This is a genomic window from Anabaena sp. PCC 7108 (genome assembly GCF_000332135.1).
Taxonomy (GTDB): domain Bacteria; phylum Cyanobacteriota; class Cyanobacteriia; order Cyanobacteriales; family Nostocaceae; genus Anabaena.
Genome location: NZ_KB235896.1, coordinates 2697519 through 2812861 on the forward strand (window position 1 = coordinate 2697519; position 115343 = coordinate 2812861).

Consider the following 115343-nt stretch of genomic DNA (forward strand, 5'->3'; position numbering starts at 1 on the left):
GTAGCCATACAGAACTCCGTACATACTAAAATCCTTCTTTCCTGTTCCTTCTTTCCTGTTCCCTGTTCCCTGTTCCCTGTTCCCTGTTCCTTCTTTCCTGTTCCCTGTTCCCTGTTCCTTCTTTCCTGTTCCCTGTTCCCTGTTCCTTCTTTCCTGTTCCCTGTTCCCTGTTCCCTGTTCCCTGCCTCCATGAAAAATTCATGAATCAAATCGGATCACTATATATCGAGAATACATCTAGGAATCTAATTTGACTCCTATAGCTTTTGATTCAAAATTCTAGAACCACCCTTGTCTATTCACAAAATAAGTATTAACGAATTCTTCATGATTCTTGTTTAAGTAAATCATGCCTTCAATTAGACCAACAAATTGCATAATCAGCAATGTAAAACCAAAGGAGAGAGAACCACCAACAACTGAAATGACTAGCATGATAAAACCTTCTGGGGCATAACCAAGAATAAATTTATGCATCCCAAATCCTCCAAGAATGATCCCACCGTAGCCAGCGAGAAGTTGTTTAGTAGCGTAAGAATGATTAAGATTCGCCATAATTAAGTTCTACTTATTGACGTGTGTTATCTAAGATTAAATTCCTCATTTTCATGAGCATAAGAAAATATATTTAGCCAAAGCCAAAACGTCACAATTCCAAAAATAGCTTATGGATATGGAATTGATACCAATGTTAGATTTTAGATTTGGGTGTAACAGTAGAAAATGGTTTAGCCAAGATATCCATGAGTAGTAGATATAATTGGTCAACTTGTACCTATGCTAATAGGCTTTCCCAGAGATATAAAACAATACTAACTATCTCAACTTAGTATGAGGAGATAGTCTGATGACACCTGAAAATATCACGGTTCTCAATTATTTTTGGTCAATTTACTGACAAATTTAAATGCAGCAGATTTGTAGATTTATAGGCTTAAATTTTCTCCTGAAGATAATTAACCCTAAATTGTCTATGAAAACTACGACACCCTACTATTTTCTACAAGTCTAATGCTAGTAGATCCGGACTTTTTTAGTTTACTTCAAATATAAATATACACTTTTATTGTGGTTGAGTCAGTGCATATGCACACATATTTTTTTGCGTTTGAGAAATCCTTAACAGTTAATGATTCCCATGTATATAACCATAAAGCTAAGTCTTAAATCAATTAGACCAGTGTGATTTAGGACTTACGCAAGTGTCACACTAAAAATCTGTTGTAGGGTGCTTTACTACTGCATAAATCCTGCAAATAAACAGATTGTTGATATCTGACGCACCCTACCAATGTGCCAGTTGCGTAAGTCCTGTTTATATTTGATGTTTTCTGTAAATGCGTAAGTCCTAGTTTATTTTCTGAGTTGTATTCTCTATGAGAATGTCTAGTATTAAGAGCGCTTTTATTGCTGCTGCTTATTCTTGCTAACCAGTCATATCATGTCCGGTTAAAGACTTATCATTAGGGAACCGCGCTCAAGACACGGGGACGCTCTTACGCGGAGAGTTTTTTTGATAAGCAATTAGCCAGACTTGATATCAAATATTAAGCATTTTTACATTTGTGAAGATAGGGTATTAATTTCCACTACCTAAAAGAAATAAACTGAGTAATGTTCCGCTATTCCAAAGGCTGTGGAGAAGCATAGGGGCAAAAAGATTGCGCGATCGCGTGTAAACTACTCCTAATACCATCCCTAATGCTGTCAGCGGTAGAATTTCCGACAAACTCAAGTGAGCAGCAGCAAATAACAAGCTACTAACTAAAATTGATCCCCACACAGGCAGATAACGAGTTAAGGAAGGCAATAAAAAGCCTCGAAACAGAAGTTCTTCAAAAAGTGGTGCAGCTATGGCAGCTGTAAAGAAAAATATTCCCAATGCTATACTATCTCTACTTTCCAACGCCAATTGCAACAAAGGGTTGCTACCACCTTGCCCTTGCCACAATTTTTGATTAATTAAAGATACTATCACCACAATAGGTAAAGCTGTGCAATAGCCACCTAGTCCCCATAAAAACCAATTCCCTTGGAAACGGAAGCGAAACCATTCCTCTGCGAGGGGAAAATAGCGTCTGATAGAAAAATACAGCACCGACAACGCACCAGAAGCAACTAGCAGGTAACTAACCAAAACAGAGAAAGCCTCAATTCGCGCATTACCAGTGGAACGAGGAATCGGAAGAAGAGTTAACAATTCGGGTATAAATAATTGTCCCATTAAGAAAAAGCCTAGGACAAAAACCTGTAAAATTGTTTCTACATCCCAAGGAGTTGACCAAGGTTTATCGGCATTTTGAGCTAGTATAGATTCTCTTCCCTTCAGTATACGCTGAATCACCAAAACAATCAGCAATATCAGACCAATCAAAGCGGTTAAGCTAGGTATAGTGGCAATTATCGCTAATTTCCATATGGCTGCGATTGCCGTTTTTTGTTGTGTAGATTGAATTGCTGATAAAGCGTCTTGACGTTGCTGAAGTTGATACAATTGAACCAGGGCAGTAGAGCGAAACCAACCTTCTAAATTCTTTTGAATCAATTGTTGGGCATTTGGGAGTAAACGAGGAGGATTGCTCCACAATCCGCTTAATATATTGGCAGTTTCCGCAGATTCTAGATTGATATCTGAGCGTTGCTGTAATTGACTCCAAGTTTTGAAGGCGCTATCCAGTTTTCCTTGCTTTGCTTGTAATATTCCCAGCCTTAAATCTAACTCATCCTGCAATTTTTGCAGTTGCTTAATAGGCTGCTGAGACTTTTGCAGTTGTTCTGCTGGTGAGATTTTAGTAACGGGAGCAATGTCTTCAGGAACCTGTTTTGTAAGTTGGTTTTTGGCTTTATCTAAATTAGTTTGGACAGACTCACGCGCTTGTTGATATTGCTTAGTAGCACTTTCTAGGGGTTTATCCCCCAGTATGGCTTCCCGAATGGCTAGAAAATTCTCGTCGTTGCTATCTTCTGGTTGCCATGCTTGGGCTTGTAACACAATATTGGTTTGATACAGTTCCAGACGACTTTGGAACTGAGGTTTTTGCCAACTAGCAAATAAAGACAACCCCGACAACATCATTGCTAACAGTGTCAGCCCAATTAACAGCAACCGCTTAAGTGTCATCTATCCCCCTTTGACTTACCTGTGGAGAGCGTGCGCCCCTTGGAAATTATAAGCTAGTCTGGGAGGTTGGGGAGAATTGGTTAAGTTGGTGTGTGCGATCGCGTTCGCGGTAGCGTCTCGAAGAGATAGCGCTACGCCCTGGAATCGCTCTAAATCCTACTCCGGTTCATTGAGTGTCACCTCACAATCTGCTAATAATTCAGGGGATTGATATTTACTCACTGTACACACTAGCAAAAAATCAGCTTTTTCTTCAATTTGCTGGATAATTATGCAGTAACTAAAGATTCATCTTCTTCCCATACAAACAAAGGTTCAAGTTCACCTGATTCAGCAAAAGTGATTGCAGCTATTAAACATTGAGGTAAATTAACACAAATTTTATCAGAATAATTTCCCACCTGTCCACCAACAATTAATTTTTGCTCATTAGAAGAATTTACATTATTGTTATTTGCATTTATTAATGCTTGATAAAAAATAGATAAATTATTATTTTTAGCAGAAACATCTGATTTAGCTATTTCATAATCAACCGGATACAAGAGAGAATAAAAAACCTCATTATCTAAAGTTGCAGTAACAATATATTTACCAGCATTACCCCCACCAATCATCATATAACTCTCGTCGTCTACTTCTAAACTGACTAAAGTTTTAGTATTACCATCTAACTCACAAATAGCTGTTTTAATTTGTTGCCAATTTGGATTTTCAATGAATGTTTCTTCATTTTTGTTTCCTGTCCAATTGTCTGTATATAATTTATTGACAAACATTATTACCTCCTTGTTTTTGGGGGTGTAACTTCAATTATTTTAGTACCAGTGGGAGTAATAATTTCTAATTGTTCTATACCTAATTGATAAGCCATAGAATTTACGCCCCCTCTTAAACCACAAGCATCACAAAGGTCTCTATCTACAATTAAACGAGCTTTTTTACCAGTAATACCTGAATTTTTTACTTGTTGAAAAGCATCAGCTTCTGCATGAGTTTTAGAAATAGGGTTAACTTTGAAAGTTATTTGCCGAGGATTAGGATTACTACCAGAATTGATGCCAAAAAAACTTTGACTATCTATTTCTATTTTAGCAATTGTTGATTTATCTGTCTCACTACCAGCAGGAGGTAAACTAAGACGCTGCCTATATTCAGCCAAGTCATCAAAAATGTTGTCCGTTGTTTCTCTCCTTTATTTAAGTAACTAGATGATACTTGTTAGTAAAAATAAAAATGTTAAAACTTAATTAGCGTGGTTATATACGATATTTAGCAAAAAGGAAACTACCCTATCTTACCCCGTATCCAAACACGAAAAGATTTCAACAAAGCAATTTCACCCATAGTTTTACTTTGCTGGATAAATCTATTTATATCCCCAACAGAAACTAGAGGAAAAGCCAGACTAAACTTAAATTCAACATATTGATTTTCCACCAATTGATAAAAATTCAAAACTTCACCGTCATATCTCCACAATTCAGCCACACCTAAAGCCGCATAAATATTAAACTTATTCACAGAACTGCTAGTAATATCAATTTCAACTGCTAAATCAGGAGGAGGATCTATTTCTAAATTTAAAGTTTCCCTACCTCTGATAGCCGCTTCATTTTGGATATAATAGCAACTATCTGGTTCTATTCCCTTTGCAAAAAGTTTACGTTTTAATGTTGTAGAACCAGCACTTCTGATTTCTATATCTAATTCTTCAGCTAAAGAAAATATCAATCTGTCAAATTGTATTTTCGGATTTTCGTGTTCAAACAGTGGAGTCATAATTTCTAAAGTACCGCAGTCATAAGCAAACCGAGAACCCCTATCCTCACCTGTATCTTTCAACAAGGCTTCAAAGGTATCCCAGCTAACGTTATATAAAACAGTTCTTTGTTCAGCAGGAATTGACTCCAGAAGCATATAAAATACCTAAAATCTTACCTATCTCTATGATATTCTCTTTGCGCCTCTGCGCCTCTGCGTGAGAAACATTCTTTCATAAAAAAGGTAGGAAATACTAACTCTAAATTTATTGTTCATCATCATCAGGTAACTTTTCCATTTCTTCAGCAATTAATTCCTGAAAATCATCTCCACAATGAACATTCAAATGAATTGTAGCACTTAGCAACTCTGCCAAAATTTCAGCTTGTTGTCTAGCACTGAGGTGAGGTGACTGAAGCTGATAAATTAAAGCCGTCACATTTTGACATTCTGAACCTAATTCGGTAATTAATGTTCTCAGAGTAGAACTAGCAATAGGAAGGGAGCGAGAGCTAATTTGCATAATTATTTACCCAATCGTTTGAGTGAGTGTTTAAGGTGGGAAATACCCACCCGATATTTACTCACCAAACACACTAGCAAAAAATTCCAAAGTCTCCTTCAAAGCCTTGATGAAAACATCAATTTCCTCGCGGGTATTGTAAAAAGATAAACTCGCCCGTGCAGTACCTGCTAAACTTAAATAACGGTGTAATGGTTGAGTACAATGATGTCCAGAACGGATAGCTATACCTTCTTGATCTAACAAAGTTGCTAAATCATTAGCGTGAACACCTTCTGCTGTAAAAGCTGCTAATGCGGCTCTACCTTCCCCTTGAGCATTAGGTTTTGGTCCATAGATTCTAATTTGGGGTATTTGCCCTAATTGCTCGAATAAATAAGCAGTTAATTCGGCTTCATAAGCATGGATTTTATCCATACCAATATTAGTAAGATAATCTATCGCTGCACCAAGTGCGATCGCTTCCCCAATAGCCGGAGTCCCCGCTTCAAATTTATGGGGTAATTCCGCATAGGTGGAATGGTCTAAATATACCTCTGCAATCATCTCACCACCACCGAAAAATGGCGGCATTGCTTCTAGTAATTCCAACTTACCATACAAAAAACCAATGCCAGTGGGAGCGCACATTTTATGCCCAGAAGCTACCAACCAATCACAGTCAAGTTCTTGGACATCAATAGGCATATGGGGGACACTTTGGCAAGCATCAAGTAAGAATTTCGCACCGTATCTATGAGCAATTTCGGCGATTTCTTTGGCTGGGTTAATACAACCCAATGTATTAGAAACATGAACGATAGACACCAGTTTTGTTTTTTCAGAAACCAGTTGTTTAAACTGTTCCAAATCAAAAGTTTCTTCCGGTGTTAATTCGACAAACTTTAATATTGCACCTGTTTTTTGAGCGACAAATTGCCAAGGAACAATATTACTATGGTGTTCCATTACCGAGAGAATAATTTCATCTCCTGGCTGTAAATTGCTCATTCCCCAACTGTAAGCTACTAAGTTAATTGCTTCACTAGCATTGCGAGTGTAAACAATTTCTTGGCGTGATTTTGCATTAATAAATCTAGCAATTTTATCCCGTGCGGCTTCATAAGCATCTGTAGCTTTTCCGCTGAGAAAATGTGCGCCACGATGGACATTAGAATTATATTGTTCGTAATAATCACGCCAAGCATTTAATACAGCTAAAGGCTTTTGAGAAGTAGCCGCATTATCGAGATAAACTAGGGGTTTACCGTGAACTTCCTGATGTAAAATTGGGAAGTCAGAACGAACTTTATCAGCTAGAGATTTGGTAGAAGTGATGACCATTGTTTAGAAGAAGTTCAGAATAATATCTATAATGTAAAAAGTTCGTAGTTAGGACTTTAGTCCTAAAAATTATGAATTTGAGCGATAAATCGCTCACTACGAACTAGCAGAAAACCCACAATTACTTATTCGTGAGACTTGTGACAGTTCTCAACAAACTTTCTCGTAAAGAAGCAACAGGAATAAAGTTAATAATTTCCATTGCGAAAGCATTAACTAATAACTTGCGAGCATTATTTTCATCAATACCGCGACTTTGCAGGTAGAATATTTGATCATCTTCCAATTGACTGACAGTAGCACCGTGAGCGCATTTAACGTTATCAGCGGTGATTTCTAATTGAGGTTTGGTGTCAATTCTCGACTTAGATGATAATAGCAAATTCCGGTTTAATTGAGATGCGTCAGTTAACTGCGCCAGTTTAGGAACAAAAACCTTACCATTAAACACACCATGAGCGCGATCGCCTATAATGCACTTATGTAACTGTTTACTCACACCATGAGGATGATTTAAAGATAGCGCACTGTGAGTATCAGCCAATTGATTATCAGCAATAACTGTTAAACCATTCAGCGTCGTTTCTGTTTGTTCACCAGTTTGCAAAATCTCCAAATTGTGACGTGATATTTTTCCACCAATCGTCACCGCATTACAATTATAACGACTATATCGCGCCTGAGTAACAGCAGTTTTCCCCACATGAAAAGCCGCTTCACCTTCCCGCACAATTCTATTGTGATTCACCTGAGCATTTTCATTTACCCAGATTTCCGTAACACTATTGGTGAAGTAAACCTCTTCCTCTGTGTTCTCTGTGTCTCTGTGGTTCGTATATTCTTCAATCAAACCCACCTGAGAATTACCTTCAGCTACAACTAAAACGCGAGGTTGGGAAATAGTCGCAGACTCACCAGACACAGAAACAAATAATAGATGAATTGGGTTTTCAACCACCACATTTTTACTAACCCATATCACAGCAACATCATTTAAAGCCGCAGTATTCAGAGCAGTAAAAACTTCCTTCTCACCTATGGCTACGCCACGCAAGCTATCAGCTTGCGCTAAATATTCCCGAACAACCTCACCAGGTAAAACATCCAAATTACCAACAATTAACCCAGAAGGTAAATTTTCAGTCTTAGATAAATTAGGTGCATAAACACCATTTACAAAAACTAACCGCTGCGAAACTTCAGGTAAAATATCAGATTCTAAAGACGTTTCCTGAAACATCCCCAACTTAAAATCTACCTGTTTCAACGGTGATAAATCAGTAAAACGCCATTCTTCCTCACGGGTATTGGGGATAACAGAATGACGCACCCAATTAACAGCACCATCTCGCAAATCTTGTAACCAACCATCTGATTTTGTGGTAGTTACCCGACTTAATAAACCACTCAAAAAAGCATCTCTATCTAATAGAGAATCAGGAATAGAAGTAAGAGAAACTGGAATAGACATTACACACCCACTCCCAAAGCTTCTTCTAGAACCCAATCATAACCGCGAGATTCTAACTCAAGCGCCAACTCCTTACCACCACTTCTGATAATTTGTCCCTGCGCCATAACGTGAACAAAATCAGGGACAATATAATCGAGAAGACGCTGATAGTGAGTAATCATAATTGTGGCATTTTCGGAATTAGTTAACTGATTAACCCCATTAGCAACAATTTTCAGAGCATCAATATCCAAACCAGAATCAGTTTCATCTAAAATCGCCAACTTTGGTTCTAGAATCGCCATTTGCAGAATTTCATTCCGCTTCTTTTCCCCACCAGAAAAACCCTCATTCACACTGCGGTTAAGAAAAGAAGAATTCATCTTCACAATATCCAACTTTTCCTCAACCAAATCATCAAAATCGAAAGCGTCAACCTCTTCCAAACCTCTAGCTTTCTGACGAGAATTATAAGCAACTCGTAAAAAATCCAAATTACTCACACCGGGAATTTCCAGAGGATATTGGAAAGCTAAAAACACACCATTTCTAGCCCTGTCTGCTGCTTCCATTTCCAAAAGATTTTGTCCTTGGAAAACCACCTCACCACCAGTAACAGTATAAGCTGGGTGTCCCGCCAAAACCTTAGAAAACGTACTCTTCCCAGAACCATTAGGTCCCATAATCGCGTGAACCTCCCCAGCGCGAACTTCCAAATTCAACCCCTTCAAAATTGGAGTTCCATCAACATCAGCAGTCAAATCCTTAACCGACAAAATCAAATCACTATTCTCAAAAATCATCTTCTCTTCCTCTCTTCTCTCTTCTTACTCTTTCTTCGCGCTCTTCGCCCCTTCGCGGTTCATTCAAAAAAGAACCTCAACGAAAACAGATCAACCAACACTACCTTCCAACTTCAGACTCAACAACTTATCAGCCTCAACAGCAAACTCCATAGGAAGCTGATTAAAAACATCCTTACAGAAACCGCTAATCATCATCGAAATAGCATCTTCCGAAGAAATACCGCGTTGAGCAAAAAAGAACAATTGATCTTCGCCAATTTTAGAAGTAGAAGCTTCATGCTCAACCTTACCCGTATTATTCTGAACTTGAATATAAGGAAAAGTATTAGCTTGAGCATTATCCCCAATCAACATCGAATCACATTGAGAATAATTTCTTGCACCCTTAGCAGTAGGATTAATCTTCACCAAACCCCGGTAACTATTGCTAGATTTACCAGCAGAAATTCCTTTAGAAATAATTGTACTGCGAGTATTTTTACCAACGTGAATCATCTTACTTCCAGTATCAGCTTGCTGCATATTATTTGTTAATGCAACCGAGTAAAATTCACCGACGGAATTATCACCAATCAAAACGCAACTAGGATACTTCCAAGTAATAGCAGAACCTGTTTCTACTTGAGTCCAAGAAATCTTAGAATTGACACCTTGACACAAACCACGTTTGGTTACAAAGTTGTAAATTCCACCTTTCCCATTAACATCGCCAGCGTACCAGTTCTGCACAGTAGAATATTTAATTTCTGCGTTATCTAAAGCTACCAATTCGACGACTGCTGCGTGTAATTGGTTGCTATCGTACATTGGTGCTGTACAACCTTCTAAATAAGAAACATAACTTCCTTCTTCGGCGACAATTAAAGTCCGTTCAAATTGTCCTGTATCACCGGAGTTAATGCGGAAATATGTAGACAATTCCATGGGACATTTTAATCCTTTGGGAATATAAACGAAAGAACCATCACTAAATACAGCCGCATTTAAAGCTGCAAAATAATTATCAGCAATGGGAACAACGCTACCCAAATATTTTTTAATTAGTTCTGGGTGTTCTTGCAGCGCTTCCGAAAAAGAACAGAAAATTACGCCATCTTTGGCAAGTTTCTCTTTATATGTAGTGGCGACAGAAACACTATCAAAAATCGCATCAACAGCAACATTAGTTAATCGCTTTTGTTCATTTAAAGGAATACCTAATTTGGCGAAGGTTTCCAGTAAAGTAGGATCAACTTCATCTAAACTGTTGAGTTTGGCTTTTTTTTGTTTCGGCGCGGAATAATAAATAATATCCTGATAATTAATAGGCGGATATTCGACATGAGACCAAGTTGGTTCTGTCATTTTCAGCCATTGGTGGTAAGCGCGGAGGCGATATTCCAACATGAATTCCGGCTCATTCTTTTTGGCGGAAATCAGGCGGACAACATCTTCGCTTAACCCACGGGGGATAGTATCGGCTTCAATATCGGTAACAAAGCCGTACTTGTAAGGTTGGTTGACTAAGGTAGTGACGGATGCGCTCATCGGTTCTCTTGTGTTCTCTTTAAAGGACGGGCGACGGGCTGCAAAAAAGCTAATTCCCGTTTTCTGTTACCGATTCCTAACAGGACTGCTAGAATGGGTTTAACGACTAAAACAACTCGGCTGTTGTTTAATCTATTTTCATTGTACGATAGATTAACAACAACAATGTTGTTTAAGTCAAATTTTCAGAAAAAAAGTTTTTTATTTTGGGACGTTTGCGAAGCGTCTAGTAAAAAAGATGGCGACTACCCAGCAGACCTCAACGAAGCAGGATATTTTAGAGTATCTATTGAAACACTCACAAGCAACCGCGGTTGAGTTAGCTAACTCTTTTAATGTCAGTCCCCAAGCGATTCGCCGGCATTTAAAGGATTTGGAGACGGATGAACTAGTTATATATTCGGTATCAGAACAACCGAGTATGGGCAGACCGCAGCACGTTTATCACTTGAGTCGAGGTGGAAGATCACATTTGCAAAAAAGTGCTAACCGCTTAAATGATGGTTATGGTGAGTTTGCGGTTTCTCTCTTGGACACCTTAGCGGAAACTGTGGGACGTGACCAAGTAAAGTCTATTTTACGGAAACAGTGGGAACGTAAAGCCCAAGAATATCGGGAAAAAGTAGGTACTGGTTCTTTGCAGGAAAGAGTCGCAACTTTGATAGAATTGCGAAAGGCTGAAGGTTTTATGGCGGAGTTTCACGCTGTGGAATCAGATGCTAGTGGTGCAGAGAGATTCATTTTTGTAGAACATACCTGCGCCATTTCTGATGTTGCGGAATCTTTTCCCAGCGTTTGTGGTCATGAATTGGAAATGTTTGCGGCTATTTTACCAGATTGTACTGTGGAACGGACGCATTGGTTGATTCATGGTGAACATCGTTGTGGTTATTTGGTTCAAGAAAGTCTTACACAAAATTGCAAAGTCGCAAAGTAATTTTTATGGATATCGCCCCTAATCAATCATCAACTCAATTTTTATCTTCAGAAGAATCAGCCCAAGTTGACGCGGCTTTGTTATCTTCTCCTGAAAAGTTTTTAACGAGACTGACTATTTCTTCTTTGAGAATTTTACAACATATTGCTAAAGAATATGATGTTTCTATTGAGGAATTAACGACCAAGCAAATAATTGTTTGGTTTGAAATAGATGCTAAAATTAGAAGAGAGAAAGGAGTTGAAGAAGCATTTTTGAAGTGGTAGAAGTAATCAGTAATCTATGATTAAAAGGCAGTTTTTTTAGTCAATGCTATTTGAATTATTTTGAATTATTAGGACTATCTCTGATTAGTTGTGGTTTTGCTCGTAATAGCAGTCAATTAAAACAGGATGCGAAAACCATGGAATTAACAAGTATTGCTTTTACAAATAATGTAAGGTGGTGTTGTGGCGAAAGCAGAATTAATTGGACGATATAAACTTTAACATGAAATAATAAAAAGCACCCTTTCCAGGTGCTAAACACATTAATTAAGAATTGCTAGTTTTTTAGATGATTTGTTAATGATTGTAATTATTAGTCCGAGGTGTACGAGCGCCCGAAACTGCACCTATCACCGCCATAGCTAAACCTAATAAAGAACCAAATACATACCACCATAAAGTTCTAGAAGTTACAGCAGCAAGTTCACGAGCTTGTTCAGGAGTTAACTGAGACAGGTTTTGCGGTACGGGAGAAGCTGACTGTTGTACTTGATTTATAAATTCCCCAGCGTTAGAAACAACAACACCAAAAGTACCCATGACTCCAATTGCTGATAGCCATGAACTAAGAGCTAATGTAGTTGCCCAAAGAATAGCACCGTTGAGGAATGCTGTGTTGCGATTCATGATCCCACAACCACGGGTTGTTACCCAACCACCCAGAAATAATGAAATTAGCAAAGCAAGAGTTGACCATAGCCCTACATTACTGGCGATACCTGGTGCAATCGATCTAGGTACTAATGAGTTAGCTATCCTACCTGCCCCAAGAGCGCCAAAAAAAGCACTCAAGATTTGTTGTGCAGCTAAACCAACTAAAACACCGGAGATGATGGGACCCCAGCGAACACGATCATGATATTCAGTTACTCGACTCGCAATAGCTGTTTCTGTGGGTATCATATCATCATTTAACCGATTTGCGTATGACATAGTGTATTTTCTCCCTTGCTAGTTCAGCAAAGTTTCTCAGGTATATTTATGCTTTATATAGGAATAATAGATGATATCTGAAAAGCTTTAAGTCTTGCAGGATGGGCAATATCAACTCTACGTATATTTCCAAAATCAACTATTATTCCTATTGAAATTAAATTACTTTTTATAGGTTTTTATATCTATCACTAGAAAGACTTGATTACTATGTCATTAGTAAGAATAATAACTTTTAAGTTAACACATTCATTTTTTTAATTTAATATTTTAATGTAAGGATTCAGAGAATGGTCGTAGGCAATTTGTGCCAAATCTGACTGAACATTAAGTGCTAAAATGGTAAAATTGCTGCGGTTGCTGATATTCTCCCCCCACAGAGAGAAGTCTATCTCTTTCGAGAAGTCACAGTATAATTTTCTGTACCACTAAGCTAAAGGAGTCTAAATTTTACTAAACTTTATTTTCTAGGTGGAAGAGTTTACCATCTTTGTAAACAGAATCTAATTGGTATTTTTTCTCTAGTTCAGTTTTAAATTCTGGTGAGGGACTATATAAAAATAGGTCACTAAAACCATCAGGAATATCAGGTAAAGCAGAATTGGAATTCAATACCAGTTGTATTTGCACTTTTTCATTTAGCAGATGACTCAGAGACATCAAGTTACCAATATTTAGGGAATAAGTACTGCTAATTAAAAGTGGCTTTGGCGATTGATTGATAATGCGAGCTATTTGTGAATGAGTATTTCTACCTTTAAGCCACCATCCATCTGCTTGAGAACTAACTGCACAGGATAAAATACCAATGGAAATTAAACCAGCTAATACTGATTTCCAAAATTTACGAACTATTTGTTTAGAGGAAATAATTTGAGTTGCCAGCAAATAAGCAACAGGTAATTGAATCCCTAAATAACATGGAATCACATATCTAGGACGAACGCTTAACTTACCTCCAATTATCACATCAGGTAATATGAGAGCTAAGGCAGATACACCACTCAACAGAAAAACAAATAACCATACTCGCGGTAATGTTTGACGATAAATAAATATGAATGAATATATTGCTAAGATAGAAAATAATGGTACTAAAAACCTGCCTAATCGCAAAATGGGTAAGTTCAAATCTGGTATAAATTGTTCGTATATCCAAAAATCACCAAATAAATAGCTAATATTCTTAATCCAGGTAGAGACTAAAACTGGTAAGGACTGTTTGATTTGTGCAGTAGCTGTTGAATTATCAATTGTAGATAAGTTATTAATAATAATTAAAATCCAAGGTATGAAAGATATAAAGCCAATAACAGATGCGACGAAATAAGATATAAATTGTTTTGTCAGTTTGAATCTTTCTAGGCACAAAACATAAATACCGTGGCCAATTACTACCAGTCCATAAAATAAAAATGTGTACAATCCTAATGCTACTGTTAAGGTATAAAAACCCCAAAGCTTTTTACTACCAATCTTGATAGCTCGCAATAAAACTGCACTACTTAATAATGTGATTAAAGTCAATAAACAAAACTGTCTGGCTTCTTGAGCATACAAAACATGAAAGGGTGATACTGTCATGAAAGCGACGCTTATCCACGCAGTTATCGGTGATGCAAATAATTCTAAACACAACCAATAAATGCAAGGTAGGGCTAACAAACTAATTATGATTGACAGGCTTCTGGCACTGGTAATTGAATTCCCAAAAGTTTGCATCCATAGTCTTAGCATTCCGTAATAAAGTGGAGGATGTTGAGCATCGTCTATAGCTAAAGATTTAATTGTATCTGTTAACCCAGTTTCAGAATTTGTGCGTTGAAATTTTTTGATACTTTCAATAGGTAAGACTTTGCTATTAAAAACTTCGTTGATTAATTCTGATTTAGTATATCCAGAAATTCTTAATGATGTGTATGCTTCATCATGCCAGTAAACTTTTTTATCGACATTAATGCAGCGAAAAAAAATGCCTAATATTAATAAGATAGTTATTAAAAAAACCAGCCCATGAGGAGGAAAAAGCTTATCAATTTTGTTCATGTTTTCTAGGATTAAAAGTGGATTTTTAATGTTAACTTTAGTGAAAGTTGTTCCTGTCTATAAATACTTAGCAGTAATTGTTGCATAAAAGTCAGTATTTAAATGTAAAGTTACGGTAAATTAAATGAAAATACTTAAACAAAAAACTTTTCCAATACTTAACATCAAAATGGCACAATTGCTAAGAAAATAGAAAAGAATGTATAAAAAGTAAAAAAGTATGTAGGATATAAAAGTGTTTTCATAAATTTTAGTCAAATTTTACACTTACACTTAGATATCGAAATTTCAATTTTATGAATTTCCATTCCTCAAACTCCCTGTTGGCAGTTCCCTCTGGGGCATTAAAGATTCCTGAACATCCCGCTACTGAGGGAAATGGAGATAATTCATTACTTTTATCTCTAGTTATTCCCACTTATAAAGAGCGTGACAATATCCAGAATATAGTCAGTATTTTGAGCAGATTACTAGATGAAGCTATACCTGATAATTATGAACTGATTGTAGTAGATGATGATAGCCCCGACCTGACTTGGGAAGTAGCACAATCTTTGATGCCAGAGTATCCCCAGCTGCGGGTAATGCGGCGTGAAGATGAACGAGGGCTGTCTTCTGCGGTGATTCGTGGGTGGCAAGCAGCTACAGGAAGTGTTTTGGGTGTGATTGATGGAGATTTGCAGCATCCACCAGAGGTACTGACACAACTGTTGCAGAAAATGGAAGCTGGGGCAGATTTAGCCTTAGCTAGTCGTCACGTAGATGGTGGTGGTGTTAGTAGTTGGAGTGTAGTTAGGCGCTTTTTATCTCGTGGGGCGCAAGTGTTGGGATTGATTATTTTGCCAGGGGTACTGGGAAGAGTTTCTGACCCCATGAGTGGTTATTTTATGGTACGACGAAGTGCGATCGCTAATGCGACACTTAATCCTGTAGGCTATAAAATTCTTCTGGAAGTGATTGGACGAGGAAACGTCAGGGAAATTGCTGAAGCTGGTTATGTATTCCGTGAACGGACAGAAGGTGAAAGCAAAGTCACATCTAAGCAATATATAGAGTACATCCATCACTTAATCCGCTTACGTGTATCCACAGGGCGATTAGGAAAAATTCGCAGAAAAGTGAATTTCCCTGTTCAGCGATTCTTGCGCTTTGGTGCAGTGGGATTAAGTGGGGTATTTGTAGATATGGTAATACTCTATTTACTTAGTGACCCAACCACCTTAGCTTGGCCTCTTACACGTAGTAAAATCTTCGCTGGGGAAATTGCTATTTTCAATAATTTCCTTTGGAATGATGCCTGGACATTTGCCGATGTATCCATGCAGCAGAAAGGTTGGCAGCCCAGATTAAAGAGGTTTGTGAAGTTTAATGTGATTTGCTTGGCTGGGTTAGTGTTAAATGTACTTGTATTAAATATAGTGTTTAATTTTCTGGTTCCTAATCGCTATATTGCTAACTTTATAGCGATCGCAGTGGCAACTATTTGGAATTTCTGGGTCAACCTGAAATTAAGCTGGCGGGTAACTGAAGTCAAATAAGCACTCAATCAATCAGCCTGAATTTTGCTGTATCAGTTATTGATTTTGAACTCTTGAACTTTTCCTGGCCAATTTTCCTATAATTGTAATGAAGATTGTATGATGGGGAATGGTGTCTTTAATTAGATTAGGGAATTCATGGCAAAGAAGAGCATGATTGAGCGCGAAAAAAAACGCGCCAGGTTGGTGGAACAGTATGCTGATAAGCGGGAAGCACTGCTAGACGAGTTCAAAAGTGCTGAATCTCCCCTAGATAAGCTGGAAATCCACCGTAAAATTCAACAACTACCTCGTAACAGTGCGCCAAGCCGCCGCCGTAATCGTTGTTGGGTAACAGGTCGTCCTAGAGGAGTATACCGGGATTTTGGACTATCTCGGAACGTACTGCGCGAATGGGCGCACGAAGGTCTTTTACCTGGTGTTGTTAAATCTAGCTGGTAGTCAGTGGTCAATAGTCATTAGTCCTTAGTCATTTACTATCAATCAATGACCAATGACCAATGACCAATGACCAATGACCAATGACCAATGACCAAATCATTTATTGACCACAACAACGATCAATTCCCAGACTTTCTAAGAGTAGATCGCTAACGGCGTTGGCGATCGCAAACTCTCCATAGAAGCTTTTAGAAAAATCAAACAACTGCATCTCTGTGACAATAGCAATGACCAGAGATCCCAAGTCATTTTCTCCTTCCATCCTTTGTCGCACAAAGATTTGCGCTGCACGCTGGGCAATATTTTGATTCACTACTTCGGGAAGAAATTCTGCATCTAACCAACCTAGAAGTCGTTTTTGTAACCATTCCCCTTCTAGCTGGGGATTTTCAGATGGTGGTAGGGTAATAGCTGGAATTGGCTCAGTCATCTTTGTATATCTTAAATAGATTTTGTTATCCAGGGTAATTTTCAGAAAAATGCAAAAAAAGGCTGATTACAGTAATTTGCGTTTTTCTGAGCCTTTTTGTGACGATTTTTTGAACTATGGAATATGATATCGCTGCGATTATTCGAGGTTATGCTCAAGGTTATTTTCTCATGGCTGATGAGAGTGATCACTTAGGATGGTATGGAAGTAAAGAACGAACATTGATTCCCTTAAATGAGAACTTTCGCTACCCCAAGTCATTGCAGCGTGTTCTTAACCAAGACAGGTTCACAGTGGCAGTTAACCGGGACTTTCTAGGTGTGGTAGCTGGATGTGCTAACCGTGAAACCACTTGGATTTCCCCAGAATTACAAAAGATTTATTGGCTACTTTACCAGACTGGTTATGCTTATAGTTTTGAAACTTGGCAAGGTGATCAACTAGCAGGAGGAATTTTAGGGATTGTGATTGGTGGTCTTTTTATTGGTGAATCGATGTTTTACCAGATTCCTGAGGGTTCTAAGGTAGCGATGGTTAAATTGGTAGAAAGATTGCGCCAAAGGAAATTTATGTTGTTTGACGCGCAAATGATGAATCCCCATTTAGCCAGATTTGGTGCTTATATCATCAGTAATAAAGAATATGAAAGATTACTTCAGCAAGCTTTACAACTTCCCTGTTCCCTAGAGTAAGCAATTCCAAAGCAAAGATAGTTTCTGGGAATTATGAATGAGAATGGATGCGATTTTCTGTTATTAGGGTGAGGCTAATCCATGCACCTTTATCATCATAATTGCGGATTAACCGTTGACGTAAGGTTGGTGTAATTAACCAACCAACCTCTAAAAATAAAGGTTGACGTAACTGTGCTTGTAAAGGAAAAGTAGCAGAAGCACCATTAGGTAAAAGTAATACTTGCACCTGCTTTTGGGAATTTTGATCAAAGAGGATAATTGCATCTTGAATAGTACCAGTTGAGGTAATTGAACGTTCACCAAAGTTTGTATTTTGGATTAATTTCCCAGTGCTATCAAGTTGTAATTTTAAGGTTGTAGAGTAGCTAGTAGAAGCACGCCAATCTGGGTAGATAGTAACAGCTTCACCCTGCCATTCTCCTAATAAGTCATCCACTTGCAAAGGTGGATTTTCTACTGCTTCAGTACCTGCTAGATGTTCCCGAATCAAAGTGAGACTCGCTATTTTGCCATTTTTATCAAATAATTCTACTAGACGTAAGCGACGATTTTCATGAATTAAACCTAGTTCTGCACCAAATTCAGAAAAAGGAGCTAACTGCATGGAACCTTGAGAAAATGCGCCATTTTCAAAAAATAGAGTACTCCGTGCCACAGAACTGTATTCTAAAATTAAATCTTCTTGTCCTTGACGACGAACAATTTGGTGAATAGTTTGATTATTATTTAATCCTGCCAAGGAAACTACACTTTGAATATCTTCTAAAACTTTACCTTGGGGTGAATAACGAGTGAATGAACCTTGCCACTCACCAAGATTTTGCAATAAGTATTCCCATTGTTTAGTCATGTGTTTAGTTTTTAGTTTTTATTTATCGAGCGAACCGATTAACGGCGAATAAACTACCCATTAATCCAACAATGGCACCAAAGCCTAAAAGAATGAGCGGTAACAGTAAAGTTTGTGTTGTAGTTAGTTGTACACCATGACTAATAAATTGGATCAACTCAGGTTGATTGGCTAGTAAGCGGTTGAGAAATTGTTGAGTGAGAGAAATGAAACCCCAAGCGATCGCACCACCAACTAAACCAAAGGAAATTCCTTGTAAAATAAATGGTAGGTAAATCCAAGCAGCAGTGGCTCCCACCAGTTGCATGATTTCAATTTCCCGTCGTCGTGCCATGACAATTAGACGAATGGTGGTGGTTGTCACAGCGATCGCTGTTAAAGTCAGAATAATTGTAATTGTTAAAGTAATCCAGTTTAGCCCTTGGTGCAACTGAGCAATACGTTTTACCGCCTCATCTACGTACTGCACCACATCCACTCCCTGCAACTTCGCTAACTCTGTCGCTAAAGTGGGTACAACTTGGGGGTTCAAAGCTTTAACCTTGATTTCGTCAACTAGCGGATTATCCCCCAGTTGCTGAGTAGCACCGTCAATATCAGCAATACCCAGTTCTTTAACTAACTTGATCCAAGCTTGTTGTTTGGTAATTACTTGCACCTCAACCACTGAGGGTATTTTCGCCACCAGAGGTTCAATGTTCACAGCTTGAATTCCCGATTCTAAATAAACCGATAATTCCAACTGACTACCAAACTGGTTGAGAAGTTTTTCCACTTGCCAAGAAGTTTGCAGACTTAAGCCAAAGAGAAACAATAACACTGTCACCGTACTAACAGCCGCCCAATTCATCCATCCTCCCCGCAGCAATCCCAGGAAAGTTTCTTTAAGCAAGTAGTCTAGTTTTGTGAAAAACTTAAACATTAGAAATAGTCATTGCTGATTAGTAATGGGTACAAACTAAAATTATTACCGCTTTCTGTCAACTGTTTTCTATAAGTCTGTTCTCTGTCATCTCCCAACTGACGATAGAATTGAATTAGTAAGACATTCATCATCAAGCCACCAACAATCATGCCCTCTGACATTGCTGTAGAGAAAAAAAAGTTAAAAAATCCACCTTTGCGACTTCATTATTTAGGCGATCGCGTTTTGCGTCAACCCGCCAAGCGTGTCACCAAAATAGATGACGAACTCCGTCAACTGGTGCGCGAAATGCTGCAAACTATGTACAGTGAGGATGGCATTGGTTTAGCTGCGCCCCAAGTTGGAATTAATAAACAACTCATTGTCATCGATTGTGAACCAGACAAACCAGAGCATCCGCCACTGGTACTAATTAACCCTGTGATTAAACAGGTGAGCAGTGAACTCTGCGTGGCTCAAGAAGGTTGTTTGAGCATCCCCAAGGTGTATCTAGATGTCAAACGTCCCCAAGTAGTAGAAATTGCCTATAAAGATGAATATGGCCGTCCCCAAACATTAAAAGCTAATGACTTACTCGGACGCTGTATTTTACACGAAATGGATCACCTCAACGGTGTGGTATTTGTAGACAGAGTCGAAAATTCCTTGACTTTAGCCCAGGAGCTATCTAAAAATGGCTTCTCGTATCAAGCAGTGAAACCAGTAGCATAGGGTGATAGATTCGTGTATTTAACTCCAAAAAGCGGTTTGTTTTTAGGCGGCGCTTGTGTAAGTGCGATCGCAGCGGTAGGTTCTGTATTTGAACTCAGTTATGGAGAACCAGATTTAGGTGTCCAAACCACTGCAATTATCCTGGCTTTGAGTATTCCCATCACCGTATTATTTTTCTTTGCCGCAGTGAGAGATGCACGGGCTAACATGAAATAACCATCAAGCATACAAAAAAGGTAGAGGAATGAAATAAAAATATAAAATTCATTCTTTTACCTTTTATTTTTTAGCCATATGTCAAATGTAGGAATCCGGTTTGATCACTTAAATTATTCGTAGAGGCAGGGAACAGGGAACAGGGAAGAAGGGAGTATCCCAATTTTGCAAAAACACAAAATAATCATCTGAAAAATCTCTTCTGCTTTCTTCCTTCGCGCTCTTAGCGTCTTTGCGTTTCGTTTATTTCATGCCTTGTATTAAGTTGGAAGCTTAGATAAAAAATAAACTTACACATTTAGGATGCTCCCTAGAAGAATGCTATCAACTTCTACTCAACTACTGCGACTTTCCCAAGGACATCTCAACTTACTCGCAGCTTGTCCCCGTAAATTTCAACATACCTATCTAGAGCAAATTACCACTCCCTCAGATCCCCAACAAGAAGAATATCAAACTTTAGGTAGTCGCTTTCACCTACTTATGCAGCAGCAAGAAATGGGTTTACCAATTAATAGTTTTCTGGAACGGGATAAAGAAGATGAAAAATTTAAAACATTGAAAACTTGGATGACAGCTTTTAGTAAAGTTGCACCAGAAATATTAACACCAGAAATCAATAATCAAACCTTCCGTGACAGTGAACATTATCGTACTTTGCAAGTACAAGATTACTTACTCACAGTAATTTATGATTTATTAATTGCAGATAATGAAAAAGCACAGATTTATGATTGGAAAACCAATCATAAACTACCAAAAAAAGATGAATTAGCTAAAAATTGGCAAACACGTCTTTATCTCTATGTTTTGGCAGAAACAAGCGACTATTTACCCGAAAATATATCTATGACTTACTGGTTTATCCAAGCTCAAGGAAAACCACAAAATATTAGATTTAACTATGACAATCAACAACATCAACAAACAGAAAAAGATTTAAATCAACTATTAAATTATTTAAACGATTGGTTACAAAAATATCAACAAAACCAGCCATTTCCTCAAATAGCCGAATTTAAAAAATCTTGTGAACTATGCCAGTATGCTGTCCGATGTGAACGTCAAAAAGATAATCAAACAGAGATAATTACAAATTCTTTACCAACCTTTGAGAACATCCAAGAAATATCAATTTGATATTTATAGCAATTATGAAAACTTCTGATGAAACTGATCCTATTTATGTCCGGGAATTAGGAATTGATGATATCGCTCCTGTTTATCACCTAGGTGAAGAACTATTTACGAGCGAGTTATATCCTTATTTGTACCGCACTTGGGATGAATGGGAAGTAATTGGACTTTACAACACAGATCCAGAATATTGCCTGGTTGCGGAAACAGAAGGTGAACTTTCAGGATTTATTTTGGGAACTATTATTACTAAAGCATCTTGGAATTATGGTTACATCTTGTGGTTAGGTGTAAATCCCAAATTTCAACGCCGAGGTGTCGCAGATACATTAGTTGATAAAGTCGTTGCTAGAATGATTGAAGATGGAGCGCGGTTTATGTTAGTAGATACAGATCCGACTAATACCCCAGCCGTGAAATTTTTTAACCGCAAAGGTTTTGGTAATATCCGCCAGCATATTTTCCTATCAATGAATTTGAGTAAACATCCATATTATGGCAAACTCATAGATTACGAACATCAAAAAGCAGAAAGAGCAGGTTATAGACGTACACGCCCAGCTATTCGTCCTCGTAAATCAGAAGGAGTTAGCAACGAGGTAGTTCTTAATCCCTTGGTTAGTGAATATACAAATAATGATGTAAATAACGATAATGATTTATAAACTTTTAATTTTTAATTTGGAATTTTGAATTGATAAAATGCAATGGATTCTCACAAGCACTGAACAACCCCCAGAATGGTTCATCTTAGCGGTGAAACATTATACATCTCTATCTAATGGAATTTTTGCCGCCCAATTACTATGGCAAAGAGGTATACAAACTGAATTACAACTAGTACCATTTGTCAACTATAAAAATTATCAACCAGCAAGTCCCTTTGAATTTGGGCAAGAAATGTATTTAGCGGTAAACCGTCTCAAAAATGCCGCAAAATCTGGTGAAAAAGTAGCCATTTGGGGAGATTTTGACGCGGACGGTATTACCTCAACTGCTGTATTATGGGATGGTTTAGGACAGTTTTTTGAACAAGATAGACAATTAACTTATTACATTCCCAACCGTTTAAAAGAATCCCACGGACTCAATAAATTAGGAATTGATAATTTAGCTCAACAAGGTTGTAAATTAATTGTCACTTGTGACACAGGTAGCACAAATATTGCAGAAATTATTTATGCACAACAATTAGGTATAGATGTTATCGTTACAGACCATCATACTTTACCCTCCGAACGTCCTCCAGTTAATGCCATTATTAACCCTCGTTATTTACCCAAAGAACATCCATTATTTCACCTTTCTGGAGTTGCGGTAGCTTATAAATTGGTGGAAGCATTATATGAAACTTTGCCAGATGTACCCCAACATCCATTAACTGATTTATTAGATTTAGTAGCAGTAGGACTAATTGCAGATTTAGTACAATTAATCGGTGACTGTCGCTATTTAGCACAGTTAGGAATTCAACAATTACACACAGATCATAAAAAAACAGTTACAGAAAAACGACGACCAGGAGTAGGAAAATTATTAGAATTATGCCAGAAAAATGGCGACCGTCCCACAGATATCTCCTTCGGTTTGGGACCAAGAATCAACGCTGTTAGTCGCATTTATGGTGATGCTAGTTTCTGTGTAGAATTACTAACTAGTCGAGATATTAAACGTTGTCACCAACTAGCAGAAGAAACAGAATTAGCCAATTCTCGTCGTAAGTCTTTACAAAAAGATGTCCAAGCCCAAGTAGCAAAAAAACTTACCCAATTAGACTTATCAACTACCAACGTCATTGTTTTAGAAGATCCACAATGGGCTGTAGGTGTATTGGGTTTAGTTGCTGGACAAATAGCACAGGAAACAGGCCGTCCCACAATTTTATTAAGTACAGAAAACTCTCTTTCTGACTCAGAAACTTCTGACAACTCAGCACTTTTAGCCCGTGGTTCGGCACGTTCGATTAATTCGGTTGATTTATATCAATTAGTTCAAGAACAAGCACATTTATTACATCGTTTTGGTGGACATCCTTTTGCCGCAGGTTTAAGTTTATTAGTTGAGAACATTCCTTTATTTACAGATGCAATTAATCAAAAATTACGACAATCTTTAGGAGGAATAAATCTCACACCCACAGTCCAAGCTGACTTAATAGTAACTGTTGCAGATTTGGGGAAAGATTTATTTTTAGAACTCAAAGTTTTAGAACCATGTGGAATGGGAAATCCAATTCCTAAACTATTAATTAAAAATTGTTGGTTTGAAAATTCTTGGCATCGCAATCAGGAAGATTTTAAAGGTAATAAAATTCAATATATTAAAGCTGAGTTCGATATTCGAGATGATTCGAGTAACAGTCCTTTTCCTGGTATTTGGTGGGGACATTATAAAGATGATTTACCTATAGGTAAATGTGATTGTATAGCAGAAATAGATTATAATAGCTATAAAAAACGCTATGAAATTAGATTAATTGCTGTACGTCCCTGTGTTGATTCGGAACTGAAAACTCAAAACTCAGCAATTATTTTAGACTGGCGAAATCAAGAGTATTCAGAACTCAGTAATAAAAACTCAGCACTGATTATTAAAGATTGTCCTACTAATTGGGATGATTTGCGTGCATGGTTGAGAAAGTCAGTTTATCATCAACAACAATTAGTTATTGCTTGGTCAAAACCCCATAACCTTCCACCTAGACAAGTTTGGCTTACTTTGGTAGGAATTGCTAAATATCTCAGCCGCACAAATCAACCAGTTACCCGTATACAACTTTTAGAAAAACTGAGTATCAGCGACCAAACGTTATATTTAGGTTTTCAAGCTTTAAAATATTTAGGGTTTACAATTCAACGTCAAGATCGTCATTTCCAAATTACCTGGAATACTCATAACGCTTCCGAAAATCTTTTTGATAATGCGGTTAAGCAATTTTTATCGGCTGTTAAAGAAGAACAATTTCAGCGAGAATATTTCGCCACAGTGCCTCTATCTATTATTCAAACAAATACCGTAGTTTGACCTGCAAAACCTTTAATTTTGGTATTGGCTAGAGAAATAGAATCTACATAACCCCAAATACCACCAACTTTGACTTCATCTTGCAATTCTTCTAAAATTAATGGCTTAACTAATAATTGCAATTCATCAACAGGAATGGTAGGATCTTGAGTCGTAATTGCAAATTTGGGATCTCCAGCAGCAGATTAAATTTTCTCGACTTTTGGTTCTTCTGCTGGCTGTTCTTGGGTTCTTCCTGGTGTAGCCCATAGTGCAAATGCACATACTACACCAGCGAGAACAATAGCACGAACTCGATAGCGCATGAATTTTCTCCTGATTTTTACAGACAAGCTGATACTTATAAGTCATAAAATTAAGCTATATAATAATCTATATTCAGAAATATCACAGATATATTGTTAGATAAAAACAGATATCTTAACTTTTCTTCAGTAAAAATGCCAAAATAGTTAAATTTTGGTTAAAAATGAAAAATGTGTACCATAATGCGTTATCTAAATAAATGGCATGAAAATGTTGAAAAATATCTGCATTTCAGTAGATATATTTTTTTTGTAGAATTTAATTTAAGTCCATGAAAACAATTTCTAAAGCCAAAATTAATAACCTTGCATTTACCCAAGTTCCCAAACTTGATAATTGTAGTCAGGAAAGTCTACAGAATTATTTTGAAAATTCGTGGAATTTAGAAGAAACACTTTTGAAAAGTTTAATTTTATCAGATACATTTTATCTCAATCCTGACCTTTTAAGAAACAAGTTAATTTTCTACCTTGGACATTCGGCAGTTTTTTACATCAACAAATTAATCCGCGTTGGTTTATTAGAAAATCGCATTAATCCCCAATATGAAATCCTGTTTGAAATTGGTGTTGATCCAGAAACACCCACAGAACTAGAAACCGCTACAAAAGATATTATCTGGCCTGATGTTTCTCAAGTTTGGGAATATCGAGAAAAAGCTAAAACTGCAATTACCAAAGTTATCGAAAATACAGCTTTAAATCTGCCAATTCATTCTCAACACCCCCTGTGGGCTTTATTGATGGGAATTGAACATAGTCGCATTCATTTTGAAACTTCTTCTATGCTACTGCGTCAACTACCTGTTGATAAATTACAACGTCCTGAGGGATGGAATTATGCCCCTACAAATGGGAAAATTCCTAATAATCAAATGCGGGAAATTTCCGGTGGTGTGGTGAAATTGGGCAAAAAAAATCATGATTTGACTTTCGGTTGGGATAGCGAATATGGAAGTTTGGAAGTTGAAGTTAAACCATTTTTAGCCAGTGAAAACTTAATTACTAATGGCGAATTTTTAGAGTTTATGCAAGCTGGAGGTTATAAAAATCCAGATTATTGGAATGTGGAATCTTGGAGTTGGAAAGAATTATATAATGTGCAAAATCCGAAATTTTGGATATTAGAAAATAATGGTAATTACCGTTATCGTGCAGTATTTGATGAGCTAGATTTACCTTTAGATTGGCCTGTAGAAGTCAATTATTATGAAGCAATGGCTTACTGTAGTTGGCAAGGTAAACAGCAAAATAAAAACCTGCGTTTAATGACAGAATCAGAATGGAATCAAGCTTTACAAGTATCTGAAGATTCTAGTGTAGAAAACAACTATAATCTCAACGTACAATTTATTTCACCTTCCCCCGTAGGAATGTTTTCAGAAAATAACAAATCTGGTATTTTTGACTTACGAGGTAATGTTTGGGAATGGTCATCTAGTGCATTTTATCCCTTACCAGGATTTGAACCTCATTATCTTTATGAAGATCAATCTGCACTATTTTTTGATAATAGACATCAAATGATGCTTGGTGGTTCTTGGGCAACAAATGGTTCGATGGCTTTATCATGTTATCGGAACTGGTTTCGTCCGTTTTTTTATCAGCACGTTGGTTTTAGAATTGCTGAAAGTTTGAATTAATTAAATACTTTTTATCACGCAGATTCGCAGAGTCAACTACAGAGGATTTAAACAATGATTGCTCAACCTTTAACAGTTTTAGATCATCATTATCAAGAGTTAAGTGATGATGGAAAAGATGTGATAAAGGGGTTAAATAAAACTCCCAAAACTTTATCACCAAAATATTTTTACGATGATCCTGGTTCTCTATTATTTGAAAAAATTTGTGAGTTACCAGAATATTATCCTACGCGTACAGAAGCATGGATTTTAAATCAGTATGCTGATGAAATTGCTACAATTACAAATTGTTGTGAGTTGATAGAGTTAGGTAGTGGTAGTTCTACGAAAACTCAAGCTTTATTAACTGCTTATCAAAAAATTGCTGATTCTTGTAGATATCTGCCGATTGATGTTAGTGGTGGGATTCTGAAAACGAGTGTTTTACAGTTACAAGAAAAATATCCTGATATTACTATTCATGGTTTATTGGGAACTTATGAACAAGCTTTAGTTCATCTGGAATCAAATTATTTACAGTCGCGGATGTTGTTTTTCTTGGGAAGTTCTTTAGGCAATTTTAATCCAGAAGAATGTGATAGTTTTTTAAGTCAGGTTTCTCGAACTTTACAACCAGGAGATTATTTTTTATTGGGGATTGATTTACAAAAACCCAAGGATATTTTAGAAGCAGCTTATAACGATAGTCAAGGAGTGACTGCTGCTTTTAATTTGAATATGCTTTCTCATTTGAATTGGCGTTTTCAAGGTGATTTTGACATTAATTTATTTAAACATCAAGCGATTTACAATCAGGTTGATAATCAAATAGAGATGTATTTACATTGTCAAAAAAGCCATTGGGTAAATTTGGAAGCTTTGGATTTAAAGGTTTGCTTTGAAGCGGGAGAAAGTATCTTAACAGAAATTTCTCGTAAGTTTGATTTAACAACTATGGAAATATTGTTGCAGAGTAAAGGATTAAATACTGTGAAAACTTGGACAGATGAAAAAGGATGGTTTGGGTTGATTCTTTGCCAAGTTTAAATATTGTTTAAGAGGATGTTTTAAAAGTTTTTAATGTATAAATAAACCCCTCTCCAAACCTCTCTCCGACGCGGGGAGAGGCTTTGAAACCCCCCTTCCCTGGTAGGGAAGGGGGGCTGAAGGGTTAGGTTATTGGAAATTATTGGTTTCATCTAATACTTTTCAAACAACCTCTAAACTTGGATCATTTGAAATCAAAATTGGAGGCGATCGCCTCCAAAAAAATCAAGAAAAACAAAGAAATTTTTGAACAAAGAGAGCTAGTCAATGATTAAATTCACTAAAAGTTTTAAAACTCCTGATCCAATTCCTCAAGCGGGTATTGAGCAAGCAATAAAATTGATGCAAAAAGGAAGACTTTACCGCTATAATTTCTCAGATGATTTTAACAATTATAGCCAGCGTTGTGAGTTAAATAATGAAGATGAAGAATTGGCAACTGAAGTAGCCAAGCTAGAACATGAATTTAGTCTCTACACAAAACATAAGTATGTTGTTGCGGTTAACTCCTGCGGAAGTTCCATCTTTTTAGCACTGAAAGCCGTTGGAGTTGAGCTAGGAAACAAAGTATTAACTAATGCTTTTACCTTCACAGCAGTTCCTAGTAGTATTGTTCATGCTGGTGGTGTTCCTATTTATGTAGAGTGTAACTCTGAATATATAATTGATATTGAAGATTTACAATCCAAAATAAAAGTTCATCCAGATGCAAAGTTTTTTGTTTTGTCCTATATGAGAGGACATATATCCAACTTGGATACTATCAAGAATATTTGCAATCAAGCAGGAATTTATTTAATCGAAGATTGCGCTCATAGTCTAGGTGCTGAATGGGATGGACAACTAGTAGGAAATCATGGAGAAATTGCTTGCTTTAGTACCCAAAGTTATAAATTACTCAACTCTGGTGAAGGGGGATTAATTGCCACCAATAATGCACAATTTGCAGCCTATTGTATTCTAGCAGCCGGTTCTTACGAGAAGTTGTACAAGAAACATATTGCTCGTCCTGATGATGACAATTTATTTGAAAAACTCAAACCTCATGTTCCCAATTTTAGTTTGAGAATGAGTAACTTAACTGCTGCTGTATTAAGACCACAGATGGAATATTTAGAACACAAAATATCTTCAGGCCAACAAAGGTACGATTGCTTAATACAAACTCTCAGTTCCGTCAGGAATATTTATATTCCCTCTCCTTTGAAAAAAGTAAAACGCGCACCTGACAGTTTGCAGTTTAATCTTGTAGGATTAACTTCAGAACAAGTGGAGCAATTTTTACAACAAACCAGCGAGAGAGGTGTGGCTATCCAGATTTTTGGTAGATATGATAATTCTCGTTATTACAAAAACTGGCAATACTCATTTAAAGAGACACCCTGTCTAGAAAAGACAGAATCTATTATCTCTTTAGCTTGTGATATTAGGTTACCATCGTCTTTTGATGCCGATGATATCAAATTAATAGGCTACATTATCAAAGACGTTTTGTATAAAATCTTGAGGATAGACGATCATCAAGATTATCCTAATGGATTAACAGACCACTTTGAAACTATCGAAGAAGTTAGAGGTAAATACGATTCTTGGGTATTATTTTACGACCAGGAACATTACGACAATGGTTGGACTGTGTTACTCAATCATATTGCTTACACACTCACATCGTATTTAAAGCAAGATACTTTGATTTTAGATATTGGTTGTGGTACAGGATTATTAGCTCGGGAACTTAATTCTTATGGGTTCAAAAATATCCAAGGTCTTGATATTAGCCAAAACTCTTTAGACCTATTAAAAGACCAGGAGATATACAATGCTTTGCATTTAGAAGAGTTGGGTAACACCCTTTCTTTTGCAGATAATAGGTTTGATGCTTTAGTATCAACTGGCGTTTTTACTCGTAATCAAGTTCCTTTAGAAAGCTTTAAAGAATTAATTCGGATTCTCAAACCAGGTGGTATTTTTGCTGTGGTTCTTAGAGTTGAAGATGATGATTTGTATTACAAACCCATCCAAGATTATTGTGATTTGAATATGTGGCAAGAAATTTTAAAAACAAAAATCAGTGTCTTAAAAAGCTGTAATCATGAGCTAGTGATTTTGCAAAAGTCAAGCATAGGAAAACATTAAATTTTCGGGCTTTCTCTTTTATTGAGGGAGAAAGTATCTTAACTTAAGGTTTTCAAAAGGCTATATTGCTTGGGAAACTTTAAATTTGAAAAAAAATAGATACAAAAGGGTGGTTTGGATTGATTATTTGTCAAGTTTAATGAATTTTTTGCCAGCATTCAGAAAACAAGATTTAAATATCTGTTAAAATTCTCAATGATAAAAATCATCCAATGATCTAAAATCAACAGACTCAAATATCTAACAGGGTAAACAGGGTAAAAATGGAAATTATCTCTAACGCGCTCAAAAGTATCGATTATTCTAATTTTCCCATTGCGAAAATTGCTGCTGTTCTTGTCATATTAACGCTGACACAGACATTAAGAAGATTTGTCTTAGCAGTGATCATCAAAACCATTGAGAATTTTACCAAGAAAACAGAAACTACTCTTGATGATGAATTAATTGCTATTGTTAAGCCAGCTTTAAATTGGCTAATTCTTATTGGTGGATTTTGGCTGATTAAGGAAATTCTGGCAGAGGAATTAGGTTCTAAATTAACCGATACTATTGGTAAAAGTCTGAACCTAATAGTTGTTTTTATTATTGCCTATGTTGTTTATCGTAGTTCTTCAATTTTAGGACAAGTAATTGCTAACATAGTGCTGCATACTGAAACTGAACTTGATGAATTGCTCAGACCTTTGATGCCGAAAATTTTTCAATCGGCAGCAATTATTGTATTAACAATTAAAATCAGTGAAATATTTTTAGGACAATCTGCTGCTGCACTTGTGGGTTTACTTGGTGGTGCTGGTATCACTTTAGGTTTACTCTTCAAAGACATTCTTTATGATTGGTTTTGTACAATTATTATCTACTCTGATAATCTCTATAAAGAAGGTGATTGGGTGGGAATATCAGGAGTAGATGGTTTTGTGCAGATCCTTGCTATTGGATTTAGAACCACAACACTGCATATAGTTAAATGGGGTTCAATCATCAAAATGCCCAATTCTCGAATGATTTCTGGAATTGTCGAAAATTGGTCACAAAATCCAGGTGAAGAATTAAAGTGGGGACTGAATTTAATTCTCAAAATAGACGGTATTTCTGCCAAGCAAACGGCAAGAATTTGTGATGCTATTCAACAAATGTCAACATCTATTCCTGGCTTGTCTCCTCAGTGTACAGTGCGTTTCAAAAACATTGAAAAGAATGCTCGCGTAATTGAGTTGATGGCATTTGTGAATGATGATAACCTCTATTTTGATGCTGAGAAAAACTTAAATCTAGCCATCTTGGAACTTTTAGAAGAAGAGGGTATTGATTCTCTGTATGTAGAATTGAGAACAGAACCAGAAAAATATAAACCGATGCAAAACAGCAATAATTAAAAAAATTCAGAGAGGTACAAGAAACCCCACCCCAACCCCGCAAGCGATGAGGGGGCTAAGATGTACTTCATAAAAGTGGAAATCGCTGTATACCCGAATTCTTTGAGGATTTGGGTATTTAGTTATCATAAAAATGCAAAAATTACCTGACTATGAACATATTAATTATTTTGGCTGAAGTCGGTATTTTAATAATTGTTTTTCTATTATTAAGATGGCTTGTAGGTAAGTTATTAAAGCTATTGGTTAGATTATCAATATTGAAGGGTGACGATTTAAGAATCAAAATTCTGCGCCGCAATATTACTGGTTTATTGTTGCTTACTTGCTTAGTGTTAAGCATTTCTATTGTCGGTGTTAATGGTTTTCTAATCTATCGGGGTGAAGACATCCAACAATATACAATAGCCTTGATTCGCAAGATTCCATCAGGATTTTGGATGGCATTAGGAATTGGTATTGCTAAAAGTGGTGGTGTTATAATTGCAGCAATATTCGCTCTAAAAGTGATCAAATCTTGGTTAAAAATAGCTAGTAATCGTGCTAAGAACTTAGATCAAAACACCGCCGATGATGAAAGTATTGACGCTTTTTTTACTGCACTCAATCAAAGAATTAGAGGTGGAATTTGGCTATTGGTTCTGATTTGTTGTACCCAATTTCTTAAATTACCCATAGTAGTTTCTGAATATCTATATATCGCACTGCGGATTTATTTAATCATTAGTGTGGGATTACTCATTCTCAAAGTAGTTGCGGCAATTGTTAATACTCTAGATGTTCTGAGCGTCAGATACTCCAGTCCTGATAATCTATTGAGATTTTATGATCGTCTCCAACACCTGATTCCTTTTTTGAAACGGTGTTTAGAATTTGTGATTTACGTCTGCACTGTCACATTGCTAATTCAGCAGGTGCAGTTAATAGCCAAGTTGGCCACTTTTGGTTTAAAAATTATCAAAATCATCGCTATCATCTTCATGAGTCGTGTGATGTTTGAGGTGATTTACTTACTATTAGAAGAGGTGCTATTCCAAGACCAGGATTTGACTGATATCCAAAAAAGCAGACGCTTAACTATGATTCCTTTGTTTCGTAGTTTGTTGCAATATTTAATCTATTTCAGCGTTGCGATTTCTATTCTCTACATTCTTGATATTAATCCTACTCCTATTCTTGCTGGTGCTGGAATTGTTGGTATCGCTGTGGGATTAGGCGCACAAACACTAATTAATGATATAGTTTGTGGGTTCTTTATTCTTTTTGAAAACTACTATTTGGTAGGTGATTATATTGAAGCTGGGAAAGCCGAAGAGAAAGCTGTAGAAGGTACTGTTGAAGCCATTGAACTGAGAACTACCCGTATTAGACATCCTAATGGTCAACTATATATTATTCGTAATGGGGATATTGGTTCAATTACCAATTATTCAAAACAGTACATATTTGCAGTAGTGGAAGTTGATGTACCTTACGATTCTAATTTAGCTCATATATATCAAGTGATTGAAGAGGTAGGACAGCAGTTAAAGGCCAATAATACAGATGTGATTGAATCTACTCTAGTAGATGGTGTAGAAAGTCTTGGTGAATCTCACTTGCTATTGCGAACATTAACAAAAGTCAAGCCAGGAAAACATATTCAGATCCAGCGAGTTTTGCGAAAGATGTTTATGGATACTTTATTGTTAGAAGGTATTCTAATTCCTGCTGGTCATGAAAATAAGGAAGATTAACTTGGCAAACTTTTATATATTAAATCCTCATCTTGAACAAATTTGGGCAAATTAGACAATTAGTTAAGTTTTGTTTTGGGAATATTTCCCAAATTCACCAACAATGATATTCTCTACAACAATGAGATCAAGATACTTTTTTACATCTTGGATGATCTTATACCATTTCTTTATGAGGATGCGCTTTATTCGCAGATGTAGAAAGGTTCCATGGGTAGGGATTCTCGTCTCTATGGTATTTATTTGGCGCAACTTTACACAGAATTGGTATTATCTCTAGACATTGTAATTATCACTTGAAGATAAAATACCAATAAACACCTAAAATTGATTACTGCTGTCGTTAAACTTGTTTTTCAAAGATTAAAAATATCAAGAATTAACAGGAGATTTATATGAAATTAAAAAATCAAAGTATCGGATTAGTTGAAGTACCTGCCTTGGGCTTATATGACGAAGAAGGACATAATTGGACAGCATTATATAGACGTAATACCTTACTTAGTAAACAAGTATTAATAGCAGATTTACAAGCAGGTGGTTTTGATGCTCAACTTGTGAATCTGAAAGCTGGTGATTGTCAAGAACCCTTTGGCGAGGTAACTTGGAAAGGGATGAATTTGACCAAAGCTTATGTAGGTCAGAGAATTTATGATGTAGATCCTGAAACTTATGATGCTTGGGGAGTGACAGTTAATTATACCCAAGAACGTCAAGTCACCTGTATGGCGATCGCACATTTTGCTAGTAAAGGAAAACCAGTTGTAGTTGGTGGTTCGGATGCAATCGCTGAACCAAAATACTATCTAGAAGCAGGTGCAACAGCCATAGTAATTGACAAATCTGGAGCAGCAAACTGGCCGATTTTTGACCATGTACTCGGTAAAACTCCCAGGGAAAAACTCACAGGAGTAATCTTAGCTGATGGTACTTATCACCCCACCCGTAGCCAAGCCATGACTCCCGATGATTGGGCTTTACCATCGGTAGAAGTAGCCAGACAATGTTTAGGACAAGAATATTCAGAAGAACCGTTTGTAGAAGATTTAGTACCCATAGGCTCAGTGTATCCTGACATTGGATGCGATCGCAAATGTGACTTTTGCCAAACACCAACTTACACATCAGGATACCGGCGAATGTCACCCCAAACTACCCTAAATTGGATTGCTCGTCAAAAAGAAGCCGGAGCAAAATGTACAGTCATGGGTTCAGATCAATTTCTCGGACGGGTGCTATTTCCAGGAGGAAAAGAAGAGATTCTAGAAATCACCACAGGAGCGCGAGAAATGGGAATGCCACTTTTGTGGCCTAATGGTTTAGAACTCAGAAAAGCCACATTAGGAAGAGGACGCAACTATGATCACACAGACCTCACACCCGACGAAGAACTGATCGAAGCACTGTGGGGATGGGATGGTAAAGTCGGCGGATTTTTAGGTTATATACCCGCAGAACGTCCCGTTTTTGGCAGAGAATCTTACAGCAAACTTCTGCCCTGGCAACAACATTGTGAGATGATGAAACTGATTGTCAGAGCAGGTCTTCCCGTCATCGTTTATGGTTTAATTATCGGCTTTCCTGATGATACTCAAGATAGTTTACTTCGTCTGGAAGAAGGCGTTTTAGAACTCCATCAACAACTCAGAGAAATTAACCCAGAATTAGAATTTCAAGTAGCATCCTATGCAATTTCTCCCATCCCCGGAACACCTCAAGGAGAAAGCATCCGCAAGTCGGGGTTGTTGAAATTTGACGATCCATCTATCATTGGTGGTTTCTGGACTCCCAGTTGTGACACACATCATCTCAGCTATGAAGATATTTCTGAGTGGCAATTTCAATTAGCTAAAATTGGTAAAGCCGAATCTAAAATCATCAACTATCATGGAGGACTCACAAAAATGGCTGCTGGTGGTAAATCAGGTAATTAAAAAAAATCATCATCAGACCAAATCCTATCCCCCCACAACCCGGACAAGAAGCAGTGTGGGACTACCTCTGTCCAGCGATTTTAGTCAGGTAATTTGGATATGCTTGTATATGGAGGAAATATTTCGAGCATCATCAATACCCCTGTGATGTGTACCTTGTAATTCTATTTGCAAATGTTTAAGAGCTTGTGCCATACCAAATTTATGAGATACACCCAAATATTCTGAAAATTCATTTTTGATATTTCTGTGTTCTGTGCCAAAAGGATAAGGAACTTGATGGAATTTACAATCTTGTAAAAATTGTAATTTGTCGTAATTACCCCAAGAACAAAATATATTGTTAGGAAATAAATTCACCCATTCTGTCAACTTTGACATTGCTTCTGGAAAAGTAGGTGCAGTATCAACTTGTTTTTGAGAAATACTAGTTAATTCTGTACAGAAAGCTGTAAGTTGGGGATTTCTTACAGGTTTGATAAATTGTTGAAACTCAGAATCAATTTCCCAGGTTTTTCTATTCAACATTACCGCGCCAATTTCGATAATTTCCATTTCGTGACGGGGAATACTCTTTTGATTACAACAAGTAGCTTCAAGATCAATGATGAGAAAATAGTGATTCATAAATAATTCAAAATCTAAAGTTAAAAAGTAATTAGTAAATTTCTGGTTATGCCAAAGACTTTAATTTGAGGAAAACGGTTTAAGCCACCCACGTAAGATAGCAGTATCTAGAACAAAAGCAGCAAAAGTAAAGAGTAATATACTTTCCCCCCCTAATATCAAAAAAGGCTGAATTGTGCCAGTAAAATTCCAGCCAACTTCTATCTGAGTTAATCCCCGCACCAAGCCAAAAGCAAAGACACCACCAGTATTGAGGTGAGGATTTATGTCAGTGCGGATAATATACCGATATGTGATACCAAATAGCAAACCAGAAAAGCCAGCTATGGCGCTACTTAGTAAAAATTGTAAATTAACTAAATTAGATTGATCCAGAATCAGTATAGGAAAGTACTTAGCCAACACCAAACTATTGATCATACTGGTGATGAGAAAAGCTACTCCCACAGATAAACCGCCTATAATGCCCGCTTTAACAGATTCTACGCGTTCCGCCATTAGTTTCATAAACTTAGCAAGTTCCTCTAAACATAGTTAACAAATCAACTGCCTTTTCACTTTAGGTCAAAATCCCAACAATTTTAAACCCCTCATTAAGTAACGAGGGGTATTTTTATTTACTGAACTGCTTTCTTTAACTCTTTAAACAACAATCTACAGCCATAAGCGGCAGTTTAACTGATAACGAGATTGCCAAAGCCTTTTTTAACTTCCCTCTCTTTCACACTAGATATAACTTGTTCCGTGTTCATTGAAGCAGTCAAAGACATTTGCATAGTTTGCATAGTCAAGTTAATTGTGGCCTCAAGTTGTGGTGCTAATTCCTTGTTAACCATTGGTAACAAATTTTGGGAAAGCGATCGCTTAAATTCTCGCAATGCTTCAGCCTGCATTTTAGCTACTACTTTCTTTTTCCATAATTCTGGGTTGTCCTGAAATTGTGCGCGGCGGGAATCGTAAAACTCACCCAACTTTTGACCAATTTCATTTTGAGGACGAGCGCGAACTGGTGCGATCGCATCCAAAACCCACAGAAACAACTGAGTACGACACAATTTAGAACCCGCCCCAGTATTCATAGTTTCCCTGTCACCGCTGGAATATTCATCTTTAGCCATACCCAGCCTACGTTTAAACCTTCCCAACGACTCAAACTTTGTAATCGGGTAAACTTGGCTAATCAGCAGCGCCTGTGGTCTAGTCCCAATTCCGAACATAGTCATAACCTTACGGTAGGGGATAAACTCAGGAGCTTCCAGAACTTCCAGAATTTCTGATTTAATTTCTACTTCCCATTCCTCCAAATCACACAGCAAGTTAGACAGACGGCGAGTGAAAGTAGAAGTCTCTACCCCATATTTGGGAGCAATAGACTTTTTGTAAAGATTGTCGTAGTAACTATTTTTTCTAGCTTTACGCTCACGACCTGCTAACCATGCCCAAAGCGGTGGTAAGTCATCCCCTCTAGCCGGTGACTGCTTCAAAGCAGCTTCTGGAAACTCACGAGCTAATTGTTGTCTGGACCGATTGATCACAGGGGACCCAATGCGGTTAAGTGATTGCAGTTGTAACCAAAGTGTCCGTAACCGCGATACTTTGCCAGCTTCAAACTGAAGGAAAAAATCATCCTCCTCCCAGTGAGCTAGAGCGTAAGCTGCAAGTGCCAAAGCATCAGCTTGGTCATTTTTATCAGGTAATTTGTGTTGTTTGCGGTAATGCACAGCTTCTTGGTGTCCAACCCACAAAACCTTAATTCCTTCACTTTCACAAATGTGCGCCCAAATCCAGGAATAATGCACACCTGTAGGTTCCATAACAACAGCATCAGGTTTGAGCATCAATAACTTTTCGACCCCATCAAAATTAGCTTTAAAAGTTAAAGGGTCATCATCTTTAGAACGTTTGTTATCTCGAAAATGTGTTCTAAAGTTTTTAGGGATTGATGTTAATTCCCAAGCAACAACACTGTTTTTACAAACATCTAAACCGATTATTTTCATTAAGTTTTCAAGGTACAGATTGGGTTTACTTCCGCACAAATTCCCGTGTATAATAGTTCACGAATCACCCAAAATTCACATCAATTCACTTTTAAAACTTACACAGGTGGAAACATTAACAGTAGATGAGTTCATGAAAAGGCTAAACCGTTGGTCACTTCCCGGTAAAAACTCATAACTACTGTTGTTGTCTCCGCTCCATTACTGGAGGCGAATTGAGTTGCGCGACCCAATCCGCGACACACCAGGGGGTGTGTTTCGGCTGCTGGGTAAGCAGCCATCATCAGGCGGTTTTCGATTTATGGAAGTTGATCACAACTGCCTTGGCTTTATTTTGTCTACCTATGTAGTATTGGCAGATAAACTCATCAATAGATTCTGGTGTTTGTCGCGCCATTCGTATTTCTGCTTGCTCTACAAGAAAATTTAAACATTGATCAGGAGATCGTCCAGAAGTTTTAGAGAAAATCTCAACCGCCACGCCAAGAGTTAGGGAATTAAGGATGAAATCACGCTTGCTTAGTAGAAATTCATCTTGTGATTGTTTGGTCATTTTTTTTGGTGTCAACTACTAAAACTGCTTGAAATTCTTTGTTATCCTGGTTTTGCCATGACCGAGAAATCAAATCTTCTACTATTGCAGAAACTCTATCATCAGGCAGACTGTTAATGTATTCAATGATTGGTATCCCGAAAAATGCAGCCATATCATCAGCTGAAACGTCACATTTTTGAGATAGAAATTCTGCCATTTGAGAAGTTGTGGCTGTGTTGACCATAAGTGTTCGCTTATGAATCAAAACATAGTCGTCATCGTAAGGAAGAAGTGATTTTTGATTGTTGTTCATGGTTTCAGAGTGGATTTCCTTCAAATGTTTCTTCCTGCACGTTATCTTTGTTGAGTAGTTGGCGCTCTTCGGTCTTGAGGCTGCGTAGCATGGAACGCAGAGACATAATTTCTTCTCGAATCGCTACTGATTGATCCTCTCTAATTTTGCGCTCAACTGTTTCCATTAGTACAGAACATTCTTCTTCTGCAAGCTCTAGACATCCATCAACTTCTATGGACATTTCTAGGTGTTTACTTTCGTAGTTACCTAAATTCAAAATTCGTTTGTAAGATATAGTTTTAACTTTCATAGGTCAAATACCACCTGATATTGATGAATGCTGCTGTTTACTAGAAGCTTGGCGTATTGTTCCGCGTCGCTTCGTTTTTTAAATCTTGTCATCAGGAAATTGTTTGCGCCGTCTACACGAAATACAGCCCAAGGGGTAGCTTGTTTATAGCTCATGGTTTTAAATTGTGTAATGCAAGAAAAGCCAGCATTAACCACCAGTTAACACTGGCTGTCAGAAGCGTATAAATCCAATGAAAATATTTCCCAGTGGGAGAACCGGGTTGGTTTACATTCACTCAAAATGATTAGCGTCTATGGTTTACCTCCTAACTTTTTAAATTTGGTAATTGGTAATTATTTAGTCATTAATTGGGAACACATCAAGAATTAGTTACTCGTCATCTTCATCAGATTCATCAGGTTCTATGACTAAAATCGCGTTACCACCGACTTCTTTAACTTTGGTTATTTGGCAAGAAATACCATCGGTGTCTTCTACTTGAATAGTTGCGCCATTGCCAAAGCTTTCAAGTTTTAGTTTTAGTTCTTGAACTGTTAATGTCATGGTTCACCTTGGTTAGTTGTTATGTGGAAATTTGGGAGGTGGCAGGGGTTGAACCTGCATTTAATCCGGTATTTGGAGATTGCCATTTGGCTTCTCTGTGCCGGGCGTTTACCAATTTCGCCACACCTCCCATGTGGTTTATTGCAGAGATGAGGGAAAGTCCCCAAATCAATGGGGACAACAAACGTGCATCATCTATCAGTTAAGTTAGGGTGTTTCCGTGCGGACACTCGCAGTCACTATGCACGGGTGCTTGCTCCAGGTGGTAATCCCCGGTGTGGGGTGGGAGCGTCCAAAATTGATTACACAATTCTGGAAAAAATGAGAGACTTTGGACAACTAGCCAATTTGTAACTATTTACCGAGTCATCGACTTGGCTGGTTTCTTGTTGTCTTTCAAGCTTCATTATGATGCATCACTTTGGAAATGTCAATCATTCTGAGTCATCATTCTGAAGGTTTATGGGTTATCATGGGAAAAAGTAAAAACAAACAGGAGAGTGATTCACCCTTGGACGCTCTTAGAATCGAACGCACAAGCCTGACTCAAGATGAATTTGCTATGAAGTGTGGCATACCCCGTGCCACTTACTACCGATGGATTTCCGGAAAAACTGAGGCGCGTCTCACTATCCCCCAAGTGAAAAGCCTATGCCGTGAACTAAGGATCGGACTTGATGAACTACCCAATGATTTTGGTTCTCCAAACTCACCTCACGACTAAATAACTAATTAAATCCATTCAGCATCCCAACCACCTATTTACTGGGTGGTCACAGATTCTTGCATTCAAAATTATGAACTGGACAAAAGCACACGATGAATTTTGCCTTGAGAACTCAATACCACCAGCCGCCAAACTACTGTGGCAGTGGCTGGTTTCAATAGGTAAACAAGAAGAAGAATTAGAACCCGAACTGAAGAAAGAATTTAACCTTTGGGTGGAGAAACATCGGGGTAAAGGTTTTCACGTCAACACCATTAAAAATGCCCTCTCTCGTTTAGTTGACTGTGGAGTAGTACAGATATTAAAACAGTGGTCATGGCACGAAGTAAGAATAATTACATTCCCTCTAGATTTTTTTAAGGTGAAAAAAAATTCACAAAACCGTCACTCAATTGACAAAAGACAGCCCTCAAACGATATATCTACCGAAAAGGGGGAATGCAGCAGCAGCAATAACTCTATTAGCGAAGAAGATATCCTTGAACACGAGCAGGTACTGACAGAATGCGAAAAAGTTGGTATCGTGTTTAACCCAATTCAATCACCAGAGATTTTAAAGTATTCCCTTGAAGATGTGAAATTAGCGATCGCACTTTTCTTTAAACGTGGCGGCCATGAAAAAATCAAAAATCCCCAAGGGTGGCTACTTCAGTGCTTGCGTAGGTGCTGGTATGAACAAGCCCAAAATTGGAGTTTTACAGATTTGTTATCGGCATTAGGCGAAATGCTTCGTTAAGCTACAGACAAATTACCAAGTGTTTACCAACCATGAATACTTTATTTAATCTGGCAGATTACAACACAGTCACGCCGGTGCGTGATCCTTATTGGGATGAAATTGTTTTAGACAGTTCTGGAAGCTGTGACGACAACGGACAAATTACACTTTTTTACGACGATTCACAGGAGCCACCAGACCCTGACGATTATCCAAGTCTGGAGTCCTACGAATATGCTTTTGAAAAGTGGCAGTTAAATTCTCCAGAAGTAAATATTAATCAAATGAGTGTTCTGGAAGATGAAGTAATCAGCATTCCAGCGCTTCCAGAACACAAGAAATCCCAGTGGACAGAAGAGTATTCGGTCACGCGCTGCGGGGGGAGATATTGGTATTTTCGGTACTGCTGGTATAACCGTACTACTAGAAGAATTAGCCATATTCATATTCCAGGGGGTAATTCTGAAAGTGCGATCGCAATTGAGAGGAAGGAGATGATTGAGAGAGCGATCGCACTTGGGAAAGGTCCGATGGAGATTCAAAACTTTATTAGGGGCGGTTTTGGAATGAATGGTTACAGGCTTATCTAAAAAAATAACTCCTCTTACTCGCAAAGAGAAGTTAGTTTCACACCATCTTGCAATTAATCTGGTTGGGGTTGCAGCACAAATATATCATAATCCTGCTACGGCTTTTATAACTTGCTCAGGGGAAGTTTGAATATATCGCTGTAAATTTTGTAAACTTTCATGTCCGGTAATTTTTTGAATTACAGCTAGAGCAGTTCCGTTGTTAGAAAGATTGGTGGTGGCAGTCCGACGGAAACTGTGAGAACTGTAACCAAGTCCCGATAACCCAGCTTGTTTAATTGCTCTCCTAAGTGCATCATCAGCTGACTGAAACTGTAAATGGCCATTTACACCTGGAAATAAAAAACCAGCACCAGGGGCTTGACTCAACCAATAATATTTTAAATACTCCCTCAACTTTGGACTTGTGGGAACTTGGCGCGTTTCTCTAGTTTTAGTGGTACGTCGCTGATACGTAATTGAGTCCATCGGTTTACCGTCGTTGTAAACGTCTGATGTTTGCAACTTCAAAACTTCACCCATCCGAGCAGCGGTCAAGTAAGCAAGGCGAAAAATCATCTTGTGATTTTCACCAACTGTTTTTTCTATTAACTTGTCAAAGTCGTTTTGAGAAAAAATAGAAGCTTGACCGCAGCGGTTTACTTTCATTTACCAGTTCCACTTAATAAAACAACAAAACTTGTATATTTGACTTTTTAGTATTAGCTATCAATAGCCATATTGTAGTTATAGCAAGCTTCTACGTCAATTATGACTTACACATCTTTTACCTAAAAGATGTATATTTGCAATTTAAATAATTTAGTTTATAAATATTTCAATGATTATTAATAATTAACTAAAAATGTCTGAGCCAACAATTACAGGTGTTTTTGGAGCCGGTGCTTCACAGACTGAGACAACCATAACGATCGCAAAAGCCGACCTTCCCGGACTAACAGCATCGGCATCGAATACGGCTGAAAGTCTGTTAGCAGGAATTATTCTTAAAGCAAAATCATCTCTAACGAAAGCTGCTTTTGACGCAGATGTAGACCAAAGCCTCTACATAGAAAATGGCTATGCCAGCTTTACAGTTCGGGGTGAGGCTAATGATTCCTATAGAGTCGATCAACTTAGCATCAATTTTGCCAAGCTGGATAGTGGTGCAACACTTGATCCAGATGACTACTAATGAGTTATTGTCAGGCGGGTGAAACCGCCCGCGTTACATTTCCGGATGATTCGACTGGAAACTTTGATGGACCAATAGATATCGATTGCCAAGACGGACTTTTGCTTCCTGAAAGGATAAACGTAGATATATACCTTTACTATAAATTCCGAACTTTCTACGGGACTCAAAATCCTAAACAGTTTTATGATACAGAGCGAAGTACACAAACTTCTTCCTACGCTGGATATAGTGCCTACACGCCGGTCTTGGGAAGCAGATTCCGTTCCGAGGGGGAAAGTACGGTTTTTGAAATACTTTACTTTGCTACATCTCAAGCTACTCAGCCTACATGGTTTCCTTACGCTTCGGTAAGTTCCAGTTACCAGCAGTTTTTGAGTTGCAATATCACGGCAATTAAAAAAAAATATCCCCCAGATAAGACTTTGGTTATTCAATATGCAGAGCTTTTGGAAAATGGTAAGTTGGGCAGTAGTCGCTGGATTTTAACTATCCCTCACTACAACAAGCCTAAAGAGTTTAAATTAAAAATGCCTGATTACAGTAAAGGTGATTATGAGGCAATTAAAGAGTTAAATGACAATTCAAAAATTATTGTTAATGCGGCTTCTGAAACGGAATGCATAAAAGTTATCAATGCTTGCCTTCAACACGTTCCTGAAAAATATACACTTGGCAGCAAACCACCAAAAGTCGGTAAGCGTGAAAAAGTCTATAAAAAGTGTAAAGTCACGGCAGTTAGATCACACTTCTTTTTAACAGGACAGAAAGATTTAATTCCTACTTGGAGCAAAAGCTTGAGGGAGGATAAATGACAGGATTTTACGAAATATTTTTGATAGATAATAGGCAGGCTGTGTTATTGCAAGTATTCGCCAAAATTATCAACTATTCCCCGAAGTATTTACTAGACGTAGTAAAAAGATTACGCCAGAGAAAAATTTACATAGGAGTCAAATGGAGAAAAAATTGGTATATATTTCTGCCAAATCCTAATGTAAACAAGGAATCCAAAAAGAAGCAAGTACTGACTGAATTACCGTCAGGACAGAAAATAGATGTGGATGCAAGTTGGATAGCGGCAAGAGACTATCAGCCAGTTGCGCTTGATAATAACACGAATAAGCCTATCGTCTTAACTATTAACTCCGGGGGGAAATTAGGAGTTGCCGTAACGTCTTCGGGGTTAATCCCGAAGACGGTAAATGCACTGGTTGGAGTTCAAAACCAGCAATATCGGGCTACAACTGAATACAGCTATGGAAATTACATTTTTTACGACACAAACAAGATGAGTACTTTTGACCCCGGAACTGCTGGAACTCTAAAATCCACCCAAGTACCACAAGCTTTCTTTGAGGTATGCCGCGCTTTGGATGCCGCTGAAAATACACGCAATGGTGCTAACCCTGGACTTGCACCCAGACGAAATTTATCAACTACCGTCAGTTTTGACACCGGCACAATTGCAGTTGCTGCAACCATTCCCATTGTTACGACAATTCAAACAGATGGTACTATTCAAATTTCTGGAAGCGACTACCTAGGTAGTACTTACTCTACCTTTGCAAATGGTTCGGGGGATTTGACTTCTACAAATATCGTCGCGGCATTTTTAGAAACAGCATCACTTCTGTCGGCAGCGGAAAAAGCCGTGACCCCAGTTGAAAACCAGCCCAATAACATCCAGATTCAGATTGATGTTGAAGCTGGTAATGCTACTGTTTCTGGAAATTTACCATTTACTACCGCTGCTGCTGCAACCGGTGATGTAACTGTAAAAGCCATTGATTACCTTTAATTCTTGATTAATTTATTCACTAACTTGGAGGTGATTTAATAATGGCTAAACAATCGCAGAAAATAGGACCAAGAGTAACTGTAGTTTTTGGAACAATAACTACTGTCAATCCAAACAACAAAAGTGGAAAAGGGCGTGGCACTCGGTATGTTTATATGCGTAAAGCCACGGCTGAATATTTCGGGCTTAAGCCAGCCCCAGATGCTGTTTCTACTGGTCCAAAAGGGAAGAAAGTTTCTGTTAGAGGCAGCGTAGGGAGCGGATCAATCAAAATTCCCGTAGGTTCTGGAACTGGTACAAAACCTGTTGCTGTCAATGGTACAGGAAAGATTGTCTATAAATCTATTCCTGTACCTAATGGGGCTAACATAGCATCAATTAGAAAATTTATCGCTACGTTTACAAAAAACAAACCGGACAGCTTTGTTACTCCTGACGGAAGAACCTGGGGAACTCAGACTAGCAGGAAGTAATGCTTGAATCTCAGTTAGTTTTCAGTTTTGAGTACAGATGGGACTTAAAAAGGGTTGATTCTGTACTTATTCCTTACATATTTACACAGAAGAACTTGATCGTCACAGTTGCTTCTAAGTCACCTTTAAAAAAGGAATATCAAACCTGTGGCAGGTTTGACGAAGTAATGATTGATTATCCGGATAAGCTTATAGCATCCACTCAGACGGTCAGGCTGGAGAAAAATTTCTTGTATGAATTTTCAGCTAAGTCTAGATTTCAGTTGTTGTTTTACCCCTATCAGTTTTTGGGAAAAACACAAATTTCTGTGAGGCGGATTTTATGACCAACGAAAGAATACCCATGACGAGCGAACGGGTGGCAATGATGATCACTATGCTGACTATCGTTACTCAAGGTGGAATTTACCTGTTATCAGGTGGATTTGCAGTCGGTGGTAAGCTGAACGAAATTGAGTCTGAATTGAAGCTGATCAGACAGGAAGTGGTAGCTGCTAATCAAATCCAGGATTACCGTCTGGATAAGTTGGAAGCTAGTTTAAAGTGATTGGAATCGCGTAATATTTTCTGGGGATTCCCGGTATGATAAGTATTAGAGACGTTTTGTAATTATTTGAAAAGTGGAACTATGATTTTGACACTGGGTTGGGTATCACTTTTAGTTGTGTTCACTTGGTCGATTTCAATGGTAGTTTGGGGACGCAACGGACTATAGAGGAATCGTGGAAAATCCATTCCTGAGTATTTTGGCTTTAGTTGCCGTAGTGCTGCTAGTATCAGTTACAGGTGGTGTCGTTTATTTAACACTCGCTGATTGGCGCGATCGCCGTCGTCGAGAAGACGAAACACGCGAACTCCGACGCAGCACTGCCAAGCGACGATGATTCTATTGCAGCCAATAGAGCGCTGTTTTATGCTGTAAGGCAATTTTGGGTAGGGACGCGATCAAATCGTGTCCCTATGCTATATATACACCCAACAGATACCAACATTTATTGTTACCTTAGAAAATATATAAGATAGTGGACTATATTAAGAATCCTGTGGGAAATGGAGAATTTTTTGATCATGGAACTGATACAACCAACTTCCCAAACAGAATATCAGCCAGATATGACATTTTCCCTAGATCAAAGAGAAAAGCAAAAAGCTTTGTCTAGAGTAATTGCTCATATTCGTGAATCTCTAGATATAGACACTATCTTCAAAATTACAGTTACGGAAGTACGTCAGCTGCTCAATACAGATCGGGTTGGGGTGTTTCGGTTTCATCCTGAATCGGCATGGGAAGGGGAATTTATCTACGAAGATGTAGGAACAGAATGGCTTCCAGCATTAGCTACCAAATTGAGAGATTGTTGCTTCGCAGTAAATTTTGCTGATATTTCTCAGGAAGAGCAAATCCGGGCAATATTTGACATTTGCCAAGATAATACCACAGATTGCCATCTTCAGATGTTGGAAAAATTTCAGGTACGTGCAAACATAGCTGTCCCCCTGATGAAATGCAAGGATTTATGGGGATTGCTGTGTATTCATCAGTGTAGTAGACCTCGACAATGGGAAGCATCAGAAATTGAATTTGTACAATTAATTGCCGAACATTTGGGAGTGGCCTTACAGCAAGCAGATTATATAGAACAAATGAAATTACAATCTGCACAACTTGCACAAGCTAAAGCTAGAGAGAAAGCCGCAGAATGGCAAAAAACTATCGCTAGAACTATTGAAAAAATTCGCCAGTCTCTAGATTTAGAGAGCATTTTTCGCACTACTACCGAAGAACTTAGACAACTACTGAATGGCGATCGCGCCGCTATTTATCGCTTTAATCCTGATTGGAGTGGTGAATTTGTGTTTGAATCTGTAACTCAAGGTTGGGTTACTCTCATGCAAGAACAGTTACAACGACCGGAGTTAGGTGACAACATCAGCGAATGTAAATTAAAAGAATTAGTGGAACCGCTCACCGATACCTACCTACAAGATACAGGAGGTGGTCGCTTCGCTAAAGGTGAAGTATATCGTGTTTGTAATGATATTTATAATGCCGGATTTAGTGAATGTTACATCAAAGTTTTAGAAAGTTATCAAGCCCGGGCTTATGTAATTGTCGCTATTCTTTATAATCACAGGATTTGGGGTTTGTTGGCAGTTTATCAAAACACAGGAACACGCGATTGGCAAGAAGATGAAGTCTACTTACTTACCCAAGTTAGTTCACAATTAGGTGTAGCTTTACAGCAAGCAGAATATTTACAGAAAATGCAGAAACAAGCCGCAGAAATTAGCAAAGCGGCCGAACGGCAAAGAGCATTAGTGAATACTGTAGATAAAATTCGTCGGTCTCTAGATATTGACACTATTTTTAAAACTACCACTCAAGAAGTGAGAGGACTACTAGAAGTAGAAAGAGTAGCAATTTATCGGTTCTATCCTGACTGGAGTGGGGAATTTGTCGCTGATTCTATCTTAGATGGCTGGACTCCAATTCTTAATCCCCAACCTGTGACTGAACGTGTACTTTTACAAGGAACACAAGCTGGTAAGTATGCGCGAAATGAAGTTTTTGTTCCTATTTCCCAAGGTGAAACGTTGTGGGGATTATTAGTAGCTTATCAAAACTCTCAACCTCGCTATTGGCAAGATGAAGAAATTAATTTGCTGGCACAAGTTGGTGTGCAATTAGGTGTGGCATTACAACAAGCAGAGTCTTTACAACAGGTACAAATCCAAGCCGAGAAATTGGCTAAAGCTGCGGAACGAGAACGTAAAGCTGCGGAACGAGAAAAAGCTTTAGCCGCAACAGTGGAGAAAATTCGCCAATCTCTTGATTTAAATACTATTTTTGCTACTAGTACTCAAGAAGTGCTACGGCTATTAGAAGTTGATCGAGTGACAATTTACCGTTTTCAGCCTGATGGTAGTGGGGAATTTGTAGCTGAATCATTAGGTTATGGTTGGACACCAATAGGGGAACTGATGCCTGTAATTTCCGATGATTTTCTCCAAAAAACCCAAGCAGGAGAATATGCTAATGGTAAAATTATTGTTGTTAAAGATACCTCTAAAATTACTGATTTCAACCGTCATCTTGCCCTAATTACACCTACAGAAGCGAGAGCATATATGATTGTGCCAATTTTTCAAGGAGAGCAACTCTGGGGATTATTGGCAGCTTATCAAAATACTGAAGTTCGTGATTGGCAAGAAGATGAAGTAGATTTGCTCGTGCAAATTGGCTCTCAATTGGGGGTAGGACTTCAGCAAGCTGAATTACTTGAACGGACACAACGTCAAAAAGAGGAAATTACACAAACTCTTAAGGAATTACAGCAAACTCAAGGCCAGTTAATTCAAAGTGAAAAAATGGCTGGCTTAGGGCAGTTAGTTGCTGGTGTAGCTCATGAAATTAATAATCCAATTAGTTTTATTTACGGTAACATACCCTACGTTACTAACCACACTGAAGATTTATTAAAATTGCTGCACCTTTACCAGAAAAACTATCCCCAACCCATTGAAGAAATTCAAAACCAAGCAGCAGATTTAGATTTAGATTTTATCGCTGAGGATTTGCCTAAGATTCTCAATTCTATGATGAGCGGAGCAGATCGCATTCGTCAATTAGTGCTTTCTTTACGGACTTTTTCTCGCCTTGATGAAGCAGAAAAAAAACCAATTAATTTGCATGAGGGTATCGATAGCACGCTTTTGATTTTGCAAAATCGGCTGCAACCACAAACTAACTTTCCTGCTATTGAGGTAGTTAAAAAATATGATAATTTGCCTCCGGTATTCTGCTATGCAGCTCAGATGAATCAAGTGTTTATGAATATTATTAATAACGCGATTTGGGGGATAGAACAGTCATTAGCAAAGGGAGAATTAACTGACAATCCGAAAATTTCCATTTGTACAGAAGTGACAAATAAAAATTCTGTTATAATTCGTATTGCAGATAATGGTTGTGGGATTCCTCAAGGTATGGAATCACGCATTTTTGAGCCTTTCTTTACTACTAAGGAACCTGGACAAGGTACTGGTTTAGGATTATCTGTCAGCTATCAAATTATTGTGGAAAAGCACGGTGGTCAAATTAAGTGTTCTTCTAAACCTGGTAATGGTTCTGAGTTTTGGATTGAAATTCCCATGAATTGGTAGATATAGTAGGTGACAGATGATAGCGTGTTTTCCTGGATCTAATTGGGGTCTAATACCGTTTCTTTATGAAGATGCAATTTATCCTTTGTTGTAGAGATGTTTCATGGAACGTCTCTACCAAATAAATTTGGCTAAAAATTTGGCTAAAGTTTATATTTTGTATAATTAAAAATATCTATTAGCAGTTGCTAGTGTTTTTTTACAATACTGAGCATTGACGACTAACTTATTTTTTTATATAAATAAGCTAAGAAGAAAGCATTAGTGTAGCTTACTGTAAGTATCGCTTGTTAGCTTTTGGAAAGCTTTAACATGAGGGAATTTAGAGATGAAACGGTTTATGCCTTTGATACTCATCGGCTTTCTGCTATTTGTAGCAGGAGGAGATAAAGTTTTACCAGGTTCATTAGGGCAAGCTAGTACTCATACCCGCCTAGCCATAAACAATGTTTTTATTGGCTTGTTTCCTTCTTGGAGACCGAAGACAAACCCCTACGCACGGACAGAGAAACAACTGCGGGAAACAGAAGAAAAGAAGTAGCTTTTTGGCTGAAAACTGATTAACTTTAATTCTTATCAACTTTTATTGAGAATAGGGAATCCATATTTAAGGATTATGGTTTCAGTGAATCGCTATGGCAAATTTAAAAAAAGATTCTATTTCTGATAGGTTCCTTAGTACCTTATATTTGACTAGAATTGTAGAGTTCAGAGGGAACAGGAAGCAACTCTTAACAGAAAAAACTCATGTTTAAAAACATGAGATTGAAATAATGACACTGTTTTTTTTGACTGAGCTTTAAACTCAGAACTAAAGTTTTTTATTTGTTCCCTGTTCCCTGTTCCCTTCTTTTGTAGAGGTAAAAGAGAAAGTATTAAAGCCGTATAGTTCTGAAAGTTTAACTATCGGCTTAAATTTTTACAGTTATTATATTTTTAAATGGCTCAGGTCAGATTTGAACTGACGACCCCAGGCTTATGAGTCCCGTACTCTAACCAACTGAGCTACTGAGCCGTGTTGTTTTATCAACTTCTATTAAGATAGCATACAATTTTAGCGATCGCAATTCCTATTTACAAAAATATCCTCAAAAAAATCAAAAAATAAAAGAGGGAGTATGTCTCCCTCAATAAACAAGACGATGCTGGAGTTAAAAACAGCTAGTCATCATAACCGTGCTGGTAAGAATGCAATGGGGTTAACTGCACCCTTGCCTGCGGGATGAACTTCAAAGTGGCTGTGAGGTCCAGTACTGAAACCAGTGCTACCCATAGCGGCAATTGTTTGCCCTTGTTCTACTTGTTGACCGGCTTGTACTAAAATACGGCTGTTGTGACCATAACGAGTCAAACTGCCATCTGCATGGCGGATATCAACTACGTTGCCATAACCACCGTTATTCCAGCCAGCTTTTTCAACTACACCAGGAGCGGATGCGTAAATTGGTGTACCAACACCGTTAGCAATATCAATACCTCTGTGCATTCTTCCCCAACGCCAGCCATAACCAGAGGTAAGAACGCCCTTTGCTGGCCAAATATAAGCTGTGGAAGAACTAGATGGATGATTAGCATTAGGATCAACAGACCTAGGTAGGTATATATCCACAGATGCCAGAGGTGGCAAGGTAGGAGACACCTTAGTTCCTCGCAATTTACCTAAAGAGTCATTAGAGGTAACACCTGCGGGAGGAACTGCTAACCTAATGCCAGCGGAATTACGGGAGGAATATCCTGTGGCTGCTGTTTGATTTGGCAGAAATTCCGGGTTAATTGGCTCGTTAGTGGGACGAGTAGCACGGAATAGAGGCTGAACAGGTTTGGCGCTGTAGCTCGGTAGTATGGGTTGAGGTACAGGAATCGCCACTGAATTTAGTTGAGAATTAACTGATTCAGTGGCGAAATTCTTGGTTCTCTGTACAGCTATCGAGCGGGCTACATTATTGGTTTCTGTGACTGTTGGCACAGTTACACTTGACTCTTGAGTGATACCCGATTGTTGAGCGCGGTATTTTTCACGTAGTCTCTCAATTTCAGCTTGTAAACTGGTAAGACGCTCATTACCTTTGGCTCTAGCTACCTTTTGAGATGGTTTTGAAGCCGACTGAGTTCTCGCAACACGATTACGCATGGGAGTATCACCACCCACTCCATAGGAGGTAGAACTAGTAGCCGCAATGTCTGGAGTTTGCAGCTGATTTTCCCTAGCTACTGGCACGGGAATGGTAATACTGTTGTTTATGGCAGTAGTGTTTGCCTGAAGCTGATTATCCTGAACTACTGGAATGGGAATAGCGACGCTGTTATTATTACCAGATTCTGGTAATTGAGAACTAACAGTGAAATTGCTATCTAATTTAGGCTTACTCACACGAGAACTAGCAACTGTGTCCATACTGCTAGGCTGGACAAAATTGGACTGAATTGCTACAGTAGGCTGGTTGAAACGGGTACTCTCCGCACTAACAGCAGGAATAACCAGTTTTTGACTGATTTGCAGTTCATTAGGATCGTTGAGATTATTAGCTTTGACTAGTTCTGAGACTGAAGTACCGTAATTGGTAGCTATCTCGGCTAATGTATCTCCTGGTTTAACCTCGTAGGTTGTTAGAGGTAATTGAGCGACAACTTTGGGTGCGGCTGGTGCAGGTTTCATTACCTTCTGCACTGCCTCTCCTGTCTGCTTATCCTGCTTTAACTTGGATATCAGGTTGGCTTGGCTGGGGCTAGTCAAGTCTTCTGACTGTACGGCTACAGTTTGAGCAGCTGTGTTTGCTGGCTGTAACTGTGCAATCTCAGATGCTGATAAATTGTTGGTCTCCTCAGACCGCAACTCCGCCAGACTATTTCTTAAACGGCTCGACTTTTCCTGTAAGCGATTAAGAGCGAACTCTTGCTGCGCTTTCAGTTGGACATTCACATCATTGCTGATTGTGCTTGCTGTTTGTACAGTTACGGCTGTAGGTTGACTGCCAACAATAATTTGATTGGGAGAAAATTGTTGTGCTGTCTCAGGCTGATGGTTAGCTATTTGTAATTGGGATTGAATTGAGTTATTTCTCAATTCCGGTGCTATTTGGGGTTGTAAGTCAATAGCATTTTTGTCAGCTTCTGGTACTGAAATTTTGACAGCCTTTTCTGTGGCTGCAATTGGCCATTTAGCTTCAAGCCCAGGCACTTGCGAAACTGCTGTTGGTTCCACGATGACAGGATTTTCAGGCACGCTCGCTGATGAGACGGCTTGGGACTCCAGCTTTGTGGCTACAAATTTGATCTCAGTCTCAGGAGCAGCCGGAATCGTTGATGCTGCTTTTTGACTGCCAACAGGAGCCGCTGCTTGGGCTTGATCGCTTTGTCGAGTCACCAAAAGGCTGGTTGCGCCCATTGAGATTGCCAAGCCAATCATTGCGGCTTGGGTTCGCTTCCGGCGGTTTGCTTTGGGGTTTACCTCATTTTGCTCTACCGGGGCATCATCGCTGTTAGGGGTATTGTTCAACACAGCCTTTACTCTCTTTTTCAATGCTCGTTTCAAAGACGACCTCCTAATGATCACGCTTAACTGACCTTGATTGTTCAAGTTGGATATTAATCCATGATTGAGATCACATCAAACGATATATCAAGATCACATCCATCAGAGATACTTAGGCAAGATTAACCTGCTTCTCTGATTTAGACAAGTTCATACTTGTTAGTAAACCTTAAAATTTGTGTGCTGATTTGTTTGTTACCACTCCTCATAAACCCAGGAATGTTCACTTTTGACAGTTATCTTGCTGATTTTGCTCTGAATGCGGGGACTAGACCAGAGAAAACTATGATAGCTTTGCTGAGTCTACAACCGCTGTTAGAGGTTGATCTGCTGAGACTTCTGGAAAAACGATGATCCTGCTGTAGATATTTTCAAGATTTTTTTATCCAATCAGTCTTATCAACACGAGACTTTACGTCGTTTATTCCTTAAAAAACAACCGTACAAATTCGCAGCAGGAGAGGAATCATATGATTGTGTCACAGAATACAAATAGCTAAGATGCTCTCTAGTAAATGCGTCCGTCGATTTTATCTCTCAAATAGAGGGAATATTAATTTACTAAAATCTATCATTGAGAATTGGCAAGGGATCAAAGTTAATATACAAATTTCTTATATTAGCCCTGCCAAACTAAAATACTTTTTTTTACATGGGTTGAAAAGTGATGGAAATGCTGAGTTAGACTGCTCAAGTTTTCCAGTAATTTTACTTAAGCGACTAAATTATAACACTCTTGCTTTGGCAAATAACTCAGTTTTTATACCTAAAAAAGGTTAACTATTGTAAATAACCTAACTGACGGCGGGATTCAAACAAGCTAATAGCTACACTTACGGATAAATTCAAGCTCCGAACTCCAGGTTCAGTCATGGGAATGTGGAGAATGGAGTCACAGGTTGAGAGAACAAGTTCTGGTAAACCCTGGGTTTCGCTACCAAACAGCAGCCAATCATCGGCTTGAAATTGGAACTGGGTATAATTAACACTGCCACGAACGCTAAAACCTAATAATCTGCCCCCACGCTGCTGATGGACTATTTGGAATGCTTCTAAAGATTCGTGAGAGTGGAGTTTTACATAAGGCCAGTAATCTAAACCGGCTCTTTTGAGGTAGCGATCGCTAATTTCAAATCCTAAAGGTCCTACCAAGTGTAATTCTGTGCCTGTAGCAGCGCAAGTACGGGCAATATTGCCTGTATTCGGAGGAATTTGTGGGTTAACTAGAACTACCTGAGGCATAGTCACTAAAAGTTAATAATTCTATAGAATACTGCAGTTCAGGTAGAAAATCTACCGATAGATAGACACAGATTATCTATAGGTTTTGTTAATAGCCCAGAAATAATTACCAGCGATTAGATTTTTAAAACAAAGTGGGGAGCATAAATTTATTACCTGTTCCCCGTTACCCATAAATAATTTTCTGAGAAATTAAGCCAATAGAGACGAACACAATTTGCTTTCTAGTTCCCGTTCTCGTTGTTGAGTAGCAATAATTGCTTGGCTAATGACTTGCTGAGAATCAACACCGACTTTATGCAAGTGTAACCACTGTTGAGCTTCATTTCCTTCACGGAGGATTTTTTGCAAGGGGGAAAGGAAACAGCTGAAGCCTTGTTGTTTAGCTATTCCCCAAACTGCTTGATATAGTTCTGCAATCCAATCTCTGGCGAGGATGTTACTACCATCTTGCCAATGTTGCAACTGAGCGTCAAGACTAGATGTGGCTGCTGCCATTTCATTTTTGGCAGTTAGGGTGATCAGTTCTTCAGGAGATAAACTGCTTTGGGTTAGGGGGTCGATGTTGGGATTGTCGATGATTTGTAACAACCGCGCTTCGAGTAAAGCGGTAATTGCTAACAAGGAAATGGGGTCTGTGACTAAATCACAAATTCGCAGTTCTAGACGATTTAAACTATAAGGACGGCGATCGCCATTTGGCCGCACTGATGTCCACAAATGCCGCACATTTTGCATTGTCCCCGCTGCTAGTTGTTCACCTACCCACTGAATGTGATGAGCGTGGCTGGAAAATAAGGGTACATGAGCGGGGGTTTGGGGGAAGAGTCCCCAACGAGTGGAATGATATCCAGTCGCTTTACCATTTAGGAAAGGAGAAGAGGCACTGAGGGCAAGGAAGAGGGGTGCTTCGAGGCGGATAACTCGACAGGCACGCATTAATATTTCTGGGTCACTGATGCCAATATTGATGTGTACACTGGCGGTAACTACATTTGTTCCATAGGTTTGCTCAATGTAGTCATGATAGGGATTGGTGGGGTCGGAACGGTAAAAGCGATCGCTCCCACCCAAGGATAAAGTGCTGCCTGGAATTAATGTATAGTCGCCTAAGCGTTGTAGATAATTACGCAAATCTCGGCGGGGACGCAGCAAACCACACAATTGATTTTCGTAATTACTGGATGGTTGAGTTATGTATTCTACATTGCGGCTATCTGGCTCCCGCATAAATCCATCCAAGTCTCTGATAATTTGGTCGGAGAGTCCGACGATTTTACCTTGAGGTGTGCCAGTGTATATCTCAATTTCAAAGCCTTTTGTTAAGACCATTTTGTTTCCTCGGCTCTCCTAACTTTGCCTAAATTGTATCAAATTTAACGATTTTGTGCATGAGATTGGTTTGGTGCAGTTGAGAATAAGTTTTATTAAATGCTGATATAATGCCTAATTTGTGGCTGATACCAGATTGATATGAAGCTGGATAAAATAATTAAACGCAGATGCACGCAGATAAACGCGGATAAAGACAGATAAATCAATGGATTTCAGAATTATGGGCAACCTCACATAAAATTGGGGCGTTGCTGAATAAGGGGATGATTGAGGCTGACGCGGGGACGCGGAGACAGGGAGACGCGGAGATTATATATTGATGCAGATTCTCAAATCATCCCGCAATTATGCAACGCCAAATTGGTATGGCTCTCTATTTTTTTGTTTTGGGTTGTTTCTTTTCTGGTTTCTGATGAGTTGTTTGTTGCAAGATAAATTGATCTGGTGACTCATCTGGTTGAGCAATTTTGAGGCGAATAAATTGCGTCCATATTTCACTGCTGAGTAAGTTAACAATGCTTTCGGAATTTTGTTGAGCAATATTTTTCAAAACTTCACGCCATCCCTGACGCAATAAATTAATAAAAGTCTCTTCACCTGAAACCCGATTTAATAACAAAAGAGCAGTTTTTAAACTTGGTGATATGTCTGGTAAGTTTGTTACCTTTAGTTCCTGATTTACCACATTTAGCCACACAGGTAAAAGTTCCAGCCAGTTATTTTCTTCTATTTGTTTAACTCCCACATCTGTCATACCCAATGCACCCCAAATACACATGGTTTCTACAGCTAGTTGAAAATCACGATTTTGTAAAGCATTTTTCCATAATTTTTGAGCATGGTTTTGACAGCGATGAGCGAGAAATTGATATGCTTCTTCGACTTGATTAGGAATTGTAACTTTATAAACTGACTCACCTCTAGGAAGATAATCACCACGATAAGAAAGCCAATTATGGGAACCGCAAAGATGGATTTCTTGATCAACAATGATTTCTTTAACGTGGGAATTTCCTAGCCAAAATGCTTGTACCGCAGGTAAACCATCAAGTGTTTTTATTGATTTTAATTTTGCTTCTACTTCTGCTGGTATTGGTCGATCTTCGTCTTCTTCTCGTTGTGCAATTCCATGTCCAATCAAAATCCAAACTCCGCGATTAACCAATTTTTGTAGGAGAGTTAGGAATTGTTCATCTACAACAGCCTGACTTACCCAAGGTGAATAGATGAGAATTTGATGTTGTGCCGAATTTAAAACTTCTAAAAAAGCTTGAGCAATTTGTCCATCACGCAACTGCACCGCTGAACCTTGTTTTTGCCCAGTTTCTAACACCTGTTTACGAATCTTTTCTAATCTAGATTCTATTTCGTCATTTTTCTGATTAAGGATTGTCTCACGCTCAAAATTAATGGTTTCATCTGACAATTCACATAATGCTTGTAAAGAAATTTTACCTTCATTGAGTAGTGATTCTAGCCAATTTGAGGCATATTCTAAAATTCGCTTACCGCTTCTAATTTGGATACTCAATTTCTCTTCCAGCGCATCAAATATCACAAACAAAGATATGGTTTTCCAAAATATTTGAGTTTGTGGAATTACTTTAAAAGCAGTAACTATTTTCCCTGTTTCTGGTACATGAAAAGCCAAACCTGAATCCTGAATAATTTGTTGTATTGTTTCAAGTGATAAAGAAGAAATATTGTTGATTTTATTTTCAATATTTACAAAATTTGCTAAGTCAGGTAATTTTATGGTAACGTCACTTAAAGATTCAGCTTGAAAGGTAATATTTCCACCTAAAAAATCAGCAATTCCATAAATTTGGACGGAGTATGGTGGCTGGGGTACAGTTCCTCTTTCATAAAATGAACGCCCTTCTTCAGTAACTGTAATTGGTGATTTCACAGCTAGAGTTTGTAATGTCTGAAGAGTGGTAATAGTGCTGTTGACAAATACTGAATCTAGCCCAAGTATAGAGGATAATTCATCTGCTGTTGGTGGAGGATCAAATTCAATTCCAGCACGGATGATGAATTCTTCCAGCACATTAAATTGACGCGGTTCTTTGATAGTTAATTCTACAGTATTTTGACGCAAACTATAGCGAAATTGACGCGCTGCTAAAACTGATAAACTAGCACTTTTATCTTCAATTTCTTTGACAGCATTTTTGAGATTTTCATCAATCGGTTTAGCATTAGAAGCAAGAAACATCAATAAAACCTCCATGACGATTAACAATATTTGCCACTTCTGAATACATACCCCCAACTGTCCCTGGTTTACTGGTAAATAAATCGTGACAACCAACAATTACCAGTAATTCTTGAGCGCGGGAAAAAGCGACGTTAACCCGTTCTGGTTTTTTCGCAAATCCTACATCTCCTTGATGATTATTACGCACCATACTCACAATTACAACAGGTCTTTCCATTCCTTGAAATCTGTCCACTGTCCCGGTTCTAATTTGCAATGAAGGGAAAAGTTCTGATTGTAAACGTTCATCAATTTTTCTTAATTGAGAACCATAAAATGTAATTATCGCTATTTCTTTTTTGGGTTCACCATTCGCAACTTTAGCACTCCAAGCATTTTCAAACTGCTGACAGATATTTTCTATGACATCAATTTCTTGAATATTGAAAAATGAAGTTCCTAAACGTTCTTCTTTAAATTCATCTTCTCTGGGCATTTTCACCCAAATTAAATGATGTTCTGGTTTAATAATTTCCCCTGCTAAATTATGAGCGCGTTTGCTATCAGGTTCTAAAATCCCACATTCTAATTTACCATCATAAAATTGATTGATTGCCCCCATAATGTTGGGGTGCATTCGATATTGAGTATTTAGCATTTGTTTAATGCTGTTATCCGCAGTTTCAAACTGAGATTTAAATAATGATTCTTCTAAAAATTGTAATTCTTCTCTGGTATTGCCAATTTTTTTAGCAACTTCTTCAACAGTGCTAGTATCAAGCATGGGTGGCAATTGTCGATGATCTCCCACCATGACTAATTTTTTACCTTTTAAAGCTGGAATTAATAACTCTGGTGGAGTACATTTACTAACTTCATCAATAATGACAACATCAAAAGATTGAAATTCTTCAGAAAAATTGTAATTTGCTGCTTGCACACAGGTGATACCAACAACATTAGCATTATCTAAATAAATTTTCCTTAAATCATTACTGTCTCGTTCTGACGGTTGACGTAATTTTGTAATCCAATCTTGAACAAATTTTTGATATCTTTGAAGATACTGTTCCTCATTTTTTAGTTGCTTTTGCCAAGCCTTGAATTGTTTTTTAATATCTTGTAAAAATTCCAGATTAACTAATTCATTTGTGACAATATCTACTAGTTTAAATTTTTCAGTTATTTCTTGCCATTGGTTTGCCCACCAATTACGCTCTTGTATCAATTTTGGGGATACATTTAACTCTGTTTTTGGTTCTAGTTGACGTAGATTTGCTTGGAAATTTTCCAGTTGCTGCGTAGAAATTATTGTTTCTTCTTGTAATTTTAACAAATTCTCATCTAGAGAAATTTTAATCGTTTTTAGTATAGTAAAAGGTTCTAATGATGAAATTATATCTTCAAGTTTAATTAGCAGAGTTTCATAAAGGTTTACTTGCTTTGTAAATTCTTGGGTTTGTTCCCAAATATTTGATTGTTTAATGAGATATTTTTCAGCTAAAATCTTTAATGGTGTAGGTATATTTGTTTTTTGCTTAATTTCTGCTAAGTTATTGACAACTTCTATAAGTTTTGCATTAGCATCTTGGCTAGATTTTTCTACTTGAAGTTGAATTTCAGATATTTGTTCTTTAGTAATTCCATTATTTGGTAGTTCATTTAATTGATTTTGTTGTTCTTGTAAAATATGCAGTTGTTGTTCAGCTTCTGTTTTTATTTTTAAAACACACTGACGTGCATTTATCAGAATCATATCTAGTAATTCTTGAGTAATGCGGGTGAGAGTAGATTCAATATTATTCCATTCATAAGATTCACCATAAGTTTTTTGTAGTCTAATTAAAAAAGCTTGGGTATTTTCAACTAGCAATTTACGCTGCTTAGGATTAAGGAGTTGATAATCATTTAACTCTTGATAAGTTGCCTGCCATTGATTGCGATCGCTTTTTGATAGTACTATAGGAACCTGACTAAAACTATCCTGTAAGAAATAACTAAAATTATGTTCTTTACCTCGTCTGTCAGTGAAATTGCCTTGGATTTCATAGGATATGGCTTTTGTCAATAACTTCCAATCTGGAAGATTAATTTTATATTTTTTGGGGACAAGTGGTAATTTTAGATTCTTGGCAAACATCAATAAGCCTAATGGTAAATCTACCATATTATCTGTTAATGGTAAATTTGATTGTTGACAATCTTTTAAAACTTGATAGAGATGAGAATAAGCTGTCAACTTCCATTCTACAACTGCTTCGATAATATAATCTATTTCACGTTTACGGTTTTCCCAGATTTGAATTGTCGGTTGTAGACTTTGATCTTTATTCAGAAATTGTTGATACTCTGTCTGTAATTGATGTAGATATGCAGAACTTTGTTTAAAAACCTGTACTAATCTGGATAATTCTGACATGGCTACAGTTATATTATTAGCGGAATTTAATCCTATTTTAAACTCAGAAATTTGGGGTGTTATGATTTCAACTAACCAAACTGCTAACCCAAATACACCACGTGCAGGACGAACAAAGCCCAGTTCATCTGTATATTTGATGCCTTGACTCACACTTTCCCGAAAATTTTCTACCTGATTGTTGCTTTTTGTATAGGGCTGAAGAAGAGGTAAAAAGTCTTTAACTTCTTGAGAATCCCAATTTAGATTTTGTCCGGTATTTATTAAATTCACTAAACCAGAAATTAGGGATTCAATCTCAGATTTTTTGGCTAATATTTCCTTGGATAAAGTTTCTTGTTCTTGGATTCTTTCTTCAAGATTGTCTTTTTGTTTTTTCAAATCATTTTGACGCTGAATAAATTCTTTTTCTACTCTGAAGTACTCTAAAAAACGTGGATAGGATTCTAGTATTTGACCCAATAATTGTATATTATCAAGACGTTTACTCAGATTATCTTCGCAATCAGTAGCAGTATTTTCTAACCATGTACCAATTACTTGATCTTCTAAAAATGGCTGTCCTTCTTCTCCAACTTTTTCGGATCTTCCCTTTCGCACAGCCCGAATTACTGGGTTGTGAACTAATCGACTTAGGGCATTATCAACTGCTAAATTAGCTTGAGAAGTAATTAATGTGCGTCCACCCCGTAACGCAACTTGATAGCAGATTTCGGCAATTACAGTAGTTTTACCAGTACCTGGTGGTCCTTGAATTAAAACTAAATCTTCGGCTGCAAGTACCATTTCTACAGATGCTTTTTGACCTGCATTTGCAGAGGATAATAATAAATCTTTGGCTTTAAGTTTGATAGTTTTTTGAATAGGTCTTGCTTGAGAAGCATCAAATAAAAAGTTACCTAAATAGGGATTTTGAGTGCGTCCCTGTTTTAATTGTTCTAATGCTTTTTCTTTGCGCTCAATCTGTTTAATATCTCCAGCAGCGTCAAAAAATAAATACCCAGTTGCTGGAAGTTGATAATTTCCAGCTGCTATATATTCAACTAAGTCGCGCTCTAATCTTATTTGAATCAGATTAGATTTGGGTTCGATTTTATCAATGGTTCCTAATTGACGACTGCTGCGACGATTTTTTTCTGTAGGCACAGTATCAGAAAATTTTATATCTTGATTTTTTGCCTGTTTTACACGTTCCCAAAAGTTTTCTACACCTAAGAAATTTTCATTTGAACCATCAATTGTAGCTACATTTGGATTAATTTCAAAAGTGATTTGCTTGCTATTTAAACTATATTTATAATTTATAAAAAGTACACAAAACTGGCGTGCTTTTGCTATCCGTTCTTCAACTTTTAAAAAGGCTTTCCATGCTTGCAATTGATCCTCTGTAGGTACATGATTGCCGCAAACTGGCATGGTTGCTATCTGTGCCAATGCTTTCTGAGGAATGCCAAGACGATGTTCATGATTAGGTAGTAAACTCAAACAATAAGGTGTAGCATAAGCGTCAGCTTGTCCCCGTAAAGGTTGTAGTAAATAAGCGGAGAGAAGTTTTAAACCGTTAGCTCCATTTTTTTGTACTGCTGCTCTAAATCCTAAAGTTTTATTGAGTTCTTGAAGTCTTTTAGGTAATAAAAAATCACTTTTATCTGTAGCTATTGTCAAATCCCAAATTTCTTCTCCTGCTTCTTTTCCTGCACCTTGACGACGAATATAAAACCAGCAAGGTTTTTGACCAAAACATTCAAAAATTAACTCATGAGCGCGTTCTCTTCGCTCTCGAAATTCAGGATATAATGCAACTGCTGTTTGACCTTCAAAATTCCGAATTAAACTATCAATTGTCGAATTTATGAAGGTATATCCCCAAGTTTCTGAGTTGTTTTTATTGAGTAACTTTGGCATGAATGTTCCTGATTGTTTGACTTAAAAGAGGCGCTGAGAGTAAAAATAAAAGTATGATTGAGTTTAAAGTTTAAACTGACGATAAACTTGACTGGCTGCCCGATGTAATAGAGAATGCCGCCATACCAGAGATTTCATATCATCTGCATAACCTCCACCAATAACAGCAGCAACTGGATAGCCAGCACTTACGCAGGTAGTTAAAACCTGCATTTCTCTGCGAAAAATGCCTGTGTCAGTTAGTGCTAATTTACCAAGTTTATCGGCTATGTGGGTATCTACTCCAGCATCATAAAGTACTAAATCTGGTTTGACTTGTGATAATAAATCTGGTAAGTAATTAGCCAGAACTTGCAAATAGATATCATCTTCTATTCCTACTGGTAGAGGAATATCTAAATCACTTTTTTGTTTTGTATTTGGAAAGTTAACTTCACAGTGCATAGAAAATGTAAAAACGCTGTCGTCATTTTGGAAAATAAATGCTGTTCCATCTCCTTGATGTACATCTAAATCTACAATCAAGATGTTTTTAGCAAGTCCTAATTTTTGCATAACGCGGGATGCAACTGCTAAATCATTGAAAATACAAAAACCAGATCCATAATTCGGAAAAGCATGATGAGTTCCACCGGCAGTATTACAAGCTAAACCATGAGTTATTGCTAATTTGGCTGTTAAGATAGTTCCACCTACCGCGACACAAGTACGATTTGCTAAAGCTGGACTCCAAGGTAAGCCAATACGTCGCTGTGCTTTGGGTTCTAAAGTTCCATCACAATAACTTTGGACGTAGTTGGGGGTGTGAATTAATTCAATGAACTCCGGTGGTGGAAGTTGAGGAATGTGAATCTGTTGCGGGTGTGTTACCTCGTCAGCTAACAGCAATTCATACAGATGCCGAAATTTGGACATCGGGAAGCGATGCCCTGGGGGTAAAGGAGCTATATAATCTGTATGATAAATAATTGGCAAATTCATTGTTTACAAGGAAATTTTAAATTCAAGCATTACTCAGAATAATCGGGGAAAATCTGCCTAATGCTAGATTGATATTAACTGGAAATTAATTTTTATGTTTTTGAGTCAGTGACACAACTTGATTAGATAAGTAATTTTACTATTAAAAAGTTATCATAAAGCACTAGTATATATAGATTCTAGTGTAAACTTAAGATTTTCTCCAGATGATTTGATAGAATATCTAAAAATTGTCTGCATCAAATTCTACGTCTACGCCAAATATAGCAGTTAACAGGGGGAGTAATGACAAGTGACAGTATGAAAAGTCTTTTGGTGTCTAGGTTTGATCATCTGTTTGTCTGCTAACTACCAAGGTGGTTGCAATAACAAGATAAAATTTAGCCAGCATAATTCACTCATGCTAAATATGCACATGACAAGTCCTTAATTTTTTAATGATTATGACACAATGGATTGTACCAATTGTATTTATTCTGACTGGATTACTGGGTGGCATAATTGGTGAAAAATTTATTTTCCAGAAACTGAAAGAATTTGTTGCTTATCAAAAAATTCCTGGAAGTGAAATTATATTTCAATCATTGCACAGAATGACCTTTATTTGGTTTATAGTTGCTGGCTTTTTTTCAGCAATTATCAGTTCTCCTCTTAAACCAGATATCGTTTATATCCTGCAAAAAATTCTCACTATCATCTTATTGTATTCAGTAACGTTAGTCTTAGCGAGATTGACTGCTGGTTTTGTCAACTTATTTATTTGTCGCACTGAAGGAGTTTCTACATCACTAATTTCTAACGTAGCTAAAGTTGCAGTTTTAATTTTGGGAACATTAATTTTATTGCAGACAGTAGGCATTCAAATTACACCCATAATTACAACTTTAGGAGTTGGTGGTTTAGCGGTTGGTTTGGCGCTACAAGATACTTTGGCTAATTTATTTTCTGGTTTTTACCTAATTATTTCTAAGCAAGTCAGAACTGGAGATTATGTAAAATTAGATGATGGTAATCAAGGATATGTTACTGATATTACATGGCGGAATACGACAATCAAAGAAATTTCTAATAATGTGATCATTGTTCCTAATTCTAAGCTGGCTTCGGCAATTTTTACTAATTATCATTTACCAGCGAAAGAAATCACTTTAACAATGAATGTGGGTGTTAGTTATGATAGCGATTTAGAACTGGTGGAAAGAGTGACTGTCGAAGTTGCTAAAGAAGTGATGGCAGAAATTGCCCCGGAATTAGTTGAAAATCAGCCATATATGAGATTTCATACTTTTAACGATTTTAGTATTGATTTTACTCTTTATATGCGTGTTAGTGAATTCTTTGATCAACGAATTGGGAAACATTTATTTGTCAAAAAGTTACACAAACGTTATCAAAAAGAAGGAATTGAAATTCCTTTTCCTATCAGAGATATTTATATGTCAGAAAAAGGTTGATATCACAACGCTGTTCTAATTGCTTTGGTAGTTGCTATCCCCATAGGGATCAAGGCTCAAAAATTCAACACCTTTGCTATCATGTATTTGCATGAGATCACAATCATGTTTATGGCTTTATTTCTGAACCCGTTCCATTTTATTTCAAAGTTGTTTTGATGGTGTATTTTGAGTCAAAATCTGCTACTTCACCAGCACTGACCATCGCCCTATATAGTAAAGCGCAAACTTCTACTCTGGTAGCAACTTTTTTACCATTCAACAATTTTATATTTGGATAGTTGACAACTACACCATTTTCTGTGATTGCAGCGATGAGATCACGGTGTTCACCTCTGATACTAGAAGCATCGTTGTAAATTGAGAGGATTTTGTTTACGGAACCGGTAGGTTGATAATTCAATCCTTTTGCTAATGTGATGAGAACATCTAGGCGAGTCAGCTTTTGTGTGGGGTTGAAGTATTTGCTGCCCAGGGTGGTGAAAAAGCCCATTTCATAAGTTTCGCGGATGGCATCATAAGCCCAATGTCGCCTGGGAATATCTCGAAAAGCGATCGCAGGACGGACTTTACTTTTGATAAAGACTTGTTGTAATAGTTTAGCAAATTCAGCACGAGTCACAGGTGCGTTAGGACGAAAAGAACCATCTGGGAAACCGCCGATAATTTCCATTGCTGCTAATTCAGCAATATAATCTTTAGCCCAGTAGTCTTTGGAGATATCAGAAAATGATGTTTGGATACCTTTAGCTACTCCTACTTGGCGATACTTACTCAACAACTGGCTGAGTTCAAAGTTGGACTTGGGCTTAATTTCATTCAACTGTACCAAACTGCCAGGTGCAACTGTTAAGGCTTTGGCTAAGTTAGAACTAAAGGTGCTAATTGACTTCCCAACTAAAGCGAAATCACCTTCGCTAAATGATGCTGGATAAACACTAGTTGATGCAACTTTGGAAAAGCCAGCGGCTTGGTACTGAGTAATATTGATATCTTCTGAACTTTTCAGGAAATTAACTTTTTGGTTAGTAACTTGGGTAAAGTAGTCGTAGGCGGTGGTGTCATTGTCAACAATGCTATCTTCATTTTCATCAACACCATAAAAGGCGCGAACTACTTGATACTCTGTGGGATTGGCAGATAAAATTAAGTTGACTGCGGTGTGATCGGGTAAACACGCAAATTCTGTGTAGCCAATAAAGCGGTTTTTGGTATCATACAATCTAACGACAATGCGATCGCCTAATTTAAATCCCTTCACAAACTTGGCTTGCTGTTTGATTTTGTATCTATAATCTCCTAAAAACCTTTCTTGATAATATTTCTCGCCATGTTTACCTTTCATAGAAACACGGGCTATTACTTCCGAAAAGTTACCACCTGGTTGCCAAATAGCTAGAGTAAACCCTGATTTTTCTCTTTTTACAGAACTCTCAGTTTCCTGTTTGCTACTGTCTGTTTCCACTTGTTCAGCACTGCTTTTTTCTGACAAAAGCTGTTCAGTGGAATTACTTGGTTTTAATGGGATTGTGGTCGATATACTCGGTGCTGCCAAGGTAGAAGATATAGGCAGCAAAACTATTGATGTAATAACAAGTTTATGCCAATAAGTTAGACTACTTATATTCATAGTATACCATCTTCCATTGTATTAAATGACCTAGAATGTTAAGTAGGCGATAAAGTTTTTCAACTAATTAACTTTTCAATGCCAATGAAACTTATCCTCAGTGTGGATGAACACTTATAATTAGGGAACCGCGCGGAAATTCTTGAATTACCTGTAATAAAGCGAACTTGATCTTACAGATGATAAGTTGCATAACATTTAACCAAAAATTTTGTCCATCATGCTCGGAGGTCTAAGAAGATTACTATAAAAAAACAATTCTTTAGGAATCTTAACTAATGACGATCACAACCCAGCAGTCACCAAAATTAGAAAAACAGGTTTGGATTTGGCGAGATTACAAAATTCAGTACACTGTCATGGGTGCAGGACGGCCGCTGCTGCTAATTCACGGCTTTGGGGCTTCTATTGGTCACTGGCGCAAAAATATCCCGGTTTTAGCAGATGCTGGTTATCGGGTTTTTGCTGTGGATTTATTAGGTTTTGGTGGTTCTGATAAAGCAGCCATAAATTATAGCATGGAAGTCTGGGCAGAATTATTAAAAGATTTCTGGAATGCACATATTCAAGAACCAACTGTATTCATAGGAAATTCCATTGGCGCACTTTTGAGTTTAATGGTGATCACAGAATACCCGGAAATTGCCGCTGGGGGTGTGTTAATTAACTGCGCGGGAGGTTTGAGTCACCGCCCCCATGAATTGAACCCAGTCCTACGAGTTGTGATGGGGGCTTTTCACAAGTTGGTAGCTAACCCAATAACTGGTAAATTCGTCTTTAACCGCATTCGCCAAAAATCACAGATTCGTCGCACATTGTATCAAGTTTATGGCGATCGCCATGCCGTAACAGATGAACTTGTTGATTTACTTTATACTCCATCCTGTGACCCAGGCGCACAGCAAGTTTTCGCTGCTATCCTCACCGCACCCCCAGGTCCTTCCCCAGAAGAGCTATTGCCTAAGTTAGAATGGCCTTTACTAGTAATTTGGGGTGCAAATGATCCCTGGACACCAATTACAGGGGCTAAAATTTACGAAGAGGCAGGTGAAAATGGCAAAGACATTAAAATTTTGACTATTACCGGTGCCGGTCATTGTCCCCATGATGAAGTTCCAGGTGTTGTCAATGCTCAGATTGTTGATTGGTTAGGGCAAAAGAGTTGAAGAATAAGTACAAATGTAGCTTTAATATGAGTTAGTTGATGTCAGAGCATCTTTGCGTCTTGGTGCAGGTAGGGTAAAACACAAAAACAATCTGGAATTGGTAATAAGTAACAGGTAATTGGTAATTAGAGAAAAAGATTACCCATTACCTGATTTCTGTCTCAACTTGGGATGATATTTTTTTCAATTTTTAGATTGACAATATTTCCCTAATGTGAGTTATATGATGGAGTTTGATCTAAGTCATGAACATGAAGAAACAATTTCCCATAATCACCATCCAGATTTTTCCGCAGAAGGCTATCAAGTGATTAGCGAATTAGGACGTAACTTAGCAGGAGGACGCATTACATATTTAGCAAAAGAATTTAATTCCCACACAAAAGTAGTAATTAAACAATTCTGTTCTGCAAATACGACCGCTGACTGGTCAGGAGTAAAAGCGTATGAACAGGAAATTGAACTTTTGCAAAAATGCCATCACCCTCGCATTCCTTGTTATGTAGATTCTTTTGAAAAGCCAGGTTTTTTCTACCTAGTCCAAGAATATAAAAATGCACCATCATTAGGTTTGAAACGCTGCTTTTATCCTCAAGAAATAAAGCAAATTGCTTTGTCGATTTTAGAGATTTTAGTTTATCTACAACAGCAAGTCCCTGCTATTATTCATCGGGATATAAAACCTGATAATATTTTGGTAGATACAGAATTAAATGCTTATTTAGTCGATTTTGGGTTAGCAAGGTTACAAGATGCAAAAATAGATTTCAGTACTTTGGTTGCAGGTACTCCCGGTTTTATGCCTCCTGAAGAACAATGTGGTCATGAGTTAACAGCAGCTTCAGATTTATATAGTTTAGGTGCAACCCTAATTTGCTTATTCACAAATACTCGTTCTGTGGATATCGATAAATTAATTGATCATAAGTATCGCTGGAATTTTCAGAAATTACTGCCCTATATCAGTCCGCACTTTCTGTTATGGTTAAAGAAAATGGTGGAACCTAATAGCAAGCATCGTTATACTAATGCTGCGGATGCTTTACAAGCACTTAAGCCCGTTCGTGTCATTGGTTCTGGGACAAAGATAGATTATTTATTCGCAGCCATCTACCAGAAAAAAAATATAGTTATGTTGGGATTGGTAACTATAGCAATATTAGCTGTGCTGGGAACAACTTTGAGAGTTTCTCAACCTAGTAGTGTTACCAATTCAATAGAAATACAAAATTTTCTCAATGCAGATGAAGCAACTAACAGTAAGTAGTTGGACGAAATTAAGCTCTTACTCTCTGCGCCTCTGCGTGACATACAGCAGATTTTAGATCAATGAGGTACAAGATTTAAGAACAAGAGCAGATAAAAAGAGAGTTTCCACCCTGTTAAGAGTTCCCTACCCCAACCAAAAATTTATCAATCAAATCGAATCGCTAGATGTGAGAAGTATAGTTCTAGCATAACCTGAGCAAAGATAGTATTATTAAGAACTGTTTCACTGTGCCACATTCCTTCAGCCTGTCAATATGTCAGAAAACCTAGCAACATCTTTAAACGGTAGTCTTCCATACCCAAACAACAGCCAGAATACTATTCGCATTCGGGGTGCTAGGCAGCATAATCTGAAAAATATTGATTTGGAGTTGCCACGCGATCGCTTGATTGTCTTTACTGGCGTTTCTGGTTCGGGTAAATCTTCTTTGGCGTTTGATACCATTTTCGCGGAAGGACAGCGGCGTTATGTGGAATCTCTCAGCGCCTATGCCAGGCAATTTTTGGGTCAGTTGGATAAACCGGATGTGGAAGCAATTGAAGGTTTAAGTCCGGCAATTTCCATTGACCAAAAATCAACTTCCCATAATCCTCGTTCTACTGTGGGGACGGTGACGGAAATTTATGATTATCTGCGATTGTTGTTTGGTCGGGCTGGTGAACCTCATTGTCCGCTGTGCGATCGCTGTATTGCTCCCCAAACCATTGACCAAATGTGTGATCGGATTATGGAATTGAGCGATCGCACCCGGTTCCAAATTCTCGCTCCTGTTGTCCGGGGTAAAAAGGGGACTCACCGCAAACTCATATCCAGTTTAGCAGCCCAAGGATTTGTAAGGCTGAGGGTAAATGGAGAGGTGCGAGAGCTATCAGATTCCATCGAGTTGGATAAAAATATCACACATACTATAGAACTGGTTATTGACCGTTTAGTTAAAAAAGCTGGAATACAAGAGCGTTTAGTCGATTCTCTTTCTACCTGTCTTAAGCAATCTCACGGAATTGCTATAATTGAAGTATTAAAAGACACATCTGATAACTTAGCGCTGGAGCGGTCTGATAGTAAGTATATAGTAACTGGGGCAGAAAATCAAGGTATTTCAGAACAAGAATCACCTGTAGAAATGGTGTTTTCAGAAAACTTTGCTTGTCCAGAACATGGTGCAGTAATGGAAGAATTATCACCACGTTTATTTTCTTTTAATTCACCTTATGGTGCTTGTCCCCACTGTCATGGTATCGGCACCTTAAAAAGGTTTTCCCACGAATTGGTCGTACCTAACCCCGATTCACCCATGTATGCGGCAATTGCCCCTTGGTCAGAAAAGGAAAACTCCTACTATTTGGAGTTGCTTTATAGTCTGGGACAGACTTATGGGTTTGAATTGCAGACACAATGGGGTAAATTGACACCGGAACAGCAAAAAATTGTTTTGTACGGGGAAGATGATCACAAAAACCCAGAAGGGAAAAAGCAGAATTTTAAAGGTGTCATTCCCATTTTGCAACGGCAATATGAAGGCGGAACCGAGTTAGTTAAACAGAAGTTGGAAGAATATTTAATTGACCAACCTTGTGAAGTTTGTGGAGGGAAAAGATTAAAACCGGAAGCCTTAGCTGTGAAGTTGGGACAATATGGAATTTTAGATTTAACTAGCGTATCAATTCGAGAATGTCGGGAAAGGGTAGAAAATTTAGAATTGAGTTCGCGCCAAACCCAAATTGCTGATTTAGTTCTCAGAGAAGTTAAAGCCAGATTACAATTTTTATTAGATGTCGGCTTAGATTATCTCACTTTAGATCGTCCCGCTATGACATTATCCGGTGGGGAAGCTCAACGCATTCGTCTAGCGACACAAATCGGTTCAGGACTAACAGGAGTTCTTTATGTTTTAGATGAACCCAGCATTGGTTTACATCAAAGAGATAACGGACGCTTACTGAAAACTTTAACCAAATTACGCGATTTAGGAAATACCTTAATAGTCGTTGAACATGACGAAGAAACTATTCGCGCTGCTAACTACATAGTTGATATCGGTCCCGGTGCCGGAATTCACGGGGGAAATATTATTTCTCAAGGAAGTTTAGAGAATTTATTAAATGCTGAAGCTTCTTTGACCGGTGCTTACCTATCAGGTAGAAGAGTTATTCACACTCCAGCAGAACGAAGAGAAGGAAACGGACGGACTTTAACTATTAGAAATGCTCGTCGCAACAACTTACAAAATATTGATGTCGAAATTCCCTTGGGGAAACTTGTCTCTGTCACTGGTGTTTCTGGTTCGGGAAAATCTACCTTAATTAACGAATTACTTTATCCAGCTTTACAACATCATTTACTCAAAAAAGCGCCTTTACCTAAAGATATCGATGAAATTAAGGGTTTAAATTCCGTTGATAAAGCCATCGTTATCGACCAATCACCTATTGGGAGAACTCCCCGTTCTAACCCCGCAACTTACACAGGGGTTTTCGATATTATCCGCGATGTCTTCTCCCAAACCATCGAAGCCAAAACCAGAGGTTATAAACCCGGACAATTTTCTTTCAACGTTAAAGGTGGACGTTGCGAAGCTTGTAGCGGACAAGGTGTGAATGTCATTGAAATGAACTTTCTTCCTGACGTTTACGTCCAATGTGAAATTTGTAAAGGTGCGAGATATAACCGGGAAACCTTACAAGTTAAATATAAGGATAAATCAATTTCTGATGTTCTCAACATGACGGTTGAAGAAGCATTAGATTTTTGTCAAAACATTCCCAAAGCAGTAACTAGATTACAAACTTTAGTTGATGTTGGTTTAGGTTATGTACAGTTAGGACAACCAGCCACAACATTATCTGGTGGAGAAGCCCAACGAGTGAAATTAGCAACAGAATTATCTCGACGTGCCACAGGGAAAACACTTTATTTAATAGATGAACCGACCACAGGTTTATCTTTTTATGATGTCCACAAATTATTAGATGTTTTACAAAGATTGGTGGATAAAGGAAATTCGATTTTAGTAATTGAACATAATTTAGATGTGATTCGTTGTTCTGACTGGGTAATAGATTTGGGACCAGAAGGTGGCGATAAAGGAGGAGAAATAATCGCAGTAGGAACGCCAGAAGAAGTGGCGAAGAATCAGCGGTCTTATACTGGGCAGTATTTGCAGGAAGTGTTGAAACAATATCCACCATCTAAATTCTGAATCTAGCAGTTCCCATGCTCGTGAGGTACAAAGTTTTTGAGTTTTAGGAAACAGGGAATAAATTGATGTGTACGTCATTAGAATTGGAAAAGCTATAGCAGGTGACTCTTAACAGGTGACAGGTGACAGTGCTAAAACTCTTTTGGTGTCTAAGTTTTAGCATTGGCAGATGTCCTAACCGCCTTGTCTGTTGCTATACATACCATTTTCTAATCTCATGACTTACAAAATTTAAGAACAAAGCCATATAAAAAAAAGAGTTTCAACCTTGTTCCTTGCTTTCAGAGGGAACAGGAAGCAACTCTTAACAGAAAAAACTCATGTTTAAAAACATGAGATTGAAATAATGACACTGTTTTTTTCGTGTCACTCTCCTTGTAAAAACATCCTTTTTTTTGACTGAGCTTTAAACTCTTAAACTTTAGTTTTTTATTTGTTCACTGTTCCCTGTTCCCTGTTCCCTGTTCCCTTCTTTTGTAAGTACCCACAGCAACACAATAAAGGGCAGCATGGTGTTTTCCATCAATACCTAAAATGCTATTCAAACTCATGTCATGAAATCCACCTATACAAAGACTGCCTAGTTCTAATTGCCCAGCCATTAGACATATATTTTCTGCTTGATGACCAGATTCCAACAGCGCAAAACGATAACCACGCGCACCATATTTACACATTGAACGCATGAAAACAGATGTGAATATAAATAAAGCATTTGCATTCACAAAATAATCTTGCTGTAACAAAGGTTCTACAAAATCCGCCAGAACAGCATCACTGACCCAATGTAGCCCATGACCGCGAGGTTCATAGTGATATAATCCGTCAGCTAGACTTTCTACAGCTTGAGTAGATACGAACATCTCAATGGGATAAAGTCCTCCTGCGGATGGGGAATTGCGACCTTCATAAAATTGATTATCTACTTGACGCAAACCATTAATTCCACATCCGGCATCAAGTAATTGAGCTAATGAGATCAGCGGCATAATTGTATTTTCAAAAGATCGCACAGAAGAACGTCGTGCCAAAATTTCTCTGAGCGGGTTATCTTGTGGTGCTTTTGGTAGTTCCAGAAAAGCAGCATCCGGCATATACCGCAGTTCAGTAGCCAGAACACGTTTAACATAACTTTTAGGAACTGGAGAATTTAAATGATATAAAAGAGCTAACTCTAGTGGTTCATTGGCTTTATACATGGCGCTAATTTCCTCGTTTTAAGCCATAGGATGGGGGCAGGGATTTAGGTCAGCTTTGGTACGTCGGCCACCATAACCCAACCGTTCTGGAACCTCGAACAAACGCCTCAACCCCAGAGGTTCTTGTCCATATCCAAAATAGATAGGGACTAGTTCACTAGCCAAAGTTCGCACTACTTGAAAACCAAGGGACGCGATATCAGGAGTTGTAATCTCCACTAAATAGGGTTCAGCACCAACCGAATGTAATCTAGCAATTACTGATTGCAATTTATCTACTTCAGACTCACACTTATAAGTTGGTAAATCTTCGACTTTTACACATTGGTCATGGTTAAATAAGAAATCCAATTCCCCAAGTCGAGCAGTTGAATAGAAAAAAGCATTGTGATCCTCTAAATCTTTAACATCACTATATTGATGGAGATTAGTCCCAGCGCCCTTAGCCATACTTTCTATGTCACCAAAGCGGGCTTGACAAACTTCAAATATCGCCTTATGAACAGCCGTTGCTCCATCAAGATGGCATCCCAAACCAGTAGCAACAGCTGGACTTTTGCCCGAATGATCTATTAACATAGCCATGACAACTGGGACTTGAATATCAGTAGTGAAATCGAAGGTAACTAACTCAATGCCAAATCTGGAGTAATGGCGGGCAATTTCTGTTTCAATTCCTGGTCGGTGGTCAAAATAAATCCGCCGAGCCGGTAGACGATTTAACCAGGTAATGATGAAAGCATCACGCTCAATTAATTCACAGAAGCCACGGTAAGCAGCAAATTCTAGAGAAGGTCCACTAGCCATGCCATTAGTAGTGACAGGTAAAATATGATCTCCTGGTTGATTACCCTCCCAGTCCAAATAAACCAAAAATGCAGGGACTAAAACCTGTTGGTTGCTGGCTAAAGCCAGGGCATTAATCCACGAAGTCTGCGTTGCTGAATCGAAAGCTGGAAAAGGGAAATTTTGGTCAGAATATTGTTGATCAGAAAAGGAAGAAAAAACTGAAGTAGGGACGGCACAATTGCCCAATTCTTCATAACTACTAACAATCAGTTGCCGATCATCTACAATACCGCCGCAATATCTCTCTATCGCTTCGCCAATAGCCCCAAAAATTGCTTGTTCATCAGTCATGCCCCTACCGACACCGTAGCGTAAATCATCCTGCTGTTTGCGAAGGTGGAAATTTGCTAATTCGGCTTGCCACAAAACCGGGAAATCGAACTCTGTATAAGGTTTGGTAAATCTATCTATGGCTCGGATAATTCCAGTATGGGGGCTAACTAAATCACGCCAGCGAGGACTAGCAATCGCTGTATTCACTTTGTTCGCTCCTATCATAAACAGTGCTGAGTTTTGACTTTTTACACTGTCACCTGTCACCTGTTTCCTGTCACCTGTTTTTGTGAACAATGCGGACAACCTGGTTTTTTCAGAACAACGTTATGAGTCAGCTTTGTTCCCAGCAAGTCTAGATGCAGTAATTTCCCATCAGTCGCAATTGACAAACCCAGCATCATCTTCAATGCATCCAACGCTAGGTAACTACCCACCAACATCTGTCCTATGGGCAAATTTTCGCGCAGCCGTGGTTGTGAACGGCGTTCTCGGTTGAGAAACTGCTCAATTGCCAATTCAGCCTCTGGCAGCTTAGAACAGGCCATAGACCGCATCCGATAGCATAGATAGCAAGGTCCATCTTGGGAAAAAACCAGCGGACCAACAGTTCCCTCCACACCAGCAGCCCCACCGGGTAGCAATGGGCGTTGCATCTTCAGACATAGTCTGTTGAGGCGATAAGCTAGATTTACGGATACGGCATCGGTAGCAACAATCACGAGGTTAACATCATCAAGCAAAGCATTGATTGTTTCGTCGTCAGTTAAAGCATCTGTGAAAATTTCAGTTTGGGTGACTCCACCAATGGACTCAATCTGTCGCCCTGCTTCTACACTCCGAAAGGCACCGCTTGACATCATCAGGGAATCTGACGAAATTGTGTAGGCATCATCGCACAAACGCAGAAAACCAATACCAGCAGTAGCCAAATTGATTGCTGTTATTAGTCCTGAACCTCCCAGTCCAAAAACAGCAATCCTGGCGTTAGCTAAGTGTTTTTGAACATCCTTTTGGTCAAAACCTAGTTCATGATAAAGGCTGATTTGAGGAAGTAAATAAGCACGACGATCTAAATCAATTTTCTCCTCCATTAACTCTTCTACTAAGCGATTTTCCATCAAAAACTCTAAACATTGGTTTAGTGAAGAATCGGTTAACTTTTCGCCAACCGCAGCCCGGATTTCTTCTATTGTTCGGAAACCATCTAGTAATGGTAAAACAATGCTTTCTACATCATGCAATGCTTGACCCTTTACTGTCAGCGTTCGCCGTGTTGTATTGAAAATCATACTTTCTTCGCCATTGCAATTTGATGGCATCACGTTAATGACAACGTGTTCTAGTAGACGTAGTCGCTTACTATCATTTAATTTCATAGACTTTATTTCAGGGAATAAATGGAAATTAAGAAAAATTAAAAACCCTGTTTTTGCTCACAAAAAAGATTTTCAAAACAGGGTTTTTATTGGTCTTTCCAGCCAGATTTTTGGCTCTAAACTCAAAAAACTCGATTTCTAGAATTACCGAATGGCTGTTTTATCTCTAGGTTTAGTTAGTATCCAAATCCCAGTTCATCAGTGTCCTCCAACACACCTGATACTGTTCCATCGCTGCCAAATCTTCCACAGCCACCGCATCCACCGCAGGGTCTTCCACAGCCACCGCAGGGTCTCCCACAGCCACCGCAAGGTCTTCCACAGCCACCGCAAGGTCTTCCACAGCCACCGCAAGGTCTCCCACAGCCACCGCAATTAGCAAACCATCTTTGGGTGGTTGTAGATTCAAACATTCCTGATGTTGATAATTTTTCTAAAGCTGCTATTTCTTCATCAGATAACAGCAGTTGTTCTAGTTTGTCTGCTTTGTCAACTAAGCGCAGATCAATTGTTTGTTGAGGTAGGGTTTTTTCTGCAAGCATTGTCAATTACTCCTGTTAACTTCAATTTAATAACCTGGTTGTGAAACAAAATATCCAACTTACTTTCTGAACAGTGCCGGCAACTCCCAGATAGTATTTCTATTCTCTGAAACCTTGTGGCTGAGAATTTTTTTACCTTGGTTAGCATCAACCAACAATTATGTCTTTTTTTGCTGATCTAACTCTTACAAGAATATCTGTTTCTGTATGTTTTACTTCTTTCTTAAGTAGTATAGTTTTTGCTATTGATAGCAGCAAATATAATTTACTTTATTGTATGAATTATGCAGGAAGTCGTAAAAATAAACAGTAATTTGGCGCTTAAACTAGATTTTTAATGGTGCTGACAGTTGCTTAGGAATCGTGTTTCTCTTTCTTTATAGTTACTACTTTAGTGAAGTAGTAATACTCCCTTACTATTGAGGAGATTATCTAAAAAACTAGATTGAGATTTCATGATCCTTTAATTATAGAGTTTATATCGACTCTAGGCTGTTTTGATATACGTGAAAATTCTGTAGGGCAGAGATTTTAATATTTTTCATATATTCATCCCTAAGAAGTGGAGATAAAAGTTTATCAAAAGTAAAGTATTAGTGATAGATAGCAGAATTGGCAAAAATCAAGTTATTTGAAATCTGAGAATTATCTAATACAGCATCAAAAATAAGGTTTAGTTAATGAGCGATTTACAAGTTTGGTTTGAAGATTACACTAGAGCTTTATTTCGCTCTTTGCCCTTGTTATGGACAGCAGCACCTAGGGAAATGTTGTTTCTGGTTGCTGTGACTTTGTTGCAGGGGTTTCTTCCCGGCATAAGTGTTTGGATTACTAAACTAGTAGTAGATACCGTAGCAACAGCTTTGACATCTGGTAGAGAATTAGGGGATTCCATTCTGTGGCCTTTGGTAGCAGGATGGGTGGGAGCTTTGCTATTGGAAACACTTCTGTATCCTTGGATATTCGCACTTCAAGGAAATCTTAATGACAAGTTAACGGCTCACATTAGTCTATTGTTAATGCATAAAGCTGATACTTTTTCAGACCTGAGCCGTTTTGAAGATTCTAGCTTCTATGATGAGCTACAACTTCTCCAAGAACAAGTTAGCTATAAGCCATTGAATTTACTGGAGAATTTAGTTGAATTAAGTCGATCTTTGGTGACTTTGATTGTCATAGTTGTGCTACTAGTTCCCCTAGCTATTTGGATACCACTAGTAATTGCGATCGCAACCATACCCCAGATAGTAGTTTCTTCACAATATGGCAGAACTATTTGGTTAACTCTATTTGAGAAGAGTCCTCAAGCTCGGAGAATGCAGTACTACACTTCGGTAATGCTCACTGACACCTATGCCAAAGAAATCAGGTTGTTTCAGCTAGGTTCGTTTTTTATGGAGCGTTATCTACAAGCATTTCAGTCTTTACATGAATCTATGCGTCATCTGCGGAGTAAACAAGCATTTTGGTCATCTAGCCTAGCTGTTCTCAGTACTTTAGGTAATGGTTTTGCTTTTTATTGGGTGGTAAAGAAGGCTTTCAAAGGAGAGTTCAGCCCAGGTAGCGTACTTCTTTTCGTACAGTCATTAACCTACTTTCAAAATAATCTAGAAAGATTTGTTAGTCATTGGCTGGATCTATTTGAAAATGTTCTTTATATGCAGCAATTTTTCAATTTTCTGGATAGCCCCACCCCAATGCCACTCAGCATACCAGGAAAGAAAATCCCCACTCCAATTCTTGAGGGTATTACTTTTGAGAAAGTTGATTTTTCTTATCCAGATGGTCGATTAGCTCTCCAGGATATTTCTTTTACTCTTTACCCAGGGCAAACTGTAGCTATAGTAGGGGAAAATGGCGCTGGTAAAACTACTTTAGTTAAGCTTTTGACTAGGTTATACGATCCCACCACAGGACGTATTATCGTCGATGGTATAGACCTCAGAAATTTGAATTTAGAGCAGTGGCGGCAGCAAATTGCTGGAGTGTTTCAAGACTTTGGTCACTATGCCCTCACCCTAGGGGAAAATATCGCTTTAGGAAACCTCGCTGCTTTAGAGCGTCCAGAAATTCTCCGATACGCAGTTGAAAAAGCCGATATTGTCAAACTAGTTGATGATTTCCCCTCAAGGGAAGATACACCGCTAGGTAAGCAGTTTGGCGGCACAGAACTTTCTGGAGGTCAGTGGCAAAAGTTAGCTCTGGCTCGCGCTTTTGTCCGCCAAGAAGCCCAACTACTACTTCTGGATGAGCCTACCGCAGCACTTGACCCCCGCAGCGAGTATGATCTCTATTTTCGCTTTATTGAGTTGGCTGAGGGCAAAACTACCATCCTCATTACCCATAGATTGGCTTCAGTGCGAATGGCTGATAGAATTTTAGTCCTCAAAGATGGTCACTTAATTGAGGACGGTACTCACCAGGAACTTTTACAGCGTGGAGGCGAATATACGTCCCTGTGGAATATGCAGGCTCAACAGTACGGCATTGCAGATCCAGGAATTTGAGTAGCATTTGATATCATACTGGGATTATTGCTGCTCAAAAAACTCTCTTTATCAGCCTTAATTATCTTGAGATTATTTCTTTACAAAAGAAGGGAACAGGGAACAGGGAACAGGGAACAGGGAACAGGGAACAGGGAACAGGGAACAAATAAAAAACTAAAGTTTAAGAGTTTAAAGCTCAGTCAAAAAAAAGGATGTTTTTACAAGATGCGTACCACGAAAAAAACAGTGTCATTATTTCAATCTCATGTTTTTAAACATGAGTTTTTTCTGTTAAGAGTTGCTTCCTGTTCCCTATGAATTTCACATTTTTTCTCCCTGCTGCCAAAACTGCTTGAAAATCTCTCCTGGTTCTCTATCCCAAGTATCAATATGCTCATAAATCAACTCTTCCCCATTCAATTTATAAGTCGAATACCCATTAAAAAATAACCGCGCTTGCCAAGGAACCCGCAAAATCCCCCGCACAGTCCACTGAGCTAAAATTGTATCTTCCGCCGACTGAGATACATCATGTAAATCAAAAGCAATTTCTGTAAAAAATAGCTTGGCATGGAACCGCAAAGTCCAAAAAATAATCCGATAATTAAACTTACCTTGAAATTTATTTACCGGGTCACGGAAAAAGATATCCTCTGTATAGATGTTGTAGGAAATATCTTTTGCAAATAATGTCGGTAAATCCTGTTTAAGCGTTGCAATTATCCGTTCGATTTGTAATTTCACCACTGATTTCAAACCTTAAAAATGTTGTTCATAGTGTTGCTATTCTCTGTAAAAGAGAACAAGATTGCCCATAACTCACACCAACATGATTAAAAGATATGGGAAAAGTTATCAAGTTTCTTTAAAATATCATTTCTGGCAACAAGGAAGCTGGGAAATCAACGCTTCTTCTCAGATACAGGGTTGGTTTAGACGTGGTAATTAAGTTATTATGCTCACAGAATAAATCATCAACCCACGTTATACTCTGACTTTTTGCTAGTAGAAAATACTCATTTACTATTAAGGCTCAAGTATGCTGTGTAAACCAACTTAAAAATATTTAACACTAAATTTAATAGAAGCAATTTACCTAAAAACAAGAAGTAGATGTAGCTCAGACTTAAGCCCAATCATAGTTTTAGCCTTAATAGCCAGTTTGGGAAACATCACATCTAACTTGTGAGGTAAATCAGCATTCTTTAGCAATTTAGTGAGATAATAAAGTTGTGAGGGAAAGAACGGATGCTACTCCATACCAGAAGGGGAATAAAATTATGAAACGCCAGCTACTAGCAGTTATAGCCTTAGTCGCTCCCCTATTTTTAGCTAACTCAGTCCAAGCTGGGAATACGCAAGATATACAGAAGCTATTGTCAACTAGGGAATGCATTAAGTGCAATCTATCAGGAGTTAACCTCAGTGGCGCTCATTTAATCGGTGCAGATTTACGAGGTGCAAATCTCCAAGGAGCTAACTTAACAGATGCTAACCTTGAAGGTGCTGACCTTACTGGTGCAAATTTGGCAGGTGCTAATTTAACATCAGCTTTTGTCACAAATGTGAATTTGAAGCAAGCTAATCTCAATGGTGCAAACCTCACCGCTGCCACTATTAATGATTCCAATGTGTATCAAGCATCAATGAATAATTTAACCATCACTGGTGCTGAAATATATAATACTGGTATCGGTATTGGTGGAGAAGATGGTCAAATTCCTGACTGGGATTAACAGTTATCAGTAATATATGCTTGATAAGCGTTCACTGATTAAAAACGCAATCATATTTTTCAGGTTTTGCTTGCTGGCAATTATGATATTGCTGCGAGAATAAAGCAATCATCACCACTAAGAAAACCTCTGCTTGATAGTTATACAAGCGGAGGTTTTTTAATATCAATTGTGATCAAGATTAGGTCAGAGATGCAAATTACCCATAACCTCAAATCACCAGATTCTAAGTTAATGCCTCAGCAATAACTTCTGAAAGTAACTTATTAGCAGCTTTCTTCAATAAATCCACCTTGTCAGTACGTTCCCAAGGTAAATCTAAATCACTACGTCCCAAGTGACCGTAAGCTGCGATGTCCTGATAAAAACGTCCGCCTCTTTCACTGGGTAGGTTGCGTAAATTGAAAGTATGGATAATTCCGGCTGGACGTAGTTCAAAGTACTCTGTAACTAATTCCAACAAAATGTCATCATCCACTTTACCTGTACCAAAGGTATCCACAAAAATGCTGACTGGTCTTGCTACACCAATGGCATAACTTAACTGCACTTCACATTTTTCTGCTAACCCCGCAGCCACAATATTTTTTGCTGCATAACGAGCAGCATACGCAGCTGAACGGTCTACCTTCGTGGGGTCTTTACCGGAAAAAGCACCACCACCATGTCGTGAATAACCACCGTAGGTATCGACAATGATTTTTCGTCCAGTCAGACCAGAATCACCTTGAGGTCCACCTATGACAAATTTACCTGTAGGGTTAACGAGAAAACGTGTATCCTGATCTGGCTTAACGTCAATATCACCAAACACAGGTTCCACTACTGCTGACCACAGGTCTTCTTTAATCTTGGCTTGTACCCCTGCCTCATCCGTAATATCCCCAATATTAGGTGTATGCTGGGTAGAAATCAAGATTGTATCAATACCTACGGGTTTTCCATCTTCATAGACTACGGTAACTTGGGTTTTTCCGTCAGGACGCAGGTATGATAAATCTCCTGTTTTTCTTACTGCTGCCAATCTCCGGGCAATGCGGTGAGCTAAACTAATCGGTAAGGGCATCAATTCTGGTGTTTCATTGCAAGCAAAACCAAACATGATTCCTTGATCACCAGCACCGATTTTATCAAATAGTTCTTCACTATCTTGAGCGCGGGTTTCTTGAGCCGTATTTACACCTTGAGCAATATCAGGAGACTGTTCATCTAAAGCTACCAATACACTGGCGCTATTAGCAGAAAAGCCGTTAACTGCATCAGTGTAGCCAATTTCCGCAATCTTCTTCCGGGCTAAATTGACAAAATTGACATTGGCTTTAGTGGTAATTTCTCCAGTAATTAGTACTAAGCCCGTATTAACAACTACTTCAGCCGCAACTCGGCTACTGGGATCTTGTGTCAATAAAGCATCCAGAATAGTATCGGAAATTTGATCACAGATTTTATCTGGATGTCCTTCGGTGACTGACTCGGAGGTAAATAAATAGCGTCGAGACAAAGGAAATTCCTCCTTGACTAATTTTGCTCACGGACTAAGGAAAGAGTATTTAGTCCAGCGACTAATTTATGAAATAATAACAATATTTACACATTTACTGATAAAACTTCGCTGTTCGTCTGCAAACCCAATATGTTTTGCTTAACTAGATTTGTTGGTTACACAAAAAAAGGGGTACACCTATAGATGCTCCCCTTTTGTATTCACAAACACAGCTTGCTTTAGACTTGAACTGCTAACTTTGCTTCTTTAGCTGTCAATCGCTCATAAGCAGCACGCATTTTTAAACCTGTTAGCACTTGGAACAAACCAGTACCGTTGTTGGAACCGGGATATTCACGGTGTTGAAGTAACAAGTGAGTCATTTCACCTTGGTATGTGGTAGATGTATTACTCAAATGAGTTTCGATGTAAATTACTTCTTCTAAATTGTCAAACTGACCGTCTACTTCTAATACAGAGACGTAACGTCCGTAGTAAACATCAGAACCGTAGTATAGTTGCATTCCAGGGTAAGAACAGGTCAGTTTGCGTCCGCAGGGAGTCCATTGAATGGTTGAACCTTCATCAAAGAGGTAAGTTGGCTCAAAACCTTCCTTCCCTTCCCGTTGCAGCATCCGGACTCGTAAAACCTTGCGCTCTGTATCGTTTTTAATCAAGTTGGTGGGTAACACTTGCAGAACCACATCAGCAAATTCTCTTTGTGGTTCGATAAACTTTTCAAAGTCTGGTTTACGAGAGTTAATTTGTGCTAGAACATCTTCGTAGCGATGGCCTCGTTCTGCCATGTCGCGTTGAATCTTCCAGGCAATTTTCACTTCATCGCTAATATCAAAATAAACGCTGAAGTCGAGCAGCGATCGCACCCGTTCATCATATAAAGGATGCAACCCTTCAACTACTATAATGTGATTAGGCTCAATTCGTTCGGCTGGATCGATCATGCCGGTTTCGTGGTTGTAAATCGGCTTATCAATCGCTTGACCTTCTTTGAGAGCTTTAATTTGCTCATACATGAGATCAAAATTGTTTGCCCTGGGGTCAAGTGCAGTTATCCCCGTTTCTTTACGTTGTTTACGATCTAGGCAGTGATAGTCATCTAAACAGATAACTGTCATGAAATTTTCGCCAAACAAATCGATTAACCGACGCAAAAACGTAGATTTACCGCACCCGGAGTCTCCTGCTACTCCTATCAGTACCACGCGTTCCGGCTTACTTGTCATAAATCTCCTCTAAATACTAAAAAAGATGTGTCAATCAATATTTTTTTCACACAGCAGATTTTTGAATCCAGGAGTTTACCCCAATGGTATGATCCTGCGTTCTTGCTATCCAGCACGAAAATAGCATACCAGAGTAGTAAGCAACACAGTTATCTTTGTTACTTGTTAAACTATCCTGACATCTTCGCTGGTAAGTATTTAATCCTAGTGATATATTAGATTTTAACAGAAAGATGCATTTTGTAACAAGATTTGCTGCCAGGAATATTATTTTAGTGTACCAAATCAAATTGCTGGCTTTTTAAGTTAGTTGTGGTTCATGATTCAGATATAGCTAACTTTGTAAATAAGTAATTGTACTTAAAACATAAAAATCATTCAGAGGGAACTCTTAACAGGCAACTCTTAACAGAAAAAACTCATGTTTAAAAACATGAGATTGAAATAATGACACTGTTTTTTTCGTGTCACTCTCCTTGTAAAAACATCCTTTTTTTTGACTGAGCTTTAAACTCTTAAACTTTAGTTTTTTACCTGCCCCCTGCCCCCTGTTCCCTGTTCCCTTCTTTTGTAACATCTCTACCTTTTGGGGTGTGAACAGCTACTTTTTTGACCACACCCAAGTACTACTTTTGCTGAAATCAACATACGGATAGAGGTTGACATATTTTTCACATCACGTAAAACTTGTTATATTGGTTGGTCATCATATCTGTGGTTGCAGTGAACTAACTTCCCAAAAGAAGTATATAGTTCCCGAAAAAAAGATTAAATTGATTCACTATTAACATTCTGTCAAAGACTTATCCTCTACTTTAGAAGGTGAACAGGTGTGTTCTTTACCATACCTATATGTCTTGACCGAGTGTACTTAGCAAGGCATCATTGTCATGATGCCGTTTTCCCAGACGGCCAGTCTTGTGCAACAAAAATCCGGTAAACTAAAGCTGGCATAGGATGGGAATGATCTTTTTTTGATAAACGGTTAAGTAAATATCGGAGTGGTAGAACGAATGTACAATCAAGGTGCTGTTGAGGGTGCTGCCAATATAGAATCAGGTAGCCGCGTCTTCGTTTACGAAGTGGTTGGTTTGCGTCAGAACGAAGAGACTGATCAAACGGACTACCCAATTCGTAAAAGTGGCAGTGTGTTCATCAGAGTGCCTTACAACCGCATGAATCAAGAAATGCGACGGATCACTCGGCTAGGCGGCAAGATTGTTAGTATTCACCCCATAACAGTTCTAGAACCAGTTAATGGTAAGGCTGCTGTGGAAATTACTAACAACGAAGTAAGCGAGTTAGTCACGCCAGTGAATGCTAACAGTGAGGAAAATGGTAAAGCCACACCTGTGAATACTAGTAGTGAAGTCAAAGGCTTCGCTAAATCACCTGCTAAGGAAAAAAAAGGCAATACCATGACTCAAGGGAAAGCCAAACACGCTGATGTTCCTGTAAACACTTACCGTCCTAACGCTCCGTTTGTTGGTAAGTGTATCTCCAATGAACCGTTAGTTAAAAAAGACGGTATTGGTATTGTTCAGCACCTGAAGTTTGACCTTTCTACTGGTAACTTAAAGTATATTGAAGGTCAAAGTATCGGTATTATTCCCCCAGGTGTTGACAAAAACGGTAAGCCTGAAAAACTCAGACTTTACTCGATTGCTTCAACTCGTCATGGCGATGATGTAGATGATAAGACAATATCGCTGTGTGTTCGCCAATTAGAATACAAACACCCAGAAAGTGGAGAAACAGTCTATGGTGTTTGCTCTACTTATCTTACTCAGCTTAAACCTGGTGATGATGTAAAAATCACAGGGCCAGTGGGTAAAGAAATGCTATTACCCGAAGATCCTGAAGCTAATGTCATCATGTTAGCAACAGGAACAGGTATCGCTCCGATGCGGGCTTATCTGTGGCGGATGTTTAAGGATAATGAAAAAGCAGCTAACCCAGAATACCAATTCAAAGGATTCTCTTGGTTGTTATTTGGAGTACCCACAACTCCCAACGTTCTTTACAAGGAAGAACTGGAAGAAATGCAACAAAAATATCCAGATAACTTCCGCCTCACCTATGCTATCAGCCGGGAACAAAAAAACCCAGAAGGTGGCAGAATGTACATCCAAGACCGTGTAGCAGAACACGCTGATGAACTGTGGCAATTGATTAAAAATGAAAAAACCCACACTTACATCTGCGGTTTGCGCGGTATGGAAGATGGCATTGATGCAGCTTTGACTACTGCTGCTGCTAAGGAAGGTGTGACTTGGAGTAGTTACCAGAAGGATCTCAAAAAAGCACACCGCTGGCACGTAGAAACATACTAAGTGGTGAGTGCCGAGTGCTGAGTTTTGAGTTCTCAGTTCTAAATGAGTAGGGTGGGCAGTGCCTACCCTACAATTGTTTTATATAAATGGTTGAGTTGAGGAAAGAGTTCTCGGTTCTGGGTAGGTAAAGTTGTTAAATACTTGTAAATACTCAGCACTCAGCACTCAGCACTCCGTACTTAAAGATGAATTGGGTGCAAAATCTGTGGGTGTAAAACTAGGAATATTAGGTTTAGGGACTGTGGGAACAGGGACTGTACAACTGTTGCAAGATACAGCAGGTCGTCACCCACTGTTAAAAGAGATAGAAATATATCGGGTGGGAGTGCGATCGCTCGATCAACCCCGCCAAGTAGAATTGTCTACAGGAGTATTAACAACTGATTTAGAAGCAATTGTTAATGATCCAGACATAGATATAATTGTTGAAGTTATGGGGGGACTGGAACCAGCCAGAACACTTATCCTCACCGCTATTAAAAATGGTAAGCACGTAGTTACAGCTAATAAAGCAGCAATATCTAGGTTTGGGGCAGAAATATTTACCGCAGCCAATCAAGCTGGGGTATACGTAATGCTAGAAGCTGCTGTTGGTGGTGGTATACCCGTAATTCAACCCCTCAAGCAGTCTTTAAGTGTTAACCGCATTCATGCCATTACTGGTATTGTTAACGGCACAACTAACTACATCCTCACACGGATGCAAACAGAGGGTAGCGACTTCAATGATGTTTTAGCTGATGCTCAACGTCTAGGTTATGCTGAAGCTGACCCTACCGCTGATGTTGATGGCTTAGATGCAGCAGATAAAATTGCGATTTTGGCATCTTTAGGCTTCGATGGCCGGATTAACTTACAAGATATATATTGTGAAGGGATTCGCCAAGTTAGCAAAACAGATATTACCTATGCTGCAAAATTGGGATTTGTGATTAAATTGTTAGCAATTGCCAAACATCAAACTAGGGATAACTCTCAGCTATCAGTTAGAGTTCATCCTACCCTAGTGCCGCAAACCCATCCTTTAGCTAGTGTTAACGGTGTTTATAATGCCATTCTCGTTGAAGGAGAACCCATTGGCCAGGTGATGTTGTTTGGCCCCGGTGCCGGTGCCGGTGCTACGGCTAGTGCTGTCTGTTCTGATATCTTACATCTTGTTGCTACTCTGCAAACTGATACTCCCAAATCAAATCCTCTGTTAGCTTGTAGACATGAGAATTACTTGGAAATTACGCCAATTTCTGAACTTGTAACTCGATTTTATGCTCGATTCTTAACAAAAGACCAACCAAGTGTAATCGGTAAATTAGGTACTTGCTTTGGTAAATATGGCGTAAGCTTAGAGTCTGTTGTCCAAACTGGCTTTCAAGCAGAACTAGCAGAAATTGTGGTTGTCACCCACTATGTTTCAGAGGGAGACTTTAGACAAGCGTTAGCTGAAATTCAAACCCTGGAAGCAATAGATAGTATTCCTAGCATCTTACGGGTGCTGTAAATATGCGTTATCTACAACCTTTGTAGAGACGTTCCATGGAACGTCTCTACAATTTTTTTTACTCCTGTATCTCTTGGTTAAGATTCTGAAGTGTCTTGGCCAACAACTTGTGATTTGAGAGTTGTAATTTCACTAGTTAACTCTTGCCGAGTTGAAGCTTTGAGTAAATAGCGATAAATAAACCAGACAGAATAACCAATACCAATCAACTCAAAGGTAGGAGCTACCAAAGGAATATCATTGAGAGAATCTAGAACAGCCAAGAGTACTTTAACGGTAACAATTGTTGTAATTATTAACCCAACAGTAACTACAGGCTGCTTATATTGATTAAAAAATTTACCCACATAGTCAGGTAATGTGCCTAAAAATCCAGAAACTTGTTGTCCATATTTCATCCATTGCTCTTGAGACTGTACAGGAGGTTGAAGTTTGGTAATACTTCCTGGTTGGCTATTGATATCTGGGACTGTGGTTTCTTTTGGTTTGGTTTCTGTGTATTCTGGTTCTTGCATTTTCACTTCCATAATTTTGACAGTCGAGTCGAGTTTTTTTATCCGCACAATTCCAACCATCAGGTTGTTGAGTAGATAATTGATCCTTGCATCAGCATGATTGGGTTGAAGTTACAAAGGGGTTTGAGTGTCCCATAACCATAATTGCCACATTACCTCTACTGCATCAACTACAGGGTAGAAAGTCAGTATGAGGATAGAAGTCAAAAGGCAACAGGAGATATTCGCATCAGTTTCCTAAGTTCTGTTTTGTAAATTAACTGGAATTCTCAGGTTGTGATGATCCTGTCCTATGTAATTTCCTCATCGAAGCACAAATCATGCAAAAATCAGTCTACCTCTCACTCATACAAGTGTAAACGCTGATTTTATCTGATATTAAAGCTATCTTCAGCCGCATTCGTCAATTAACTTATTCATATTGATACTAATATGTAACAATTTGATTGTCTGTTCACAAAGACTAGACATAAATATAATTTTATGGTATGTGGTTAATTTTAGCTACAAAAATTTGTTTAACACCAGGACTTACGCAACTGGCACATTGGTAGGGTGCGTCAGATATCAACAATCTGTTTATTTGCAGGATTTATGCAGTAGTAAAGCACCCTACAACAGATTTTTAGTGTGACACTTGCGTAAGTCCTAAACACTATGGAGGGAAACTTTAATTATAAGCCTATATTATAGTATGATTCAAAATCATTTAGTCCTGTTATCCAATAAAATAAAGTTAATCTTAATCAAATTAGAAATGATGATAAACGCTAAACTTAATTGGTGATATTTTGGGATTGATGAACTCTAATCTTGCACCATCATCTTATTGCTAAAATTCAAGCCCCAAAACCTGATAATTTCGTAAGGTGAGTAACGCTAACCCTATCTTATTGAGAATAGTGCAAGAAGATATCAGTAAGAAAATTGCAAGGATGTCAGATCAAAAACCAATCCTTGTTGATAAAAGTTTACAAAGCAAGAAAGTGTCAACTGAAGAGCTAAAAACAGATGAATTACCAACTATAGAATTTCCCTCCCCTGGGAGACTCAAAGCCAGTTCTTGGCGCATCCATCAAAAAATTGGTTATGGATACTTTGTAGCTATTGGTATTGGCTTTTTTGGTTCCCTAACTGGGTTGGTATTAGCCAACTACTATCGGGGCAGAGAAGTCCGACAGTTCAATCAAGCCAACGAGCAAGGACAATTACTAAATAATTATAAAAATGCGGTAGTTGGAGCGCAATTGCATAGCTCTAACTTAGTTGCAGTCCTAGAAAATCCACAACAACTAAGTAAGAGAAAAACTGCATTTCTCTATTCTGTTTCTCAAGCTCGGAAATTAGAGCAAAACATTGGCGGCTATATCAACAGTAAGCCTCAGACATTAGCCGCAACCAGTGCAACTTTAGAGAATTTATTACAGGATTACTCAATTAATCTAGAATCCTATATTAATCAAATTGATGTTGTTTTGCGGCAACTTGACTCTCAAAAGGTAAAGCCACAACAAGTTACTTCAGCACGAGAGCAGTTACTGAAAATTATGGGTGGTGAGACAGCCATACAGCTAGAAAATTTGTCAGATAAATTGACTAATATTCTTAACACTGCTCAAATGCAAGCCCAGGAGCGACAGAGAGATGTAGAACAAGCTAGATTCGTGGAGAGATTAATTGTCATAGTCAGTATGTTGGTATCAGTTGCTATAGCTGCTGTTGTGGCATGGCGTACTAGTCGAGCGATCGCAGAACCTGTCATCACTGTAACTCAAGTAGCTGAACAGGTGGCTAGAAAATCTAATTTTGATTTACGCGCTCCTATCACTACTGATGATGAAATTGGGTTACTTGCTAAATCTCTCAATCGCTTAATTGAAAGAGTATCTGAGCGAACTAAACAACTGCAACAAGCAAAAGAATTAGCAGAAGCTGCAAGTAAAGCCAAAAGCCAATTTCTGGCAAATGTCAGCCATGAGTTACGCACACCGCTAAATGCAGTGATTGGTTTAAGTCAATTATTAAAAGATGATGCGGCTGATATTGGTGTATCACCAGACTTTATTGCTGATTTAGAAACTATTAATTCTGCTGGTAGACATTTACTAGAACTAATTAACGATATCCTCGACTTGTCAAAAATTGAAGCGGGGAAAATGACTCTCTATCCAGAGACTTTTGAAGTCATAACTTTGATTCACAATGTTGTTCACACAGTTAAACCAGCTATCGAAAAAAATGGCAACACCTTGGTGATAGATTGCAATGAACCACTAGGGATGATGTATGCTGATCAAACAAGAATGCGACAGGTATTATTAAACTTACTCAGCAATGCTGCTAAGTTTACCACTAACGGTAAAGTAACACTGACTGTTAAGAGTGAGAAAGCAAAAATCTTCCAGGAAGCGCCTTTAGGGTTGATTATTTTTACTGTGACTGATACCGGAATTGGGATGTCACCGAGTCAAGAGCAAAAGTTGTTTCAACCCTTTATACAAGGAGATATTTCAACTACGAAAAAATATGGTGGTACTGGTTTGGGACTAGCAATTAGCCGTCATTTTTGTCAGATGATGGGAGGTGAAATTATTGTCAGCAGTGAACTCGGTGTTGGTTCTACTTTTACTATTTGTCTACCCTTGACAGTTCAGGAATAGATTTGGTGTTTGGATTTTAATACCAATAATTGAAGAATTATGGCGATAGACGAAACCCTAAAAAGCTTATCCAGCAAATACTGCACAATTTAAAATATAATCTCAGAGAATCCAAGATGGTATAACCTGGGCAATAGGTACTATTGATCTATATAGTACCATGCGATCGCTATTTCCTCTCTATGACTACAAGTATTGATTTTCTCAACCACCTTAACCCTAGTCAACGTCAAGCCGTCGAACATTACTGCGGACCATTGCTAGTCGTTGCTGGTGCTGGTTCTGGTAAAACTCGTGCGTTGACTTATCGAATAGCAAATTTGATTATCAAACATCGTGTCAATCCTGAAAATATCCTCGCTGTGACTTTCACTAACAAAGCCGCACGGGAAATGAAGGATAGAATTCAAAGGCTGTTTGCGGAACAATTAGCCATTACCCAATATGGTAAAAAGTTGGATTTATTACCAGAATATGAACAAACAAAATTAAAATCAAAAGTTTATCGCACCTATATTAAAGATATGTGGTGTGGTACTTTTCATAGTTTATTTTCTCGCATTCTCCGCTGGGATATCGAAAAATACCAAGACGAAAAAGGCAGACGTTGGAATAAAAATTTCTCTATCTTTGACGAATCTGATGTGCAAAGTCTCATCAAAGAAATAGTTACAAAAGATTTAAATCTAGATAGTAAAAAGTTTGAACCTAAATCTGTACGTTACGCCATTAGTAACGCCAAGAATCAAGGCTTTTCACCCCAAGAATTTGAGCGAGAACAACCAAATTATCGCGGACGAGTCATCGCTGACGTTTACAATCGCTATCAAGATAAATTATCCCAAAATAATGCTCTTGATTTTGATGATTTAATTTTAATTCCTACAAGATTATTTCAACAAAATGAACAAGTTTTAGGTTATTGGTATCGTAAATTCTGTCATATTCTTGTGGATGAATATCAAGATACAAACCGGACTCAATACGATTTAATTCAGCTTTTAGTAACCAACGGTGAAAATCGTAAAAGTGAATGGGATTGGCAAAATCGCTCAGTATTTGTTGTCGGTGATGCTGACCAATCAATTTATAGTTTTAGAATGGCAGATTTCACGATTTTGTTAGAGTTTCAAGAAAACTTCGGCGATGGTTTAGAAGATGACGATACCCGCTCAATGGTGAAGTTAGAAGAAAACTATCGCTCTTGTGAAAATATTCTCCAAGCTGCTAACGAACTGATTGAAAATAATACCCAACGGATTGATAAAATTCTCAAGGCGACAAGAGATACAGGTGAACAAATATATTGCCATAAAGCCGATGAAGAAATGGCAGAAGCGGCATTTGTTATTAATCAAATTCGGAATTTAGAACATCAAAATCCAGAATTGAATTGGGGAAGTTTTGCCATACTTTATCGGACTAACGCCCAATCTCGTCCCTTTGAAGAATTATTAGTTAAATATCAAATTCCTTACACAGTTGTAGGGGGAATGAAGTTTTATGACCGTAAAGAAATCAAAGATGTTGTCGCTTATTTAAGAGCAATTAATAATCCAGCGGATACAGTGAGTTTATTAAGAGTGATTAATACTCCTCGTCGGGGAATTGGTAAAGCCACTATTGATGCTTTGATGAATGCTTCCCAGCAATTAGGGACAACTTTGTGGGAAATATTAAGTGATGAAACATCAGTAAATACCTTAGCTGGACGTTCTGCAAAATCTGTGAATAACTTTGGTAAATTGATTCAAAAATGGCAAGAACAAATTTCCCAAGTTCCAGTTACTGAGATTGTCCAAGGAGTATTAGAAGATTCTGGTTATGTCCAAGACTTGTTAAATCAAGGTACAGATGAAGCTAGTGATAGAGTTAAAAACGTTCAGGAACTTTATAACGCAGCATTACAATTTCAAGAAGAAAATGAAGGTGAAGATATTTCCTTACAAGCCTTTTTGCAAAGTGCAGCCCTGAGTTCTGATTTAGATAATTTAAAAGAAGGAAAAACAGTAGTTTCCTTAATGACATTACACGCTTCCAAAGGATTAGAATTTCCGGTAGTATTTTTAGTAGGTTTAGAACAGGGATTATTTCCTGGTTATCGTTCTCTACAAGATCCTTCATTATTGGAAGAAGAACGCCGTCTGTGTTACGTGGGTATCACTCGCGCTCAAGAAAGGTTGTTTTTATCCCACGCGAGAGAACGACGGTTGTATGGTTCCAGAGAACCCGCAATGCGATCGCAATTTCTCGACGAATTACCGGAAGAATTATTAACTACTCAAAACAAAGTCAGCCGTTCTTTTACGAAAACTACATCTGTCAAAACTAGCACCCAAAACACTACAGAAAATTGGCAAGTAGGAGAAAGAGTATTACATAAATCCTTTGGAATTGGGGAAATCACCCACGTTTTTGGAGCGGGAAATAAAGTTTCTGTGGCGATTAAATTCGCTAGTTTGGGACAGAAAATTATTGACCCCAGAGTAGCGCAATTGCAAAGAGTGGATTGAATTAGTTATATAGCAGGGGACAGGTGAGAGTATGAAAAGTCGCTATTAGCCGCAGAATGAATAAGTAGGTAGACAGAATTAAATGTCAGATAAAATTTTTGTCGTAGTGAGCGATTTATCGCTCTCTTGGTAGGTTTGATAGGGCTAAAGCCCTGACTACTAACTTTTCTTTTATTCAGTCTTACTACTTAGTTCGGTGGTTATTCTAACTGCGGCAAGATTTACTTAAACTAACACTTGGGCTTTTTCCTCTTCCAGTTTTACCTGTGCTTCTGCTGCTAAAAATTCAGCTACTTGAGCTTCAATTTCATCGCGGACAATCTGACGATATTCCAAGAAATGCTCAATTTGAGCGCAAACCGATAAATAGCTACTGATACCACCGGGATTATGCTTGTACATATTCCACAGATTACGCCAAAATTGCCAACGGGTATTACGTAACGCACCTTGTCGCCAGCAAATAATTAACAATGCCCGTAATACCTTCCAATTCACTTGTTTTTTAGCACCTTTGCCTTTTTTCGGATAGGTTGCTTCACCTAAAATGCGGTAATGACGATAAGCACGATCTAAAAATCGTGATGGTTCGTAAAGTTCCCAAAATGCTTCTACATATTCGCTGGCGATTTCTGCTAAAGGCCGGGTGGGGACGAAATTCATCAATGTGGTTTGATTGATATTTGCAGATTTACTACGGAGTCGGTTTTCTTTTGCTAATCTATGCCACAATGCGGTATCAGGAAGGGCTTGGAGCATACTAAATAAAGCAGTGGGAATTGATGTCTGTTCCACAAATTTAACAATTCTTGCCCCAGCACCTGTTTTTTCGCCATCAAATCCGATAATAAAACCTGCCATGACTCGCAACCCAGAACGAGTAATTTTATGTACTGCTTCGCTGAGGGAATCTCGTGTATTTTGGAATTTTTGAGTAAAAGCGAGGCTTTCTTCGTCTGGGGTTTCAATACCTAGGAAAACAGAGCCAAAATTACACCTTACCATTGCATCCATCAATTCTTGATCTTGGGCTAAATCAACAGAAGCCTCGGTTGCAAAAGAGAAAGGATACTGATGTGCAACCATCCAAGGTTCTAGTTCTTTTAGGAATAATTTGACGTTGCGCTTATTACCGATGAAGTTATCATCTACCATAAAAATACTGCGTCGCCAACCTAATTCGTAGAGATAATCAAGTTCTGCGAGGAGTTGAGACGGTGTTTTGGTGCGGGGTTTGCGTCCATAGAGAACGATAATATCGCAGAATTCACACTGGAAAGGACAGCCACGAGAAAACTGCACCGACATTTCTGCATAAGCATCAAACTCCAGCAAATCAAAACGAGGAATGGGAGTGGTGCTGACATCTGGCTTTTCACCACCAGAACGAAACATCCCTGAAGACTCACCACGTGCGATCGCATCTATAAATAAAGGTAGCGTAATTTCTCCCTCATCCAAAATCAAATAATCTGCACCCACATCTGTGACTTCGTTGGGTAACGCTGTCGGATAAGGTCCACCCACAGCCACACGCTTACCGCGTCGTTTCGCTTCCTGAATTTGTGCGAGTAAATCCTCTTTTTGGACAATCATTGCTGACAAAATCACCAAATCCGCCCAAGCCCATTCTGCTTCTGTGATTTGGCGAATATTCCGGTCTACCAGCTTAAAATTCCATTCTTGGGGTAAAATTGCAGCTACTGTCACCAAGCCCAACGGTGGTAACATCGCCTTTCGATCTAACAAAGCCAGGGTTTTTTCAAAAGACCAAAAACTTTTTGGAAACAGAGGATATATAAGTAAAACATTCATTATCTTAATTGCAAACCCTGAATTTTGCTTGTAGGTTTATTTTTAACGAAGACGGAAATAGGGAGATATTGTTCGCACTTCTTTATTTGAATTATAGAATAATTACTGATATCTTGGTTATCCATCTGCTTTTTGATAGAATTTTAGAGTTGAAAAAATTCAATTTCAACGGATAGATGCTTTTTATAACTAGAAAAATATCATAAACCTAATCATCTTGCATTTAATTCCTACTCCAAGGAAAAATCGTTCCCATTTAGCTCTTGAAACTGTCATCTGTCGCCTAATTACACTAAAAAACTTTCTCAGCAAGTCCTACATAAATACCCCACTATTATTTTCTCAAAAATTATGTATTTGCCTGAAAGGAATGCTTCCATTTGCTATTTCTGGATGTAAAATAATTGCCGATATAATTCACAACTTGGGATCACTTTATCTTTTAACTGTTTGATCAGTCCCATACTGCTTAATTTATAAGTTGTGAGTGGATCTAATGATATCGGTTGTTGAGCATTTATGACAGTATTTAACGCTTTTGCTAATTCAGGTTGTTCTTGCAATGTTACTTGATGACGCTGTAAGTGAGAGGAATAAATTCCCTTTGATGTCGCTGCTGTATCCAGGAATTGAGCAAAGGTCATTTCCCCCAAGCTGAGATGATAAATAGCCAGATGTACTAATGCTGGATGTCCTTCTAGCAAAGCCATAAGTTCTCTAGCTTCCTGGTAGTCAGTCCATTTCAGTCCATAGCATTGAGCTAACTGTTGCACCTGCTTGAGATTGAAATTACTTAACTCTATTGGCAATCCTACATTAAATGGAGATTGCTTTAATTGGAGAGGTACATAAATTTCAGTTGAGTGAACGATAATCAACCGTAATTTTTGCCAGATTGGTTCTCTTTTCGCTTCTTCATACCAAGAACGAAACAAAGGTAAAACATCTTTTGCTACATGAGGATGTTCAAAAATATAATTGACTTCATCCAACGCTAAAACTAGAGGAGCATCAATTTGTTTTAAGATATGATTGCGAAAATAAAGAGAACAACTAATTTTGCTACCAATATCTTCATCCCAATAGTCTTCTAACTTTGGTTCAAGCTGAAGTTGAAGAGTAACATTGGCACTTAGCCAGCGCAAAAAGCGATTCAAATCATTCAAAATTACATTGTCAATTTGCTCTAGATTTAAGCTGACAGTGTGATAATCTTGGTGGGCGGCATAATCCAAAGTCCTGAGTAGCAAAGAAGTTTTACCCATCTCTCTCGGTGCTTTGATTCTGACTAAAGCCCCAGCTTTTCTAATTTCTTCATAAACTTGGGTTTCTATCGCAGTTCGTTCTATGTAAAAAGGAGAATCAAGGGGAACTGCGCCACTTGGATAACAGGGAGAATAGTGGGAGTTGTCCATATTGTCTATAGACATAGGATGAGAGGGGTTAATGGAGACAAAGACGGTTTCTGCTGTATCTTTGTGCCAGTTAAACCCTGAATTAGAGATTTGTATTGTCAGCTTTTGATTTACCCAATCCAAATCAAATACTTTCGCATAGATTGGATTTTTGACTTCTAAACTTCCTTGGTGTTGGGCGACAAGTCCCGATAGCCGCAATTCTAAATACTCAGGGGAGTTGTGATCACGGATTTTTCCTTTTTGGATAATCTGCTGATATAGCTGCAATAATTGTGTGCTTTTGGGAGTATTACGAAGTAAGCGATCGCGTATTGTTCTTAAATGCTCTGGTTCGTCCTGACTTTCCCAATTTTGGATAATTTGGTTCTGGACAATTTGCTTTACCCACTGCGATTCTTCACTATTTTCAAGGGGAGAGAATTCTGTGCTGTTATTGCAGTAATTGACAATTAACCAACACAATTTTTGAGTCAAAAAAGGTTGTCCGTTAGTCCAATATAGAACCTCTTTTAAGACTGCTTCTGGGTTACTGACTTTTCCTATTAATCCCTTTGCTAAAGGTTCGCTATCTTTGATTTTAAATCCTTGCAGTTCAATAGCTCGACCGATGTTAAAAGGAGTAGAATAGTGTTTATCCTGAATCAACTCTGAAGGCGTAGCTACACCTAACAAAGCAAAAGACAATCGCCTGTAGTCTGGCTTGTGCGCTCTATTTTCGTAGCAGTGACGAATCAAAGCAAAAAATTCGTCAGTGGAAAACTTTAAACCCAGAACGTTATCAATTTCATCAATAAAGATAACTATTTTTTCTTGAATCTGCGTTAATAATACACTTTCAATAAATTGATTTAAGCACTGAATAGGAGAAAGATCATCCCGTTCTTTTAACCAACTACGCCGATTTATTTGGAGCTTAAAACCGCTGACTAATTCTTGAATAATCCCCCCATACCATTGGGGAGCAGTAATTTGTTGGCTACCAATGCCGCTTAATTCAATTTCTGTGCAGGCAAATCCTTGAGTTCGCAATTTATCCATTGTTCGTACTCTTAAGCTAGATTTTCCCATCTGTCTAGCGTTGAGAACATAGCAATACTCAAGTGCTAATAATCCTTCATAAAGTTCAGTATCAGCCTGTCGCACTACATAGGTAGGGGCATCAGGCGGGAGACTACCACCTGGTTGATAGGTGGCGTTGAGTTTAGCAAACATTGGTATTTTTTAGAAACTTAAACCCTGGGTGCGTATTGATTATCACATATTTTTAGATTTTAAATGACTGAATTTCACTGAACTTAACTGAATGGGCTGATTTTTTAAAGTCCTAAATTTAACTGAAATACTAATTTGAGAAATCAAGCATTATATAAATCAGATAATGCTTACCTCTAAACTTGTCAATCATCAACTCATCTCTAAGTAGGTGAAAGAGTGATTTTAGACTGTTTGATTGAGACTATCTTCTATTAGATTCATCAATTTATAAGTGCATCTTGCAAATGATAATTATGTTTAATTATCAAATAGATTCTAGATTAGTTTCAGGTCGCACGGAAAATACAAGTGTATTTTTTTGGCAGCAATGGCAAAAGTATCGAGATAATCTTTATCATTGCTGTGTTAAATGGATGGGTGGAAACCCAATTGATGCTGAAGATGCCCTCAGTCGGGCAATGCTGAAAGCTTGGGAGAAGGCGCAAAAGTATGGGGGAGAAATTGCTAATTTTAAAGCTTGGCTGATGACGCTGACTCATAATCTTTGCGTCGATATTCATCGAGAACGTCGTCGGGGGGCGAATCGAGTTGAAGATATAGAAGCTTACGCATCTGGTGAGGAACAAGGACTGGTTGCTGTTGAGAATACGCCCCTATGTGCAGTGGAGAATAGCGAGAGAAAAATGGTGATTCGTCGCGCTATTGATAACTTACCGACAAGGCTACGCGAGACATTTATTCTGCACTTTTATCAAGAACTTTCTTATCAAGAAATTGCCCAACAACAAGATATTTCCTATCAAAATGTCTGCAAGCGGATTTCCCAGGCGCGGAAGATTTTGCAAGAAGAGTTGAGGGGATATTTTATCGGGGAGGAAGAAACGGATAGGGATAAATCTGTTCCACCGAATGTAACGCAGTCGGAAATAGGGGAAATATCCGAGGGGAATGGGGTAGGGGCGTATTGCAATACGCCCGTACAAGCGGAAGCAGGGGAGACGGTACTTGCAGTTGCGGTGGAGGAAGTGGAGACTGTTGGGGATGAGGAAGCGCAAGAAGTAGCGCGTGATGTGCAGCAGTCTGAGTGGGTGATGGTTGCGGTGACTGCTGAGGGGAAGTTAGAGGTAAAGAGCGATCATTGTCGGTGGGTTGAGGTGGTGAAAGTTGCGGGAGAATTTGTGTTTGTGCGATCGTCCCGCTCTCCTCCTTTATGTGGTTAGTCGAGTTTGATCATGAAGGAGCGATCGCGAAGCGCACCGAAGGTATCGCATTTTGTTGAGATAGAGATGAAGGAGTGCGATACAGGCTTATGAAGGTGCTTTGAGTCAGCAGTTATTGTATCCGGCTCGTGGGGAAGTTGAGAAGATTTTGCAGGGGTTGAAAGGTAAGAGGAGGAAGGGTTCTAGGAGTTGAGGGGGGAATTTTTGGGGAGAAAATGCCTGTAACTCGAAAAGTTCACAAATTGGGGAGGGGAAACGTCTGTTTTTATAGAGGTAAGTGAGCAAATCAGCAATTCTCATTTTAAGGTTTCATGAAATTGAAACCCTTACATTCATAGGGTTTTACAATTCTTAATGAATCCGGGGATCGCTGAAATGGCGCAAACTCGTTTCAAAATGAGAATTGCTGTGAGCAAATAACCCACCTTCCGCACCCTAAACTGTCACACAACGAAAATTGGTCGTTTGGGGATTTGGAATTGGCGAACTGCTTGCAGCAGCGCTTCGCTATCGCCATCTGAAATTTTCACATTTAGGAGAGACATAAAAAATGGACAGACAACAAGGAATCATGCAGCTCATTTACAACAAGATCAATGACATGATTGGAGCTGGAAACCAGTTATTTTGTATGCAATTTCCTGCCCAACCACTGAACTATCGTCAGTATCAATATGATACAAGCGACAGGCATAGTGTGATGGCAAAACCCTATTCAGTTCAAGAATCGGAATTTCGCCTGTCAGAGGAACTCTTTGACATTTCTCCTATCACCGCAGGTTCCAATGGCGAAAAATTATCAGTTGTTTATAATACTTTAATCAACAATTTCATTCCTCAGTTAGAACATTTAGCTCCATTTATTAAAGATCGAGCCGGTCTTGGTCGTTTCTTATTAGAAGACAGTGGAGAACGAAATGAGCAAGATCAGCCAATATCCCGTATTGAGCTTTCCAAAAATCTTTATAAAATCTATTTAGAAGAAAAAAATAAATGGAATGAAGAGAAAACAAAAAAGTTTGATGAATATAAAGCTAACAACGATCTTGATGGCTATGCTAAATGGCAAAGTTCTTACGGAATGGTGCGTCAAGAGCAGTTAAATAATCTCTATAATGATGCTGTTGTTAGAGGTCATCTGCATGAAGTTTTAACAATTTTAGGCTATCTAAATGCTTCATCAATTGCTGAAGAATTGGAGCTAGGAAAGCAAAAAATGCGGAACTCAGCCCGCTCATCGCTTGATGAATCTATGACGGTTTATCCAGTACAATTTCAACCTAATAATTGGTTTAAAGCTCTAACTCCAAATCTCAATCCACAAGATCTGACAATGGCTCAAGACTCCATTCGGGATCAGTATGTAGCCAAACAACGAGAACTGTCGCGGGCTAAAGCTGAGTTGCAGCAGATGGAGCTATTATCAGTAAATCAAAACGAAATTGACCGACTAGACGGAGAGATTGCCACCAGCAAGCAGGCACTCAATCAAGCAGAATCCAGCTTGATTCAGAAATATGGCGAAGGTGTAGTTGGTTTTGCGAAAATTTATTTCAAGGCAACAAATCCATTATCAGGAGTGATTGATAGAAGCAAAAAAATTAAAGTCAATAACGATACAGCAAAAAAACTTGGTGTGCTTGATCTATCTCAAACGTATATAGACTCATTGAGTGAGGCAGTTAATGGGATAGCTGAAACAAGCCAAACGCAACAGAAGCTAAATGATGCTATTTCACATTTGACAGAGTTAAAAGCCAGAAAAGCACAACTTGATTCCCGCGACTGGAAATTTAATAAAGCCAGCTTAGAGCAGCGGGTTAAAGACTTACAGGTTGATGTGAGTGCTATGGCAGATTTACTGGCAAATGTTCATCAAGTAAATGCTTCGCGTATTAGCCTAATTAAAAAAAGCTACGAGAACGAAACTTTGACCTATGAAATTGTAATCTCAGAAACGATAACTGGGGGAAGTTTCACATTGAAGACAGATATAAGCGAGATCAAAATAACAAGAGATGCCAGTAATAAATTTTCACTACCAGATGATGTCCAGGATTTAACATTGACAAAGGATGGAAATGAGGGGAGTTGGATTCTTCAGCTCGCCAAACAGTCAAAGGATTCCGACATTGTGTTGCAAAAAGACGATTTGGAGCCTAAAGTAGAGCCAAAAGCAGAACCAAGTATTTTGCCAGCACCTCAGACAGAAGCAGATGCTGAGGTTAGTGGAATGTTTACCGATATACTTCTCAAAATCAGCAAATCTGAGGAGACAGGTGAGACGAACTTAGCAACAGCAGCAAATAGCAGTAAGTGGGGTGTCAGTACATGGTTTAATTCGGTTGGTGGGCAATCTAGTTCTTCAAGCGCCAATGCCTCCCAGCAGAGCAATTTCTTCAATCAAGAAATTGAGATTGGCTTTCGAGTTGCTAAAGTATCGTTTGATCGTGGTGGTTGGTTTAACCCACAGATATTTAAGATGTCTCATGCCTTTTGCAGGTTAGCTGAGATGCGCGTATCGCCAGGACTGTCTATAGACGACATTAAAGGTAAGACTCAAGCACAATTAAAAGCATTGACTGAATATGAGGAAAATAAAAAAAAGTATAAATACATTATGCCAGCCTTTCCTGTGGCAATGGTGATCGCAAAAGACATTACCATCAAGGTAAAAATGGACAAGATCGACAGCACAAGTGCAAAATCAGTTGTCGAGAATTCGAGTTCGACTGGTGGTGGATTTTTCGGTTTCTCTTCTTCTGGTGCTTCCTCAAGCAAAAATTCTTCAGAGTCTACATTCCACGGCGTACATGGTGGATATTACTACATTCGCATCCCTGGCCCGCAGGTACTTGGCTATTTCCTACAATTAGTTCCACAAGATAATTCTGTCCCCTATAAACCCACCTTTACCGATAATGGTGATAGCCCTGTCATTCAAGCCTTTCAACTTTACAATCACGCTAAAGAACTGATGGACTTAACACAATCCCAGTTGTCTAAAACCCAAGAATCTGGAAAGGCAAACTGATATCGCTCCAACATAGGGGGGAAGTTCAGATACATGGAAAAGTGGACAGGATGTCAAGTTTTGTAACCATTACCCTCCCTCAACCTCCCCCATCCTTATAAGGCTGTCCACAAAACGGAAAACAAGAAGGCTTCAGCAACAATTAATAAAACAGAAAAGAATTCACCATGATTAAAATTTTGCAAAGATTAATTAGCGTATTACTTTTAACTGTTGTACTAAATCTTGGTTTTAGCACGCCATCATATGCTCTTAATTATAAGGATGCAATTGCTTACCACAGACTGACAGGAACCGGACGATTTGAAGTCATGGAGAAAAAAGGAACGCTCTCTAACGGTGATAAGGCGGATCTAGTAAAAGCAACCAAAGTGGAAGAACAGCCTAACCTGTTATCCGCTCTTAAATATGCCGCAGATAGGTTTGAAAACATCGGCAGTAATGCACAAAAAATAGTAGAAATGAGCGGTGGACAGATAAATGGAAACATAGCGCAAAGACATCCGACTCAATTGGAGCCATTTGTATATCAGATCGAAGTTCCATACAATGACAAAGGAGCCAAGACAAAAATAGAAATAATATATCAATTTGCAGCTAACTCTCCAGGCTATATAATTTCCCAAGAGATACCAGAAGAAGGGAAATCGACAATCGACAATAGACTGATCAACAATAAAGATATAGGATATGCAGAAAATTACTATACAACTCATGCGGATACAGGAGACATACCTTGGAGCCAAATGATAAAACAGGATAAAAAGAGCTTAAAGAAAAGAAATAGCGAGATACTAGACGCAAGGACAAAACTAGCGGGAGAGGGAGCAAGGTTTAATGTAGTCAAAAATAATATGTCGGTTATAGCAGATACAACCAGAATATATAAAGTAAAAAGCGGAAAAGTATACTGGGTTTACATGAGAGATCTATGGAAATATTGGGCGCAAGTGTTTAGAAGCCGATATGGAATAACAAATAAAGAGATAGCTACGGAATTAGACAGAGATAGGTGGGATAATGAATTTGGTCCGAATAGAGGATTGATAAACTCCTTTCAATTTAAGCCCTCTGATATAAAGATAGAATAGTCAGTACGATCGCACTTCTGAGTGATTCCACAAAGGCATAGGCTTGAAAAAGTCAGAATCTGACCAGACTAAGTATGTTTCACGAGTAGTAAAGTATTTTACCGAACCCAAAAAAAGAAACTTAGTGCGATTTCTTTGGGGAAAGTGCGATAGCGCAAGCGCTGCTGCAAGCAGTTCGCTTGATCTTGTAGGGTACGTTATCGGAAAGTACGGCACCAACCATATCATTAAATTCGGTGGGTTACGCTGTCTCTAACCCACCCTACTTTTTAGAGCGATCGCCTTTTGTTGGGAGAGGGGTGTAGACGTAGCCCTAATTCCCAATCACATCACTAAAATAACTCCGATACAATTGACAACGCGGCTCCACTTCATTCCCCGCAAGCTTGACCAAACCCATACTCTGCAACTGATAAGCTGAGATTGTTTCTAACCGCACTGGCTCAGTAGCAGAAATTACTGTTTTAAATGCTGTCATCAGTTTTGGTTCCTGTTGTAAACTCAACCAAAATTCTCTTAAATGATGGCGATAAATACCTGCGTCAGTTCTAGCTTCTGCTAACAATTTTTCAAGAGTAACATCAGGATAACTTTTGAGGTAAGAAAATGCCTGCTGCAATAGATAAGGATGACCACCTACCAGTTCCATTAAAGGGTCTACTAAAAATGAATTTTCAGCTAATCCATATTGTTGAGCAAATACTTGAACTTCGTCTTTAGTTAACTCTGGTAGTTCAATGGGTAATCCCACATTAAAAGGAGACTGATTAATATTCAGACGGATATAAACATCAGTAGAATGTGCGATCGCTAATCGCAACTTTTTCCAGTTTGGACGGCTTCTGGCTTTCTCATACCAAGAACGCAATAACCCAAAAAAATCTTCATAAACTTCAGGATAAGGGAAAAGTGCATCCACATCATCTAAGTATAAAACTAGAGGACTATCTGCTGCTGCTAAGAGGTATTCTTCTAAATAAGTTGTGCAACTTACTTTCGCACCCATACCTTCTTCATCCCAATATTCATCTAACTGATTGGGTAGCTTTAATTCTCGGCTCAGATTGAGGCAGAACCAGCGTAAAAATTTATTTAGGTTAGTCAGATGAGTTTGCCGATCTGCCATTTCTAAACTTAAACTAACTGTACGATACCCCTGCTTTGTCACTTGAGCTAATACCCTCTCCATGAGGGAGGTTTTACCCATTAATTTAGGTGCTTTGATCCGAATCAGGGAACCGGGCTGCAACAGAGTTTCATAGCAGAGAAATTCAATGCCAAAACGCTCCACATATAATTCTGAAATCGGTAAGCTGTGTTTAGCTTGAGTTAAATAGGTCTGAGGAGGAGTTTCTTTCAGCTTGCTTTGACGCTGTTGACTTTTAGTAATGATTGATTCAGGGTTTGGTAAGTAATATTCAGATGGAAATTGCCGATCCCAACATTGCTTTTCCCAATGTCGTTTGAGGGCTTCTTTAAAATTACTTTTTTTGACTTTTTCTCCTAGAGCTTCTGTTAATAATTTCCAAAGCTTGGGCGCAATATCTTGACTAAGATAACTTGTTGCATACTGGTTTTTAGCTGCAATTTGGTCATATTCTTCTCGTTGCCAAGATCCTTTAATTACTATTATTTCAACATCAGTTAAGGCTCTATTGAACTTTGCCAAAACTGCATAGTTAGCAATTTTAATTGCCTCATCTAAATTAAAAACCATAATTAAGTGGCGTTGATTTGGGTAAACATTGGTATTTTTGAGAGAATTACAAACGGAAATTGTCTAAATTATTACACAGCATTTTAAAATATATAAATTAAATTTAACTGAATTAACCTGAATTTTGATGATCCTGAATTTAACTCAATTCTTAATTGAAAAAACAGAATATACTCCAAATGTAACAATCCAAAAGTTCGCAGAACTCTATGACTCGTTCTTTTCTTAAATCAGCCTTCTGTTTACCGTTAGCTGTTGTTTGTTTGCTTGGCTTTACTGGTAAAGCTTTTGCTGAATTCGGTGATACTCCTAATGGCTCTTATTATCTTATAGATGGTATGGATACAATAGAGCCAGGAGATAGATCGTTTAAAATTAACTTTGATAGGGCTAAAAATAAAGTTACAGGTCAGACACTATGCACCAATTACACTGCTGACTACATTGGAGACGAGTACGGCAGCATTAAGATGTCCAATTTAGTGGTGACCAGAAAATCCGCCGAAGGAACGTGTGCTGACCCTTTGGCCAATCAAAAACAAGAAACAGAATACTTTGATAATCTTACTGCAATGAAACAATATTATATAATGTCGCAACCAGGTATTAATCTTTTATTATTAATTAATACCGATAGCCAGAAAGATTTCGCTTTTATCAAAGGTTATTGATTTTGACGATGAATGTGGAATCCCCGTGTTTTTAGACCGGGGAATCTCAATGTCAAGCTTATTATATATGTTGGGAAATCCAGCTACTATTAAAAATAGCTTCATAAATTCGGTTATGGACTTTTAAATAACTTTGTTCTTTAACTAATAACCCTGATAATATCAATTCTGGCTCTTCTGGACTATCAACTGCTTTCACCTTTCCATGCTCTAAAACTTGTCTATAGAGTTTTAGCAGTGATGTAGCTTGTTGTTCACCTTTGAGAATGCGATCTTTAATCGTCCTTAAATGTTCTGGTTCGTCTTGAGCTTCCCAATCTTTTATAATATTTGTGCCGATCAAATTTTCAATCCAGGCTTGTTCATTTTTATCGGGAATAGCATCTGAAGAACTACGAATCATCTGGCAAATCTTTTGAGTTAAAAAAGGCTGACCGTTAGTCCAAAATAAAACTTCTTTAAGTACCGCTTGCGGGTTGCTAACCTTGTCTGAGAACCCCTGTAGTAGAGGTTGGGCTTCGTGTAATTGGAAGCCATGCAGTTGAATAGCCTGACCAATATTAAAAGGGGTGCGGCGATAATCTGTAATTAAATCACTCGGAGTAGCAACTCCCAATAAAACAAAGCACAACCGCTTATACTCTAGATTAATACCGCGCTGATTATAGCAGGAGCGAACTAAGGCAAAGAAGTCATTAACTGAAAAATCTAAACCTAAAATACTATCAATTTCATCTAAAAAGATGACTATTTTAGGTGCAGGAGTATTATCTGATAATTTAACTTCATTTAACAGAACTTCTTCAAAAAATCTACTCAATCGCTGTACAGGAGAAAGTTCGATATTTTCTTGCCACCAAGCCTTTAAATTAACCTTACCGAGCAGATCAAAACCTTGCCACAATTCCACAGCTAATCCCTTATACCATTGCTCCGGGGTAATGTTTTCACTACCAATTCGAGTCATATCAATAGCAGCACAGCAAACATCTTCTTGCTGTAAGTGGTGCATCATCCGCACCATCAAACTTGATTTACCCATTTGTCGGGTATTGAGAATATAACAAAAGTCTCCAGTTCTTAATGCTTTATAAAGATAACGGTCGGCAGAACGCACTACATAAGTAGGCGCATCACTTGGCAAACTCCCACCAACTTGATAATCATAACTTGAGGCTTCTTCGGAACTTTTTAGCAGGGCATTTTCAAATTCTAATTTAGCTTGAGTAGCTTTAAGAATTTCCAGAGTTTGTGATAGTTCTTGAGTACGTTCTTCTACTTTTTGTTCTAGGGTTGTGTAGAGACGAGAATTTTCAATCGAGATAGCAGCTTGACTAGAAAGGATATTTAAAACTTCGACTCGGTCTGTTGTAAATGCTCCTGTTGTGAGATTATTTTCTAAATATAAAATACCACTCAGTTTGCCTTGATTGAGTAGGGGAGTGCAGAGAATTGATTTAGGTTGAGTAGTGACAATATAGGAATCGCGGGTAAATTGTCCCTCTTGGGTGGCATCATTGAGAACTACATTTTCCTGAGTGCGGGCAACATAATTAACGATAGCGGTTGAGAGTAAGGGAGTCTGGGTGGAAGCATCTGGTGAGTCTACTGCAAGAGATTGTAGTATGTTAACGTCATCAGAATCTATTGCTCCCACTGCTTCAATCACCCAGTTATCATCAGAATCTAGAAGCAAAAAGCCTTTTTGAGCGCCAGCATTCTCAATCATAATTTTCATTAACTTTGCCAGTAACTTACCCAGAACAATTTCTCCAGTTAGGGCTTGAGATGCTTTAATAACTGTTGTTAAATCCAGGACTGTTCCATCATTACCACTAGTAGAAATAGTTGTGCTGAGGCTTTTAGCTTTCTTTTGGTTTGTAATTCCTATAAAATATTGTGGATATTCATCTTCTAATTGTTTGACTTTGGCTTTAGCTCCCCAGCGAGTGTAACAATGGTGGGCATTTCTGAGATATAACTGACCAATTTCTTCCCTACCTAGTTGTAGATAAAATTCTGCTGCTTTTTCATAACCTAAAGCTTCTTCGTGGATAAATTCATATTTTTTAGCACCTTGAATAGCTTTTTCATATAATTCTTCTGCTTGCCAATTTTCTCCTAATACTCGCGCTTTCTCCGCTGCAACTAAATCATATTTATGTTGAAAATTTTCTGGACAATGAGAAGCAAATTTTTGCAAAATATCCTGATAAGATGATACTTTTTGTAACAAAAAGTTCTTCTGCTCAATGTCCACATTGTGGTTACAGGCCGCAAGCATAATCAAGGGATTGTAAAAAATGTTTAGGACTGAAACTATACAGGACATACAACTCTCAGTATATTTCTCTGATAAGAGAGCATTTTTTAATCCTTGTTCATAGTCTTTAAAGAAATAAAATAACCAAGTTTTACTTATATAAGATATGAAAAGTAACCAGTAGTGATTATTTTGAATCCATAAATTTAATAATTTGTCGTCCTCTTCTTGAGAGCCAAATAATAAATGATAATTGCTACTGTCTCCATTCAGTAAATTGACATGGACTTTCATCAAAGCTTCTAGATAATAGAATGAATATTCTTGTTTTAATTCTAGAGTTAATTTTCTATAAGCATCATATTTAGGGTGAAAATCTTTGAGATTATAACCCTTGAGAACTATACGCACACAATGACTCAAAATATTGTAGCCAGCATATTTAAAGTCGCCAGTGTCTAATCCGATTTGAATACATTCCTCAGACTCTTCCATTTTGATATTTTTCAGAGGCTCTTTCCAATACCGAATAAATCCATTGTAATTGTGGATTACTGATACTTTATTTTTGCGAATGTTGTATTTCTCTAATAGAAGCAAAGATAGTTGCCCAAATTGATATCCAGCATCAATACTAGTATTTTTGATAAAATTACACAGAAAAAGACCATATAAAGAATATATACTAGCTGCTAATAGAGGCGGATTTCCATATTCTAGACAAAGACTGATGTTAGTTAATACCACTACAGGATACAATGAATGATTTGTGATCATAGTAGTATCCGTAATAAGCATTAAAATTTGAATAGCAGCAAGTTTGTAAGGATCAGTCATTTCTGGCAGATTGACTAACTCCTCAATCCGCTTATCTTCTAAGAAAAGTTGTATAGCCTTTTGTTTTTTATCAATTTCTGGCTCTATCTGACTTGTTTCTGGAATTAGGAATACTTCTAGTTTAGCTAAAATCTCAATTGCAGTATCAATGGCATACTGTACCTGGAGTTGAGCGCAATATGACTCGATTTTTAGCTCATATATTTTAACCATGTCGAGAACTTTTTTAGCATTTTGCAAAACGACATTAGATAGTTTCTCAGCTTGTTCATATCGAGTGTTTAGATACTGAGCTTCTAATGTTTCTGTATACACTGCTAAAGTCAAATCATATTCATTTAACCAGCTATTTAGTGACAAAAGTTCTAGTGCAGTTTCTAAGTACCTAAGAGCAGGTTCATAAGCACTGGAAGCCTTTGCTTTTTGACCAGCTATTAAATTAAGTTGCGCTAGGCGTTCTCTTTCTGGTTGATGAGTTATTAATTCAATCCCGATATTTAATTGATTGACAATATCAAAGATATTTTCTTCCAATTCATCTTCTTTAGTATTTTCCAGCAGTTGTTTTCCAATTTTCAGGTGAAATTCCTTTTTTTTATCTTCTGAAATCAGAACATAGGCAGCTTGCTGAACCCTGTCATGCAAAAATTTGTAAAGAATAGAGTCAGGCAGTTTGGGGATAAACCGATCAGAAATTTCTGAAGTAGTAGTTGTCATTTCCTCCAGATTCCAGAGCATAGGAATATTATAGTCATTACTTAAAGGAACAATTAAACCTTCCTGTAGTGCTGGTTGTAGTTCTCTAGCAGTAGATATTTTAGATTTTTGATTAATAATAGACAGAATTTCTAAATCAAATTGATGTCCAATACAAGCTGCTAATCTAAGAGCATTCTTGGTTTTTACATCTAGTTTTTCAATTTTTTTTATCATGAGTTCAACCACATTACCAGTAATTTCTAGTTGGTTGATTTGCTCAATATCCCAATGCCAACATCTAATTTGACTATTTCTATTAGTATTAGTTTGAGATAGTTTGAATATTAGAAGATTTTCTTGGTATAAATATTGAAGAAATTGAGTAACAAAAAATGGATTACCTTCAGTTTTATGAATCAATAATTCAGCTAAAGGTTTTGATTCCTCTGTTGAGCAGTTTAGGGTATCAGATATTAATTGGTTGACGTGATTTAGTGTCAATGGCTGAAGAGTCATTGTATCAAATTTTGCTTCTACCTGATTAAGTTGCTCTAAAGTCAGTATTAAAGGATGTGTAAAACTGACTTCATTAGCTCGATATGCACCTATCATTAACAGATATTGACTGTCAGAATCAGTAATTAATAACTCAATTAACTTCAAAGATGGTAAGTCTGCCCACTGTAAATCATCTAAAAATATAACTAAAGGGTGTTCTTTTTGCATAAAAACACCAATAAACTTTTTAAGAAATAAGTTAAAACGATTTTGCGTTTCAGTTGGTGATAGTTGTTCAACAGGTAACTGCTTACCAATAATTTTTTCTAAATCAGGGACGACATCAATAATAATTTGACCACTATTTCCCAATGCTTCTAGAATTTTCTCTTTCCAAGTTTTGAGAATAATTTCCGGCTCAGTCAAAAGTTGGCGTATGAGGTACTCAAAAGCATCGGTAATAGCTGCATAAGGAATATCTCGTTTAAATTGGTCAAATTTGCCATTAATAAAGTACCCTCGTTGGCAAGTGACAGGTTTGTGAATTTCATTAACTAAGGCAGACTTACCAACACCTGAATAACCAGAAATTAAGATCATTTCAGTGCTGCCTTGGCTAACTCTGTCAAAAGAAGTTAATAGTTGGGTAATTTCTTTATCTCGACCGTAGAGTTTTTGGGAAATGTGAAACTTATCGGAAATATCCTGATATCCTAAAGGAAACTGAGAAATGTTTCCTACCGTAGTTAATTGTTGAAGACAAGTTTCTAAATCTGCTTTAATTCCCCAAGCAGTTTGGTATCTTTCCTCTGGGGTTTTAGCTAACAATTTGATAATGATATTGGATAATGTTAAGGGAATAGAGGAAATTATTTCATCAGGTCTTTTCGGTTGCTGTGCAATATGACAATGGACTAATTCCATTGGGTCATTGGTTTCAAAAGGGAGTTGATGGGTTAAGAGTTCATAGAAGGTGACACCTAGAGAATAAAAATCACTGCGGTAATCTATCTCTCGGTTCATTCTCCCAGTTTGCTCTGGGGCAATATAAGTTAAGGTTCCCTCTAATTGAATATTGCCAACTGTCTTATTTTCTGAGGATAAGCGGGTAGAAATCCCAAAGTCAATAATTTTGAGATGCCCAGTTTCTGGGTTATAAACAATGTTGGCAGGATTAATATCTTTGTGGATAATATTAGCGGTATGAATATCAGCTAAACCTTCAGTAATCTTGATAGCAATGATGAGAAATTCTTCTAAACTAAACTGACGCTGGGATATTAACAATTTTAAAGATTGACCCCCAAAGTTCTCTAAAAACATTACTAAACTATTCTTATATCTTTGTAGGTAGTAAGCTTTAACAATTCTCTCTGTATTTAAAGAACGGGTAATTTCATATTCTTGTTTATATCGATTTAGTTCAGAAGCAGTGGGATAATTTTCTTTGAGTATCTTCAGAATAATTGGTTGTTTATCTGGATTAAGAATACCTCGATAAACTAATGAATTAGCACTTTCATAGATTTTTTCAATAATCTGGTAGTCTGGTTTAATAATATCTAAATCTTGAGTCATTTTATTTAATAAAAGTATAAATTACTACTTTGATGTTCGTTTGATAAATTTTAACCCTATAATGTCAAGTAGGTTGACTGAAATTCAGCCTACCTACTTATTTTTTATCTACTTAATGATGAATAGATAAAAAATTATGGATTTAGAAAATAATGACTAGACAAATTTCCTAAATCTCATTAAGTGGAACTCAAGGGAATGTATGGGAAAGGAGGAACTATAAATCTTATTTTTTTATTTTCCCATTCTTGAGTATCTTGGGTGGGATAAAATGGATATTGATTATTCGCTATTTCGTCTGCGTATTCAGGTGCAAAAACCCAATCTTGAATACTTTTTTCTTTAAGGTTGAATTCACTTGGTCTTGGTGGGTAACTTAAAGTTACTTGGGTAAAAGGAGGTCGTGGGTTATTCCCACTTTGAGAAATATCTTTTCTAGTGGCATAAAACGTATCCCAAGATAAATCAATTGCGTACTCCCAAATCATTTCATAAGTGCTAAAAATTGGTTCACCAATTTTCTTTAAGTTTTCTTTATTTTCGTGATCGACAGAATCAACATAATATGCTTGCCCACTTAATAAAAGAGCTAGAGATATTGAACTGTAACCGACAGATGTCGGTTGAATTAAGTAATCTACTAGACCTTCTTCCTTTACCTTCAATAGTATTTGACATAATTGATCATCTTCTACTAGTTCGGTTTGCCAATAAGTACGAGGGTTAATATTAAAGGAATCAAAGATTTTTTTGACATACTTTGGCTGGCAATTAGTATCAGCCGTTTCATCATAATTAATCCATGTCGAAGCCATCATCTGACTTAATCGACGAGATTGTAATAGAAAGCGTATTGTAGGATGATTCATATTATCTTTAGGCGCAAAATTTGGATCAACTTCTGCTCCTTTTGTTGGTAAATTATGAGTGTCAACACCGTTATAATATTCTTTAAAAAACTCTTTAGTTCCATAGACTAATTTAGTTTCGCTTTGGTGAGGATTCGTGTCATCAATTATCAGTATCTGAAACCAGCTGTAATGAGCGTCATTTGTTGAACATTCATGCGGATAGCTATAAAGAGGATGTTGCATTTTCAAGCTTTGCAAGCGTTCAAAATAATTTCTTGTAAATTGCATTATTTTTTACTCCTGGACAATATTTTACGAAACTATGGCAATGAATCAGACAGTTTTCAAAGCAACTATAAATTAGGGTCAAATAGACCTATTGATTTTGTATTTCACTACAGAAAGCGAATCAAAGAAAAATTTCCCAAAATCGCAATCATTTAGATAGATTAGGGGGAAGTTTTAGAAAAGCTGGTTTTTCTAAAATTTTAGGGCTTCCCCATCGCATATTTTCTAACTTGTACTTAAAGGTAAATATGGAAAAGGCGGTGATACATATTTCACATTTAGTTCATATATTTCTTCGCCGCTGTTTGTCTTTCTTTTATCATAAAAGGGAAGTACACTATCATATAGTGGGTTATCTAACTCATCATCTTTAGCGTCAGCCCATTTTTTAATATCTTCCATACTAAGATTTCTTTCTGAAGGTATTGGAGGATAGGGAATAATAGCTTTGTAAAGAGCATCGGTTTGATTTGGATTGATTTGTAACTCTTGTATATCGCCTTGGAACGTATTCCAATTTACTTCCATTGCATATCTGTTAACCATCTCAAATGTACTAAGAATAGGTTGAGAAACTCGGCGGTAGTATTTCAGTTGATTTTTGATGTTTGGTGCGTCCTGATATATCGATTTATCATCTGCATCCATTTCATAATATACCTGTCCTCCCAATAAAAGGCTCAAACAAATTCCTTGCCAAGCTTTACTGGCAGGTAAAATCAAAGTCTTTGCGTGTTCATAATATTTGTTCAATAAATCTTTCTCGAATTCATAGGAATCAGGTGAATATTGATTATCAAATAAGAGAATTTCTCTGATAATGAGACCATCTAATATTTCTGGATCAATTGATTGCCAGTTATCACAGATAAAATTATCCCAAGTTCTTGTTGCTGTTGCTGTTAGGTATGCATACCAACTTTTGGCCAGTAGCTGAGATATTTTGCGGGTAATATATAGCGATCGTGTGGTGCTATAAAAATCATTTACCTTACTTATCTCCTGTAGATTAATTTGCTCTTGATCAGAGAATATTTTTTTTATAAAACCCTCAGTAAAAACTAATCCATTAGATGGTAAATAATCACCTATGGCTGTAAGTTCGTTGCTATTTTCTTCTTTAGAAGGATAACTTTCTATTTGGCTAAATTCCGCTTTCTTTTTAGTTACTATCTCTACATTTATGTGTTTTGGTTCTGTTTTCCCAGGACGAGGTTTAACTATTAGAATCTGATAGTAGTTATTTTCGTCAGTTAGAGTTGTTACTTCAGTATTAGTCATGATGGTAATTTACCCTAGTTTAGTGTTAACAAAAGAAGGAAACTTTTCAAGTCAAACCGTAAAAACGACTGGGATTATCCCAAACAATCTTTTGTATTGTTTCTGGAGATAGCTCTACTTCAAGCTCTAAAAGCGTTGTCACGATGTCCGGTCTATGATCCATGTGAGGGTAATCAGAGCCGAAGATTAAGTTATCAGCACCGATATAGTCGATAATTTGAGCCAAATAAGGTTCAGATGGTTCAACGGACACAAAACACTGACGACGAAAATACTCCGATGGAGGTATTTTTACATGGTTGTTAACCTCCCAATGTAAATTTTTATATTCTTCATCCATGCGCCAGAGCCAATAAGGAAGCCAGCCACAACCAGACTCTAGAAACCCTACCTTTAGCTGAGGGTGACGTTCTAACACCCCTCCTTCAATTAAGGCTAATAAGGCCATCATCTGTTCCATTGGGTGGGAACAAGCGTGCAGTGCAAACCGAGTATTAAATCGATCTGCACCTGTAGTTGGTAAGCAGCTATGGGTTCCTTCATGAATTCCCACTGCTATGCCTAATTCCTCACAGGCTGTCCAAAATGGCTCATAGGCAGGATCACTTAAAATTCTCCCTTTCACGGGGTTAGGGCGTAAAAACACGGCTTTCCAGCCAAAGTCAGCTATGCGATATAATTGTGATACCATTTGCTCTGGTTTATGAAGATTAATAGCTCCTACTCCTTTTAATCTGTCTGGGGCATAGCTACAAAATTCTTCATATAACCAAGTATTGTAAGCATGGGTAAAAGCTCCCACCACTTCCGCTGGCATGGTATCAATAGCAAAGAGCCACAGTCCATAAGTAGGATAAATAAACGCTATATCGACCCCCATCTGCACCATTGCTTGAAGGTGAGATTCTGAATCGTAGCGATGAAAATAAGCATTGGGGTGAGCCTGCATCATCTCCTGATTGCCCATTTCTCGAACTTGCGGGGATATGTTTTCCACAATGTCTTCCCCTTGAATTTTCATGTCTGCTGAGGGTGCAAAATGCTTAAATTCAGGAGGAAGATACTTAGACCATATCTGCGGAGGCTCAATCACATGGGAATCAGCATCAATAATTTTATATCCGTGCAGCATAGTTAAATCTGTACAATTTTAGACAGTTATCAGTATAAAATATCCTGTTTAAAATATCCTGTTTAAAATTTGGAGTAAACATTATTCATATTGCTACCTGTCAAACCTTTCTCTACAGAATACTACGCAAATAGGGTACTCAAAATTCAATATTTTAAGTCATTTAAATAAGTAGACAAAATTAATTACTCAGAATTTTATCTAAAATCTTCATATGGTAAAGAATTGACAAAAAATCTATATGTAATTAATTCTGTCCTGCTATTAATACAGCAATTTTAAGTGAAATGTAAACAAACTTTTAGCAATGAATAGTTTCCACAATTTAGTATGGCTAGGCCAAGCAAGCTATCAGCAGTCAACTGATACCGTTATAGTATCTCTGGTTTTTCACCTCAAGAGTTGAGTTAAAATCAGGACTATCAAAATTTAGTCAACTTCAGTTAAATTTAGTCAACTTGAGTCAACTTGAGTTAACTTCAGTTAAATTTAGCTATGGTAGATGCCAAAAGCCCCCGATTTTGATATCGAACTCAGGTTAAGTAGGTGAACGGAAAAAAACCGTAGACGCGCAGCGGCTTCTCGAAGAGTACTATGTAACGAAAAGTAAAATCTCCCAAAACCTCTTCTCTGTTGCCTGTTAAGAGTTCCCTGTTAAGAGTTCCCTGTTCCCTTGTCATAACGACAATTTTTAACGCCAACCTACTTAAATTACATCCACATGGGATAAGGGTTTAATTCGTCTTCTCTCAGAGACTCTTGCAACCAACCCATTTTGACAGGAACCTGATCAAGCCGTCCTGAACCTAAGCGTTTCCACATATGTCGCATTCCTGGAACAATTACCTTAGCTACTCTCAGTCCAATATCAGCACGAGTCTGATCTAGAACTAGCATTTCTAGTCCATTTTCCTCAACTATTTGTTGACAAAGCCGAATATCTTCGAGAAGATCATCACTAGCTAGTTGGGGATAATCTGCATTAATTTTAGGGATACTTAAAGAATTAGGAAGCAAATACGGTTGATTTGCTACAGTCGCAGACTTCCACCATTCTATTGCCAGAGGATCAGCAGATGGGGGATATTGAGTGCTACCATTTCCTTGGACTGATAAAACATTAGGTAAAATTTGGTTAACTTCCGTTAATGCTCGACTAATGGCAATCTGAGGGTCAAAATGAGCGCCATAGCCTAAAATAATATCTTCAACTTCTTGATCTATTCGACGACTAATAGCAGCAAAAGCAGAAATACCGAAGTCGCTAGTAATATCTAAAACCCACAATTCTCTGTTAAGGCTGCGGTAATATTCTTTCAGTTCCTGGAAATAAGGCTCGTTGAAACTATCTAAATCTACTTGTGTTTTTTGTAAACGGTTATACCACCACAACGCTACACAATCACGCTCAACTAATTCCATAAATCCTTGAAGAATTGCTTCTTCGAGTGTATTACCTGCTGCACATCCATTAGAGTCAGCCCAACAGTCTGGTGAGTCGGGTTGAGAATAGCCATAATAGCAATAAACAGTTGGTAAATATTTGAATTCTTGATGGGTTAAAGACCAAACTGGTGTCCAGTCGATTTCTTTTTCTATATCAAATGGTTCAGGGACTTTTTGAAACCAACCTTTACATTCGGCATTCCATTCTTGCCGATTCTGGTATTGTTTTTCGCTGAAATTCATGCAGATATTAGGATGAATAGCTTTTTCACCCATATTCTGATAACTGCTTTTTTGTCTGATTTCATTTCCCTGAAATACGCCGGAATATCTTTCAACAGCTTCACAAAAACCACTCACCCTCGATTGAATATCAGTCCTACCTTTTCCTGCACTTCTACCTCCGATGTTTTGCCGTAAGCCGTCTAAATCATCAAAGATACTAAGAAAATGATGCT

At 38.0% G+C, this 115343-nt stretch carries 91 protein-coding genes and 2 tRNA genes (2 of these 93 cut by a window edge); 42 read left to right on the forward strand and 51 right to left on the reverse strand.

Annotation, left to right across the window (positions count from 1 at the left end):
• From ANA7108_RS28820 to sufB, 11 genes are all read right to left on the reverse strand, one after another.
• A protein-coding gene (locus ANA7108_RS28820; RefSeq protein WP_158318361.1) for a hypothetical protein crosses the window boundary here: on the reverse strand, window positions 1-209 show its 5' portion. It extends 28 nt beyond the left edge of the window; 209 of the gene's 237 nt are visible here — the first part of the coding sequence; the start codon lies at window positions 207-209; its stop codon lies off the left edge, out of view.
• A 70-nt stretch (window positions 210-279) separates the two neighbouring features.
• A complete protein-coding gene (locus tag ANA7108_RS0112800; protein ID WP_016951193.1) occupies window positions 280-555 on the reverse strand; it encodes a TM2 domain-containing protein in 276 nt (91 codons plus the stop codon).
• Between the two features lie 1024 nt (window positions 556-1579).
• A complete protein-coding gene (locus ANA7108_RS0112805) occupies window positions 1580-3121 on the reverse strand; it encodes a type II CAAX prenyl endopeptidase Rce1 family protein (protein ID WP_016951194.1) in 1542 nt (513 codons plus the stop codon).
• 269 nt (window positions 3122-3390) lie between these two features.
• Window positions 3391-3900 carry a hypothetical protein gene (locus ANA7108_RS0112810; RefSeq protein WP_016951195.1) on the reverse strand — a complete coding sequence of 170 codons (510 nt, stop codon included), beginning with the start codon at window positions 3898-3900 and terminating at the stop codon, window positions 3391-3393.
• A gap of 2 nt (window positions 3901-3902) precedes the next feature.
• A complete protein-coding gene (locus ANA7108_RS0112815; RefSeq protein WP_016951196.1) occupies window positions 3903-4283 on the reverse strand; it encodes a deaminase in 381 nt (126 codons plus the stop codon).
• 125 nt (window positions 4284-4408) lie between these two features.
• A complete protein-coding gene (locus ANA7108_RS0112820; RefSeq protein WP_016951197.1) occupies window positions 4409-5041 on the reverse strand; it encodes a Uma2 family endonuclease in 633 nt (210 codons plus the stop codon).
• A 109-nt stretch (window positions 5042-5150) separates the two neighbouring features.
• Window positions 5151-5408 carry a hypothetical protein gene (locus ANA7108_RS0112825; RefSeq protein WP_016951198.1) on the reverse strand — a complete coding sequence of 86 codons (258 nt, stop codon included), beginning with the start codon at window positions 5406-5408 and terminating at the stop codon, window positions 5151-5153.
• 57 nt (window positions 5409-5465) lie between these two features.
• Entirely contained in the window at window positions 5466-6731 is a 1266-nt protein-coding gene (locus tag ANA7108_RS0112830) for a cysteine desulfurase (RefSeq protein WP_016951199.1), read from the reverse strand.
• Window positions 6732-6852: 121 nt separating this feature from the next.
• On the reverse strand, window positions 6853-8202 hold the full coding sequence (gene sufD / locus ANA7108_RS0112835) for a Fe-S cluster assembly protein SufD (protein WP_016951200.1): 1350 nt from the start codon (window positions 8200-8202) through the stop codon (window positions 6853-6855).
• The gene (gene sufC, locus ANA7108_RS0112840; RefSeq protein ID WP_016951201.1) at window positions 8202-8987 is read right to left on the reverse strand and encodes a Fe-S cluster assembly ATPase SufC; all 786 of its coding nucleotides are present in this window, start codon (window positions 8985-8987) and stop codon (window positions 8202-8204) included. Before sufC ends, sufD begins: the two co-directional genes overlap by 1 nt.
• A gap of 90 nt (window positions 8988-9077) precedes the next feature.
• Window positions 9078-10517 (reverse strand): Fe-S cluster assembly protein SufB, encoded by a 1440-nt coding sequence (gene sufB, locus ANA7108_RS0112845; RefSeq protein ID WP_016951202.1) that lies wholly within the window; start codon window positions 10515-10517, stop codon window positions 9078-9080.
• Between the two features lie 238 nt (window positions 10518-10755).
• On the opposite strand from sufB, the gene sufR reads away from it, so the two are divergent.
• Together sufR and ANA7108_RS0112855 are read left to right on the forward strand one after the other, a co-directional pair.
• Window positions 10756-11454 (forward strand): iron-sulfur cluster biosynthesis transcriptional regulator SufR, encoded by a 699-nt coding sequence (gene sufR, locus ANA7108_RS0112850; RefSeq protein WP_016951203.1) that lies wholly within the window; start codon window positions 10756-10758, stop codon window positions 11452-11454.
• Window positions 11455-11459: 5 nt separating this feature from the next.
• Window positions 11460-11720, forward strand: a complete 261-nt coding sequence (locus ANA7108_RS0112855) for a hypothetical protein (RefSeq protein ID WP_016951204.1) — start codon at window positions 11460-11462, stop codon at window positions 11718-11720.
• A gap of 297 nt (window positions 11721-12017) precedes the next feature.
• Here the strand turns inward: ANA7108_RS0112855 and ANA7108_RS0112860 are convergent, their stop codons facing one another.
• Both ANA7108_RS0112860 and ANA7108_RS0112865 read right to left on the reverse strand, forming a co-directional pair.
• Window positions 12018-12653 (reverse strand): hypothetical protein, encoded by a 636-nt coding sequence (locus ANA7108_RS0112860; protein ID WP_016951205.1) that lies wholly within the window; start codon window positions 12651-12653, stop codon window positions 12018-12020.
• A gap of 453 nt (window positions 12654-13106) precedes the next feature.
• Window positions 13107-14699 (reverse strand): glycosyltransferase family 39 protein, encoded by a 1593-nt coding sequence (locus ANA7108_RS0112865; protein WP_016951206.1) that lies wholly within the window; start codon window positions 14697-14699, stop codon window positions 13107-13109.
• Between the two features lie 296 nt (window positions 14700-14995).
• Between ANA7108_RS0112865 and ANA7108_RS0112875 the strand changes: the two genes are divergently transcribed.
• Both ANA7108_RS0112875 and rpsN read left to right on the forward strand, forming a co-directional pair.
• Window positions 14996-16237, forward strand: coding sequence for a glycosyltransferase (locus ANA7108_RS0112875; protein WP_016951208.1), 1242 nt, complete (start codon window positions 14996-14998; stop codon window positions 16235-16237).
• Between the two features lie 138 nt (window positions 16238-16375).
• Complete coding sequence (rpsN, locus tag ANA7108_RS0112880) at window positions 16376-16678, forward strand: 30S ribosomal protein S14 (RefSeq protein ID WP_026104158.1); 303 nt, start codon at window positions 16376-16378, stop codon at window positions 16676-16678.
• Window positions 16679-16778: 100 nt separating this feature from the next.
• On the opposite strand, the gene ANA7108_RS0112885 is transcribed toward rpsN, so the two are convergent.
• Entirely contained in the window at window positions 16779-17108 is a 330-nt protein-coding gene (locus tag ANA7108_RS0112885; protein ID WP_016951210.1) for a hypothetical protein, read from the reverse strand.
• 116 nt (window positions 17109-17224) lie between these two features.
• Here ANA7108_RS0112885 and aat point away from each other — a divergent pair, with 116 nt between their 5' ends.
• Window positions 17225-17800 (forward strand): leucyl/phenylalanyl-tRNA--protein transferase, encoded by a 576-nt coding sequence (gene aat, locus ANA7108_RS0112890; RefSeq protein ID WP_016951211.1) that lies wholly within the window; start codon window positions 17225-17227, stop codon window positions 17798-17800.
• Between the two features lie 31 nt (window positions 17801-17831).
• On the opposite strand, the gene ANA7108_RS0112895 is transcribed toward aat, so the two are convergent.
• From ANA7108_RS0112895 to ANA7108_RS30180, 3 genes are read right to left on the reverse strand one after another with little or no spacing between them, the layout of a single operon-like run.
• Complete coding sequence (locus ANA7108_RS0112895) at window positions 17832-18653, reverse strand: DUF3598 family protein (protein ID WP_016951212.1); 822 nt, start codon at window positions 18651-18653, stop codon at window positions 17832-17834.
• 22 nt (window positions 18654-18675) lie between these two features.
• Entirely contained in the window at window positions 18676-19575 is a 900-nt protein-coding gene (locus ANA7108_RS0112900; protein ID WP_016951213.1) for an ABC transporter permease, read from the reverse strand.
• Entirely contained in the window at window positions 19575-19727 is a 153-nt protein-coding gene (locus ANA7108_RS30180) for a hypothetical protein (protein ID WP_016951214.1), read from the reverse strand. Before ANA7108_RS30180 ends, ANA7108_RS0112900 begins: the two co-directional genes overlap by 1 nt.
• Here ANA7108_RS30180 and def point away from each other — a divergent pair.
• The 5 genes from def to recJ all read left to right on the forward strand — a co-directional run bounded on the left by def (window position 19726) and on the right by recJ (window position 24666).
• Window positions 19726-20289, forward strand: a complete 564-nt coding sequence (def, locus tag ANA7108_RS0112910) for a peptide deformylase (RefSeq protein ID WP_016951215.1) — start codon at window positions 19726-19728, stop codon at window positions 20287-20289. The genes ANA7108_RS30180 and def overlap by 2 nt on opposite strands.
• Window positions 20290-20301: 12 nt before the next feature.
• A complete protein-coding gene (locus tag ANA7108_RS0112915; protein WP_016951216.1) occupies window positions 20302-20505 on the forward strand; it encodes a hypothetical protein in 204 nt (67 codons plus the stop codon).
• A gap of 318 nt (window positions 20506-20823) precedes the next feature.
• The gene (locus ANA7108_RS0112920; protein WP_016951217.1) at window positions 20824-21645 is read left to right on the forward strand and encodes a PD-(D/E)XK nuclease family protein; all 822 of its coding nucleotides are present in this window, start codon (window positions 20824-20826) and stop codon (window positions 21643-21645) included.
• A gap of 14 nt (window positions 21646-21659) precedes the next feature.
• The gene (locus ANA7108_RS0112925; RefSeq protein ID WP_016951218.1) at window positions 21660-22307 is read left to right on the forward strand and encodes a GNAT family N-acetyltransferase; all 648 of its coding nucleotides are present in this window, start codon (window positions 21660-21662) and stop codon (window positions 22305-22307) included.
• Window positions 22308-22344: 37 nt separating this feature from the next.
• Window positions 22345-24666, forward strand: a complete 2322-nt coding sequence (gene recJ, locus ANA7108_RS0112930; protein WP_016951219.1) for a single-stranded-DNA-specific exonuclease RecJ — start codon at window positions 22345-22347, stop codon at window positions 24664-24666.
• Here recJ and ANA7108_RS30185 read toward each other — a convergent pair.
• Entirely contained in the window at window positions 24645-24788 is a 144-nt protein-coding gene (locus ANA7108_RS30185) for a hypothetical protein (RefSeq protein WP_016951220.1), read from the reverse strand. The two genes, recJ and ANA7108_RS30185, sit on opposite strands and share 22 nt — an antisense overlap.
• Before the next feature lie 455 nt (window positions 24789-25243).
• Here ANA7108_RS30185 and ovoA point away from each other — a divergent pair, with 455 nt between their 5' ends.
• The 6 genes from ovoA to ANA7108_RS0112970 all read left to right on the forward strand — a co-directional run bounded on the left by ovoA (window position 25244) and on the right by ANA7108_RS0112970 (window position 34828).
• Window positions 25244-26614, forward strand: a complete 1371-nt coding sequence (ovoA, locus tag ANA7108_RS0112945; RefSeq protein ID WP_016951222.1) for a 5-histidylcysteine sulfoxide synthase — start codon at window positions 25244-25246, stop codon at window positions 26612-26614.
• A 54-nt stretch (window positions 26615-26668) separates the two neighbouring features.
• Window positions 26669-27643, forward strand: coding sequence for an L-histidine N(alpha)-methyltransferase (gene egtD / locus ANA7108_RS0112950; protein ID WP_016951223.1), 975 nt, complete (start codon window positions 26669-26671; stop codon window positions 27641-27643).
• A 267-nt stretch (window positions 27644-27910) separates the two neighbouring features.
• The gene (locus ANA7108_RS27310) at window positions 27911-29779 is read left to right on the forward strand and encodes an aminotransferase class I/II-fold pyridoxal phosphate-dependent enzyme (protein WP_016951224.1); all 1869 of its coding nucleotides are present in this window, start codon (window positions 27911-27913) and stop codon (window positions 29777-29779) included.
• Window positions 29780-30042: 263 nt separating this feature from the next.
• Window positions 30043-31158 (forward strand): mechanosensitive ion channel family protein, encoded by a 1116-nt coding sequence (locus ANA7108_RS0112960; protein ID WP_016951225.1) that lies wholly within the window; start codon window positions 30043-30045, stop codon window positions 31156-31158.
• 152 nt (window positions 31159-31310) lie between these two features.
• Entirely contained in the window at window positions 31311-32894 is a 1584-nt protein-coding gene (locus ANA7108_RS0112965) for a mechanosensitive ion channel family protein (protein WP_016951226.1), read from the forward strand.
• A 395-nt stretch (window positions 32895-33289) separates the two neighbouring features.
• On the forward strand, window positions 33290-34828 hold the full coding sequence (locus tag ANA7108_RS0112970) for a radical SAM protein (RefSeq protein WP_016951227.1): 1539 nt from the start codon (window positions 33290-33292) through the stop codon (window positions 34826-34828).
• A gap of 84 nt (window positions 34829-34912) precedes the next feature.
• On the opposite strand, the gene ANA7108_RS0112975 is transcribed toward ANA7108_RS0112970, so the two are convergent.
• The 8 genes from ANA7108_RS0112975 to ANA7108_RS30195 form a co-directional block, all read right to left on the reverse strand.
• Window positions 34913-35455 (reverse strand): 3'-5' exonuclease, encoded by a 543-nt coding sequence (locus ANA7108_RS0112975; RefSeq protein ID WP_016951228.1) that lies wholly within the window; start codon window positions 35453-35455, stop codon window positions 34913-34915.
• A gap of 60 nt (window positions 35456-35515) precedes the next feature.
• Window positions 35516-35962 (reverse strand): hypothetical protein, encoded by a 447-nt coding sequence (locus tag ANA7108_RS0112980; protein ID WP_016951229.1) that lies wholly within the window; start codon window positions 35960-35962, stop codon window positions 35516-35518.
• A 167-nt stretch (window positions 35963-36129) separates the two neighbouring features.
• Window positions 36130-37455, reverse strand: a complete 1326-nt coding sequence (locus ANA7108_RS0112985; RefSeq protein WP_016951230.1) for a transposase — start codon at window positions 37453-37455, stop codon at window positions 36130-36132.
• A 283-nt stretch (window positions 37456-37738) separates the two neighbouring features.
• A complete protein-coding gene (locus ANA7108_RS0112995; RefSeq protein WP_016951232.1) occupies window positions 37739-38008 on the reverse strand; it encodes a hypothetical protein in 270 nt (89 codons plus the stop codon).
• On the reverse strand, window positions 37986-38303 hold the full coding sequence (locus tag ANA7108_RS0113000) for a hypothetical protein (protein ID WP_016951233.1): 318 nt from the start codon (window positions 38301-38303) through the stop codon (window positions 37986-37988). The genes ANA7108_RS0112995 and ANA7108_RS0113000 overlap by 23 nt, the downstream gene beginning before the upstream one ends.
• A gap of 4 nt (window positions 38304-38307) precedes the next feature.
• Window positions 38308-38595: a hypothetical protein gene (locus ANA7108_RS0113005; RefSeq protein WP_016951234.1), complete on the reverse strand. Its 288-nt coding sequence runs from the start codon at window positions 38593-38595 to the stop codon at window positions 38308-38310.
• A gap of 372 nt (window positions 38596-38967) precedes the next feature.
• Window positions 38968-39141, reverse strand: coding sequence for a hypothetical protein (locus ANA7108_RS30190; RefSeq protein WP_016951238.1), 174 nt, complete (start codon window positions 39139-39141; stop codon window positions 38968-38970).
• A gap of 33 nt (window positions 39142-39174) precedes the next feature.
• Window positions 39175-39271: transfer RNA gene (locus ANA7108_RS30195), tRNA-OTHER, on the reverse strand.
• A gap of 342 nt (window positions 39272-39613) precedes the next feature.
• Between ANA7108_RS30195 and ANA7108_RS31385 the strand changes: the two genes are divergently transcribed.
• From ANA7108_RS31385 to ANA7108_RS30505, 3 genes are all read left to right on the forward strand, one after another.
• Complete coding sequence (locus ANA7108_RS31385; protein ID WP_016951241.1) at window positions 39614-39865, forward strand: helix-turn-helix transcriptional regulator; 252 nt, start codon at window positions 39614-39616, stop codon at window positions 39863-39865.
• Between the two features lie 73 nt (window positions 39866-39938).
• Complete coding sequence (locus tag ANA7108_RS27315; RefSeq protein WP_016951242.1) at window positions 39939-40604, forward strand: hypothetical protein; 666 nt, start codon at window positions 39939-39941, stop codon at window positions 40602-40604.
• A 32-nt stretch (window positions 40605-40636) separates the two neighbouring features.
• Window positions 40637-41176 carry a hypothetical protein gene (locus tag ANA7108_RS30505; RefSeq protein ID WP_016951243.1) on the forward strand — a complete coding sequence of 180 codons (540 nt, stop codon included), beginning with the start codon at window positions 40637-40639 and terminating at the stop codon, window positions 41174-41176.
• Window positions 41177-41260: 84 nt separating this feature from the next.
• Here ANA7108_RS30505 and ANA7108_RS0113055 read toward each other — a convergent pair whose 3' ends face one another.
• Entirely contained in the window at window positions 41261-41824 is a 564-nt protein-coding gene (locus ANA7108_RS0113055) for a site-specific integrase (protein ID WP_016951244.1), read from the reverse strand.
• Window positions 41825-42020: 196 nt separating this feature from the next.
• Between ANA7108_RS0113055 and ANA7108_RS0113060 the strand changes: the two genes are divergently transcribed.
• The 9 genes from ANA7108_RS0113060 (at window position 42021) to ANA7108_RS0113100 (ending at window position 49329) form a co-directional block, all read left to right on the forward strand.
• Window positions 42021-42350, forward strand: a complete 330-nt coding sequence (locus tag ANA7108_RS0113060) for a hypothetical protein (protein WP_016951245.1) — start codon at window positions 42021-42023, stop codon at window positions 42348-42350.
• Entirely contained in the window at window positions 42350-43165 is an 816-nt protein-coding gene (locus tag ANA7108_RS0113065; protein ID WP_016951246.1) for a hypothetical protein, read from the forward strand. The genes ANA7108_RS0113060 and ANA7108_RS0113065 overlap by 1 nt, the downstream gene beginning before the upstream one ends.
• Window positions 43162-44151 carry a hypothetical protein gene (locus ANA7108_RS0113070; RefSeq protein WP_016951247.1) on the forward strand — a complete coding sequence of 330 codons (990 nt, stop codon included), beginning with the start codon at window positions 43162-43164 and terminating at the stop codon, window positions 44149-44151. Before ANA7108_RS0113065 ends, ANA7108_RS0113070 begins: the two co-directional genes overlap by 4 nt.
• Window positions 44152-44192: 41 nt before the next feature.
• Entirely contained in the window at window positions 44193-44624 is a 432-nt protein-coding gene (locus tag ANA7108_RS0113075) for a hypothetical protein (protein WP_016951248.1), read from the forward strand.
• A 322-nt stretch (window positions 44625-44946) separates the two neighbouring features.
• Complete coding sequence (locus ANA7108_RS0113085; RefSeq protein WP_016951250.1) at window positions 44947-45171, forward strand: hypothetical protein; 225 nt, start codon at window positions 44947-44949, stop codon at window positions 45169-45171.
• Between the two features lie 81 nt (window positions 45172-45252).
• On the forward strand, window positions 45253-45339 hold the full coding sequence (petN, locus tag ANA7108_RS28825) for a cytochrome b6-f complex subunit PetN (protein WP_013189847.1): 87 nt from the start codon (window positions 45253-45255) through the stop codon (window positions 45337-45339).
• A gap of 7 nt (window positions 45340-45346) precedes the next feature.
• Window positions 45347-45508 carry a hypothetical protein gene (locus tag ANA7108_RS30510; protein ID WP_016951251.1) on the forward strand — a complete coding sequence of 54 codons (162 nt, stop codon included), beginning with the start codon at window positions 45347-45349 and terminating at the stop codon, window positions 45506-45508.
• A 184-nt stretch (window positions 45509-45692) separates the two neighbouring features.
• The gene (locus ANA7108_RS0113095; RefSeq protein WP_016951252.1) at window positions 45693-48788 is read left to right on the forward strand and encodes a GAF domain-containing protein; all 3096 of its coding nucleotides are present in this window, start codon (window positions 45693-45695) and stop codon (window positions 48786-48788) included.
• Window positions 48789-49128: 340 nt separating this feature from the next.
• On the forward strand, window positions 49129-49329 hold the full coding sequence (locus ANA7108_RS0113100; protein ID WP_016951253.1) for a hypothetical protein: 201 nt from the start codon (window positions 49129-49131) through the stop codon (window positions 49327-49329).
• Window positions 49330-49729: 400 nt separating this feature from the next.
• Here ANA7108_RS0113100 and ANA7108_RS0113105 read toward each other — a convergent pair.
• The 7 genes from ANA7108_RS0113105 to ANA7108_RS0113145 form a co-directional block, all read right to left on the reverse strand.
• Window positions 49730-49803, reverse strand: a tRNA-Met gene (locus ANA7108_RS0113105).
• Window positions 49804-49956: 153 nt separating this feature from the next.
• Complete coding sequence (locus ANA7108_RS0113110) at window positions 49957-52287, reverse strand: peptidoglycan DD-metalloendopeptidase family protein (protein ID WP_016951254.1); 2331 nt, start codon at window positions 52285-52287, stop codon at window positions 49957-49959.
• A gap of 813 nt (window positions 52288-53100) precedes the next feature.
• A complete protein-coding gene (locus tag ANA7108_RS0113125; RefSeq protein WP_016951257.1) occupies window positions 53101-53562 on the reverse strand; it encodes a tRNA (cytidine(34)-2'-O)-methyltransferase in 462 nt (153 codons plus the stop codon).
• Window positions 53563-53754: 192 nt separating this feature from the next.
• Complete coding sequence (gene gshA, locus ANA7108_RS0113130) at window positions 53755-54894, reverse strand: glutamate--cysteine ligase (RefSeq protein WP_016951258.1); 1140 nt, start codon at window positions 54892-54894, stop codon at window positions 53755-53757.
• Between the two features lie 376 nt (window positions 54895-55270).
• Window positions 55271-57115 carry a hypothetical protein gene (locus tag ANA7108_RS0113135; protein WP_026104162.1) on the reverse strand — a complete coding sequence of 615 codons (1845 nt, stop codon included), beginning with the start codon at window positions 57113-57115 and terminating at the stop codon, window positions 55271-55273.
• Window positions 57099-61421, reverse strand: a complete 4323-nt coding sequence (locus ANA7108_RS0113140) for an AAA domain-containing protein (RefSeq protein ID WP_016951260.1) — start codon at window positions 61419-61421, stop codon at window positions 57099-57101. Before ANA7108_RS0113140 ends, ANA7108_RS0113135 begins: the two co-directional genes overlap by 17 nt.
• Window positions 61422-61484: 63 nt before the next feature.
• Window positions 61485-62402, reverse strand: coding sequence for a histone deacetylase (locus ANA7108_RS0113145; RefSeq protein WP_016951261.1), 918 nt, complete (start codon window positions 62400-62402; stop codon window positions 61485-61487).
• A 443-nt stretch (window positions 62403-62845) separates the two neighbouring features.
• On the opposite strand from ANA7108_RS0113145, the gene ANA7108_RS0113150 reads away from it, so the two are divergent.
• A complete protein-coding gene (locus tag ANA7108_RS0113150) occupies window positions 62846-63856 on the forward strand; it encodes a mechanosensitive ion channel family protein (protein ID WP_026104163.1) in 1011 nt (336 codons plus the stop codon).
• A 139-nt stretch (window positions 63857-63995) separates the two neighbouring features.
• Here ANA7108_RS0113150 and ANA7108_RS0113155 read toward each other — a convergent pair whose 3' ends face one another.
• Window positions 63996-65486 (reverse strand): S-layer homology domain-containing protein, encoded by a 1491-nt coding sequence (locus ANA7108_RS0113155; protein WP_016951263.1) that lies wholly within the window; start codon window positions 65484-65486, stop codon window positions 63996-63998.
• A gap of 278 nt (window positions 65487-65764) precedes the next feature.
• Here ANA7108_RS0113155 and ANA7108_RS0113160 point away from each other — a divergent pair, with 278 nt between their 5' ends.
• The 3 genes from ANA7108_RS0113160 (at window position 65765) to uvrA (ending at window position 71121) form a co-directional block, all read left to right on the forward strand.
• Window positions 65765-66652 carry an alpha/beta fold hydrolase gene (locus ANA7108_RS0113160; RefSeq protein ID WP_016951264.1) on the forward strand — a complete coding sequence of 296 codons (888 nt, stop codon included), beginning with the start codon at window positions 65765-65767 and terminating at the stop codon, window positions 66650-66652.
• A 226-nt stretch (window positions 66653-66878) separates the two neighbouring features.
• Window positions 66879-67919, forward strand: a complete 1041-nt coding sequence (locus ANA7108_RS0113165; RefSeq protein WP_016951265.1) for a serine/threonine-protein kinase — start codon at window positions 66879-66881, stop codon at window positions 67917-67919.
• Between the two features lie 256 nt (window positions 67920-68175).
• Window positions 68176-71121: an excinuclease ABC subunit UvrA gene (uvrA, locus tag ANA7108_RS0113170; RefSeq protein WP_016951266.1), complete on the forward strand. Its 2946-nt coding sequence runs from the start codon at window positions 68176-68178 to the stop codon at window positions 71119-71121.
• A 437-nt stretch (window positions 71122-71558) separates the two neighbouring features.
• On the opposite strand, the gene ANA7108_RS0113175 is transcribed toward uvrA, so the two are convergent.
• The 4 genes from ANA7108_RS0113175 to ANA7108_RS30940 form a co-directional block, all read right to left on the reverse strand.
• A complete protein-coding gene (locus ANA7108_RS0113175; RefSeq protein WP_016951267.1) occupies window positions 71559-72320 on the reverse strand; it encodes a SagB/ThcOx family dehydrogenase in 762 nt (253 codons plus the stop codon).
• Between the two features lie 18 nt (window positions 72321-72338).
• A complete protein-coding gene (locus ANA7108_RS0113180; RefSeq protein WP_026104165.1) occupies window positions 72339-73649 on the reverse strand; it encodes a YcaO-like family protein in 1311 nt (436 codons plus the stop codon).
• A 56-nt stretch (window positions 73650-73705) separates the two neighbouring features.
• Window positions 73706-74821, reverse strand: coding sequence for a TOMM precursor leader peptide-binding protein (locus ANA7108_RS0113185; RefSeq protein WP_016951269.1), 1116 nt, complete (start codon window positions 74819-74821; stop codon window positions 73706-73708).
• Window positions 74822-74993: 172 nt separating this feature from the next.
• Window positions 74994-75230, reverse strand: a complete 237-nt coding sequence (locus tag ANA7108_RS30940; RefSeq protein ID WP_237741514.1) for a hypothetical protein — start codon at window positions 75228-75230, stop codon at window positions 74994-74996.
• Between the two features lie 813 nt (window positions 75231-76043).
• On the opposite strand from ANA7108_RS30940, the gene ANA7108_RS0113195 reads away from it, so the two are divergent.
• Window positions 76044-77870, forward strand: a complete 1827-nt coding sequence (locus tag ANA7108_RS0113195; protein WP_016951271.1) for an ABC transporter ATP-binding protein — start codon at window positions 76044-76046, stop codon at window positions 77868-77870.
• 303 nt (window positions 77871-78173) lie between these two features.
• Here the strand turns inward: ANA7108_RS0113195 and ANA7108_RS0113200 are convergent, their stop codons facing one another.
• Window positions 78174-78596 carry a DUF2358 domain-containing protein gene (locus tag ANA7108_RS0113200; RefSeq protein WP_016951272.1) on the reverse strand — a complete coding sequence of 141 codons (423 nt, stop codon included), beginning with the start codon at window positions 78594-78596 and terminating at the stop codon, window positions 78174-78176.
• A 536-nt stretch (window positions 78597-79132) separates the two neighbouring features.
• Between ANA7108_RS0113200 and ANA7108_RS0113205 the strand changes: the two genes are divergently transcribed.
• Window positions 79133-79588 (forward strand): pentapeptide repeat-containing protein, encoded by a 456-nt coding sequence (locus ANA7108_RS0113205; protein ID WP_016951273.1) that lies wholly within the window; start codon window positions 79133-79135, stop codon window positions 79586-79588.
• 226 nt (window positions 79589-79814) lie between these two features.
• On the opposite strand, the gene metK is transcribed toward ANA7108_RS0113205, so the two are convergent.
• Both metK and ANA7108_RS0113215 read right to left on the reverse strand, forming a co-directional pair.
• Entirely contained in the window at window positions 79815-81089 is a 1275-nt protein-coding gene (metK, locus tag ANA7108_RS0113210) for a methionine adenosyltransferase (RefSeq protein ID WP_016951274.1), read from the reverse strand.
• A 221-nt stretch (window positions 81090-81310) separates the two neighbouring features.
• The gene (locus ANA7108_RS0113215; protein ID WP_016951275.1) at window positions 81311-82315 is read right to left on the reverse strand and encodes a phosphoribulokinase; all 1005 of its coding nucleotides are present in this window, start codon (window positions 82313-82315) and stop codon (window positions 81311-81313) included.
• A gap of 1013 nt (window positions 82316-83328) precedes the next feature.
• Between ANA7108_RS0113215 and petH the strand changes: the two genes are divergently transcribed.
• Together petH and ANA7108_RS0113230 are read left to right on the forward strand one after the other, a co-directional pair.
• Window positions 83329-84648, forward strand: coding sequence for a ferredoxin--NADP reductase (gene petH / locus ANA7108_RS0113225; RefSeq protein WP_016951277.1), 1320 nt, complete (start codon window positions 83329-83331; stop codon window positions 84646-84648).
• Between the two features lie 205 nt (window positions 84649-84853).
• The gene (locus ANA7108_RS0113230; RefSeq protein WP_026104167.1) at window positions 84854-86143 is read left to right on the forward strand and encodes a homoserine dehydrogenase; all 1290 of its coding nucleotides are present in this window, start codon (window positions 84854-84856) and stop codon (window positions 86141-86143) included.
• Window positions 86144-86220: 77 nt separating this feature from the next.
• Here ANA7108_RS0113230 and ANA7108_RS0113235 read toward each other — a convergent pair whose 3' ends face one another.
• A complete protein-coding gene (locus ANA7108_RS0113235; RefSeq protein ID WP_026104168.1) occupies window positions 86221-86658 on the reverse strand; it encodes a CAAD domain-containing protein in 438 nt (145 codons plus the stop codon).
• Between the two features lie 935 nt (window positions 86659-87593).
• Between ANA7108_RS0113235 and ANA7108_RS0113240 the strand changes: the two genes are divergently transcribed.
• Window positions 87594-89318, forward strand: a complete 1725-nt coding sequence (locus tag ANA7108_RS0113240; RefSeq protein WP_016951280.1) for an ATP-binding protein — start codon at window positions 87594-87596, stop codon at window positions 89316-89318.
• 182 nt (window positions 89319-89500) lie between these two features.
• Window positions 89501-91831 carry a DNA helicase PcrA gene (gene pcrA / locus ANA7108_RS0113245; protein ID WP_016951281.1) on the forward strand — a complete coding sequence of 777 codons (2331 nt, stop codon included), beginning with the start codon at window positions 89501-89503 and terminating at the stop codon, window positions 91829-91831.
• 225 nt (window positions 91832-92056) lie between these two features.
• Here the strand turns inward: pcrA and ANA7108_RS0113250 are convergent, their stop codons facing one another.
• Both ANA7108_RS0113250 and ANA7108_RS27320 read right to left on the reverse strand, forming a co-directional pair.
• Window positions 92057-93646: a B12-binding domain-containing radical SAM protein gene (locus ANA7108_RS0113250; RefSeq protein ID WP_016951282.1), complete on the reverse strand. Its 1590-nt coding sequence runs from the start codon at window positions 93644-93646 to the stop codon at window positions 92057-92059.
• 383 nt (window positions 93647-94029) lie between these two features.
• On the reverse strand, window positions 94030-96276 hold the full coding sequence (locus tag ANA7108_RS27320) for an AAA-like domain-containing protein (RefSeq protein ID WP_016951283.1): 2247 nt from the start codon (window positions 96274-96276) through the stop codon (window positions 94030-94032).
• Window positions 96277-96572: 296 nt separating this feature from the next.
• On the opposite strand from ANA7108_RS27320, the gene ANA7108_RS28835 reads away from it, so the two are divergent.
• The 3 genes from ANA7108_RS28835 (at window position 96573) to ANA7108_RS0113270 (ending at window position 101624) form a co-directional block, all read left to right on the forward strand.
• On the forward strand, window positions 96573-97499 hold the full coding sequence (locus tag ANA7108_RS28835; RefSeq protein WP_016951284.1) for an RNA polymerase sigma factor: 927 nt from the start codon (window positions 96573-96575) through the stop codon (window positions 97497-97499).
• 550 nt (window positions 97500-98049) lie between these two features.
• Entirely contained in the window at window positions 98050-100533 is a 2484-nt protein-coding gene (locus ANA7108_RS0113265; protein ID WP_016951285.1) for a hypothetical protein, read from the forward strand.
• A gap of 167 nt (window positions 100534-100700) precedes the next feature.
• The gene (locus ANA7108_RS0113270; protein ID WP_016951286.1) at window positions 100701-101624 is read left to right on the forward strand and encodes a hypothetical protein; all 924 of its coding nucleotides are present in this window, start codon (window positions 100701-100703) and stop codon (window positions 101622-101624) included.
• Window positions 101625-101937: 313 nt separating this feature from the next.
• On the opposite strand, the gene ANA7108_RS0113275 is transcribed toward ANA7108_RS0113270, so the two are convergent.
• Window positions 101938-103341 carry an AAA-like domain-containing protein gene (locus ANA7108_RS0113275; protein WP_016951287.1) on the reverse strand — a complete coding sequence of 468 codons (1404 nt, stop codon included), beginning with the start codon at window positions 103339-103341 and terminating at the stop codon, window positions 101938-101940.
• A 209-nt stretch (window positions 103342-103550) separates the two neighbouring features.
• Here ANA7108_RS0113275 and ANA7108_RS0113280 point away from each other — a divergent pair, with 209 nt between their 5' ends.
• Complete coding sequence (locus ANA7108_RS0113280) at window positions 103551-104012, forward strand: META domain-containing protein (protein ID WP_016951288.1); 462 nt, start codon at window positions 103551-103553, stop codon at window positions 104010-104012.
• 61 nt (window positions 104013-104073) lie between these two features.
• Here ANA7108_RS0113280 and ANA7108_RS0113285 read toward each other — a convergent pair whose 3' ends face one another.
• From ANA7108_RS0113285 to ANA7108_RS0113305, 5 genes are all read right to left on the reverse strand, one after another.
• The gene (locus ANA7108_RS0113285; RefSeq protein WP_016951289.1) at window positions 104074-109887 is read right to left on the reverse strand and encodes an AAA family ATPase; all 5814 of its coding nucleotides are present in this window, start codon (window positions 109885-109887) and stop codon (window positions 104074-104076) included.
• Between the two features lie 179 nt (window positions 109888-110066).
• Window positions 110067-111026: a hypothetical protein gene (locus ANA7108_RS0113290; RefSeq protein WP_016951290.1), complete on the reverse strand. Its 960-nt coding sequence runs from the start codon at window positions 111024-111026 to the stop codon at window positions 110067-110069.
• Between the two features lie 225 nt (window positions 111027-111251).
• Window positions 111252-112307 (reverse strand): hypothetical protein, encoded by a 1056-nt coding sequence (locus ANA7108_RS0113295; RefSeq protein ID WP_016951291.1) that lies wholly within the window; start codon window positions 112305-112307, stop codon window positions 111252-111254.
• Window positions 112308-112353: 46 nt separating this feature from the next.
• Window positions 112354-113439, reverse strand: a complete 1086-nt coding sequence (locus tag ANA7108_RS0113300) for an amidohydrolase family protein (RefSeq protein WP_016951292.1) — start codon at window positions 113437-113439, stop codon at window positions 112354-112356.
• Window positions 113440-114150: 711 nt separating this feature from the next.
• Window positions 114151-115343 carry the 3' portion of a TOMM precursor leader peptide-binding protein gene (locus ANA7108_RS0113305; RefSeq protein WP_016951293.1) on the reverse strand. Its footprint extends 1114 nt past the window's final position, so the window shows 1193 of its 2307 coding nt (coding positions 1115-2307); its start codon lies off the right edge, out of view; its stop codon occupies window positions 114151-114153.

Coding starts and splice junctions, on each gene's coding strand:
- ANA7108_RS0112900 (WP_016951213.1), bottom strand. CDS start 19,575: ATGTTTAAGTTTTTCACAAAACTAGACTACTTGCTTAAAGAAACTTTC.
- ANA7108_RS0113295 (WP_016951291.1), bottom strand. CDS start 112,307: ATGACTAATACTGAAGTAACAACTCTAACTGACGAAAATAACTACTAT.
- ANA7108_RS0112875 (WP_016951208.1), top strand. CDS start 14,996: ATGAATTTCCATTCCTCAAACTCCCTGTTGGCAGTTCCCTCTGGGGCA.
- ANA7108_RS0112985 (WP_016951230.1), bottom strand. CDS start 37,455: ATGAAAATAATCGGTTTAGATGTTTGTAAAAACAGTGTTGTTGCTTGG.
- ANA7108_RS30190 (WP_016951238.1), bottom strand. CDS start 39,141: ATGACATTAACAGTTCAAGAACTAAAACTAAAACTTGAAAGCTTTGGC.
- ANA7108_RS0112925 (WP_016951218.1), top strand. CDS start 21,660: ATGAAAACTTCTGATGAAACTGATCCTATTTATGTCCGGGAATTAGGA.
- ANA7108_RS0112810 (WP_016951195.1), bottom strand. CDS start 3,900: ATGTTTGTCAATAAATTATATACAGACAATTGGACAGGAAACAAAAAT.
- uvrA (WP_016951266.1), top strand. CDS start 68,176: ATGTCAGAAAACCTAGCAACATCTTTAAACGGTAGTCTTCCATACCCA.
- ANA7108_RS0113065 (WP_016951246.1), top strand. CDS start 42,350: ATGAGTTATTGTCAGGCGGGTGAAACCGCCCGCGTTACATTTCCGGAT.
- ANA7108_RS0113095 (WP_016951252.1), top strand. CDS start 45,693: ATGGAACTGATACAACCAACTTCCCAAACAGAATATCAGCCAGATATG.
- def (WP_016951215.1), top strand. CDS start 19,726: ATGCCCTCTGACATTGCTGTAGAGAAAAAAAAGTTAAAAAATCCACCT.
- ANA7108_RS0113240 (WP_016951280.1), top strand. CDS start 87,594: ATGTCAGATCAAAAACCAATCCTTGTTGATAAAAGTTTACAAAGCAAG.
- ANA7108_RS30180 (WP_016951214.1), bottom strand. CDS start 19,727: ATGATTGTTGGTGGCTTGATGATGAATGTCTTACTAATTCAATTCTAT.
- ANA7108_RS0113265 (WP_016951285.1), top strand. CDS start 98,050: ATGGACAGACAACAAGGAATCATGCAGCTCATTTACAACAAGATCAAT.
- ANA7108_RS0113085 (WP_016951250.1), top strand. CDS start 44,947: ATGACCAACGAAAGAATACCCATGACGAGCGAACGGGTGGCAATGATG.
- sufD (WP_016951200.1), bottom strand. CDS start 8,202: ATGTCTATTCCAGTTTCTCTTACTTCTATTCCTGATTCTCTATTAGAT.
- ANA7108_RS0113075 (WP_016951248.1), top strand. CDS start 44,193: ATGGCTAAACAATCGCAGAAAATAGGACCAAGAGTAACTGTAGTTTTT.
- ANA7108_RS0112885 (WP_016951210.1), bottom strand. CDS start 17,108: ATGACTGAGCCAATTCCAGCTATTACCCTACCACCATCTGAAAATCCC.
- ANA7108_RS0112960 (WP_016951225.1), top strand. CDS start 30,043: ATGGAAATTATCTCTAACGCGCTCAAAAGTATCGATTATTCTAATTTT.
- gshA (WP_016951258.1), bottom strand. CDS start 54,894: ATGGTCTTAACAAAAGGCTTTGAAATTGAGATATACACTGGCACACCT.
- ANA7108_RS0113005 (WP_016951234.1), bottom strand. CDS start 38,595: ATGAAAGTTAAAACTATATCTTACAAACGAATTTTGAATTTAGGTAAC.
- ANA7108_RS0112820 (WP_016951197.1), bottom strand. CDS start 5,041: ATGCTTCTGGAGTCAATTCCTGCTGAACAAAGAACTGTTTTATATAAC.
- petH (WP_016951277.1), top strand. CDS start 83,329: ATGTACAATCAAGGTGCTGTTGAGGGTGCTGCCAATATAGAATCAGGT.
- ANA7108_RS0113140 (WP_016951260.1), bottom strand. CDS start 61,421: ATGCCAAAGTTACTCAATAAAAACAACTCAGAAACTTGGGGATATACC.
- ANA7108_RS28835 (WP_016951284.1), top strand. CDS start 96,573: ATGTTTAATTATCAAATAGATTCTAGATTAGTTTCAGGTCGCACGGAA.
- sufC (WP_016951201.1), bottom strand. CDS start 8,987: ATGATTTTTGAGAATAGTGATTTGATTTTGTCGGTTAAGGATTTGACT.
- ANA7108_RS0112865 (WP_016951206.1), bottom strand. CDS start 14,699: ATGAACAAAATTGATAAGCTTTTTCCTCCTCATGGGCTGGTTTTTTTA.
- petN (WP_013189847.1), top strand. CDS start 45,253: ATGATTTTGACACTGGGTTGGGTATCACTTTTAGTTGTGTTCACTTGG.
- ANA7108_RS0112970 (WP_016951227.1), top strand. CDS start 33,290: ATGAAATTAAAAAATCAAAGTATCGGATTAGTTGAAGTACCTGCCTTG.
- ANA7108_RS0113185 (WP_016951269.1), bottom strand. CDS start 74,821: ATGAAATTAAATGATAGTAAGCGACTACGTCTACTAGAACACGTTGTC.
- ANA7108_RS0113250 (WP_016951282.1), bottom strand. CDS start 93,646: ATGAATGTTTTACTTATATATCCTCTGTTTCCAAAAAGTTTTTGGTCT.
- sufB (WP_016951202.1), bottom strand. CDS start 10,517: ATGAGCGCATCCGTCACTACCTTAGTCAACCAACCTTACAAGTACGGC.
- egtD (WP_016951223.1), top strand. CDS start 26,669: ATGATTGCTCAACCTTTAACAGTTTTAGATCATCATTATCAAGAGTTA.
- sufR (WP_016951203.1), top strand. CDS start 10,756: ATGGCGACTACCCAGCAGACCTCAACGAAGCAGGATATTTTAGAGTAT.
- ANA7108_RS0113175 (WP_016951267.1), bottom strand. CDS start 72,320: ATGTATAAAGCCAATGAACCACTAGAGTTAGCTCTTTTATATCATTTA.
- ANA7108_RS0112830 (WP_016951199.1), bottom strand. CDS start 6,731: ATGGTCATCACTTCTACCAAATCTCTAGCTGATAAAGTTCGTTCTGAC.
- ANA7108_RS0113270 (WP_016951286.1), top strand. CDS start 100,701: ATGATTAAAATTTTGCAAAGATTAATTAGCGTATTACTTTTAACTGTT.
- ANA7108_RS0112860 (WP_016951205.1), bottom strand. CDS start 12,653: ATGTCATACGCAAATCGGTTAAATGATGATATGATACCCACAGAAACA.
- ANA7108_RS0113290 (WP_016951290.1), bottom strand. CDS start 111,026: ATGCAATTTACAAGAAATTATTTTGAACGCTTGCAAAGCTTGAAAATG.
- pcrA (WP_016951281.1), top strand. CDS start 89,501: ATGACTACAAGTATTGATTTTCTCAACCACCTTAACCCTAGTCAACGT.
- ANA7108_RS0113150 (WP_026104163.1), top strand. CDS start 62,846: ATGACACAATGGATTGTACCAATTGTATTTATTCTGACTGGATTACTG.
- ANA7108_RS0113285 (WP_016951289.1), bottom strand. CDS start 109,887: ATGACTCAAGATTTAGATATTATTAAACCAGACTACCAGATTATTGAA.
- ANA7108_RS0112825 (WP_016951198.1), bottom strand. CDS start 5,408: ATGCAAATTAGCTCTCGCTCCCTTCCTATTGCTAGTTCTACTCTGAGA.
- ANA7108_RS0113160 (WP_016951264.1), top strand. CDS start 65,765: ATGACGATCACAACCCAGCAGTCACCAAAATTAGAAAAACAGGTTTGG.
- ANA7108_RS0113135 (WP_026104162.1), bottom strand. CDS start 57,115: ATGTTTCTTGCTTCTAATGCTAAACCGATTGATGAAAATCTCAAAAAT.
- ANA7108_RS27315 (WP_016951242.1), top strand. CDS start 39,939: ATGAACTGGACAAAAGCACACGATGAATTTTGCCTTGAGAACTCAATA.
- ANA7108_RS27320 (WP_016951283.1), bottom strand. CDS start 96,276: ATGTTTGCTAAACTCAACGCCACCTATCAACCAGGTGGTAGTCTCCCG.
- ANA7108_RS0112920 (WP_016951217.1), top strand. CDS start 20,824: ATGCTATCAACTTCTACTCAACTACTGCGACTTTCCCAAGGACATCTC.
- ANA7108_RS0112800 (WP_016951193.1), bottom strand. CDS start 555: ATGGCGAATCTTAATCATTCTTACGCTACTAAACAACTTCTCGCTGGC.
- ANA7108_RS0113060 (WP_016951245.1), top strand. CDS start 42,021: ATGTCTGAGCCAACAATTACAGGTGTTTTTGGAGCCGGTGCTTCACAG.
- ANA7108_RS31385 (WP_016951241.1), top strand. CDS start 39,614: ATGGGAAAAAGTAAAAACAAACAGGAGAGTGATTCACCCTTGGACGCT.
- ANA7108_RS0112855 (WP_016951204.1), top strand. CDS start 11,460: ATGGATATCGCCCCTAATCAATCATCAACTCAATTTTTATCTTCAGAA.
- ANA7108_RS0112805 (WP_016951194.1), bottom strand. CDS start 3,121: ATGACACTTAAGCGGTTGCTGTTAATTGGGCTGACACTGTTAGCAATG.
- recJ (WP_016951219.1), top strand. CDS start 22,345: ATGCAATGGATTCTCACAAGCACTGAACAACCCCCAGAATGGTTCATC.
- ANA7108_RS0113205 (WP_016951273.1), top strand. CDS start 79,133: ATGAAACGCCAGCTACTAGCAGTTATAGCCTTAGTCGCTCCCCTATTT.
- ANA7108_RS0113280 (WP_016951288.1), top strand. CDS start 103,551: ATGACTCGTTCTTTTCTTAAATCAGCCTTCTGTTTACCGTTAGCTGTT.
- ANA7108_RS0113275 (WP_016951287.1), bottom strand. CDS start 103,341: ATGGTTTTTAATTTAGATGAGGCAATTAAAATTGCTAACTATGCAGTT.
- ovoA (WP_016951222.1), top strand. CDS start 25,244: ATGAAAACAATTTCTAAAGCCAAAATTAATAACCTTGCATTTACCCAA.
- ANA7108_RS0113125 (WP_016951257.1), bottom strand. CDS start 53,562: ATGCCTCAGGTAGTTCTAGTTAACCCACAAATTCCTCCGAATACAGGC.
- ANA7108_RS0112980 (WP_016951229.1), bottom strand. CDS start 35,962: ATGAAACTAATGGCGGAACGCGTAGAATCTGTTAAAGCGGGCATTATA.
- ANA7108_RS0113165 (WP_016951265.1), top strand. CDS start 66,879: ATGGAGTTTGATCTAAGTCATGAACATGAAGAAACAATTTCCCATAAT.
- ANA7108_RS30505 (WP_016951243.1), top strand. CDS start 40,637: ATGAATACTTTATTTAATCTGGCAGATTACAACACAGTCACGCCGGTG.
- ANA7108_RS0113055 (WP_016951244.1), bottom strand. CDS start 41,824: ATGAAAGTAAACCGCTGCGGTCAAGCTTCTATTTTTTCTCAAAACGAC.
- rpsN (WP_026104158.1), top strand. CDS start 16,376: ATGGCAAAGAAGAGCATGATTGAGCGCGAAAAAAAACGCGCCAGGTTG.
- ANA7108_RS0112995 (WP_016951232.1), bottom strand. CDS start 38,008: ATGACCAAACAATCACAAGATGAATTTCTACTAAGCAAGCGTGATTTC.
- ANA7108_RS0113300 (WP_016951292.1), bottom strand. CDS start 113,439: ATGCTGCACGGATATAAAATTATTGATGCTGATTCCCATGTGATTGAG.
- ANA7108_RS0113145 (WP_016951261.1), bottom strand. CDS start 62,402: ATGAATTTGCCAATTATTTATCATACAGATTATATAGCTCCTTTACCC.
- ANA7108_RS0113100 (WP_016951253.1), top strand. CDS start 49,129: ATGCCTTTGATACTCATCGGCTTTCTGCTATTTGTAGCAGGAGGAGAT.
- ANA7108_RS0112895 (WP_016951212.1), bottom strand. CDS start 18,653: ATGACTAAACAATGGGAATACTTATTGCAAAATCTTGGTGAGTGGCAA.
- ANA7108_RS0113070 (WP_016951247.1), top strand. CDS start 43,162: ATGACAGGATTTTACGAAATATTTTTGATAGATAATAGGCAGGCTGTG.
- ANA7108_RS0113235 (WP_026104168.1), bottom strand. CDS start 86,658: ATGCAAGAACCAGAATACACAGAAACCAAACCAAAAGAAACCACAGTC.
- ANA7108_RS0113215 (WP_016951275.1), bottom strand. CDS start 82,315: ATGACAAGTAAGCCGGAACGCGTGGTACTGATAGGAGTAGCAGGAGAC.
- ANA7108_RS0113155 (WP_016951263.1), bottom strand. CDS start 65,486: ATGAATATAAGTAGTCTAACTTATTGGCATAAACTTGTTATTACATCA.
- ANA7108_RS0113195 (WP_016951271.1), top strand. CDS start 76,044: ATGAGCGATTTACAAGTTTGGTTTGAAGATTACACTAGAGCTTTATTT.
- ANA7108_RS27310 (WP_016951224.1), top strand. CDS start 27,911: ATGATTAAATTCACTAAAAGTTTTAAAACTCCTGATCCAATTCCTCAA.
- ANA7108_RS0113000 (WP_016951233.1), bottom strand. CDS start 38,303: ATGAACAACAATCAAAAATCACTTCTTCCTTACGATGACGACTATGTT.
- ANA7108_RS0112965 (WP_016951226.1), top strand. CDS start 31,311: ATGAACATATTAATTATTTTGGCTGAAGTCGGTATTTTAATAATTGTT.
- ANA7108_RS0112975 (WP_016951228.1), bottom strand. CDS start 35,455: ATGAATCACTATTTTCTCATCATTGATCTTGAAGCTACTTGTTGTAAT.
- aat (WP_016951211.1), top strand. CDS start 17,225: ATGGAATATGATATCGCTGCGATTATTCGAGGTTATGCTCAAGGTTAT.